The sequence below is a fragment of the Paracoccus mangrovi genome (assembly GCF_042648425.1).
GTDB lineage: Bacteria > Pseudomonadota > Alphaproteobacteria > Rhodobacterales > Rhodobacteraceae > Paracoccus > Paracoccus mangrovi.
On sequence record NZ_JBHRXJ010000004.1, the window covers coordinates 1 to 111216 of the forward strand.

Here is a 111216-nt window from a genome sequence, read left to right on the forward strand (position 1 = left end):
CGACGACAGACACCGCTCGGGGCGAAAAACGCTTGCCCAGCGAGCAAAATCAGGCGATCTTGAAGTCAAGCGGCAGGCCACTTGGAGAATGTCGGATTATAATTGTTGACTTTATGCTTTCTTCGTCGATGTAGCCTATTGCTGTCTCTCCGTTCACCATGTTGGACACGGATGCGGTTGCTTTTTTGCAGTTTACTAAAGGTTTGTGTGTATCAAAGGTATATATATCGCATACAACTGCATTAATATCTTGAGATCCGGTTTGCCCATGTGAACTGTTTGGCTTTAATGTAATGACTAAAAGCAGAAGGCAGCATGATAGAATTCGCATTTTCTATTCCGTGGAGTTAGTATTCTTGGATGATCAGACTTGAATTATGTGCATTTTGTCTGCATAGATGCCTAATGGGGTGAGGAGTTTCGCCTTAGGTCATATGGTGTGTATTTTTCATTGCAATGGGGGCGGCCTTTTCACTACCACTACCACTACCACTACCACTAACCACTAACCACTAACCACATGTTCGTAAATTGTTTTTTGAAATAGCCGCCGGATCGCTGCAGCAAAAGTTGGAGCTTGACTGGGCAGTCGAGCAACAGTGAAGCGACGATGTCGTGGAAATTGCATAGTGCCGTCCTTAGCCGGACTCGCAGGAGGTCTTCTGTAAACTCCAGGATCGATGTTTTGGTGGCGAGTTCATCATGATCAAGTTGCATTGGGCATTTTGCATGCGCCATTTGACTACTACCTTTTTTCTTGGGCATGTGATCTGCTTATCTGTTCGATAACCCTTCCCGAGGTCAACTCGGATGCATGCTTCGGTCCTTGGTCAGTGCGATAACCGCCATTATGATGCGGGTTCAATGCGACTTCGATATGTCTATTATCATTGGCGTGCTCGATGTGATCTGCACCTGTCCTAAATACGGTATCACCAGTACAGCGCCTCTCGAGCGCCTTGAACAAGCTTCGATAAGGTGGGCGGCAGTTCGAAAGCCGTGCCTTCGGTCGACATGAAGCGCCGGATTACCGAGGTGAAAGTCCGTGGCATCCATCCTGCGATACAGAATCATGCCAAACCGTGCGCCAGGCCGCTCACGGATCTCAATCAATGATGAAAATCATCCGAGCGATGATAGCGATCCTAAAGGGTTTACGAAGCGTGACCGCGACGACGATCATGCTTCCGCTGGCGCATGCCGTCGCGCTCGACACTACGTTTCGGTCTTCGATGATTTGATGATAGACATCGGCACGGTCTGTTTGGCCCCCGAGTTTGTGAAAGACGCATGCGCTAGACGGGTTGCAACAGACGGATTCGCCCGCAAGGTACGCGATGCACTCGGCGCTTTTCATTTTCTGACCAAGAGATTCAGCGATGCGACAATAGGGTGGGGGCGCACGGGACCGACCCGGTCAAATGGCGCTGGGCCGGTGGATCGCAAGCTGTCCGCGCGCCCGGAACTGGCAAGAAATCCGTGAACGGAAACCCGCGCCGCATGTCCGTCCGGTTCGGGATCTGCGCCCCGGCCCAGATGGCGATTGACAGTCGCGCCCCTATAATATATCATATATGATAAACGGAGGGGGTGCAGATGGACTATGTGATCGTGGGTGGTGGCTCTGCCGGCAGTGCGCTGGCTGGACGACTGGCGCAGGCGGGGGCAAAGGTGTTGATCCTGGAGGCCGGCCCGCAGGACCGTCATCCGTTGATCCATATCCCCGCGGGCTTTGTCAAACTGCTCGATAGCAAGCTGCTCTATCACTACCGGACCGAACCGCAGGAGGCACTGAACGGCCGCGCCCCGGTGATGCCCCAGGGCAATGTTCTGGGCGGCGGCAGCTCGGTCAACGCCGCGATCTATATCCGGGGTCAGCGCAGCGATTACGATGGCTGGGCGCAGGCGGGGGCCGAAGGCTGGGCTTACCGCGATGTGCTGCCCTATTTCCGCCGGGCCGAGGGCAATGACCGGCTGTCGGACGACTATCACGGGACCGATGGCCCGCTGAGCGTGTCGGACCTGCGCCAGATCACCGATCTGACCCGCGCCTTTGTGCGCAGCGCCCAACAGGCGGGCATCCCCTTCACCCCCGATTTCAACGGCGCGCGTCAGCGTGGCGTGGGCTTCAACCAGACCACCACGCGCGATGGCCGCCGTTGCAGCGCTGCCGTGGCCTATCTGCGCCCGGCGTTAAAGACCGGCAATCTTGAGATCCGCACCGGCTGTCTGGTGACCCGTCTTTTGTTCGAGGGGGATCGCGCGGTCGGCGTCGAATATTCGCGCAACGGCCGGCTGGAACAGGTGCGCGCCGCCGAGGAGGTGGTGCTGTCGGCGGGGGCGGTGCAGTCGCCCAAGCTGCTGATGCTGTCCGGGATCGGACCCGAGGCCGAGCTGCGCCGCCACAACATTGCCGTGAAACACCGGCTGGAAGGCGTCGGCCAGAACCTGCAAGACCATCTTGAATTTCCGGCAGTGCGCTTTTGCACCGGGCGCTATGGCTATTTCGGCGAAGACACCTTTTTCCGGTCGATCAAGAACGGGCTGCAATACATGCTGTTCAAATCCGGCCCGGTCATGTCGAACGTCACCGAGGCCTGCGCCTTTGTGAACGTCGATGACATCGAGGCCGAGCCGAACCTTCAGATGCATTTCGTGCCCATCGTGTTCATGGATGGCGACCGTGAGCCGGTCAAGCGCGCCGGCGCGACCGTCAACCCCTGCGTGCTGCGGCCCCAAAGCCGGGGCGAGATCCGCCTGCGGTCGACCGATCCGGCGGCGGATCCGATCGTCGATCCGCGCTATCTGTCGGCGCCCGAGGATTTGCGGATATCGGTCAAGGGGCTGAACATCGCGCGCGACATCCTCGCACAGTCGGCCTTTGCGCCATATCTCGAAAAGACCGAGGCTTTCCCGGGCGGCGACATGCAGGATGAGCAGGCCTTGCAGAACTATGTCCGCTCCATGGGCAAGACCGTCTATCACCCGGTCGGCACCTGCCGCATGGGGCGCGACGACATGGCCGTCGTCGATACCGAGCTTCGGGTGCATGGATTGCGCAATCTGCGTGTGGTCGACAATTCGATCATGCCCAGCCTGATATCCGGCAATACCAACGCCCCCGCCATCATGATCGGCGAAAAGGCGTCCGATATCATCCGTGGCCTGCAACCGCTGCCGCCCTCGAATGCATAAGGTTTCGGCCATCCGGGCGCTTGCCCCTGACGTGCGGGGATGCGAAACAGGAAGGGTCAGAACGCGGGTGAATTGACGATGCCGCTGCCGAAAATCGCCAAGGGCAACCTGTCCGAACAGGTGTATGAAACCATTCGCGCCTCGCTGATGGATGGGCGCTATGAGCCGGGCGAACGGCTGACCATCGCAAGCCTGGCCGAGCAGCTGGGCGTGTCAATCACCCCGGTGCGCGAGGCGATCTTTCGCCTTGTCACCGAACGCGCGCTGGAAATGCGGGCGGCGACCTCGATCCATGTGCGGCGGCTGACGGCGGACGAACTGCGCGAGATTCAGCTGATCCGGCATCTGCTTGAGGGCGAGGCCGCAGCACAGGCCGCGCGCAACATCACCCCCGACGCCCTGCGCGATCTTGAGCGTTTGCAGGTCGATTTCACCACCGCCGCCGCCAATAACCCGCTTCAGGCGTCGCAGATCAACCGCGAGTTTCATTTCCGTCTGGCCGAGGCGGCGGGTTTGCCGCTGCTTTGTGCGGCCGTCGAAACGATGTGGGCGCAGATGGGTCCGCTGATCCATCTTTACCACCTGAACACGCCCACCCGCGTTCTGGCGAGCGAGGATCACGGTCATTATCAGGTGCTGCGCGCGCTTGCGGCCCGCGACCCCGAGGCCGCGCGCAAGGCCATTCAGGACGATATCGGCGTCGGTTCCGTCATGGTCGAATGGCTTGAGGCAAAGGGGGCGGTCTGAGCCGCCCCCGCGTATCCTAAAGCTCGATCCAGGTGGTTTTCAGCTCGGTATATTTATCCAGCGCGTGCAAGGACTTGTCGCGCCCGTTGCCCGATTGCTTGAAGCCGCCAAAGGGCACCGTCACATCGCCGTGGTCATAGCAATTGACCCAGACCGTGCCCGCCCGCAGCTTGCGCGCCATCTTGTGCGCGCGTGACAGGTCGCGCGTCCAGACCGCCGCGGCAAGGCCATATGAGCTGTCATTGGCGATCCGCACCGCCTCGTCATCATTGGCGACGGTGATCGTGGACAGAACCGGGCCAAAGATTTCTTCCTGCGCGATGGCCATCGAGTTCTTCACATCGGCAAAGATGGTCGGGTTGACGTAATAGCCCGCCAGATCGGTCTCGGGCCGTTCGCCGCCCAGAACCAGCCGCGCGCCTTCGGCCTGACCCTTGGCGATATAGCCCTCGACCCGGTCGCGATGACCGGATTCGACCAGCGCGCCCAGTTTCGTTTCGGGGTCCAGCGGATCGCCGGGCCGGATGCCCTTGGCGGTTTCCACGACGATGTCGAGGAACTGATCCTGAATGCGTTCCGACAGGATCAGGCGCGACGGCGCCACGCAGACCTCGCCCTGATTGAAGCAGATCGCGGTTGCGGCGCGTTCGGCTGCGGCCCGCAATTCGGGCACGTCATCCAGAATGATGTTCGGGGATTTGCCGCCGCATTCCAGATAGACCCGCTTCATGTTCGACTGACCGGCATATTGCAGGAACAGCTTGCCGACCTCGCCCGAGCCGGTGAAGGCCAGGCAGTCGATATCCATATGCAGGCCCATTGCCTTGCCCGCCGTCGGCCCGAACCCCGGCAGCACGTTGAAGACCCCATCCGGGATGCCGGCCTCGGATGCCAGCTCCGCCAGCCGGATCGCGGTCAGCGGCGACTGTTCCGCCGGTTTCAGGATCACCGAATTGCCGGTGGCCAGCGCCGGCGCAAATTTCCACGCCGCCATCAGCATCGGGAAATTCCACGGCACCACCGCGCCGACGACGCCAATGGGTTCGCGGGTGATCATGCCCAACTGGCCGGGACCGGTGGGGGCGATCTCGTCATAAAGCTTGTCGGGGCATTCCGCATACCATTGCAGCGTGTCCAGCACGACATTCACGTCGATGGTCCGGCTTTCCAGAATGGGCTTGCCCATATCCAGCGTTTCCAGAACCGCCAGCTCGTCCATGTTCTTTTCGAAGAGATCGGCAAAGCGCTGAAGCACTTTCTTGCGCTCTTTCGGGCTGCGGTCGCGCCAGACGCCGGCATCAAAGGCGCGGCGCGCGGCGCGGACGGCGCGGTCGACATCCTCGGTATCGCAGGCCGCGACCTTGGCGATCACCGAGCCGTCGCGCGGGGAAATATTGTCGAATGTCTCGCCAGAGGCGGCATCGGTGAGGCGGCCGTCGATAAAGGCCTGTCCCTTCAGCACCATGCGCGCCCGGATGGCCGCAATGTCGGAACGTGTCAGTGAAAGTGTCATTTTCTCCTCCAGTTTGTCCGTGACATATATCATATATGATGTTACATCCCAATGAAGCAAGGATTCGTTGCCGCGGGTCGCGGTGGGAAATGGGGAGGACAGGTGTGACAGCACCGATGAGAAACGACTTTCGCCCGACGGATGCCGAAATCGCGCATCTGCGCGACCGGGCACAGTTCATCCGGCTGGAAACCATCCGCCTGATCGAGATCGCCAAGGTGGGGCATTACACCTCGGTCTTTTCGGCGGCCGAGATCTTTGCGGCGCTTTACTATGATGTGATGGCCCTGTCGGATGATCCGAAATGGGCTGACCGCGACCGTTTTTTGATGGGCAAGGGCCATGCGGCGGTCGGGCTTTTCCCGATCCTGGCCGAAAAGGGCTATATCCCCGTCGATGTGTTGAACGGCTATACCCGGCTGGGAAACCCGCTGGGCGATCACCCCGACATGCGCAAGGTTGCGGGCGTGGATTTTTCGTCCGGGTCCATCGGGCATGCGCTGTCGAATGGCCTCGGCATGGCGCTGGGCGGCCGGATGCAGGGGCGCGACTTCACCACCTTCGTCATGCTGGGCGACGGCGAGATGCAGGAAGGCCAGGTCTGGGAGGCCGCCATCGGTGCCGCCCATCACAAGCTGAACCGCCTTGTCGCCATCGTTGACCGCAACGGCTTCCAACTGGATGGCGCCGTCGATGACGTGATGGGGATCGAGCCCTTGGACGAGAAATGGCGCGCCTTCGGGTGGGAGGTTCACGTCGTCGATGGCCACAACATCGCCGAACTGACCGCCACGCTGCGTCGCGTCAAGGCCGACCAGGCGCGCACCAAACCCTGCTGCATCATCGCCCGCACACTGAAGGGCAAGGGCGTCGGATACATGGAAACCGAACCGGGCTGGCACCTGGGCTATCTCGATCCGTCGGACGCCGAGGCGGCCAAAGCCGAAATCCTGTCAAAGGTGATCTGACATGACCATTCACAGCCGTCCGCAATCGCCGAACTCGTGGCATTACCGCGAACTGAACATGAAAAACCCGGGCCTCGACCATCTGTCGAACGGGCTGATTACCCTGGTCGAGGCCGGCCATCCGGTCATGGCCGGATCGGCGGACCTGCAATATTCCAACGGGCTGAACCGCTTCGCCGAACGCTATCCCGACCGCTATGTCGGCTTTGGCATTTCCGAACAGAACATGGTGTCCGCCGCCGCCGGGATCGCGACCACGGGGATGATGCCCTATGTCGCCACCTTCGCCTCGTTCCTGGGTCTCTTGACCTGCGAACAGATCCGCATGGATGTCGCTTATTGCGCGCTGCCGGTGCGGCTGATCGGGCATCATACCGGCATCTCGATGGGTTTTTACGGCACCTCGCATCACGCGACCGAGGATATCGGCACCATGCGCTCGATCGCCGATCTGACGGTCGTCTCCACCGCCGACGGCCCCCAGCTTGAGGCTGCGATCCGCGCCAGCGCCGATTACGACCAGCCGATCTATTTCCGCACCGGACGCGGGCGCGAGCCTGATCTGTACGACCCGGCGCAGCCCTTTGTCTTTGGCAAGGCCATCGAACATGCGCGGGGCGAGGAAGTGACCATCATCGCCTGCGGCCTGCCGGTGCATCCGTCCGTGCAGGTGGCGAAGAAGCTCGCCGCCGAAGGCCGCAGCGTCGGCGTCATCGACATGGCGACCGTGAAGCCCATCGACCGCGACGCGATCCTTGAGGCGGCGGCGCGCTCGAAAATCATCCTGACCATCGAGGAGCACAACATCCTTGGCGGTCTGGGCTCTGCCGTGGCCGAGGTGCTGGCCGAGGCCGGAAGCCCGGCGCGGCTGGTGCGGCACGGCATCCGCGATGAATACGCGCTGATCGCCCCGCCGACCCATCTTTACGCGCATTACCGGCTGGACGAGGCCGGGATCGAGGCCGTGGTCCGCGAGACCATCGGCTGACACCAGAAACCCCGCACCGGGAGGGTGCGGGGAAAAACACGGGCCGGGGACTGGCCCCGGTTCTTCACAAAAGGGAGTGAGACATGTTCCACAGGAATGCTGCGTTCGCGCTGTTGTCCTCGGCCGCTATGCTGCTGGCGGTGCCTGCCTTTGCGCAGGACAAGGCGGAAATCTACAAGCTGATGCCGAATTCGGCGCTGTCGGGGGTGATCGACCCCGAGATGGCCGACCGTAGCGACATCGCCAAGGCGCTGCCGACCGAAAAGCGCAATCCCGACGACAAGCTGGTGATCGGCTGGACCGAAATCACTCTGGGCAATCCCTGGTTCGTCGCCGTGATCGACACCGCCAAGGCCAAGGCCGCCGAATACGGCTATGAGCTGGACGTGCAGGTTGCCGATGGCGATCCGGCCAAGACCAGCGCCCATATCGACGCCTTCATCGCCAAGGGCGTGGATGTGATCGTGCTGGATCCGACCGACCTGGCCGCCGCCGCCGCCGATGCGCAGCGCGCCGTCGATGCGGGCATCCCGGTCATCGCGCTGGGCACCGTGCCCGATGACAGCCCGCTGGTGACCACGGTCCTGGCCAACCCCTATGGCAACGGTTTCGAGGCCGGCCGCTATGTCGCGCAGACCATGGGCAAGGACGCGCAGATCACTGCCGCGGCCATTCTGGGCACCGTCGGCAACTCGACCTCGGAAAGCCGCGTGAACGGCATGATCACCGGCATCATCTATGAACGGTCCGAACAGCTGGGCCTTGGCATGTCCAAGGAAGACGCCATGCTGGCCGGTTTCAACAAGTTCCAGGAGCTGAAGACCGGCGGTTCCTTCACCTACCCCGAGGTGAAGTTCGATGTCCTGTCGATGGGCGTCGGTCTGTGGACCGAGGAAGGCGGGCTTGATGCGGCCGAGGATATTCTGACCGCCCATGGCTCGAAGATGAACCTGATCCTGGCAGAGAACGACTTCATGGGCATCGGCGCGTTGACGGCGCTGGAAAATGCCGGGTTGAAGGGCAAGATTCTGGTGGCCTGTGCCGCCGACGGCTTCCGTGTCGCGCTGGATCTGGTGAAATCGGGCGACATGCTGGTCACCGGCCTGAATGCCGGGTCGGAAACCGGCGAGGCCGCGGTCGAGCTGATCCATCAAATCTTTGATCAGGGGCTGGATGCCAACAACCTGCCGCTTGGATCCTATTTCCCCTCGGCCATCGTGACCAAGGACACGGTCGACAGCGTCTATGACCCCGACACCGCCAATCCGTTCTTCAAATACACCGTGCCGCCGTTCAAGTCGATCAGCGAGCTGAAAGGCTAAGACCGGATCCCGGGCCGGCGCGACCGGCCCGGGATCGCCTGACCTTGGGAGGGGATCATGGAACGCCTGCAGATGCACGGCATATCGAAGGAATTCGGCGGTGTTGCGGCCCTGCGCGGCGCCGCGTTCAGCGCCCGCGCGGGCGAGGTTCATGCCCTGATGGGCGAGAACGGCGCCGGCAAATCGACGCTGATGAAGATCCTCGCCGGGGCCTATGACCACGAGGGCGGCGAGATCCATATCGCCGGCGCGCGGGTTCATGTGAACAGCCCGCATGATGCGCTGAAACAGGGCGTATCGGTGATTTATCAGGAATTTTCGCTGGCCCGGCATCTGAGCGTGGCCGAGAATATCCTGATCGAACAGATCGGCCACCGCTTCTGGCTGGACCGCCGCGCGATGGAGACGCGGGCCGCCGAGCTGCTGGCCGATATGGGCTTTCCCGAAATCGACCCGCGCAGCCTAGCCGGCAATCTGCCGGTGGCGTTGCAGCAGGTCGTGGAGATCTGCAAGGCGCTGTCGCGCGACTGTTCGATCCTGGTGCTGGACGAACCGACCGCCGTTCTTACCGGGCACGAGACCGAAAAGCTGTTCGCGCTGGTCCGGCGCCTGCGCGACCGGGGCGTCTGCATCATCTATATCTCGCACCGACTGGACGAGGTTTTCGCGCTGTGCGACCGGGTGACGGTCTTGAAGGACGGCGCCACGGTCGGCACCTGGGACATTGCGACGCTGGACCATGACGGCCTGACCCGGCTGATGATCGGCCGTGAGCTGAGCGATTTCTTCCCGCCGCGCACAGCCGAAATCGGCCCGGTGATGCTGGAGGTGAAGGGCCTGACCTCGGCCATGCTGCGCGACGTGTCCTTTGCCGTCCGCAAGGGCGAGGTGCTGGGCATCGGCGGGCTGGTCGGTGCCGGCCGGACCGAGGTTCTGCGCGCGATCTTTGGCGCCGACCCGATCAGCGCGGGCACGGTCACGCTGAACGGCAAGGCGCTGTCGCTGCGCGGTCCGGGTGACGCGGTGCGCGCAGGCATCGGGCTGGTCCCCGAGGATCGCAAGCAGCAGGGCGTCCTGCTGGACATGCCGATCCTGACCAATGCGGTGATGACGCCGATCAATCCCTATCTGGGGCCGCTTGGCATCCTGCGCGACAAGGCCGAGCGCCGCGCAGTGCAGGATCTGCGCGAGGGGCTGCGGCTCAAGGCCGCCAGTCTGGACGCCGAGGCGGGGACCCTCTCGGGCGGCAACCAGCAAAAGGTCGCGTTGATGAAATGGCTGGTCTCGGGCTGCGAGGTGCTGCTGCTCGATGAACCCACGCGGGGCGTGGATGTCGGCGCGAAAGTCGAAATCTATCGCGTCATCAACGAACTGGCCGCGCGGGGCGCGGCCGTGGTGATGGTCTCGTCCGAGATGCTGGAACTGATCGGGATGTCCGACCGCGTGCTGGTCATGCGCGAAGGCGCCATCGCGGGCGAACTGTCGGGCGAGACGCTGACCGAGGAACATATCATCGAACTGGCAATGGGGCGCGAGAATGTCCACTGAAGCGCGTGGCAAGGGGCTGGTCGCCCTGCTTGTGAATTACAACATCTATATCATGCTGGCGGCGCTGATCGTGGCCTCGACGGTGCTGTCGGAACATTTCCTGACCGCGCAGAACATCTTCAACCTGCTGCGGCAACTGGCGCCGCTGGCGCTGGTGTCGATCGGGATGTTGCTGGTGATCCTGACCGGGGGGATCGACCTGTCGGTCGGTTCGGTCGCCGCCATCGGCGGGATGGTGGTTGCCATGACCATGCCGGTCCTGCCCTTCGACGGCGGTTTCGCGCTGATCCTCTGCGTGCTGGTCGGGGTGCTGTCGGGGGCGATCCTCGGGGCCATCAACGGCGTCTTGGTCGCGGGCTTCGGCATGGCGTCCTTTGTCGCCACGCTGGCCATGATGACCATGGCGCGCGGGCTGGCCTATATGCTGTCGAACGGCCAGCCGGTGCGCTTTCCGCGGGATCTGTCCACCGCCAAGATCCTGACCGCATTCGGTGCCAAGGGCGTGCCGGGGATCGGCCTGCCATGGCCGGTGGTGGCGGCGCTCTTGCTGATCGTCGGCTTCATCCTTTTGTTGCGCCGCACAAGCTGGGGCCGCCTGACCGTCGCCACGGGCAGCAATGAAACCGCCGTGCGTCTGGCCGGCCTGCCAGTCGCGCGCTACAAGTTCCTAGCTTATACGATCTGCGGCGGGCTTTCTGCGCTGGCGGGGATCATGGTCACGGCGCGGACCGCCGTCGGCACCCCCGTCACCGGCATCGGGCTGGAACTGGACGCCATCGCCGCCTGCGTCATCGGTGGCGCGCTCTTGTCGGGCGGCAAGGGCACGGTGATCCAGACCATGATCGGCGTGCTGATCCTTGGCCTGATCGGCAATATCATGAACCTGATGAGCGTTCCGGCCTATCCGCAACAGATCATCAAGGGCGTCATCATCATCCTTGCCGTGCTGCTGCAAGGTGTCGGCGCGCGCGCAACGCGCCGGGTGTAGGGGTGACGAGTTGGCCCGCGCCCAACCGGCGCGGGCCTGTTTGGGTCAGATCAGAAAATCGACCAGCAGACGCACCTGCTGTTCGATCATGTTGATGCCCTTGTGAATCCGGCAGCCCCGCGCCTCTGCGGCGGCCAGAAGCGGCGTCATATCGGGCTGCATCACCACCTCGGCGACCAGGGTTCCGGGGCCTAGCCGGTCTGGATCGACCGGCAGCGCATCGCCCGCATGCATCCCCAGCGAGGTTCCGTTGATAACCAGATCATATCCCGCCGGATCATCTGGCCCCGCGCCAAGGTCGGTGCCGGGAAACACCGCCTTCAACTGCCGCGCCAGCGTCTCGGCCTTCTCGGCCGAACGGTTGGCGATGGTCAGCCGCGCCACCCCGGCACCGGCCAGCGCATGGGCCAGCCCCGAGGCCGCGCCCCCCGCACCGATCAACAGCACGCGCCGCCCGGCGGGATCATGCCCCCGGTGGCGCAGACCGGCGACGAACCCCTCGCCGTCGAACATCGCGCCGGTCAGGCTGCCATCCGTTTCGCGCCGGATGATGTTGCACACGCCCAGCATCTCGGTCGCGCCGGTCAGGCGGTCGCAATACTGTGCCACCTCGGTCTTGTGCGGGATGGTGATGACCATGCCCGCCAGGTTGTCCATCGCCCGAAGCGCCGCGATGGTCTGCGCCAGCATGTCGGGGCGCACGTCCAGCGGCACCATCACCATGTCAAGCTCGCGCCCGGCGCATTCGGCATTGAACACGCCGGGCGTGCGCACATGGCGGCAGGGATGCGCCAATAGCGGCACGAAGCGGGTGGTTCCTGAAATCATCTGTTTCCTCCGATGCCCAGTAAGAACGGTATTGCGGGCTTCACAACAATATATATCATATATGATGTATGGAGTCAGAAAAATGACGAATCCGCTGGAAATCTTTGACGCGACCATGACCGTGTTCGGGGCGCCCGGCCGTTATGTCCAGGGTCCGGGGGTGCTGGACCGGATCGGCGGCTTTGCCCGGCAATTGGGCGATGACGCGGTTTTGGTCGGTGATGCGCTGATCCTGCCTTTGATCGGGTCGCGGGTCGCGGCCTCGTGTCAGGCGGCGGGGGTCGGGCTGACGGTGCTGCCTTTTGCGGGCAAGCTGGGGCCGGGAACGGCCGCCGCGCTGGATGCGGAACTGGGCGCCGCGCGTCCCCAGATCGTGATCGCCGCCGGCGGCGGGCGGGCCATCGATGCGGGCAAGGCGCTGGCCGATCTGCGCGGGCTGCGTTTGATCACCGTGCCGACGGTGGCGTCGAACGACGCGCCCACATCCAAGAACTATGTGCTGTACGACGATGCGGGGCATCTGGTCGATGTGCGCCACCTGCCGCGCAACCCCGATTTCGTCGTCGTCGATACCGTGCTGCTGGCCGGCGCCCCGCGCGCCATGTTCGCCGCCGGGCTGGGCGACGCGCTCTCCAAACGGGCCGAGGCCGCAGCCTGCGTGGCCGGGCAGGGGACGACGATGTTCCTGTCACGCCCGCCGCTTCTGGCGCTTGCCATCGCCAGCGAATGCGAGGCGGTGCTGCTGGCCAACGGCCAGGCGGCGCTTGAGGTGGCGGGCAGCGGCCAGCCGACCCCGGCCTTTGAGGCGGCGGTCGAGGCGATGATCCTGATGGCGGGCCTTGGCTTTGAAAGCGGCGGGCTGTCGGTGCCCCATGCGCTGACGCGGGGGATTTCGCTTTTGCCGGGCGGGGCCGCGTCGCCGCATGGGTTTCAGGTCGCCTATGGGCTGGTCGTCCATCACCAGCTTTTGGGCCAGCCGATGCCCGCCCGGATGCTGGATCTTTACGCGGCGGCGGGCCTGCCGCGCAACCTGCGCGACCTGACCGGATCCGTGGTCAGCGCCGATCAGATCGCGGCGGTGGCCCGCGCCAGCCTGCCGGTGCGCCATATGCTGAATTTTCCGCGCCCGCTCGATCTTGGGCAGGTGATCGCGGCGATGGGCGCCGTGGAAATGACCGCGACATCCTCTGTTGCATGAAAGGTGGTGAGGACATGACAAAGGACAATGATTTGCCGCTGGCCGTGGTGACGGGCGGCGGGACCGGGATCGGCCGCGCCGTGGGTGAATTGCTGGCGCAGTCGGGCTATCGCGTCTGTACCATCGGGCTGGACCGGGACGACGACCTGCCCGCCGCGATCCGCTTTGTGCGGGCCGATGTGACCGACACCGAAGCCGCCATCGCCGCGCTACCCGAAGGGCCGGTGGCCGCGCTGGTCAATTGCGCCGGCCTGTTGCGCCATCAGGCCGAATGGCAGGTCGAGGGGTTCGAACTGGTGATGAAGGTCAACCTGACCGCCGGTTTCACGCTGGCCAATGCGCTGCTGGACCGGCTCGAGGCGGCGCGGGGATCGGTGGTCAACGTGACCTCGATGTGGGCGATCTTCGGGTCGGCCGGGGCGCCGGCCTATACCGCGTCCAAGGGCGCGGTGGCGGCGGTCACGCGCTCGCAGGCGGTGGCCTGGGCGCCGCGCGGCGTGCGGGTGAACTCGATCGCGCCGGGCTGGGTCGAGACGCGGATTTCCGAAAAGGCCCGCACCGACCCCGAGCGCGTAGCCCGCATCAACCAGCGCATCCCGATGGGCCGTTGGGCGCAACCGCATGAGGTGGCGACGGTGGTGCGCTTTCTTCTGTCGGATGATGCGGCCTATGTGACCGGCGCGATGATCCCGGTCGATGGCGGCTATTCGGTATGCTGAACGGCCCGGTGATGCGGGCGTGGCGCCATGACGCGACCGGCGATCCCGCCACGCTGCGGCTGGAGGAATGCCCGAAACCGGCGCCCGGCCCCGGCGAGGTTCTGGTGCGCAACCGCGCCATCGGGTTGAACCCGGTGGACTGGAAATTCATCGAATGGGGCCATCCCGATTGGGCCTGGCCGCATATCCCCGGCGTCGATGGCGCGGGCGAGGTCGAGGCGATTGGACCCGGCGTTACCCACCTCGCTCCCGGCGCCCGCGTCGCCTATCACAATGACCTGCTGCATCCCGGTTCCTTCGCCGAATACACGGTGATCCCGGCGCGGGCGGCGATCCCGCTGCCCGAGGCGCTGCCCTATGCCGCCGCCGCGACCATTCCCTGTCCGGGGCTGACGGCGTGGCAGGCCATCGAAAAGCTGCCGCTGGCGCCGGGTTCGCAGGTGATGTTGACCGGTGCCTCGGGTGCGGTCGGGGGCGCGCTGTTGCAATTGGCGCGGTCGCGCGGCTGGGTGATCCATGCGATTGCCTCGGCGGCGCAGGCGGGCCGGGTGCTGCGTCTGGGCGCGGCCACCGTCACCGACTATCGGCAACCGGGCTGGCGCGAGGATTGGGCGGCGCGGGTCAAGGATCAGCCGCTGGATGCGGTGATCGACATGGTCAGCGGCACCCATGCCACCAGCCTTGCGCCCCTGATCGCCGCCAATGGCCATCTGGTCTGCATTCAGGACCGGCAAGAGGCCGCGCCGCTGCCTGCCTTCGCCACCACGATCTCGCTGCACGAGGTGGGGCTGAACGCCTTGCACCATTACGGCACGGACCGGCAATGGGGTGCGCTGGTCGCGGCAGGCGCGGCGATCGCGCGGGCCATCGCCGAGGGGCGTTTCGATCCGCAGATCATCGAGATCGCGGGTTTCGAGGATTTACCGGCCGCGCTTTTGCGGCTGAAGACCGGGCCAAACCCCGGCAATCGCGTGGTGACACTATGACCCTGAAACTGAACGACCCGACGCTTTTGTGCGACCGCGCTTATCTGGCCGGTGCGTGGGTGACGGCCGAGGATGGCGCGACCCTTGCCGTCACCAACCCCGCCACCGGCGCGGTCATCGGCCATGTGCCCGACCTTGGCCGCGCGGATGCCACCCGCGCCCTGGACGCCGCCGCCATCGCGCAAAAGGCCTGGGCCGCCTGCAGCGCCAAGGACCGCGCCCAGATCCTGCGCCGCTGGTTCGACCTGATGATGGCCGATCAGGCCGATCTGGCCGTCATCCTGACCGCCGAGATGGGCAAGCCGCTGGTCGAGGCGCAGGGCGAGATCGCCTATGGCGCCAGCTATGTCGAATGGTTCGCCGAAGAGGCCAAGCGCGTCTATGGCGAGACCATTCCCGGCCATCTGCCGGACAAGCGCATCACCGTCATCAAGCAGCCCATCGGCGTGGTTGCGGCCATCACGCCGTGGAATTTCCCCAATGCGATGATCACCCGCAAATGCGCCCCGGCGCTGGCGGCGGGCTGCGCCTTCGTGGTGCGCCCGGCGTCGGAAACGCCGCTGTCGGCGCTGGCGCTGGCGGTCTTGGCCGAACGCGCCGGGCTGCCGGCGGGGCTGTTTTCGGTCATCACCTCAAGCCGGTCCTCGGCCATCGGGCAGGAGTTTTGCAGCCATCCGGCGGTGCGCAAGCTCAGCTTTACCGGCTCGACCGAGGTGGGGCGGATCCTGTTGCGACAGGCGGCGGATCAGGTGCTGAAATGCAGCATGGAGTTGGGCGGCAACGCGCCCTTCATCGTCTTTGATGATGCCGATCTGGATGAGGCCGTCGCGGGCGCCATCGCCGCCAAGTTCCGCAACAATGGCCAGACCTGCGTCTGCGCCAATCGCATCTATGTGCAGGCCGGGGTCTATGACGCCTTTGCCGACAAGCTGGCCGCCGCGCTGGCGGATGCGCGGGTCGGCAATGGGTTGGAGGCGGGCGTGCAGTTTGGCCCGCTGGTCAATATGGACGCCGTGACCAAGGTCGAGGAACATATCGCCGACGCCACCGCCAAAGGGGCGCTGGTCGTGCTTGGCGGCGCGCGCCATGCGCTGGGCGGCAGCTTTTTCCAGCCCACCGTCCTGACCGGTGTGACCGATGCGATGGCAGTGGCCAGCGAGGAAACCTTCGGCCCCCTCGCGCCGCTGTTCCGTTTCGAGACTGAGGCCGAGGTGATCGAAAAGGCCAATGCCACCATCTTCGGTCTGGCCAGCTATTTCTACGCCCGCGACATCGGCCGCATCACCCGGGTGCAAGAGGCGCTGGAATACGGCATGGTCGGCGTCAATACCGGCCTGATCTCGACCGAGGTCGCGCCCTTTGGCGGGGTCAAACAATCCGGCCTTGGCCGCGAGGGCAGCCGCCACGGGATCGAGGATTATCTGGAGATGAAATACATCTGTCTGGATGTCTCGGCGCCCGATCGGGGCGATACCCGCCGGTCCTGAGCCGGTTTTCCGCACGGGCATCCGACGGGCGAGCGCCTGATCCGACAGACGCTCGCCCGTGGCGGCCTTGATCGCAATCGCGGTCGTGCTCACGCCTCGGGGATCGGCATGCCGTAATTCGCGAGCGTGATGTTTTCGGGTTCTGGCCCGCTGCGCCGGCCGGTGTCGAGGGCGCGGATGGCGGCCATCTGATCCGCCGAAAGCGAGAAGTCGAAGATGTCGAAATTCTCGGCGATCCGCGTCGGTTTCACCGATTTCGGGATGGCGGAACGACCCTCTTGCAGATGCCAGCGCAGCATCACCTGCGCGGCCGATTTGCCGTGTTCGCCGGCAATTTTCAGGATGACGGGATCCTCCAGCGTGCTGCGCGCATCGCCTTCACGATAAAAGGTGATCCCGCCAATCGGGGACCATGCCTGGGTCAGGATGCCGTGACGCCTGTTCAGCGCCTGAAGCGCGACCTGCTGGAAATAGGGATGGACCTCGATCTGGTTCACCGCGGGCACGATCCGGGCCGCGTCCAAAAGGCGTTCCAGATGCCCGGGCATGAAATTGCTGACCCCGATTGCCCGCACAAGGTCGCGATCCAAAAGCGTTTCCAGCGCGCGATAGGCCGCCAGCGTGCGGTCGAAATCCGTCGGCAGCGGCTGGTGCAGCAACAAAAGATCGAGCCGCTCGACCCCCAGCTTGGCCACCGCTTTTTCGAACCCGTGCAGGGTCTCGTCATAGCCGTAATCGCTGATCCAGATCTTGGTCTCGATAAAGATATCGTCGCGCGCGATCCCGGAACGGCGGATGCCCTCGCCGACATCCCTTTCATTGCCATAGGCGGCGGCGGTGTCGATATGGCGGTATCCGCTGCGAATGGCCGCCTCGACCGCCGCGCCGGTTTCCATGGGCGGGCTTTGGAAAACCCCAAGCCCGATTGCGGGCATCTCGACACCATTGTTCAGCGTGATCGTGTTTTTGGTCATGATCGCCTCTCTTGTGAGCATGCAGAAAAACTAGACCGGATGACCGCGCAGGATTAGCTGGTATAATCGGAATGAACCTATGCGTTTTGGGTATCAATCGATGCGCGAGAACATCAACGACCTGCTGGCCTTTATTGCCGTCGCCCAAGAGCAAAGCTTTACCCGGGCCGCCGCCCGGCTGGGCACATCGCAACCCGCGCTTAGCCGGACGATCCGCGATCTGGAGGCGCGGCTGGGCCTTCGGCTTTTGACCCGCACCACGCGCAGCGTATCCCCGACCGAGGCGGGCGAGCGTCTTTTGCAAAAGGTCGCGCCGCATTTCGACGAGATCGAGACCGAGCTTGGCGCGCTGAGCGCGTTGCGCGACACGCCCTCCGGGACGGTGCGGATCAATTGCAGCGAATATGCCGCCGAGGCCATCATCTGGCCAAAGCTCGCGAAAATCCTGCCCGATTATCCCGATATCAAGCTCGAAATCTTTATCGAACACAGCTTTACCGACATCGCGGCGGAGCGGTTCGATGCCGGGGTCAGACTGGGCGAGAGTCTGGAAAAGGACATGATCGCCGTCCGCATCGCCCCTGACGGGCGGCTGATTGCGGTCGCCGCGCCTGCGTATTTTCGGGATCACACCCCGCCCGTGACCCCGGCCGAGTTGACGGCGCATCGCTGCATCAACCTGCGCTTGGCGACGCGCGGCGATCTTTACGCCTGGGAGTTCGAAAAGGACGGCAAGCCGCTTCGGGTAAAGGTCGACGGGCAGGTCGTGTTCAACACCATACGCCCGATGATCGAGGCCGCGTTGCAGGGTTTTGGCATCGCCTTTGTCCCCGAGGGCGCTGTGCAGGATCATCTGAAAAGCGGCGCGCTGATTCAGGTTCTGGATGACTGGTGCCAGCCCTTTTCGGGGTTTCACCTCTATTATCCCAGCCGCCGCCAGCAATCCCCGGCATTCGAAATCGTCGTCAATGCGCTGCGTTATCGGGGGCCGGTCCGCGCATAAGGCTTTGGGCGCAACCGCATTGGCGATCCCGGTCTTTGGGTTTCGCGCGCGCTCAGCCCCGGGATCGTGTTCCGGGCGGCGGGCGGTCAACAAGCTGCGCCGTCAAAAGATCGACAATGCGGGCGGGGTCGGCCTCGATATCCGCGCGGATGGCGTTTTCATCCTCTGACGGCTCTTCGAGTGTGCCGAGCTGACTGGCAAGCAGCGCGGGCGGCATGAAATGCCCGTTGCGGCCGTTCATCCGGCTGGTCAGCGTATCCGCCGTTCCGCACAGATAGATGAAGGTGACGGGACCCCCGGCGCCCGCCCGGATCCGGTCGCGATAGGCGCGTTTCAGGGCCGAACAGGCGATGATCGTGCCGGGCGACAGACGTCCGGCCACCCGGTCAAGCCAGGGCGCGCGATCTGTGTCGTCAAGTGCCTGTTGCCGGGTCATTTTCTGGATGTTGGCCGCCGGATGCAGCATGTCCCCGTCGACGAAATCAAGGTCCAGCCGTCTGGCCAGGGCGGCGCCAATCGTGCTTTTGCCGCAGCCCGACACCCCCATGACTATATAGCGCCCGTCCCCACCCTTCACGTCAGCAGTTCCATCGGCCAAAGCACGATTTGCGGAAAGGCCGCGACAAGGATCAATACGACGATGTTGATCGCATAGAATGGCAGCGCCGCCTTGATCAGGGTCGGGATCGGCAGTTTCGAGACATAGGCGGTCGCAAAGAGGCATGTCCCGACCGGCGGCGTGGCCAGCCCGATCGCCAGCGAGGCGGACATGAAGATCAGGAAATGCATCGGATGGACGCCCGCCTGAACCGCCGAAGGCATCAGCACCGGGATCAGCATCAGCGCGGCGGCGACGATGTCCATCAGCATGCCGACGATCAGAAAGATCACCCCCATCAGGATCAGCACCATAAAGCCGGAACCGCCCAGCACCTCAAGCAGGCCCGAGGCCTTGCGCGGCAATTGGTCGACCGTGAAGATATAGGTCGCGGCGCTGGCCACCATCAGGATCAGCAGGACCGCGCCGGCCGTGCGCCCGGCCTGAATGGCCAGCTGGATCACATCGCACCACCCGATTTCGCGATGGACAAGGCCCGCGATCAACAGCGTGTAAAGCACGGCAAGACCCGCCGCCTCTGTTGGCGTCACGATCCCCGAGAACATGCCGGTCAGGATGATGATCGGCGCACCGATCGAGGGCAGCGCCCGCAGCAATGCCCGCACCGTGCGCGCGCGATCAAAGGCGACCTGCTTGCCGTAACCATAGCGCCGCGAGATCCAGTAGTTATAGACGGCAAGGCTCAGCGCCAACAGGATGCCCGGCCCCAGACCGCCGGCAAGTGCGCCCCCGACGGATTGACCCGAAGCCGCGGCCGCGATGATGATCAGGATCGAGGGCGGCACCAGCGTCGCCAGCGTCGCCGTGATCAGCGTCAGCGCCGCCGAATAAGGCAGCGGATAGCCCCGCGAGGTCATCGAGCGGATGGTGATCGGCCCGAGGCTGGCGATATCGGCGACCGAGGACCCCGAGATCCCGCCGAAGACAAAGGACGAGGCGATATTGACCTGTCCCAGCCCGCCGCGAAAGCGCCCGATCAGCGCCTCGGCCGCGTCAAAGATCCGTTCGGACAGCCCGCCCCGCTCCATGATCAGGCCGGACATGATAAAGAGCGGCACCGCGATCAGAAGGAAAGAGTTGATCGAGGTCGCCATGGTCTGGGTGATCATGCTGACCGGCAGGCCGAACCACCACAGGACCGAAAGCGTGCTCAGCCCCAGCGCGACAGCAAGCGGGACGCCCAGAACCGCAAGGATGAAGAACAGGACCAGAAGGGTGAGGCTCATTTTTCGTCTCCCTGATGTTCGGGGACGGCCTGGCGAAGCGTGACCGGATCGTCATGGCCCAGAATGGCATCCGTCAGAACCCCAAAGATCGACAAGGCCGAGCCAAGGACCAGAGGCAGCGTCGCCCAATACATGCCCACTTGCAGGATCGGGGATTGCTCGCCGAATGTGATCTGCTGGAGCAAAAGCCGGTAGCCGTAATAGGTGACGGCCAGAAACAGGATCGTTGTGGCCAGCGCCGGGATCAGGCCAAGCAGCCGCCGCAACCTGCCCGTCGTCATCGCCGGCAGCATGTCCAGCGCGGGGTGGGTCCCGGCCCGGAACGAGGCGGAAAGCCCCAGCCAGACCGTCCAGATGAACAGAAACCGCGACAGCTCTTCCGTCCAGGGGACGGATGCGCCGATCAGCCGCGAGCCGACCTGAAGCGCGATCAGGCAGACCATGCCCATCACCGCCATCAGGATTGCGCCATCCACAAGGCGCCATATCAACCGATCAAGCCTGTCCATGCTTTCCCCCGGGACACTGTCGTGAAGCCGGCCCCCTCGCCGGCGGTGGCCCTCCGCCCCGAAAGGCAGAAGGCTGCTTTGCTTATTTCTTTACGAAATCCAGGCTCTTCTGCATGAATTCGGCGCCGATCTGTGCCTCGAACTGGGGATAGATGCCACGGGCGATTTCCTGCACGCGCGCCAGCTCGCCATCGGCGAAATGGTTCACCTGCATCCCCTGTTCCTTCAGCTTGGCGATGATCTCCTGTTCGGCGGCGATTTCCTCGGCGTCGTGCTCGGCGATCATTTCGTCGGCGGCCTGTTGGACCGCGTCGCGATGTGCCTCGGGGATGCTCTGCCAGGCATTGTTCGACAGCGCGACAAGGAAGCTGTCGGCAAGGTGCTGGGTGATGTTCAGCTGTCCCTGAACCTCGGCGAACTTGTTGTTATAGGGCACTTCGACGGGGTTTTCCTGCCCCTCGATGGCACCCAGTTGCAGCGCCGTATAGACCTCGGAAAAGGCCATCGGCGTCGGGTTCGCGCCAAGCGCCTGGAACAGCGCCACGAAAAGCGGGTTGTTGGGCGTGCGCAGGGTCAGGCCCTTGAAATCCTCGGCCTTGGTGATCGCGCGGTCCTTGGTCGTCACGTCGCGGAAGGTGCGCAGGAAAAAGCCCAGCCCGTGGATCCCGAACCGGTCCAGCGAGGCCAGAAGTTCGTCGCCCGGCTCGCCGCCGAGATAGGCCTTGAGCTGGTCGTAATCCGAAAACAGATAGGGCAGCGAGATCGCGTTCATCTTTGGCTCGAACGAGGCATAGACCGAACTCGCAAGGATCAGCCCGTCCAGCGCGCCCGAGCCAAGCTGATTGACGGCCGCGTTCTGGTCGCCGCCAAACAGCACGCCGTCGGGAAAGACCTCGACGGTGACCTCGCCCCCGGTCTTTTCGGCGACCAGTTCGGCGAAACGCGTGGCGGCGCGGCCGACCGAGCTGCCGGCCGGATCGGGCACCGCCATGCGCAGCGAGGTCTCGGCAAGCGCCCCCTGGGCCAGTCCCGTCAGTGCCGTGGTCGCGATTGCCAGCGCGGCAAGACCGCGGGTCAGTGCCCGGCGCGTGATGTTGAATGTCATTGTTTCCTCCCTTTTTTGTCAAAGATTTGGCGTCTCGGGCGTCAGCCCGCGCGCCCGTTTCGCCGCCTGAGTTCCATCAACAGCGCGGCATGGTCCAGATCGCCGCCGCCATGGGCGACGAGATCCGCGAAAAGCCCGTCCACGAGATCGAGTACCGGCAGTTTCAGCCCAAGCGCCGCCGCGACGTCGCGCGCGGCACGGGTGTCCTTGAGCTGATAGCGCGCAGGCCCGCCGGGTGTGAAGTCGCCCGCGATCATGCGCTGTCCGTGCAGCTCCATGATGCGAGAGCTGGCAAAGCCACCCATCAGCGCCTCGCGCACCTTGGCCGGATCGGCGCCGCCGGCCTCGGCCAGCAGCATCGCCTCGGCGACGGTGGCGATGGTCGAGGCGACGGTGATCTGGTTGATCAGCTTGGTCAGCGCGCCGGTGCCGGCCGGGCCGATATGGGTGACGCGACCCATCGGCGAAAGCAGCGGCATCGCCGCAGCGATATCCGCGTCCGCGCCCCCGGCCATGATCGACAGCGTCCCGGCCTTTGCGGCGGGTGTGCCACCCGAAACCGGCGCGTCGATCCAGCGCAGGCCCATGGCGCGCACCCTTTCGGCCAGATCCAGCGCCTCTTGATGGCCGATCGAGGACATGACGATCACGATCGCCCCCGGCGCCAGCGCCGCCGCCGCGCCGTCATCGAACAGGACCTGCCGACAGGCCGGCCCGTCCGACACCATGACGATACAGGCCCGGGCATCCCTTGCGGCCTCGGCCGGGCTGGCGGCCACGGCGATGCCGTGGCCAAGCGCGCGGGCCTTGTCCGGGCTGCGGTTCCAGGCGCGAAGCCCGGCGCCCGCCGCCGCCAGATTGGCGCACATCGGTCCGCCCATCAGCCCGGTGCCCAGAAATGCCACCGGCCCGATCATGGCGCGACCCTGTCGAAAAACTGCACCGGGCCTTCGGCGCAAAGATGCAGGCTGTCGCGAAACGCCGCGAGATGCGGCGTTTCCAGATGTGCGTCAAAGGCGGCGCGGTCGGCATAGACCTCATAGAACATCACCCGTGTCGGGTGCGCCGCGCGGTCGACAAAGACGTCGAATTGCAGGCAGCCGGCTTCGTTGGCCAGCGACTGCGCGGCATCCGCCCGCGCCGCCGCCAGAAAGGCGTCGAGATTGGCCTCTTCGACCTCGAAACTCGGCAGGACGACAAAGCTCATGCGCGCGGCCCCATGAGCTGAACCTGCTCTTGCCGCAGCGCGACCACGTCCAGATCGTCGACCATTTCCACATCGTCGAAGGTGACGATCTGGTCGCGCGGCACGTCGCGGATCAGCTTGACCCGATGCGCAAGCCCGATGGGCAAGGCATTGATCCGCGTGGACAGCGTCGCCGGCACCGCCTTGGCCCAGGTCGCGAACCCGCCCTCGCCGTCCAGCCAGCTGCCGGCCTTGAGATCGCTTTTCGCCGTCGCGACCGCATCGCCCCGGAAATATTTCGAGCTTCCCGTCGGCTCGCCCCGCAGCACCGCAGAGAGGACCGAGACCGAAGTTTCCAGCCCGATCAGGTGGAAGGGCCGCCACATCGAACCATACCAGCCGCTATCGTCGGTCAGCAGGCCGTATTGTTCAAAACAGCCCCGGGTATATTCGTCCGGTGCGCGGAAGGTGACGAACATCCCGTATTGGATATTGTTCAGAACCATCCGGCCATCCGGTTCGCGGCTGGCGGCGATATCGGTCAGTCCGGCCTTGGGCAGGCGCCCGCCATCGGATTCCGGCTTGAAGACCTGTGCCAGATCCTGAAGCCCGGCCGGATAGAAGGCCAGCCCGTCATCGGGACAGTCAAGCCCGGTGCCGTTGGCCACCGCCGCCATCTCGATCGCGGCCTTGGTGCCATCGGTAAAGGAGTTGTACATTTTCGGGTTGAAATCGCCCTTGGCGACGAATTCGTCGGACCAGCCGAAAAAGCTCCAGACCGTGTCCGGGGTCGAATAGCGATAGGGCGGGCGAAAATTCATGCCCTTGCCCGCCGAAACAAGCTCGAACCCGCAGGAACGGACCCAATCGACCAGCTCGCAGCAAAAGGCCGGCTGGTCGCCATAGGCCATGGAATAGACGACGCCCTTTTCGCGCGCCTTGCGGGCGAGGATCGGGCCGCACATCACGTCGGCCTCGACATTGACCATGACGATATGCTTGCCGGCCTCGATGGCCATCAGCGCATGGCGCGTGCCGGCAAGGGGGTGGCCGGTGGCCTCGATGATGCATTCGATCCCGTCAAAGGCGCAAAGCGCGGCGGCATCGTCGGTCACGAAGGTCCGGCCGCTATCCATCGCGTCGCCAAAGGATGTGGCGGCATATTCGCCCTCTTCCCAGCCGGTCCGGGCCAGCGAGTTGCGCACCTTGCCGACATCCAGATCCGCGACCGCGACGATGTGATAGCCCTCGATCTTTCGCGCCTGCGCGAGCACCATCGAGCCAAACTTGCCTGCGCCGATCAATCCCACACGGATCGGCTTGCCGGCCGCATTTCGTTCGGCGAGCATAGATGACAGGCTCATGATTTCTTCCTTTCCAGAATGGGCGCGCCGCCGCGCAATGAACTGGCAAGAGGAACGGCCCGGCGCGGCCCTGCGGGCAACGCCTTGGAAGTGCGAAGCTGACGGCTTCCTCCTCCGACCGGGCCAATTCCTCCGCCCACGGTCAAAGCCAGATTGGCCCGGATCCGAAGAAAAGAAGAATTACCTTTTCTTTTTTTTAATTTAGAAAATCTATGGAATTTGCGGGGCTGTCCGCGCGCCATTGCGCCGCCTCTTCGCGCAGCCATTCGATCAGCCGCATCACCCGGTGCCGCCGCAGATTCGAGCGCGGGCAGACCAGCCATTGCGTCGCCAGTTCCAGCTTTGGCGTTCTGGCCACGGGCATGACCAACTGGCCCGAGCGCAGTTCCGCCTCCATCATCAGCTCGCTTTCCAGCGCGACACCCAGACCCAGCGTCGCCGCATCCACCGCCATATGTGAGCGGTCAAAGGACAGTGTGGAATTGCCGGGCGGGGGCGGCAGAGCCTGGGCCTCGGTCCAGGCGCTCCACTGGACCTGGGCCTTGACCGAACGGATCATCGGCAGGTTCAGCACCGCCGCCGGGTCCAGCAACCCGCCCCTGACCAGCTGTGGGGCACAGACGGGCAGAAAGCGTTCCTCGACAAGGGGTTCGGTGTAAAGCCCCGGCCAGCCGCCAAGACCGTGGCGGATTTCCAGATCGACATTGTCGCGGTTGAAATCGACCGGCTCGTTGCTGCCATCGATGCGGATATTCGTTTCGGGCATGGCTTGCAGGAATCGCCCCAGCCGGGGCAACAGCCATTTGGTCGAGATGGTCGGCGTGGTGCGGATCACCAGATTTGCCACCTGTCGCGTGCCGCGCATCAGCTCGGTCGCGCGCATGACGCCTTCGATCTTGTCCGAGATCAGTTCGAAATACCGTTCGCCCGCCTCGGTTAGCCGGATGTTGCGGCCATTGCGCGCAACAAGCGTCGTGCCGATCCGTTCCTCAAGCGCCTTGATCTGTTGGCTGACCGCCGAAGGGGTAACGCTGAGCTGTTCGGCGGCCTGCGCGATCGAGTTGAGGCGGGCGACCTGATAGAAAACGGCGATGGCGCGGAAGGGTGGCAAGGGAACGGATCCATGCTGGCTCGGGCCGGGGGCATTCCCGGGGATAAGCCCTCTTTGGCGCGATGTCGACCGTTCCGGCCGCCGCCCCGGTTGCCGCCGCCCCGGTTGCCGGGGCACCGGATGCGGATGGGCTCGCATCGCGGGTCGTGGGTCGGGCAGGCGGGGCCTTGTTTCGTGCGGGGCATATCCTTTGGGCGCTCGACCGCCGGTTCCCTTCGCATTCGGGGCCGGCCCTGCGGATGGCGACCATCGCCGCGCCCCGCATCCTCAGCCGGTCATCCCCGGGAATGTGACGACCGCCCTTAGCCCCGGCGCGTTGTCTTGCAGGCTCAGCGTGCCGCCATGCAGTTTGACGATCACATCGACAAGCGCGAGGCCCAGCCCGCTGCCGGGCGTGGATCGGCTGCTTTCCAGCCGGTAAAGGCGGCGCAAGACGGCCTGATGCTCGCTTGCCGGGATGCCGGGGCCGCGGTCGGCGACGGTGATCGTGGCGCCGTCGATGGTCAGGGCGACGGGGCCGGGCGGGCTGTGGCGCAGGGCGTTTTCGATCAGATTGGCGATGACCTGACCCAAAAGCGTCCGCTCGCCGTTGATCGTGGCGGGGTGGCGCAGGCTCAGGGTCAGGCTGTGGCCGGTCTCTGTCGCGGCGGGTTCATAAAGCTCGGTCATGGTCTGGGCGAGCGGGCCAAGATCCACCGGCATGAAACGCGCGCGGGGGCTGCCGCCTTCGATCTGGGCGATCTGCAAAAGCGCCTGAAAGGTGGCGACGATGCCATGCGCCTCGGCGGCGGCGCGGTCCAGCACCTCGACCTCGGGCGCCTGATCGCGGGCCTGATCCAACAGCACCATCAGCCGCTGGATCGGGGTTTTCAGGTCATGGGCAATATCGGCCGAGACCTGCCGCAGCGCGGAAACCGACGCCTCCTGAGCCGCCGCCAGCCGGTCGATGCCGGCGCCGACACGGGTCAGGTCGTCGGGCGTGCCGGGCAATTCGGGCAGGCGCGCGCTCAGCTCGCCGGCGGACAGGCGTTCCAGCGTGTCCTCGATGGCGGCGATGCGCCGGGCCGAGCGAAAGGCAAAGATAAGCCCGCCCCCCAGAACCAGCAGCGCGGTCGGCAACAGGGTAAGGGTCAGCACCTGCAAGAACACCTCGCCCAGATCGTCAAAGGCATCGGCGTCCTGACCGGCGGTCAGGGTGCCGCCGGCGACCTTTTCGCGCATGAGAAAATAGTCGCCCTTGATGTCGTGATCGTGGTCATGCAGGGAAACCTTGGCCAGATCCTCGGCCGGCAGCGGGCCGAGATAATTGCCCACCGCCCCCTGCGGGCCATCATAGCGCAGGATCAGATGTTCGGCATCGGCCTGTTTCGCCGCGTTTCTGACCGCCCGGGCGATCTCTTCGGGCCGGTCCGAGGCGGAAAGCGCGTCGATCTGTTGTTGCAGCGTCGTTTCGGTCGCGTCGATCAGCGCGTTATTGGCCAGCCACCATGTCGCCCCAAAGGCCACCAGGCTGATCGCCACGAACAGCACCACCAGCCGCAGCGTCAGCCGCATCGGCGTGGTGCAAAGAACCTCGCGCCAGCGGTTCATGCGTCGATCCGATAGCCGGCGCCGCGCACGGTCTTGATCAGTTCGGTCGGAAAGGGCTTGTCGACCTTGGCCCGCAGCCGCGAGATATGGCTTTCGACCACATTGGTCTGGGGATCGAAGTTCAGATCCCACACCGCCTCAAGCAGCATGGTCCGGGTCTGTACCCGGCCCTTGCGCCGCAACAGGCATTCCAGCAGCGCGAATTCGCGCGGCAAAAGATCGATATCCAGGTCATTGCGCGTGACGGTCCGGCGGATCAGATCCATCTGAAGGTCGCCCGCCGACAGCGTCGATTCCGTGTCGCGCATCTGTGGCCGCCGGGCCAGCGCGTTGATGCGGGCCGACAATTCGCCAAAGGCAAAGGGCTTGACCAGATAGTCGTCGCCGCCGGCATTCAATCCCTCGATCCGGTCATCGACACCGCCAAGTGCGGTCAGAAAGATCGCGGGCGTCAGGTTCTTGGCCGCGCGCAGCGTGCGCACCAGCGACAAACCGTCCAGATCGGGCAGCAAACGGTCGACCACCAGCACGTCGAAATCACTGGTCTGCGCGGTGATCAGCCCGTCGCGGCCGTTGCGGCACAGCTCGGCGACATGGCCCTCTTGCCGCAGGCCTTGCTGGATATAGTCGCCGGTGGTCCGGTCGTCCTCGATCACCAGAATGCGCATCACGCCCCTTTCGTCTGGCCGGCCCCGGGCGGGGCCGGCGCGGTATCCCGCAGGATCAGCCGTTGTTTTCACCCGTCATGTTCTGGTCGTCCCGACCCTCGACAGCCGGCGTCAGCTTGCCATCGGCGGCGCCGAGGATAAAGTCATGAACCGTGCCGTCGGCCTTGAGGATCTCGACCTCGATGCCGCGGAACTTGCCGTCGTCATGTTCGGCCTCGATGGACATGACCTTGCCCGCGCCGGTCGCTGCGGCCTTGCTGGCCAGATCGGCCAGCGGCGCGCCCAGCATCTGGGGGGTGACGGCATCGTCGCGGTCGGATTTGTCCTTGGTGGAAACCACGTTGCCGGTGGCGGCGTCGATCCTGACCTCGGCATATTTGGTGCCGTTCACGGTCTCGACCTCCCAAAGGCCGGCCCCGTTCTCGTGATCGAACTCGGCGCTGACGGCCTTGCCGCCCGATGCGGTTTCGGCGGCCTTGATCCCGGCGATGACGTCATGCTGTGCCTTCTGGAATGCGGCGATCTCTGCCGTGTCATTGCTGTCGGCGAATGCCGCCCCGGTCAGGGCGCCGGCGGAAAGCGTGGTGGCGGCCAGAATGGTGATGATGGATTTTTTCATGTTCGTAATCTCCGTTTGGATCGCGGCGGCGTCTTGCCTGCCGATATGGGAAAGATGGACAGCCGCCCTGACAGAAAGATCGCGACAGGATTATCTCTGGGTAATGTTCGGGCGGCGGTGGAAAGGCCCGGTTTCATGGGCCGGGATGCGCAAGTCAGGCGGCGGGGGCGGGGCTGCCCTCGACGACGACCGCGGAATGGGGGATGTCGGGGGCGTCCTGCGCCGGGCGGGCGCTCAGCCGGGCGGCCAGTGCGATCACCAGCCCGATCACCAAGGCCGCCGTCGCCACCATCGCGCCCAGCCCCAGCGTGGCAAGCGCCGCAACCGCGACCAGCCCGGATGCCAGCACAGATTTGATCCGTTTCATCATGGTCTCCTTTTTCTTTCGACTGATGAACAGGTGGGGCGGCGGGATGACCCCCGGCTTGTTGAAAGATTACAATTCAGTAACTTTTGCCATGCCGGCCCGATCGGGCATATTCTGCCCCTGCCCGCCACGGGCGACCACATCGCAAGGGGCCCCGCATGACCACCGATCCCGACCGCGCGATATGCAGCGTCTGCCGCCAGGCATTCCCCATCAACAGGCTGAACAGCTGGTACGAGATCCGGCCCTCGATCTCGCGTCTGATTGCGGTCGATGTGCCGGGCTGGGACGCGACCTGCCATATCTGTCGCGACGATCTGATGGTCTATCGCCAGCGGCTTTTGAACGGGCTTCTGGCCGACGAAGAGGGCGAGCTGGGCGAGATGGAGGCCCGCGTCGCCACCGCGCTTGCAAAGGGCGAGCTGTTGACGCCCGACACGCTTGAGGAACCCGAAGCGTCGCGATTTGGCGAACGCATGGCCGACCGGGTCGCGAAATGGGGCGGCTCATGGGGGTTCATCTTTGCCTTTCTCGGCGTCATCGTCTTGTGGATGATCGTGAATACGGCCGGGCTTTTGCATCAGCCCTTCGATCCCTATCCCTATATCCTGCTGAATCTGGTGCTGTCCTGTCTGGCCGCGTTTCAGGCCCCGGTCATCATGATGAGCCAGCGCCGGCAAGAGGCAAAGGACCGTCAGCGTTCGCAGAACGACTATGTCGTCAACCTCAAGGCCGAAATCGAACTGCGTCAGCTGCACGAGAAAATGGACCATCAGATGGCCCATCAATGGCAGCGCCTGCTTGAGGTGCAGCAGATTCAGATCGACCTGCTCAAGGATCTGCGCCGTCAGGTTACGGAAAAATAACATACCCGCCAGATGGCGACGAACTTGCCGGTCGAAGCTTGCGCCATCGCGGCCGCATGGGCGGCGACAAGAGCGAGTTGGACATATGAAAAATCTCGATATGCGTGGAAACATTCCCGACATCGCGACGGATTTCACCCTGCGAAGCGCCTTCAACAAGGTGCCCGAGGTGACCGCCATTTTCTGGGCCATCAAGATCATGGCGACGACGGTCGGGGAAACGGGGGCCGATTACCTGATCTTTCAATGGGGGCTGGGTTTGCCGATGACCTCGGCGCTGATGGCGGTGGTGCTGGCCGGGATCTTGTGGCTGCAATTCCGTCAGGACCGATACCGGCCGTGGATCTATTGGCTGGCGGTGACGATGGTTTCGGTCGTGGGCACACTGATCACCGACAGCCTCGTCGACACCTATGGCGTGCCGCTGCCGGTGACGACGGCCGTCTTTGCCGTCGCGCTGATCGCGACCTTCGCGATCTGGTATGCGCGCGAACGTACATTGTCGATCCATGCTATCGACACACCCTCGCGCGAGGGGTTCTATTGGCTGGCCATCCTGTTCACCTTTGCGCTGGGCACAGCGGCGGGCGATCTGATGGCCGAGCGGCTGGGCCTTGGCTATCTGTCCTCGTCGCTGCTTTTCGGCGCGGGGATCGCGGTGGTCGCGGCGCTGTGGCGGCTGGACATCATTGGCCCGGTCACCGGCTTCTGGCTTGCCTATGTCCTGACGCGCCCGCTTGGCGCGAGCTTTGGCGATCTTTTGTCGCAGCCGGTGACGCATGGCGGGCTGGGGCTGGGTACGGTGGTGACAAGCTGGTTCTTCCTGGCCGCGATCCTGGTGCTGGTGGCCTATCTGGCGGTCAGCAGGATCGACCTTGAAACGTCGCGGCGGATATAGGGATGTCCCGTGCCGGTGGCCCTTGCCGCCGGCGCGGGCGGGCGCCTTTGGTTGGGGCATGTTGCCCGCGCCCCGCGCGCGACGCGCCCCGTCCCGGTGGACGGGGCCGTTTTGTCAGGGCGCCTGGTCAGCGATCACGTCCTGACGCTGCGCGCCCAGCCCGTCGATGCCCAGTTCGACCACGTCGCCGGCCCTGAGGTAACGCGGCGGCTTCATGCCCAGCCCGACGCCCGGCGGCGTCCCGGTCGAGATGATGTCGCCCGGATGCAGGGTCATGAACTGGCTCAGATAGCTGACCAGATGGCGGACCCCGTAAACCATGGTCCGGGTCGAGCCGTTCTGCATGGTTTCCCCGTTCACCTTCAACCACATGCCAAGGTTCTGGGGATCGGCGATTTCGTCGCGGGTGACCAGCCACGGGCCGGTCTGGCCGAAATTGTCGCAGCTTTTGCCCTTGGTCCACTGGCCCGAACGCTCGGTCTGAAAGGCGCGCTCGCTGACATCATTGGTCACCGCATAGCCCGCGACATGATCCATCGCATCGGCCTCGGACACATATTTGGCCTTGGTGCCGATGATCACGGCCAGCTCGACCTCCCAATCGGTCTTTTCGGAACCGCGCGGGATCACGATCGGATCGGTGGGGCCGCAGATGGCGCTGTTGGCTTTCATGAAGATCACCGGCTCGGGCGGCACGCTCATGCCGCTTTCGGCGGCGTGATCGGCATAGTTCAGACCGATACAGATGAACTTGGTCGTGCCCGCCACACAGGCGCCAAGCCGCGTATCCGCCGGCACCACCGGCAGGGTCAGGGGGTCAAGGCCGCGCAGCCGGGCAAGGCCCGCATCGCCGAGCACATCGCCGGAAATATCGGCGACCACGCCGCTGAGGTCGCGGATCGTGCCGTCGCTGGCCAGCATCCCGGGCTTTTCCGCGCCCCGTGCCCCATGTCGCAACAATTTCATGTCGTTTCCTCTTTCTGCCGGGTTCAGGTGTTGGACCAGCCGCCGTCGATCACATGGGCGATGCCGGTCGTATAGGCGGATTCGTCGCTGGCCAGATAGACGACCAGCGCCGCGATTTCCTCGGGGCGGCCGATGCGGCCGATGGGCTGGCGGGCGATGAAAGCGGCTTTCGCGGCCTCGTAATCGCCGGTCGCGCGCAGCCGGTCATGCAGCGACGGGCTTTCGACCGTGCCCGGGCAGATCGCGTTGGCGCGCACGCCCTTGGTCACGAAATCGGCGGCGATGGATTTGGTCAGCCCGATCACCCCGGCCTTGGTCGCGCCATAGGCAAAGCGGTTCGGCGCCGCGATCACCGAGGACGCGACCGAGGCCACGTTGATGATCGAGCCGCCGCCATTCGCGATCATGCCGGGCAGAAAGGCGCGGCACATGTGAAACATCGCCGTCATGTTCAGGCTGACCGAGAAATCCCAATCCGTGTCGCTGCATTCCAGAATCGTGCCGTTCGCCACCACGCCGGCACAGTTGAACAGAATGTCGGGGCCGGGCAGGGCCGCGACCATTTCGGCGATGCCGGCGGGGTCGCGCACATCCAGAAAGCGGGTTTCGATGCCTTCGCCCGCAAGATCGGCCAGCGCGTCGCGGTTGACGTCGGTGGCGATGACGCGCGCGCCCTCGGCCGCCATGGCCAGCGCGCTGGCACGCCCGATGCCCTGTGCCGCCGCCGTCACCAATGCGGTCTTGCCGTTCAGTCGTCCCATGGTTTTCCCCTTTTCATGTTCCCGCGATCACACCGGCAGGCAGGCCGGGCCGATCGGCTCAAAGCTTTTATAGGTCAGGATGAATTCCTGATGCCCCAGATCTTCCGAGCGGCTTTTCGCGCCCGAGGCGATGGCCAGCACCTTTTGATAGATCTCGTCGCCGACCTCGGCCAGCGTTGCCTCGCCCTCAAGGATGCGGCCGGCATTCACGTCCATGTCGTCGGCGAGGCGGCGATACATATGCGGGTTGGCGGCGATCTTGATGACCGGCGAAATGGCCGATCCCACGACCGAGCCGCGCCCGGTCACAAACAGCGTGACATGCGCGCCCGAAGCCATCATCTCGACAATCTCGGCATTGTCCGAGATGTTGGGAAAGCCAAAGCGCACCTCGCCGTCGGGCACCACATCCATAAGATATAGCCCGCCACGGGGCGGAATGTCGCCGGGTTTGATCAGCCCCGAAATGACCGATTGCCCGGATTTCATATAGGCGCCCAGCGATTTTTCCTCGATGGTGGACAGCCCCCCATCGGCATTGCCGGGCGCAAAGGACCCGTATCCCAGCGTGGCGTAATAGCGCGCGGCCTTTTCGACGCTGGCGCGCAGCTCGGCGGCCAGTTCGGGGGTGGCGGCGCGGGCCTCCATGATCGCCTCGCAGCCGATCAGCTCGCCGGTTTCCTCAAAGATGCAGGTCGCGCCCCCGGCGACCAGCCGGTCAAAGGCCAGACCCGCCGCCGGGTTGCCGGTGATGCCGCTGGTCCCGTCCGAGCCGCCGCAGACCGTGCCCACGACCAGCTCGTCCACGCGCATCGGCACCGTCGGCTGGGCGGCAAGACCGGCGATCTGTTGGGCGACCCAGTCGCGGCCCGAGGCGATGCTGGCCCGCGTGCCGCCATCGCTTTGAATGGTCAGCACCTTGACCGGGCGGCCGGTGTCGTGCACGACCTGTTCCAGCTGATAGCGGTTAAAGCTTTCGCAGCCCAGACTGACCAGCAGCACCGCGCCGACATTCGGATGGGTGCAGAGCCGTTCCATCACCCGCTGGGCGTAATCGTTCGGAAAACAGCCGGGAAAGCCGATGACATGCGCGCCTTCGGGATCGGTGCTTGCGATCTGCCGGGCGACGTGATGGGCGCATTCGACCAGATAGGCCACCGCCACGACATTGCGGATGCCCTTGCGTCCGTCCGATCTTTGCCAGCCGCGCATCATGATTTTTCCCCCGCATTGGCCCGCGCCGCCTCAAGCGTATGGGTCGCGGTGTAATCGCTTTTCAGGTTATGGGTATGGACGTGATCGCCCGGCGCGATCGGCGCGGAGGCCGAACCGATGGGCGCGCCGTATTTCAGCACCTTGTCGCCGGGCCGCAGGGCCGCGCGGGCGATCTTGTGGCCAAGGCCAAGGGCGGCGCTGATCGCCACCTTGCGGCCTTGTACCAGAATGGTTTCGCCCGCCGCGATCTGGTCGCGCAGGACATAGACGCTGTCGCCGGGCGACAGCAGCATCAGCCGCGGATCGGTGTCAGAGCGTGGCAAGGGTCGTCTCCTCTATCAGGTTCCAGTCCAGATCGATGCCAAGGCCCGGCGCCTCGGGCAGCCGAGCCACGCCGCCGCTGACCGGCAGGGGCCGGGCAAGGCCAAAGGCAAAGCGCTCCGTGGGCCAAAGCAGTTCGAACATGCCGCTATTGGGGATGGCGGCGGCGCAATGCAGGTTCACCAGCTCAAGCGGGTGGAAGATGGTCGAATGCAATTCGCAATTCATGTGAAACGCGTCCGCAAGCGCGGCGGTCCGCATCACGCCGGTGACGCCGCCCGACCAGCTGACATCGGCGCGCACCGCGTCCACGACCCGCGTCGCCACGCATTCGGCGACCGAATGCGGATGCTTGGCCAACACCTCGCAGCCGATGACGGGGATCTCCAGCTGTCGCGTCAGCTCGCGCAGCGCGGCGAAATTCTCGTCGGGCAGCGGCTCTTCCAGCCAGGCATAGCCCAGCCGTTCCAGCACGCGCCCCAGCCGCAGCGCCTGATCGAAGCTATAGGGCTGAACCGGGTCCGACATCAGGGTGAAATCCGGGCCGGTGGCCGCGCGCGCGGCTTCGTGGATGGCGATATCCTCGTCCAGATCGCGGCCCGGCGGATGGATCTTGTAGCCGCGCATCCCGGCGTCCCGGACGGCGCGGGCCTCGGCGGCATAGGCGTCGGGGCCGTCCAGCACCAGCGACGAGGCATAGGTGTCGATCCGGTCGCGATACCCACCCAGATAGCGCCAAAGCGGCTGTTCTGCCGCCTCGGCGGCCAAAAGCCACAGGCAACAATCGATCGGGCCATAGCTATAGATCGGCAGATGGTGCCACCAGCGATCCGCCCGCCGCCAGTCGCGCCAGATGCCTTCGCGTTCGCGCGCGTCGCGCCCGACGAGGAACGGCCTGAGCGAGGCCGCCGCCAGATGCCCCGACCCCAATGCCGAGCGCCCGGCAAAGCCGAACATCGAGGCCGAGCGCCCGCATTCGGTGCGCAGGGTATGGACCAGAAACTCAAGCCCCTCGACCGGCCCCTCGACAAGGCCGAGCGCCCCGCCATCGACCCGGCAGGCCCGGATATCCAGCGCCGCGATCCGCATGGCTCAGAACTTTCCGTGGCGCAGATAGGCTTCCTGCGGATCGACGCCTTCCAGAATGGCGGTGCGCACCAGATTTTCCTTGGCCATCGCGTCGACCGAGGCGGCGATCACCTCGTCCAGGATCTCGTTGGGGATCACCACCATGCCGTCGCGGTCGCCATGCAGCCAGTCGCCGGGATGGATCAGGCATTCGCCGATGATGATCGGCTGATTGACGGCGGTGGGCCGCCACATGCCAACCACGTCGCGGGGCGTGTGAAAGCTGCGCCAGCTGCGGAAACCCAGCTTCAGGATGAAATCCGCGTCCCGCAGGCCGCCATCCAGCACACAGCCCAGCACCCCCTTGCGATGCAGGGTTTCGGCGGACAATTCGCCCATCTGCGCGACCGTCTGGTTATGCGGCTGGCTGATCCAGACGTGACCTGCCGGGGCCCGCGACAAAAGCCCGGTCCAGTCGAGCAGCGTCTGATGCGGATCGGCGGTCTCGTCGATGCGGCCTTCGATGGTAAAGGCCGGCCCGGTCAGCACCCTTTCGGGTTGCAGGGGGGTGATATGGCTGGGCAGGGTAAAGTTGCGCCGGCCCATGGCGCGCATCACGTCATGGATGACGCTTGTATAGATGCCTTCAAGCGTGGCGATGCGGGGATCGGTCATGTCGGAACCTTTCTTGTCGGCTATGCGATTGTGGCGTGGCTGCCCTCGACCACCCGTGCGGCGATCGCGTCCCAGTCCCAGTCGATGCCCAGGCCCGGCGTCATCGGCGCATGGCCGCGCCCGCTTCGCAGGTCGAGCCGCGAGCTGGTGATGTCGTCAAGCTGGGGGATGTATTCCAGCATCCAGCCATTGGGGACGGCGGTCACAAGGCTGATATGCAGTTCCATCAGGAAATGCGGACAGACGGCGACGTTATGCGCCTCGGCCAGATGCGCGACCTTGAGCCATGGGGTGATGCCGCCGATGCGGGCCACGTCGACCTGGATGATATGGGCCGCGTCGCGGGTCAGGTAATCCTTGAACTGGCTCAGCGAATACAGGCTTTCGCCCACCGCGATCGGCACGGGCGAGCGGCTGGCCAGTTGCGCATGCGCGCCGATATCGTCGGCGGGCATCGGTTCTTCGAACCAGCCGATGCCGTGATCGGCCAGCATCTCGGCGCGCATCAGCGCCTGATGCAGGGTAAATCCCTGATTGGCATCGGTGAAAATGTGGAAATCGTCGCCCACCGCCGCGCGCACGGCGGCCAGCCGCGCCGAATCCTCGGCCAGATGCGGGCGGCCGATCTTGATCTTGGAGCCCGCGAAGCCCGCCTCTTTCATGCGCAGCGCGTCCTCGACCAGCGCGGCGGTGTCGATATGCAGCCAGCCGCCTTCGGTCGAATAGACCGCGACGCTGTTCTTGGCGCCGCCGGCCATGCGCCACAGCGGCAGGTCCGCGCGGCGGCAGCGCAGATCCCATAGCGCCGTGTCGATGGCCGCCAGCGAAAGCGAGGTGATCGCGCCCACCGCCGTCGCATGGGTGGAAAACATCAGGTCGCGCCAGATCGCCTCGATCTCTTCGGCCTTGCGACCGATCAGCCGCGGCAAAAGCGTGTCGCGCAAGAGCGAGATCACCGCCGGCCCGCCGGTGCCGATGGTATAGCAATAGCCGGTGCCCACCGCCCCATCGGCATCGGTAAGCCGCAGGATCGGGGTTTCCTGGCTGACAAAGGACTGGATCGCATCGGTGCGCCGCACCTTGGGCGCAAGATCGACCATCATCAGTTCCGCCTTGGAAATCCTTGCCATCACATGCCTCCTGTTGTTGCGGCGCGCGCCTTGTGCGGGCCGAATTCCTCGACGATGCGCGAGCGATCGGCGCCCAGTGCGGGCGCGCCAGTTCCCACGGCCAGCGGTGCGCCATCCAGCCGCAGCGGGCCGCGTACGGTTTTCAGCCCGCCCATCGGCCGGATCATGTCCAGCTGTCGGAACGCGGCGCGCTGCATCAGGCCGGGCCAGTCCAGCACCTCGGCGCACCAGATATCGGCGGGTTGCAGCACCGAAAGCCATTCGGCGGTGCTGCGCGCGGGCGTCGCCTGCGCGATCAGCGCCTTGATCGCGTCGCGGTCGCGGCGGGCGGCCGAGGGGTCGGTGGCATAGGGCGCCAGCGCCGGGATATTCATCAGATCCCCCAGCCCGGCCAGCGACGGCACCATGGCCAGCGCAAGCCAGCCGTCGCGCGTCGGATAGACGCCGTAAGGCGCGCCGATATAGGCATGCGCCCCGTTCACCGCCGCGCGTTCGGGCGGCTTGCCGCCATCGTTCAGATGCGTGGTCAGCACCTCGAACTGAAACGAGATCAGCGCCTCGATCAGCGAGGTTTCGACATGCGCGCCGGGCAGGCCGCGCCCGACGCCGACCAGCGCGGCCAGAATGCCCTGGGCCAGCGCCTCGCCCGCCAGAATATCGGCGACGGCCAGCCCCATCGGCATCGGCGGGTCATCGCGGCTGCCGCTCAGCCACATCAGCCCGGATCGCGCCTGCGCCAGAAGGTCCTGACCCGGCAGGTTCGCCCAATCGGTCGGCCCGAAACCCGAGATCGAGCCATAGACCAGGTTCGGGTTGATCCCGCGCACCTCGTCATGGCCAAGGCCCTGTCGCTCGATCACGCCGGGGCGGAAATTCTGGATCAGCACATCGGCGTCGCGGATGATGTCCATCAACAGGGCGCGGTCGGCGGGGTCGCGCAGATCGGCGGTCAGGCTTTCCTTGCCGCGATTGATGGCGTGAAACAGCGTGTTTTCGCCCGCCACCGGATCAGAGATATAGAGGCCCCGACAGGGATCGCCCGTGCCGGGGCGCTCGACCTTGATCACCCGCGCGCCCAGATCGGCCAGTTTCAACCCGGCAAATGGACCCGAGAGATATTGCGCGATCTCAAGAACGGTGATGCCTTCCAGCGGGCGTGTCATGCGCGGCTGTCCCGATAGGCGGCGTCCAGCGCATCCAGCGTTGCCGGGATCGAGGCCGCCCCGCGCAGACAGGCATGGACGATGTCGCCGGCGCGGTCCTGCAAGCCCATATAGCCGTCATAGCGCGGCCGCACCCATGACGTTTCCAGCGTCTCGCGGGTGTTTTTCATGAAATCGCGGCAGGCGGCGTTGCAGGCGGCGTCCTCCCACGCTGCGGCATGGCCGGGCTGGCCGCCGCTTTCGAAGAACAGCCCCTTTTGGCAATCCGCCCCGGCGATCCAGAACGCGTAATCGACGGCCACGTCGCGCGCCTTGCAGGCGGCGGAAACGGCGATGCCGGTGCCGCCCAGAACCGTGCCGCGCGGGCCATTGCCGCCAAAGCCCGGCGCATCGGCAAAGTTCAGCGGATGCGGGCAATAGCCGTCGCGGGAATAGTTGGTATAGCCATAGCCAAAGGGCGAATAGGCGGGGGCGTCGGCGTTGCGGCCCATCCATTCATAGATGCCGATCGGGTCCAGCGTCAGGCAGCGCGGATCCATCAGCGCGGCGATCTCGCGCATGCGTTCCAGCACCTCGGTGCCGGCGTCGCGGGCGATCAGGTGGCCGGGATCCTCGGCAATGGGAACCAGATTGTTCCGCGCCATGCCGAAAAAGGTCATCAGCGCGTTGATCGGGATGAGCGCAAAACCGACGCGGCCCCGGCGGGCCAGCTCAAGCACCTGATCCCAGCGTTTCGGCGCCGCCTCAAGCAGGTCGGGACGATAACAGGCGACGGGGGTGGCCGCATCGATGGCCAGACCCCATTGCCCGCCCTCGAAGGCATAAGAGGGGTGCGAGGCCCCGACCGATCGTGCCGCCAGCGCCGCCAGTTCCGCGTCGCGCCCCTCGGCCGCGAAATCGACCAGATGGCCGGCACGCGCCACCTCGCCGACATGGGGATGGTCGATCACCATCAGGTCGTATTCGCCGGCCATGTCGCCGATGGGCCGGTCGGCGAATGCCTGTAACGAGCGTTTTTCCCAGGTGATGCGGATTCCGGGATGGGCGGCCATATAGGCGGCCGAGGTGGCGACCATCGGGTCATGGCCGCGCGCATGGTCCCAGGTCATGCCGCGCAGGACGATCTCAGTCATTCGCTTCCTCATGTGCGGGGGATGTCGCGGCCGCCTTTTGGGCCAGCCGGGTTTCGGCCTCGACGCGGAACCGGCCGGGGTCGCGGTAAAGCGCGGTCATCAGATGTTCGGCGTAAAGAACCAGCGTCCCCTCGTCCTTATAGACGGAATAGCTGACGCGGACCTTGCCCTGTTTCAGGTCGTGGATGTCCTTGGACAGGTTTTCGCGGATCGTATAGATCGTGTCGCCGATAAAGACCGGCGCGATAAAGCGCAGCCGGTCATAGCCATAGGAAAACGAATTCAGGCAATTCGTTGCCGCAAGGCCAAGCCCATAGGAAAACACCATCGCACCGGCGACCAGCCGGCGCCCGAAGGCGCCTTCGCGTTCGGCAAAGGGCTGGTCGCTGACATAGGGGTGGTGATCCATCACCAGCGAGTTGAACAGCATCGCCTCGCCCTCGGAGATGGTGCGGCGGATCGAGCGGATCCTGTCGCCGGGGGTGAAATCCTCGAAATACCAGTTCTCGGCGTTCCAGACCGGGATTTCGGCATGCGCCTGTGGCAATCCCGGCAATCCCCGCGCATGTTTTCCGATTTCGGCCATGGTCTTGGCTCTCCTCTGTGGCGGCGGGGCGTCAGGACCCGTAGACCAGATTGGGCAGGAACAGGGTGATGAAGGGAACAAAGGTCACCAGCGCCAGCGAGATCATCATCGCCACGAACAGCGAAAGGCTTTTGCGGGTGAAATCGCCGACACTGACCCCGGTGATCGAACAGGTCGTGTACATCAGCGTCCCCACCGGCGGCGTGACCCCGGCAATGGTCAGGTTCAGCACCATCACCACCCCGAAATGCACCGGATCGATGCCCAGCTTGGTGATGACCGGCACGAAAAGCGGCGTCAGGATGATCAGCGCCGCGCCCCCTTCAAGGATCATGCCGATGACCACCAAAAGCAGGTTGATCAGCAAAAGGATCACATAGGGATTCTGCGACAGGACCAGCATGGTGTCGGCCAGCTTGCCGGGCAGGCGTTCCCAGGACAGGAAAAACCCGAATGCCTGCGCCGCACAGATGATCAGCATGATCACGGCGGTGGCGATCGCCGCCTCGCGGAACATGGCGGGGATGCGCCGGACCGGCAGCGCGCGATAGACGACCAGCCCGATGAACAGCGCATAACAGACCGCGATGGCCCCGGCCTCGGTCGGTGTGTACCAGCCGAAGCGGATCCCGCCCAGAATGCCCACCGGGATCAACAGGCCCCAGCCCGCATCCAGCGCGGCCCGGCCCCGCTCGGCCCAGCTGGCGGGGGTATCGCGCGAGGGGGGATAGCCCTCGGCCCGGCTGATGCGGCCGACCGCGATCAGCAAAAGCCCACAGATCAGCGCGCCCGGAACCAGCCCCGCGATGAACAGCCGCCCGATCGAGACATCGGCCAGAAAGCCGTAAAGAATGAGCCCGATCGAGGGCGGAATGATCGCGGTGATGATGGCCGAAAAGGCGGTGACGGCGGCGGAAAACGCCTTGTCATAGCCGCGCGCGGTCATTTCGGGGACCAGCACCGTGCTTTGCATCGCGGCATCGGCATTGGCCGATCCCGACATGCCCCCCATCAGCGTGGAAAGCAGCACGTTGACCCGCGCCAGACCGCCGATCATGTGCCCGACCATGGTATCGGCAAGCTTCATGATGCGGCCGGTGATGCCGGCCTCGTTCATCACCACGCCGGCCAGAATGAAGAAGGGGATGGCCAGCAGCGGAAAGCTTTCCGTGGCGCTGACCAGACGCTGGACATAGGTCTGGACCGGCACGCCCGCGCTGCCCATGAAAAAGACCAGCGCGCCGATGGCCAGGCAATAGGCGACCGGCGCGTTCAGCACCATCAGGATCGCCAGCACCAGAAACGGCAGGATATCGGTCATGATTTCGCACCCCGGTACAGGGTGATGGCGTCGCGCAGCGCGCCGACCGCCATCGAGGAAAAGCCCACGAAAACCGCGGCATGGGTGATCGAGGATGGCAGGCGCAGGACCGGCGTCGGCCGGTTCAGGCTTTGGATGCCGATCTTGACCGCGAGCCAGGCGATATAGGCCAGCGCAAGGGCCAGAAACAGCGACACCGCGCATGCGATCCCGCGCTGGACCGCCCCCGGCAACCGCGCGGTCACCAGATCGACACCGATATGCAGGTGCTGACGCGCGCCGGCGGCCGCGCCGACAAAGACGATCCAGGCAAAGCCCAGCGACGCCACCTCGCCCGACCAGACGGCGGGGCGGGGGGCGACATAGCGCGCCAGCACCCCCCATGACACCGCAAGGAACACCACCGCCAGGGCCGCCGCCGCGACATTGTCTTCCCAGTTCCGAAACATCCGCATCGCGACGTCTCAGTTGTCGAGAAGGGCGCGGACGGTATCGTGCAACCCCGGCGTCCAGTCGGGGAACTTGGTATAGACGACCTCGGTCGCGGCGCGCATCGCGCCCATGTCGACATCGTCGACAAAGGTCACGCCCGCGCCTTCAAGATCGGCGCGCAGGGTCGCCTGCGACTGCGTCACCAGCTCGGCCATGTATTTGCCCGCATCCTCGGCCGAGGTGACCAGCACCTGTTGCAGCTCGGGGTCCAGCGACTGATAGACGCTTTCGTTGATGATCGGCCCGGAATAGGCGATGAAATGGTTGGTCATCGACACGGTCTTGGCGCTTTCGTAAAGCTTGGACCCCCAAAGCGATGACAAGGGCGCCTCGGCGGCATCGACCACGCCCGAGGCCAGACCGGAATAGACCTCGGGCCAGGCCAGCGTCTCGCCGCGCGCGCCAAGGGCGGCAAAGGTTTCGATCCACATCACGTTCGGCGGCACCCGGATCGACACGTTCTGAAGGTCGGCGGGGCTGCGCACCGGCTTGTTGGCGATGATCTGGCGCCCCCCGAACAGCCAGTTCAGCGTCAGCACGCGGATCTGGTGATCGGCGGCGATCTTGTCGGAAATGCCCTTGTACCAGTCGCTGTCCAGCAGCTTTTGGAAATCGCCCGCCTCGTCAAGCAGATAGGGGGCGTTCAGAATGCCGAAATCGGGCACATAATCCGACAGATAGCCCGGGTCCGAAATCTGGACGATGGGCGCGCCCATGCGCACCTGTTCGTACATGTCCAGGTTCGAGCCAAGCTGCCCGGCGGGGAAAACCTCGACCGCGATGCGCCCGTCCGAGCGTTCCTTGACCAGTTCGGCAAAGCGTTCCGATGCAAGATGCATGGGTTCGGTGGTCGACAGCACATGCGTCACGCGCAGGGTCAGATCCTGCGCCTGAAGGGTCATGGCGGACAGGCCGAGAAAGGTCGCGGCCAGCGGCAGCACAGCACTTTTCATAGATGTCTCCTCCCGGAAAGATGTCTGGACCCCTCCTCAGGGTGACACAGATTGCGCTGGGGGATAGCAGCCGATATTTTACTTGTCAAATTATTTTCTATATATGAAATGGTCCGGGACGCAGAGGAGGACCCATGGAACGCGTGCGCTACTTCGAGGATTATGAGGTGGGCGAAGCCCGCGAGACCCTTGGCCGGACCATCACCGAAACCGATATGGTCATCCATGCCGGCCATTCGGGGGATTTCTTTCCCCATCACATGGATGCGGAATTCTGCAAGACACAGCCATTCGGACAGCGCATCGCCCATGGCACGATGACCTTTGCCATCGGCATCGGGCTGACCGCGACGGAAATCAATCCGCGCGCCTTTACCTATGGCTATGAGCGGCTGCGCTTTCCCCGCCCAGTCTTTGCCGGCGATACGATCCGCTCGACCGTCACCATCGGGCGCAAGGCCGAGGACCCAAAGCGTCCCCGTCATGGCCAGGTGGTCGAGATCGTCGAAACCCGCAATCAGCGCGGCGAGACGGTGATGTATTGCGAACATATCCTGCTGGCCGAACGGCGCCAGCCCGCCGACCCGGCGTGAGCGGGGCCGCGATGGGGCCAGCGAACGGGCCAATGTGCGGGGCGCGGCCTGTGCCGGATGTCGGCGCGGGCCGTCCCCTAGCGCCGCCCGGCCAGCGCGCCGCCCAGACCGCGGCTGATGGTGGCGGCGGCCTCGATCACCGCCTTGCGGCAATCCTCAAAGCCGATCGGATCGTCATAGCGTTCCAGATAGGGCACCGTCAGCGCGGCGGCCGCATGGCCGGAATGGTCAAAGACCGGGACCGAGATATTGACGATACCGCGCACGACAAAACTGTCGCGAACCTCGTGGCCATCGGCGCGGATGCGGGCCAATTCGGTTTTCAGCCCGCTTTCGGTCATCGCCGCCGGCAAGGGCACCCGGTCCAGAAAGGCGCGCAGCACGTCCTCGGGCTGATGGGCAAGGATCACCCGCCCGGACGAGGCGCGCCACAGGTCGATCCGGGCGCCCAGCCGCACGGACATGTTGTTGTTGCCGGGATTGTTGATCTGGCTGATGACCAGAATGCTGTCATCCGACAGGATCGCCAGATGCGCGGACTGGTTCACCCGGCCGGTCAGCTTTTGCATCACCGGTTCGGCCAGCGTCGTCAGGCGGCGGATCGGGGGCGTGCGGTGGGCGACCTCGAACAGGCGCGTGGTCAGCACATAGCGTTCGGTCAGCGCGCTTTGCGCGACATAGCCCCGTTCCTGCAACACCACCAGCATGCGAAAGATCTCGCTGACCGAGCGGGCAAGCCTGCGCGCGATTTCGGCCTGGCTCAGCCCGGCCTCTTCGTTGGCCAGCAGCTCAAGAATATCCAGTCCCTTTTCCAGGGCTGGCGCGGAATATTTCCGGGTCGGTTCGGCGGTCGTCTCGTCGGATCGTGTCACCTTGCACCTGTTTCCATGCCCAAGCAGGTGCATTTATATGCGAAGTGCGCCCATGCCAATGTTTGATACCGATCCCGCGCCGCTGGCCGGGCTGCTTGTCGTCGATCTGAGCCAGTTTCTGGCCGGGCCCTATGCATCGCTGCGGCTGATGGATCTGGGCGCGCGGGTGATCAAGGTGGAACGCCCGGGCGCGGGCGACCTGACCCGCAGCCTGTATCTGACCGATACCGAGATCGGCGGCGATTCGACGCTGTTTCACGCCATCAATCGCGGCAAGGAAAGCCTTGCCCTCGACCTCAAGGATGCGGATGACCGCGATGCGCTGATCCGGCTGATCGCGCGGGCCGATGTGGTGATCCAGAATTTCCGCCCCGGCGTGATCGAGCGGCTGGGCCTTGACTGGGACCGGGTGCGGCGGATCAACCCGCGCATCGTCTATGGCAGCATCTCGGGCTATGGCGAGGACGGGCCATGGGCCGACCGGCCCGGACAGGACCTGCTGGCGCAGGCGCGTTCGGGGCTGATGTGGCTGTCGGGGGATGCGGGCGACGCGCCGGTGCCGATGGGTCTTGCCGTGGCCGACATGTTCGCGGGCGCGACATTGGTTCAGGGCATTTTGGCCGGGCTGGTCCGGCGCGGCGTGACCGGGCGCGGCGGTCTGATCCAGACCAGCTTGCTTGAGGCGCTGGTCGATCTGCAATTCGAGGTTCTGACCACGCATCTCAACGATGGCGGGCGCAGGCCGGCGCGCGCCGCCCATGGTTCGGCCCATGCCTATCTGTCGGCGCCCTATGGGGTGTATCGCGCGGCGGATGGCTGGTTGGCGCTGGCGATGATGCCGGTGCCGCGTCTGGCCGATCTGATGGGTCTGCCGGTTCAGGATCGCTGGCGCGAGGATCCCGGATCGTGGTTTGCCGACCGTGACCAGATCCGCGCGCTGATCGCGGACCGGATCGCAGAGCGCCCGGTCGCCGAATGGATGGCGCTGTTCGAGCCGGCGGATATCTGGACGGCGCCGGTGATGGGCTGGCCCGAGCTTTTGGCCCATCCCGGCTTTGCCCGGCTGGGCCTGTTGCAGGACCTGCACGGGGGCGCGCGCGATGTGACCACCACCGCCGCGCCGCTCAGGGTCGATGGCATCCGCCCGCGTTGCCGCACCGCATCGCCCCGCGTGGGCCAGCACAGCGCCGCCATCCGCGCCGAATTCGGTCTTTGACGGGTGATCTTTGACAGGCGGTGCCGGACAAAGCGGGGGGACAAAACGGGCGGGACCCGAGGCCCCGCCCCATCGCGGGATCAGGCGCTTTCGGCCCGCGTCTGGTCGTAATGGGCATGCAGCTCGGCGATCAGCTGCGGCCGTGTCATCGCGCCTTGCAGCCATTGGTGACAGAGCTTTCCCGCCTCTTCGAAAAAGATCAGAAAGCCGTTCCAGCGCGGCCGCATATAGGCCTTGTCCAGCGTTTCGAGCGTGTCGCGAAAGAAATCGCCGGACTGGTCGTTGACGCGGGCGTCGGTCCAGGCGCTGCGCAGGCCCGGCTGGCCGCCGGCCTCGAAATAGGCGCCGCTTTGAAAGCCGGGACGGTGCAGCCAGCGCCCATAGGCAAGCGCGGCGTCGATATCGCGACAGCTGTGGGTGATCCCATAGCCCGCGCCGCCCAACAGCGCGCCGGCGCGCGGATCGGGTCCCGGCCCGGCGATATTGGTGGACCGGATCGGCCGCGCGCGGCCCTTGCGGGCATAGTTGGAATAGCCGAAGGCAAAGCTGGAATAGACGATGTCATCGCCCGAGGACATGGCGTCATAGCCCTGAATCGGGTTCCAGCCCAGCGAGCGGGGATCCGAGGCCGCGACCAGTTCCCCCATGCGGGCCAGGATCTCGTCCAGCGCATGCGGGTCGATGAAATGCGCCGCATCCTGGGCCGGGGCGGCGCCCAGATTGGCGGCAAAGGTGAACAAAAGACAGCTTGCGTCAATCGGACAGGCGGGCGTGACGATGGTTTTTCCCTGTTGCCGGGCGGTTCTGGCAAGGTCGAGAACCTCGGCAAAGCTTTGCGGCACCCGGGCACCAAGCGCGGCCATCAGGTCGGGACGATAGGCGGCGACATGCGAGGCGGCATCGGTCGGCAGGCCGAATATCTGTCCGCCGAAATGATAGGATTGCGTGGACTGACCCACGCTGTCGGCGCGCATCGCCTGAATCTCGGCCTCGGTCAGATGCGGTTTCAGGTCGATCAGACAGCCGGTGGCCTGCGCCTTGCCGGAAAACGGATGGTCAAAGATGATCAGGTCATAGCGTTCGGCCAGAACGTCGATCGGGGCCTCGCCGAAATCAAGCAGGCTGCGCTTGTCCCAATGGATTTCGATATCGGGGTTCTCGGCCATGAACTGGCCGGCCGTGCGCGCCAGACAGGTGAAACCGCGATCGTGATCCCAGGCAATGCCGCGCAGCGTTCTTTTGGTCATTTGGTCCTTGTCCTTTTGGGTTTTTCCCCGTCGCCGGCATCCGCGCGGCCCCGGGCATCGGTGCCTGTTCCGGCATCGGTTGCGGCCGGCCTGATCCAGCCCAGCGTGTGGCTGAGTTCGTCGGCGGTCGCGATCACCATGGGCAGGGTGCCGTCGATATCGACCCGGGACCGCGTCTGTCCCAGATAGGGAACGGTGACCGCCGCATGGGGCACGCCGGCATGGTTAAAGACCGGGCGGCTGATATTGACGACGCCGGTGACCGCGCTGCTGTCGCGGCATTCATAGCCCAGCCGGCGGGCATCGGCGAAACGCTGGCGCATGGCGTCGCGTTCGTCCTTGGGCAGATGCGCAAGATAGTGGTCCTGAACGCGCTGTTCGCTATGGGCGATGATGACGATGCCGGAACTGGTCTCAAGCACCGGGAACGAGGCGCCGACGCGCACCGCGTAATGCATCGCGCGCGGGCTTTCGGCCTGTGCAAGGATCACCAGCATGTCGCCGGCCAAAGCGGCCAGATGCGCCGATTGCTCGCTTTGCCGGGCCAGCGCTTCCAGCACCGGCAGCGCCGATTGGACCAGCCGGGCGGTGGGCGGGTGGCGGTGCGACATCTCGAAGAGTTTCAGCGACAGCGAATAGCGTTCGTCGCGTTCGTCCCGCGACAACAGGCCCAGCCGCTGCATGGCGACGATCAGGCGGTAAAGCTCGCCCATCGAACGGTCGAGCCGCGCCGAAATATCCGTCGCCGTCAGGCCGACCGGCTCGTCGGCCAGCAGTTCCAGAACCTCGACCGCCTTGGTCAGCGCGGGCACCGCATAGGCCGCGCTTGTGCCCGCCCCGCGTTTCGCGCCGCCGCCCGAGATGTTCTTGTCGTCGCCCGTCATCGTTTACCCCTAAAGATGTGCCAGCCATGTGCTCAGGAACGGCAACATAATCAGCAATGCGGCGACGAACAGATAGCTCAGGACATATGGCCAGACGGCGCGGGCGAAATTCGGGATGCTGACGCGGGTGATGGTGCAGACGGTGAACATCACCGTCCCGACCGGCGGGGTGATCCCGCCCAGATGCGCCATCAGCACGAAGACAATGCCATATTGCACCGGGTCGATGCCCAGCCCGTTGGTCACGGGCAGGAACATCGGCCCCAGGATCAGGATCAGCGCGGTGCCCTCGATAAAGATCCCGGCGACAAAGATGATCGCCGAAATCAGCACCAGCATGATCCTTGGATCGTCCGAGGCGGCCAGCATCGCCTCGCCGATGGTCTGGGGCACCCGCTCGAATGTCAGCATCCAGCTAAAGGCGGCCGAGGCGGCCAGAACAAGGATGATGGCGCTGGTCGTGGTCAGCGTCGAGCGCAGGGCCGCGCCGATCTGGGGCAGGCTCGCCTCGCGATAGATCAGGATGAAGACCGCCGTGTAAAGCACCGCGACCGCCGCCGCCTCGGACGGGGTAAAGATGCCCATGCGGATGCCCACGATGATCAGGATCGGCAACAGGATCGCCGGCAGCGCGCCGATAAAGGCTGGGCCAAGCGGCTTTGCGGGCGGTTCGGTGACCGGCGGATCCCAATGGTGGCGGCGGGCGATGAAATGGGTCTGCACCATCATCACCGCCGCCAGCAAGAGGCCGGGCACGATCGCGCCGGCAAACAGCCGCCCGATCGAGGTGTCGGTGACAAAGCCGAACAGGATCAGCCCGATCCCCGGCGGGATCATCGGCGCGATCAGCGCCGAGGACGCGGTCAGCGCCGCCGAATAGCTGATCGGATAGCCGCGCCGGGTCATTTCCGGGACCAGGATCTTGGACTGCATGGCCGCGTCGCCATTCGCCGATCCCGACATCCCGGCCAAAAGTGTGCTGAGCAGGATATTGGCCTGTGCCAGCCCGCCCGACATCCGCCGCGTCACCAGCGCGGCGAAATCCATCACCCGGCGCGTGATCCCCGAGATGTTCATCAACTCTCCGGTCAGGATGAACAGCGGCACCGCCAGAAGCGGAAAGCTTTGGGTGCCGGTGATGACGCGCTGTGCAAAGGCAAGGTCCATGATCGCCGGCTCGAACAGGACATAAAGCACCGAGAGCGCCAAAAGGATCATGCCGATGGGCAGGCCAAGAATGAGCAGGGCGACAAAGGCGATGCCGATGAACAAAAGCATGGCTTACCTTTCCCGCCCGGCGACGATGCCCGGCAATCGCAGCAGATAGATCAGGGTCAGGCCCGCGAACCCCGCCGGCAACGAGGCGTAAAGCCACCTGACCGAAATGCGCATCGACGGGATCTGCATCCCGGTGCGCAGGATCAGCCGATAGCCGATCCAGGTCATGAAGGCCGCAAGCGCGATCAGGATCAGCTGTTTCAGCACCATCAGGGCGCGCCGGAAAATGCCGTCGGGAACATCGCCCAGCACATCAAGGCTGATATGGGCGCCATCGCGTTCGGCGCTGAACAGCCCCAGAAAGACCACCCAGGCGAAAAGCAGCGTCGACAGGTCATAGGAATAGACGAGCGGCGCCTGAAACACATAGCGGGCGGCCACGGCGGCGATGACCAGCGCGGTCATCACCACCAGAATGGCGATGGCCAGCCAGGACAGCACCCGGTCAAGGACGGTTTCGATGCGGTCAAGACGCGAAAGACCGCTCTGCGTGGTGGGCTGGGTCATGGCGTTCCCTTTTCCCCGACCCCCGAAAGGACGCGGCAAGGCGGCTTTCGGGGCGGACCCGGTTGCGGGCCGAACGGTTCAGTTGCCGGTGATGATGGCGCGGGCGCGGTCGTAAAGCCCGTCCGACCATTCCGGGAAGGCATCGGCGATGGCCCCGGCGCGGGCGGCGAATGCCTCGCGGTCGACATCGCTGATGATGGTCATGCCATGGCCGGCCAGTTCCGTGATCCCCGCCTCATAGCTGGCGAGCGACAGCTGGGACATGGTTTCGCAGGCGCGGTCGGCCTCTTCCTGAAGGATGGTCTGTTGTTCGGGGGTGAGGGATGCGAATTGCGACTGGCTCATCACCAGGGGCGAGATGTCCAGAATATGATTGGTCTGGGACAGGTATTTCGCATGTTCGTAATGTTTCTGATCAAGGATGGCGTTGGGCGGGGCCTCGGCCGCGTCGATCACGCCCTGGGCCAATGCGCTATAGGCCTCGGGCCAAGGCATCGGGGTCGGGGCGCCGCCAAAGACCTTTTCGACCATTTCGGTATACATGGTGACCGGCTGAACCCGGATGCTGAGGCCCTTTGAATCCTCGGGGCCGCGCACCTCTTTGTCGCGGGTGTAAAGGTCGCGCACCCCGAAATGCAGATAGCAAAGGACCCTGGCATTGGCCTTTTCGGCGGCCTGCTGTTCCAGATCCTTGATCAGGTCGCTTTTCAGGAAAGTCTTGGCGGCGTCGTAATCGGGATAGAGGAAAGGATAGATGATGATCGAAAAGTCGGGAACGTAATCGGCGATGGTTCCGACGCCGACCTGACCGATGATGTCGCCGCCAAGGCTGATCTGTTCGGTGACCTGTGAGTTCTCGCCAAGCTGACCGCTGGGATAAAGCTCGATCTTGATCTCGCCGCCGGTGCGTTCGGCGACGGCGGCGGCCATCTGTTTGCCCCCTTCGTTGACCGGGTGGCTGGGCGAATTCATGTGGGCGAAGCGGATGGTGGTTTCGGCCGCGGCCGCACCCGACCAGGCAGCAAGCATCATCGCCGCCAGTGGCAGCGCAACTTTCGTCTTCATGGTTCTCCTCCTCGGCATCACACCGATCAACGTGATGCAATTCACAGTTTTCAGACTGGACATTTTGCATATGAGAATGCATTTTCATATAAGACAACGCGAGGAGGCGTTGTCAACAGTGCTGTGACGGGGATCGCCGGCCGTGCCTAAAGCCACAGGCCGCACGAGGTGGGGAACAGATGGGCCAGGAACTGGTATTGCGCCAAGGGATCGAACCGGGGGTCGAGATGTTGACCCTGAACCGTCCCGACAAGCTGAATGCGCTGTCGACGCCGCTGGTGCGCGCGCTTGAGGCGCATCTTGATGCGATTGCCGCCGACCGTTCGGTGCGCGCGGTCATCATCACCGGCGCCGGCGAACGCGCCTTTGTCGCCGGGGCGGACATTGCCGAATATCGCGGCCGCCAATCGCGGGCCTTTATCGACTATCAACGCGAAAGCCGGCGGGTGTTCTGCAAGATCGAGAAACTGCCGCAGCCGGTGATCGCGGCGGTGCGCGGCTATGCCCTTGGCGGCGGATTCGAAATCGCGCTGTGCTGCGACATCATCATCTGCGCGGCAAGCGCCCGGCTTGGCCTGCCCGAGGGGCTTTTGGGTCTGTCACCGGGCGGGGGCGGCACCCAGCGCCTGACCCGCTGCGTGGGCAAGGTGGTGGCCAGCGATATCATGCTGGCCCATCGCCGCATCACCGGCGAACGCGCCCATGCGCTGGGCCTTGCGGCGGAATGCGTGCCCGATGACGCCTTGATGGAGACCGCGCTGGAACGGGCGCGGGCGGTGGTCGCGGTGGCGCCGCTGGCCGCCGAAGAGATGAAGGCCGCGATCCGCGCCGCCGCCGAGACGCCGCTGGAGGCCGGGCTGACGCTGGAACAGACGCTGCTTTACCGGCTCTACAACACCGACGACGCCGAGGAAGGCATCAACGCCTTTCTGGAAAAACGCCAACCCGTTTTCACCGGGCGCTGAGCGCCGATTGGGGACATGATGCAGACCAAAGCACTGGAAGATGTGACCGTTCTGGATTTCAGCCACCTGTTGCAGGGGCCTTTCGCGACCCAGCTTCTGGCGGATATGGGGGCGAATGTGCTCAAGGTCGAGCGGCCGGGCGCGGGCGATCTGTTCCGTTCGATCACGTTTCGCAACAAGTGGCTGGGCGAGACGCGCGAAAGCCCGAGCTTTCTGGCCTGGAACCGCAACAAGCGCTCGCTGGCGATCGACCTCAAGGCGCCCGAGGCGCGCGATATCCTCTACCGGATCGCGGCGGATGTGGATGTGGTGGTGCAGAATTTCCGCCCCGGCGTGATGGAGCGCATGGGCTTTGGCTATGAGGATTTTCGCAAGATCAATCCGCGCATCATCTATTGCAGCGGCTCGGGCTATGGGACCAGCGGGCCCTATCTGTCGCGTCCGGGTCAGGACATGCTGATCCAGGGGCTGACCGGGCTTGCCGCCGCGACCGGACGCGGCGACGGGCCGCCGGTGCCGGTCGGTTCCGGCTTTGCCGATCAGGTCGGTGCGATGAACATGGTTTACGGGATCCTGACCGCGCTTTACTGGCGCGAACGCTCGGGCAAGGGACAGAATGTCGAGGTCAACCTGATGAGCGGCCTTTTGGCCCATCAGGGCCAGGAAATGCTGATGGCGATGAATTTCAACGAGGATTTCCAGCGTCCGAATTCGGGCATTGGCCATCCCGGCATGGATGCGCCATTCGGCGTCTATCCGACGCGCGACGGCTATGTGACCGTGGCGATGAGCCCGTTTCGCACGCTGGTCGGGGTGCTGGGCGATGACAGCCTGTTGGAATATGACGACCCCGAGCGGCTTTTCACCGAACGTGACGCGATCTGGAACAGGATCGCGGCCCTCACCATGGAATGGAACCGGCAGGACCTGATCGAGGCGATGCTGGCCGTCGATATCTGGTGCGGCGAGGTCAAGACCCATCTCGAGGCCGCGGCGGATCCGCAGGTTCGCCATCTGGGCGCCATCACCCATTACGATCACCCGACGGCGGGCCGGGTCAAGGTCGTCGGCCCCGCCGTCAAGCTGAGCGAGACCCCCGCCGCCATCGACCGGCCCGCGCCGCTGGTCGGGGAACATACCGCCGAGATCCTTGCCGAATACGGGTTCGACGATGCGGCCATCGCCGATCTTCGCGCGCGCGGCGTCACCGGCTGATCCCGGCGCGCGGGGCCTATGACTTTCGCGCGCGGGCGCTATCATTCCAGCCAAGCTTGAAAGGGAGGCAGGAATGCTGAAAGGAATCGACCCGCTGATCAGTCCCGAGCTGTTGCTGGTGCTGGCGCGCATGGGGCATGGCGATTCGATCGCGGTGGTGGATGCGAACTTCCCCGCCACCTCGGTCGGCAGCTGCACGGTGCATGGCCAACCCCTGCGCATGGATTGCAGCGCGCCGCGCGCGGTGCGGGCGGTGCTGTCGCTGATCCCCGTCGACGGGTTCGACACCGATCCGGTGGTGACCATGCAGGTGGTGGGCGATGCGGCGCAGGTGCCCGAAACCGTGGCCGAGGCCGCGCCGCTTTTCGCCGCCGAGGGGCATGGCATGGCGGCGGTCGACAGGTTCGAATTCTATCGCCTGGCCGGGGCCGCCTATGCGGTCCTGCACACGACCGAGGCCCGGCTTTACGGCAATTTCATCATCCGCAAGGGGGTGATCGAAAGCGCCGCCGATCCGGCGGGCGCATAGGCCCGCGCCAGCCGCCCCGCCTTTCCGTTCCCCGCCTCCGTGTCGGCCCGCGCTTGCCATAAAGGTTGCGGGCGGCATGGATGAGCGGCTGTGCCGCAATGACGATCCCGGCCATTCCGGGGCCGGGATTGCGCATCCCTGATGGCGTTTGGCGGCGTGTCCGGCGCGCGCCGCGACACTCATCGCGCCTTTATGCCCCCCTTTGCGCCCCGCTGATTCGGCCCCCCGGATCGTGTGATACGGTGACGCGGCTGTTCCGACAACATGCCAAGCCCGGGTCGGCCACCGCCGAAATGCCCGGAATTTGTGCAGATTTGACCGCGATTTTTTCACGATCAGATAGGACGTGATTATTCCGTTGCTTTTGTCGACTTGTTGTGTCGTGATTAACGGCACAGGGGCGGCTTGCCCCGATCAGACAGGAGAATGTGATGAAAGATCATGGTCGGAAACTGTCCAAGGGTGCGCCGCAATGATGGCCTGGATCGCGTTTGTCTCTACCCGCGCCGCTGCGCCTGTCTTGTCGTTTTTCAAGGAAAAACAGATGATTGCTATTCCCGTTCCTGTCCGGGCGCCGCGCCCGCAGGTCGTTTCCGTGGCCCGCGCCGGCACCGCCCCCGCTGGTGGCGCCCCCGCTGGTGGCGAACGCGCCGGCCTTCGCGGTGCCGGTCGCCATCTCTTCGTGGCGGCGGCCGCCATCGGCCTGATCCTTGGCGTGGCCAGAGAGGCGTCGGCCGAAACCCTGCTGAATGTCAGCTATGACCCCACGCGCGAGCTTTATCGCGACCTCAACGAGGCGTTCATTGCCAAATGGACCGCCGACGGCAATGAGGCGCCGACCCTCGAACAGTCGCATGGCGGATCGGGCGCACAGGCCCGCGCCGTGATCGAGGGGCTGCCCGCACAGGTGGTCACGCTGGCTTTGGCCGCCGATATCGACAAGATCGCCCAGGCGGGCAAGCTGCCCGGCGACTGGCAGTCGAAGCTGCCGCATAATTCGTCGCCCTATACCTCGACCATCGTGTTTCTGGTGCGCGAGGGCAATCCCAAGGGGATCAAGGATTGGGGCGATCTGACCGCCGACGGGATCGAGGTGATCACCCCCAACCCCAAGACCTCGGGCGGGGCGCGCTGGAACTATCTGGCGGCCTGGGCATGGGCGCAAAAGAACGGTCAGGATCCGCAGGCCTTCGTCAAGGCGCTGTTCGAACATGTGCCGGTGCTGGACAAGGGCGCGCGCGACAGCACGACCACCTTCGCGCAGCGCGGCATCGGCGACGTGCTGCTGGCCTGGGAAAACGAGGCTTATCTGGCGCAAAAAGAGCTGGGCGAGGATCAGTTCGACATTGTCGTGCCCTCGGTCTCGGTGCTGGCCGAGCCGCCGGTCGCGCTGGTCGAGGGGGATATCGCCAATGACGAACAGCGCAAGCTGGCGCAGGCCTATCTGGAGTTTCTCTATACCCCCGCGGCGCAGGCCATCATCTTCAAGAACTTCTACCGGGGCTGGGACACGTCCAAGGCCGCGCCCGAGGATGTCGCCCGCCTGCCCAAGCTTGAGCTTCTGGACATCGCCAGCTTTGGCGGCTGGCAAGAGGTGCAGGCCAGGCATTTCGCCGATGGCGGCATCTTTGACCAGATCTATGTGGCGAAGTGAGGGCGCGATGACGGCCAGACCGCTGATCCACCGATCCCCGATCCCCGGCCTGGGGATCAGTGCGGGGATCACGATCACCCTGCTTTCGCTGGTGGTTTTGCTGCCCATCGGGGCCTTGCTGCTCAAGGGGGCGCTTGCCGGTCCCGAACGGCTGTGGACCGAGGTGAATACCCCCCGCATCTGGGCGGCGCTCTGGCTGTCGTTCCGGCTTTCGTTTCTGGCGGCGCTGTTCAACCTCATTTTCGGGGTGACGCTTGCATGGGTGCTGGTGCGCTATCGCTTTGCGGGGCGGCGGCTGATCGACGCGGCGGTGGACCTGCCTTTCGCGCTGCCGACTGCGGTGGCCGGGATCGCGCTGACCGCGCTTTATGCGCCGAACGGGGCGTTCGGGGTGATGGCCCGCGATCTGGGGATTAAGATCGCCTATACGCCGCTGGGCATCTTTATCGCGCTGGTTTTCGTGGGCCTGCCCTTTGTGGTGCGCACCGTCCAGCCCGTCATCGACGAGATCGAGCGCGAGGTCGAAGAGGCCTCGGCCACGCTGGGCGCATCGCGCGCCCATACCCTGCGCCATGTCATCCTGCCGATGCTGATGCCGGCGGCGCTGACCGGGTTCGCGCTGTCGCTGGCGCGCGCGGTCGGCGAATATGGCAGCGTCATCTTTATCGCCGGCAACCTGCCCCTCAAGACCGAGATCGCGCCCCTGCTGATCGTCATCAAGCTTGAGGAATTCAACTATGACGGCGCGACCGCCATCGGCATCGCCATGCTGATCATTTCATTCGCCATGCTCTTTGCCATCAACCTGATCCAGGTCTGGAGCCGCCGGAGAATCGGATATGTCTGATACCGCCCCCACCACATGGCGCCCCGCCACCCAGGAAACGCCGCTGGTGCGCCGGCTGCTGATCGGGGTCGTGCTGGCGGTGCTGGCGCTGCTGTTGTTCGCGCCGCTGGTCACCGTATTCCATGAGGCGCTGCGCAAGGGCTGGCTGGCCGCCGTCACCTCGCTTGCCGATCCCGAGGCGCTGTCGGCGATCCGCCTGACGCTGACCGTGGCGGCGATTGCGGTGCCGCTGAACGCGGTGTTTGGCATCGCGGCGGCGTGGTTCATCACCAAGTTCGACTTTTACGGCAAGGCGTTTCTGATCACGCTGATCGACCTGCCGTTTTCGGTCTCGCCGGTGGTGGCGGGGCTGTGCATCGTGTTGACCTTCGGGGCCAATACCTGGCTGGGCGGCATGCTGGTTCAGGCCGGCTATCCCATCGTCTTTGCCTTGCCCGGCATCATCCTGGCCTCGATGTTCGTGACCTTCCCCTTTGTCGCGCGCGAATTGATCCCGGTGATGATCGAACAGGGCCGCGCCGAGGAAGAGGCGGCGCTGACCTTGGGCGCGTCGGGGTGGCGGGTGTTTCTGACCGTGACGCTGCCCAATATCCGCTGGGCGCTGCTTTACGGGGTGTTGCTGGCCAATGCCCGGGCGATGGGGGAATTCGGCGCCGTGGCCGTCATCTCGGGCAAGATTCGGGGCCAGACGGCGACCATGCCGATCACCATCGAGATGCTTTACAACGAATATCTGTCCGTCGCGGCCTTCACGCTGGCCTCGGTCCTGGCGCTTCTGGCGCTGGTGACGCTGGGTCTGAAGACGCTTCTGGAAATCCGCCATGCCGACCAACTTGCCGCGACCCGTCGCCATTGAGAGCCATCATGCATATTCAGATCGACGAAATCTCCAAGGAATTCGGCACCACCGCCGCGCTGAGCCCGGTGTCGCTGTCCATCCCCTCGGGGGCGCTGGTGGCGCTTCTGGGACCATCGGGTTCGGGCAAGACCACGCTGTTGCGCATTCTGGGCGGGCTGGAATTTCCCAGCTCGGGCCGGGTGCTCTTTGACGGACAGGACGCGACGGGGCTCAGCGTGCAGGAGCGGCGCGCGGGCTTTGTCTTTCAAAGCTATGCGCTGTTTCGGCACATGACGGTGTTCGAGAATATCGCCTACGGCCTAAACGCCCGCCCGCGCGCCGCGCGCCCCAACAAGGCCGAGATCGCGCGCCGGGTGACCAAGCTTCTGGACCTGATCCAGTTGCCCCAGATCGGTACGCGCTATCCCAGTCAGCTGTCGGGTGGCCAGCGGCAGCGGGTGGCGCTGGCCCGCGCGCTGGCGATTGAGCCGCGCATGCTGCTGCTGGACGAACCCTTCGGCGCGCTGGACGCCAAGGTCCGGCGCGAATTGCGTCAGGGCCTGCGCGACATCCATGATGAAACCGGGCTGACCACGGTTTTCGTCACCCATGACCAGGAAGAGGCGATGGAACTGGCCGATCTGGTCGTGGTCATGTCCATGGGCCATATCGAACAGGTCGGCCGTCCCCAGGACATCCGCGCCCGCCCCGCCACCGCCTTTGTGCGCGAATTCATGACCGCCTGAACGGGGGGTGGCCCGCGGCGGCCCGGCGCATGCGCGGGCGGTTGCCGGGCCGCCCGCCGCGGCGCATCGCCGCAGCGCCGTCGGCCGTTAAGCAAGACTGTTGCTGAAATGCGACCATATGATGGCGAAAAGTACAATCCGGCTATACCAATCGGCAATTTACCGCCGATACTGATCCTTGCTAAGCTAGTGACATGAACCGGTCGCAAAGCACCTGAAACGCGCAAAGCGGCCGAAACATACCGGAAAAATGTGCCGTCAACGGCCCGCAGGCAATTGAGCGTTGCCCGTGGGGTGGCGCGGGCCTGCCACGGCGAAGATGAGGCAGTATCGGTGAACCGTCTGAGCGGCATATGCGGCCTGTTGTCGGCCTATTGGGTTTCTGCGCGGTGGCGCGAAGCCTGGCTGCTGACCGGGGCCGTGTTCGCGATCACCACCCTGCTTTCCATGTCCAGCGTCTGGGTCGCATTGGCCAGCGCCGATTTTCTGGCCGCGCTTGCCGGGATCCAGACCGGCGAGACCGGCCCCGATCCGGTGGGTGTCGTGCTTATGGCGGCCGGGGCCTATCTGGGGATCTTTCTGGCGCGCACCGGGGGTGTGGCGTTGCGCCATTTCATTGCCTCGACCCTGCATCGCCGGGCGCGGGGCTGGCTGGTCGGTCAATTCAACGACGCCATTCTGGCCGATGAACGTATCGCGCTTGACCTGATGAGCGACCGTTCCGAAACCGATGGCCGCCCGCGTATGCCCGATGCCATCGACCAGCGTGTCGATGAATGCTCGGCCGGGCTGTATGGCGGGCTGATCGGGCTGACCATGGGGCTGTGGGGGGCGGTGACCTCGATCTGGTTCGTGTCCTCGGCGCTGGTGGCGCGCAGCCAGCCGGTGCCGTTTCTCGACCGCTGGGGCGCGCAGGGCAACGCCATGCTGGCCGATTGGCTGGGCGCGGGTGCGGCGGCGCGGGTCGATCTGGTGCCGGGGGTCTATGGATCGGCGTTTCTGGCGCTGGCGCTGGTTGCGGTCTATGTGCCCTGTGTCACGCTGATCGCATGGCGGCTGGGGCGCGTCATCGAACGGCTGAGCATCCAGCGTCAGCGTCGTGACGGCGCATGGCGCGGCGAATGGGGTGCGATGCTGGGCCGAGTGAACCAGATGGCGACGGCGCGCGGCGAACGTGCGCAAAGCCGCGTCAATGATCAGCTTTATGGCGCGCTGGACCAGACATGGGGGCGGCAGAACTGGCTCACCGCCGGCATGATGATGTTCACCAGCATCTATCAATTCCTGTCGACGCGGCTTTTGGCCTATCTGCCGGCGCTGCCGGCCTATTTCGCGGGCGGACTGAGTTTTCGCGATTTCGCCGCCAGCGGCGAGCTGACGGCGGAACTGATCGGCGATGTGTCCTGGTTCATCAATGTCATGCCCGCCATCGCCACGCTGCGCGCCAATAGCGGGCGGCTGACCGAACTGGCGCAGGCGATCGAGCGGGTGCGCCAGCGCCGGGAATTCTATGCCGAAACCGGCGTCAGCGATTTCCACCGCGACCGCCGCGCCAGCGGCCCCCTGCTGGCGCTTGAGGGGATGGCGCTGCACCATCGCGGCCATGATGCACCCGCTTTCATGTCGGTGGCGCAGCTGCGGCTGTATCCCGGTGACCGGGTCTGTCTGCGCGGGCTGAACGGCTGTGGCAAAAGCAGTCTGTTGAAGGCGGTGGCGGGGCTCTGGCCCTATGGCCGGGGCCGCATCACCCTGCGCGAGGGGGCGCATATGTTCTTTGCCGGGCAGGACCCCGATCTGCCCGACCGGATGACGCTGAAGGCGCTGGTGACCTATCCCGACCATCCCGAACAGCATTCCGACATTGCCGCCGCCGCCGCGCTGTCGCGGGTGGGACTTGGCAATTTCATCGCCGGTCTGGGCGACGATCTGCATCAGGGGCGCAATTGGCGCAATGTGCTGTCGGGTGGCCAGAAACAGCGGCTGGTGCTGGCCCGGATCCTGATCGCGCGGCCCGATATCCTTTTGCTGGACGAGGCGACATCGGCCATGGATGTCGATGCCGTCGCCGATTTCCATCGCATCCTGTGCGAATGCCTGCCCGATACCGCCGTGCTGGCGGTGCTGCATGGCGAGCACCTGCCCCAGGATCCCGATGGCGGCTCCTTCTATGCCGCGGCCCTCGACATCCATGACGGCATCGGGCAGCTTTCCCCGATCCGCAAGGCCCCGCTTTATGCCGTCCAGCACGCGGCGGAATGACGGGCCGCGCAACAGCGGACAGGGGGGCATCGCGTGAACGGAATGGATGTGGTCGACGCGTTGATGGCGCAGATGACGCTGGCCGAAAAGATCGGCCAGCTGAACCTTCTGGCGGCCGGCGAAGGGCTGCTTACCGGCGCGAGCCAGCCAAGCGCGCTGTCGCACCGGCTGGATGCGGGGCAGGTGGGGGCGATTTTCGGCACCAAGTCGCTGGCCAGTGCCCGCGCCATGCAGGAACGCGCATTGGCCGGATCGCGGCTTAAGATCCCGCTGTTTTTCGCCGAGGATGTGATCCACGGCCATCGCACGGTATTTCCCCTGAATATCGCGATGGCATGCAGCTGGGATATGGGGCTGATCGCGGAAACCTCGGCCTTTGCCGCCGCCGAGGCCGCGGCCGAGGGCCTGCATCAGGTTTATGCCCCGATGATCGATATCAGCCGCGATCCGCGCTGGGGCCGCGTGGCCGAAGGTCCGGGCGAGGATCCGCTTTTGGCCGCGCGCATCGCCGAGGCGGCGGTTCGCGGCTTTCAGGGCGAGGATCCCGCCGGGCCGGGCCGCGTTGCCGCCTGTCTCAAGCATTTCGTGGCCTATGGCGCCCCCGACAGCGGCCGCGATTACGACAATGTCAGCATCGCGGCCGAGGATCTGTTATCGGTCTATCTGCCGCCCTTTGCCGCCGGTGTCCGGGCCGGCGCGGCCAGCGTGATGGCCGCCTTTAACGCGGTGAACAAGCTGCCGATGCATGCCAACGCCCCGCTGATCGAGGGGTGGCTGCGCGCCGAGACCGGTTTCGACGGGCTGATGGTGTCGGATTATACCGGCGTCGCCGAGCTGGTGGCGCATGGGCTGGGGCCGGCGTCGGTGGTGGTGGCGCGCGCGCTTCATGCCGGCATCGACATGGATATGGTGGGCGAGGATTACCTGCGCGAATTGCCGATCCTGGCCCGCGATGGCCTCGATGCGCGCGATGCCGGGCTGCGGCTTTCCCCGCAACAGGTTATCGCGCTGATCGAGCGCGCCTGCCACCGGGTGCTGAGCTTCAAGGCGCGGCTGGGGCTTTTGGACGATCCGTTCCGGGGCATGCAGGGCGCATCCGCGCCGTCGCGCCAAAAGGGGCGCGCGCTGGCCCGCCGCGCCGCCGCGCAATCGGCCGTGCTGTTGAAAAATGACGGCCTGTTGCCCCTGTCGCCGGATGTGGAGGTGGCGCTGATCGGGCCCTTTGCCGCCGACCGGGCGAATATGCTGGGGACATGGGCGGTATCGGGCAATGCCGCCGATGTGGTGCCGCTGTCGGATGCGGTGGCGGCGCTGACCGGTCGGGTCCCGGCCGTCGCATGGGGCGCGAGTATCGTCGATGAGGACTGGCTTGCCGCGCGGCTGAACGTCCATGGCGTGACCGTGACCCGCGATCCCCGTCCCGAGGCCGATCTGATCGCCGAGGCGGTCGCGGTGGCCCGCGCCGCCGATATCGCCATCGTCGCGGTGGGCGAGGCCAAGGAACATGCCGGCGAATCCTCGTCCCGGCTGTCGCCGGACCTGCCGGCCCCGCAGCGCCGGCTGATCGCCGCGCTGGCCGCGACGGGCCGGCCGCTGGTCGTGGTGGTCTTTGCCGGCCGGCCGCTGGCCCTGGGCGCGGTCGCCGAACAGGCGGATGCCCTGCTTTATGCATGGCATGGCGGTATCGCCGGCCCCGAGGGCGTGGCCGACCTGATCTTTGGGCGCGCCAGCCCGTCGGCGCGGCTGGCGGTCTCCTTGCCCGCCCATCCCGGTGAGGTGCCGCTGAGCTATGCGGCCGAGCCGACGGGCCGGCCCTTTCCGGGCCGTTTCGCCAAGTTCCGCACCGGCTGGCTGGATCTGGACGATGACGCGCCGCGCTTTCCCTTTGGTTTCGGGCTAGGCTATGGGCGGGTCGAATACGGGCCGCCCCGGCTGTCGGTGGCCAAAGCCCGCGCGGGCGAGCCGGTCGAACTTTGCGTGACCGTCACCAATGCCGGCCCGGCCGAAGCCGTTGAAACCGTGCAGCTTTATGCTAGCGATCCGGTGGCGCGCGTGACCCGGCCCGCGCGCTGGCTGATCGATTTCCGACAGGTCACGCTGGCCCCCGGCGCATCCTGCGAGGTGGTCTTTGCCATCACCGCCGATCAGTTCCGCTATCCCATCGCCCCCACGCTTGCGGCGGCGGAATGGGTCCGCGACCCCGGTGTGGTCGGGCTGCATGTCGGCCCCAACAGCCGCGACACCCAGATGCAGGAGCTGACATGGACGGATTGATCCGCGGCCTTGACGACGCCGCCCTGCGCGACCGCGTGGCCCAGGCGACCGCGCTTTATTTCCTGGATTGGAGCCATCCGGTCAGCGGCATGGCCCGCGAACGCAGCGGCGGCAGCTTTGGCTATGACACCGAAGAAACCGTGACCACAGGCGGCACCGGCTTTGGCCTTCTGGCGCAGATCGTCGCCGCCGAACGCGGTTGGCGCCCGGCGCGCGAAATTCTGGATCGGGTCGAACGGCTGGTGGGTTTTCTGGAACGGGCCGACCGTTTCGACGGCGTGTTCCCGCATTTCATGAATGGCACCACCGGCCGCGCGCAGCCCTTTTCCCCCGGTGACGATGGCGGCGATCTCGTCGAGACGGCGTTTCTGATGCTGGGGCTTCTGGGGGCGGCGGCCTATTTCGATCGCGAACCCGAATTGGGGGCGCGGATTCAGGCGCTGTTTGACGCGGTGAACTGGGCCGCGCATCTGCGCGAGGATGGCGCGGTCATGTGGCACCGCCATCCCGGCCAGCCCTGGCCCGCGAACGCCCTGCCGATCCGGGGCTGGAACGAGGCGATGCCGGTTTTCGTGCTGGGCGCCGGATCGCGCACCCATCCGATCCCGGCCAGTTCCTATCATCAAAGCTGGGCCATGGCGCCGGCCTTTCGCAATGGCCGCGATTATGGCGGCATCACGCTGCCGCTTGGGCCGGATTGGGGCGGGCCGCTGTTTCTGTCGCAATATCCGTTTCTGGGCATCGACCCGCGCGGCCTGTGCGATGCCTATGCCGATTACGGACGACAGGCGCGGGCGCATGCGCTGATCAACCGCCTGCATTGCCTGCGAAATCCGGGGGGCTGGGCGGGCTATGGTCCCGATTGCTGGGGCCTGACGGCCAGCGACGATCCCTCGGGCTATGTCGCGCATTCCCCCACCGACGACACCGGCACCATCACCCCCACGGCGGCGCTGGGATCCTTTCCCTTTGCTCCCGACGAGGCGATGCCGGTGCTGCGCCACCTGCATGACGGTCTTGGGCATCTGATCTGGGGCGAGGCGGGGTTCGTCGACGCCTTCAGCATCAGCCATGACTGGGTGGCGCAAAGCCGGCTCGCCATCGATCAGGCGCCGATCGTGATCGGGCTGGAAAACCACCGCTCGGGGCTGATCTGGCGGCTGGTCTCGGGGCGGGACGAGGTGCGGCGCGGGCTGCGGGCGTTGGGGTTCAACGCGCCGTGGCTGCCCCCCGCCATCACCTGAGGGGGGCTAGACCCCCAGCGCCGCCAGCGCGACGGACAGCATCTGTCCGCAGGCCGCCCCGGCCGGGCAGTGATGTTCATCGGGCAGCGCCCCGAAAAACCGCGCATTCGCTGCGGCGTTGAAATAGGCGCGCGCATCCGCCAGCGGCACCAGCCCGTCCGAGGCCCCGGTGACCACCGCCACCGGCGCCGCGACCCGCGCCAGCGCCGGCGCCGCATCCGCCACCGGCATTTCGGCCAGAAACAGCGGGGCTTCGCGGGCGACCGCCTCGATGGCGGCGGGACCCATGGCCTTGCGCGCGTTCAAAAGCACATTGCCCGACAGGGGCGGCGACACGGCCAGCAGGTGATGCGTGTCGGGCGCCGCCGCCGCCAGATGCGCGATGGCATAGGCGCCGATGCTGTGCCCGGCCAGCGCGCGCGGCGCATCCGGCCATCTTTGTGCCAGCCAGTCCCAGACCGCCATCGCCGCGCGGGTATGGCCGCTGAACGTCACCTGATCGGGCGGGCCGGAGTCCGGCAGGGCGATGGAATGCGGCAATTCGGGCGCAACGACGCGCCAGCCCCGGGCCAGATAGGCCATGGCGATTTCCGCGATCTGCGCCTGTTCCGGCGCGCCGTTGCGGCCATGAACCAAAAGCACGGTGCCCTTGGGGGCGTGGTCGGGGGATGCGCTTTCGGGTTCGGCCATGACGACCGGGATCGCATCGGGGCCGGTCCCGCCGGAAAGGCGGGTCGCGGTCCGGGTCCAAAGGGGGCTGGGCTGTGTCATGGCGCCGACGATATCGGCTTCGGCGTCCGGCGCAAGGGTCTGTTGCCGGGGGGATGACGCGCAGCGCGGGATAACGGGCCATTTGCGGGCGGCGGGCGGATTGCCCCATGGCGGCGCGGCCAACGGGATGGTTTACTGATCGCGATCAGCGATGATCCGATCCGCCGCCAAAGGTTGCGGTCACAAGGGAGAACCGCGCCATGGCCACGCCACCCGAAAACGCCGAAAGCGCCGCCCCCGGCATGGTCTGGGTGCCCGGCGGTTCCTTTGTCATGGGATCGAACGCCCATTACCCCGAGGAACGCCCGGCCCATCCGCGCCGTGTCGATGGTTTCTGGATGGATCGCACGGCGGTGACCAATGCCGAATTTGCCCGCTTTGTCGCCGAAACCGGATATGTCACCACCGCCGAGCTGCCGCCGGACGCGGCCGAGGCGGCGGCGCTTGCGCCCGCGCTGCGCCATGCGGGATCGCTGGTCTTTCACAAGACCGACGGGCCGGTGCCGCTGGACGATGTGGCGCAATGGTGGCGTTTCGTGCCGGGGGCCTCATGGCGTCATCCGCGGGGACCGGGCAGCGACATCGCCGGGGACGGGGCCTTGCCGGTGGTCCATGTCTCGGCCGGCGATGCGCTGGCCTATGCGCATTGGGCGGGCAAGGATCTGCCCGATGAGGCGGAATGGGAATATGCCGCGCGCGGCGGTTGTCCCGACGATCAGATCTGGTCCTGGGGGCATCACCTGACCGATGACGGGCGGCCCATGGCCAATACCTGGCAGGGGGAATTTCCGTGGCAGGATCTGGCGCTGGACGGATATGCCGGGATCGCCCCCGCCGACAGTTTCGCGCCGAACGGTTATGGGCTTTACAACATGATCGGCAATGTCTGGGAATGGACGACCGGGCGGTTCCGGTCCGATCACATGGCGCAGAAAAGCTGTTGTTCGGTCGGGCGGGATGGCACCGACGGCCCGGCGACCGAGCGGCTGGTGATCAAGGGCGGCAGCCATCTTTGCGCGCCGAATTACTGCCGCCGCTATCGCCCCGCCGCGCGCACCCCGCAACAGGCGACCGCGACCACCAACCATATCGGGTTCCGCTGTATCCGCCGCCCCGCCGGGTGATTGGCCACGCTTGACCGGCGGGCTCAGTCGCCCGGATTCATGCCCATTGAGGTATCGGCCTGATATTCGCGGCGCAGGTCGGAATAATGTGGCCGGTGCTGGCGCTGGAATGTCGGGGGGGCGTCGGTGATCTCGGGGGTTTCGCCCTCGATCCGGGCAATCCAGTCCAGAAGCCGCGCCTTCAGCATATCGGCGGTTTCGCGAAACGCCGCCATCCCGGCAAGGTTCACCATCTCATAGGGATCGGCGTCCAGATCATAGAGATACACCTCGCGATAGCTGGGGGCGCCGGGGCGGTCATGGTCGTAATCGGCGGTGACGCCGTATTTCCAGCGCTTGGTGCGGATGGCGCGGCCCGTTTCGCTTTCGCTGACCTGAAAGAAGCTGTCGTCGCGCCAGGGCGCGCGGGCATCGCGGATCACCGGCAGGATCGACGCGCCGGTCATCGATGCCGGCACCTGCAATCCGGCCGCCTCGATCAGCGTCGGCGCGATGTCGGGGGTGGAAAACATCGCCGTCACCTGTCCCCCGCCCATAAAGCCGGGGCCGGTGATCATGGTCGGCACCCGCACCGCGCTTTCGTGACAGGACCGTTTGTATTCGGCGTTGCGGGTCTTGAAGTGACAGGCATGGTCCGAGGTGAACATGACGATCGTGTTTTCGGTCAGATCAAGGCTGCGCAGCGCGTCCATCATCCGCCCGAACGCCTCGTCCAGACGTTTGACCATGCCGTAATACCCGGCAAGGTGCCATGGCGAGGTGCCGCCAAGCGCCACCAGATCGGGCGGCGTCCACAGGTTGGCGTCCATCGTCTGGCGATACCCCTCGGGCGGGGGATAGTCGTCGGTATGGTTCTGGTGATGGGGTTCCAGAAACGACATGAACAGCAAAAAGGGCGTGTCGCGATGGCGGTCGATATAGCGGATCGCGGCGTCCGTCTGGGCGTCGACGCGATAGCCGGGCAGCTTTTGTTCGTTGCCGTCGCCATCGAAAAGCCGCGCGTCATAGGCGTCCGAGACGAATTCCAGATGGTTCGCCGCCAGCCAGTAATCATAGCCCCCGCGCAGGTCCGGCGGCACCGGATCCTGCGCCGCCAGATGCCATTTGCCGATATAGCCGGTTGCATAGCCGCCGGCCTTGAACACCTGGGCCAGCGTCGGCTGATCGGGCGGCAGGGTGATTTCATTGCGAAATACCCCGGTCTGGGTGGCATAGCGCCCGGTTTGCAGCGCCGCCCGCGCCGGACCGCAAAGCGGCTGACAGGCAAAGGAATTGTAAAGATGCGTCCCCGCCCGGGCGAGGCGGTCGAAATTCGGTGTCAGCCCCATCGGATTGCCATGCGCGCCGGTGGTGTCGTGACGTTGCTGATCGGTAAAGAACACGATCACATTTGGCTTGCGCATGGATTTCCCCCTTTTGGTTCGGGGTCGAAATTATATGCGCCTGCATTCCGGTAAAAATGACTTCTGTGGCGGGTAAGATAACTTTCAGGAATGATCCGGCGGCAGGCCGCAGCTTTCGCGCAGGATCTGCAAGGCGCGGCGCAGGATCGGATATTCGCGGGTCGATCGCCGCATCCACGCCCCGGACGGGAAATGCCATAGCGGCACCTCAAGCGGCAGCACCACCAGACCGGCCTCTTCGGCCATCGGTTTCACGGTCGTGGGGGCGGCGATCAACAGATCGGTCCCCCGCGCCAGCACCATCCCCGAAGCCATGGCGTCGATTTCGACCACCACCTGCGGCGCCGCCAGCCGGTGTTGCAGGCAATAGGTCGCAAGACGTTGGTACATGAACGAATCGCGCTTGTAGATCAGCCATTTATGCCCATCCAGCGCCGACGGCGGCACGCGCTCCAGCCGGGTCAGCGGGTGGTCGCGGTCGCAGATGACGCCGGTCACCACCTCCATCAGGCGTTCGGTGACCAGCCCTTCGGGCGGCTGATGGATAAAGGCCCCCAGAAGCAGGTGCAATTCCCCATTCTGCAAAGGCGGCAACATGGCGCCCGCGACGTCGAACTCCAGACCGAAGCGGGTTTCGGGAAACTCGCTCGCCAGCTGCCGCACCAAAAGCGGGGCGATGCGCATGTGATAGGCGGCGCCGGCGGCGATGCGGAATTCGCGCAACCGGCCGCCGGCGCGGGCGTCGATTTCCTCGCGCGCCTGCGACCAGTGGGTTTCGATGGTCCGCGCGCGTTCCAGAAACATCCGGCCGGTTTCATTCAGGACCATGCCCTTGGTCGAGCGGTCAAAGAGCACGCCGCCGACGCTGTCCTCAAGCCGGCGGATCGACTTGGTCAGGGCGGGCTGCGTCAGACCGATGGCATCGGCCGCCGCCGTCAGGTTGCCATGGCGCACAACCGCCAGAAAGGCGCGCAGGTTTCGGTCCATGACATTCCTGAAAGTTATGCCTTTTGCCTTTATTATCATTATTCATGCAAAATGCGAATCCCTATGGTGAAAATGCGCCGGATCGAAAGGCCATGAGAACCGTGCACGGCGCAGCAAAGGGAGGAAGCAATGACCAATTCGCTGAGAACGCTTGCCGCGCTGGCCGGTGCCACCTGCCTGATCGCGGCCCCGGTCGCGGCCCAGAACAGCTTTCTGGATGTGGGCAAACAGGAACCGATCACTATCCTGATCAATTCGTCGCCGTGGTATGGCGGGTTCGAGGCGGTCGTCGATCTTTATGTCGATCAGACCGGCAATCAGGTCGATATCGACGCAACCCCCTATACCGGCGTTCTGGAAAAGGCCCGCAACGCGGTGCGCGCGGGCGAAAGCCCCTATGACATCCTGAATATCGATTCCGGCTGGACCATCGAATTCTATCGGTCCGACGTGCTGCGCCCGCTTGACGAGGTCGAGCCGGGCTATGCCATGCCGGCCGAGGTCTTTACCTGCGGCGACAGCTATTTCTGGAACGCGGATGCGGATTTCCGCACCGCGGATGGCGGCAAGCTGATGGCGATTCCGCCCAATTGCAACACGCATGTGCTGGTCTATCGCAGCGATCTGGTGGCCCAGCCACCCCAGACCTATGACGCGCTGCTGGAACAGTGCCAGGCGGTGCAGGACCGGCCCCGGCTTTACGGTTTCGCCACCCGGGGCGAGCGCGGCAACGGCATCCATTACGATTTCATGCCCTTTCTGCTGAGCTATGGCGGCGCCATCGTCCGCGATCCCAGGGCGGGCGATTATACCGTGACCATCAACAGCCCCGAGGCGCTGGCGGCGCTGGACCGCTTTATCGAGATCGAAAAGGCCTGCGCGCCGGACAATGTCGGCGCCATGGGACAGGGCGACGTGATCCAGCTGATGGCGGCAGGCAATGCCGCGATGGTCCAGACCGTGATCGCCGCATGGGGCAATTATACCGATCCGACGAAATCGGCGGTCGTCGATACCGTCGCCGCCGCCCCCCTGCCCGAAGGGCCGGCCGGTCGCGGCGTCGCCATCGGCAACTGGCATTTCGCCATTCCGCGCAATATCCCCGATGACCGCGCACAGGCGTCGATGGCCTTTTTCAAATGGTTCCTGACCAAAGAGGCCCAGACCGTCTATGCCGAGGCCGGCGGTATCCCGGTGCGTGCCGATGTGCTGGACGAACTGTCCGCACAGCCGCAATATGCGTGGATGGCCGCCTATAAGACCAATCTTGAGGCGGGGACCCATCCGCTGGGCTTTGCCGAGGGCGCGGCGGTCGAGGGGGTGATGGGGCTCAAGCTCAATCAGGCGCTGATCGGCGACCTGACCCCGGGACAGGCGCTCAATCAGGCCGCGCGCGAGATCGAAAAGATCTTTGCCGATGGCGGCCGCAAGACCGGCATGCTGGACCCGCTGCCGGAATAAGGGGGCAGGCATGCGTGCGACCACCAACCCGCCCGTGGACGCGACCGATGCGGCGGCGGCCGAAAGGCTGGCCGCCACCCGGATCCGGCGCCGCCACGACCGCTGGTTCCGTTATGGAACCCTGATGCCGGCGGTGATCATCCTTGTGGTGTTGACCGCGTTTCCGGTGGCGAACCTGCTCAGGATGGCGGTGTCGACCATCGACTTCACGGCGGCGGGCGCGGTCTATCGCTTTACCCCGGCCGAGAATTTCCGCCGCCTGACCGAAGACAGCCTGTTTTTCGTGAACATGCGCACCACGCTGATTTTCGTGGTGGTTTCGGTCGCGCTGGAAATGGTGCTGGGCTTTTTGCTGGCGATCATGGTGGCGGGCGTGCCACGCGGCAAGGGGCTGATCCGCACGGCGATGATCCTGCCCATTCTGGTGCCGCCGGTGGCCATCGGCGCGATGTGGAAGCTGGTCTATAACTATGATTTCGGCATTCTCAATCAGGCGCTTGGGCTGATCGGCATCGACCGCATCCAATGGCTGTCCAGCGCCGATCTGGCACTGTGGTCGGTGGTGCTGGTCGATGTCTGGCACTGGACGCCGCTGGTGTTCCTGATCCTGTTCGCGGGTGTCGAGGGCCTGCCCGGCGAGGTGATCGAGGCCGCCCGCGTCGATGGCGCCACCACCGCCCAGATCGTGCGGCGGATCATCCTGCCGCTGATGATGCCGGCGATCGCGGTGGCTTTCGTCTTTCGCTCGATCCTGGCGTTCAAGGTCTTTGACCAGATATTCCTTTTGACTTCGGGCGGGCCGGGCACCGCGACCGAGGTGGTCAGCCTGCGGCTTTACGATGTGTTCTTCAACCAGAACCAGCTGGGCTATGGCGCGCTTTTGTCGCTGGTCATCATCTTTGCCGTTCTGGCCTTTCTGGTCACTGCCGGCGGCCTGGCGCGGAGGGTTGGCAAATGATCCCCCTGAAGGGCCGGGAATTGTGGATCGGATACGCGTTTCTGACGGCGGGGGTGCTCTCCATCGTGGTGCCGTTCCTGTTCATCCTTGCGACCTCGTTCAAATATGAAATCGCGATTATGCAGGGCCGGTTCTGGTTCGATCCGACCTGGCACAATTATCTGGACGTGCTGTTCGGGCGGCGCTCGAATTTCATCGGCAATATCGTCAACAGCCTGATCGTGGCGGGGATCAGCACGCTGGTCGTGCTGGCGGTGGGCACGCTTGCGGCCTATTCGCTGTCGCGGCTGAAATGGGCGCGCTGGGTCTCGGGGTTGTTTCTGGGCTGGACGATGCTCTTCAACACCATCCCGGTGCTGACCGTGGTCGGGCCATGGTACCTGATGTTTCAGCAGATCGGGCTTTACGACACGCTTTTGGGGCTGATCCTGACCCATATCGCGATCAACCTGCCGATGACGGTCTGGTTGATGATGACGTTCTTCAACGACATCCCCCCCGATCTGGAAGAGGCCGCCCGCGTCGATGGCGCCACCCAGGCCCAGGCATTCCGGCGGGTCATCCTGCCGCTGGTGGTGCCGGGGCTGATCGCCGCAGGGGTGCTGGCCTTTGTCTTTTCGTGGAACGAGTTCAGCGTCGCCTTGAACCTGACCAGCCGGGGCACCGCCACCGTGCCGGTCGGCATCGCGAATTTCGCCGAACAATACGAGGTGCAGAACGGCAATATGGCGGCGGCGGCGGTGCTTTCGACCATCCCGGCGCTGATCCTGATGATGTTCGGACAGCGCTTTGTCGTCCAGGGCCTGACCATGGGCGCGGTGAAATAAGGGAAGTTACGCAATGGCAACGGTTCAGATCGACCGGATCGAGAAACATTATGGCGGCTATCACGCGCTGAAAACGGTGGATTTCACCGTCGAGGATGGCGAATTCGTCGTGCTTGTCGGGCCGTCGGGCTGTGGCAAATCCACGCTTTTGCGCTGTATCGCGGGGCTTGAGGACATATCGCGGGGTGCGATCCGCATCGGCGGGCGCGACGTCACCGGGCTTGAACCGCGCGACCGCGACATCGCCATGGTGTTCCAATCCTATGCGCTTTACCCGCATATGACGGTGCGCGACAACATGGCGTTTTCGCTGGACCTGAAGCGCACGCCCAAGGCCGAAATCGACGCCCGTGTGCAAGAGGCCGCCGATATTCTGGGCATCGGCGATTATCTGGACCGCAAGCCGCGTGCCCTGTCGGGCGGTCAGCGCCAGCGCGTCGCCATGGGCCGCGCCATCGTGCGCCATCCGCAGGTGTTCCTGTTTGACGAGCCGCTCTCCAATCTGGACGCCAAGCTGCGCGTCCAGATGCGGGCTGAAATCCGGGCGCTGCACGACCGCTTGGGCGCGACCTCGGTCTATGTCACCCATGACCAGGTCGAGGCGATGACCATGGCCGACCGTATCGTCGTGCTGGATGCCGGGCGCATCGCGCAGGCCGGAACGCCGCTGGAACTGTATGAAACCCCCGCCAACCTTTTCGTGGCGGAATTCATCGGCTCGCCCTCGATCAATATCTTTGACGCCCGGATCGGCGCCGATGGCCAGCTGTATCTGGCCGGTGATGACAATGCCGGTCTGGCGGTTCCTGCGGCCCCGGTGGGCGCGGTCAAGGCGGGCATCCGCCCCGAGGACATGGTGGCCAGTCCCGACGGCCCGATCCGCGCCAGGGTCCGGCAGGTCGAACATCTGGGCGCCGAAACCTATGTGCTGTTCGGCCGGCCCGGCCAACAGCTGTGCTGGCGGGTGCCGGGCACGCCGCCGATCGCGGCCGGCGACGATATCCGGCTGAGCGCCGATCCGGCCCGCATCCACCTGTTCGACCCTGAAACCGGCGCGCGTCTTTAGCCCGCCCCAAACACCGCAGGTCGCCTATGAAAGCCGTCTTTGTCCTGTTCGATTCGCTGAATCGTCACATGCTGTCGCCCTATGGCGGCACCCGCATTCCGACGCCGAATTTCGACCGGCTGGCGGCGCGGGCGCGGGTCTATGACCGGCATTATGTCGGCTCGATGCCCTGCATGCCGGCGCGGCGCGACATGCTGACCGGGCATCTGTCGTTTCTGCATCGCAGCTGGGGCCCGCTTGAGCCATTCGACAACGCATTTCCCGAAATCCTGAAATCCCGGGACGTGCATTCGCATCTGGTCACCGATCACTATCATTATTTCGAGGATGGCGGCGCCACCTATCACACCCGCTATTCGACGTTCGAATTCGTGCGCGGTCAGGAAAGCGATCCGTGGAAGGCCATGGTCCAGCCGCCATGGGACCGCCTGCGCGAGAAATATCACGCCCATCAGCTGCAATTCATGGACGATGCGCCCAAGCACCGTGCCTATATGATCAACCGCGAATTCATCCGTGAGGAAAAGGATTTCCCCTCGGTTCAGGTGTTTGCGCACGGGCTGGATTTTCTGGACCGCAACCGTGATGCCGACAATTGGCTGTTGCAGATCGAAACCTTTGATCCGCATGAGCCGTTTTATGCGCCCGAACGCTTCAAGACGCCGTTCGATACCGGCTGGACCGGCGGCATCCGCGACTGGCCGCGCTATGGACGGGTCGAGGAACTGCCCGAGGAATCGGCCGAACTGCGCGCCAATTATTATGCGGTCGTGTCCTTGTGCGACGATCTGCTGGGACGGCTTCTGGACGAATTCGACACGCATGACATGTGGCGCGACACGGCGCTGGTGGTCACCACCGATCACGGCTTTCTTTTGGGCGAACATGATTTCTGGGCCAAGAACCGCATGAACATGTATGAGGAAATCGTTCATATCCCGCTTTTCGTGCATGATCCGCGGGATCCCGGACCGGGCCGTGTGGACCGGCTGACGCAATCGACCGATATCGCGCCGACCATGCTGGATTTCTGGGACATCCCGCCCCCGCCCGAGGTCATGGGCCGTTCGGTCCTGCGCGACAATGATCGCGAGGCGATGATCTTTGGCTATTTCGGCGGCGCGGTGAATGTGACCGACGGGCGGACCAGCTATCACCGTTTCCCGGATTCGATCCCCGATCAGGAGATTTATCAATACACCCTGATGCCGACCCATATCACCGAACGCTTTACCCCCGATGAGCTGCGCGCCGCGACGCTGGCGCCGCCCTTTGACTGGATGAAGGATGTGCCGGTGCTGAAGGTGCCGGTGATCCACCGCTCGCCCATGTACAACAATTACGGGCCGGGCTGCCTGTTGGAAAGCGACACCCGGCTTTACGATCTGGCCCGCGATCCGGGGCAGGAAACCCCCCTGCACGACCCCATGCGTGAGGCCGCGATGATCGCCAAGATGATCCGTCAGATGCGGGCCAACGATGCCCCGCCCGAGGCCTATCGGCGGCTTGGTCTGGACTGAAAGGGCGCTTCTCTGCGGTGGGCGTGGCTGCTAGGCTGACCGGACAACCCCGGCCAAGGAGAACGCCGCGATGACCCAGACCTTTCGCGCCCTGATGATCGAGGACCGGGACGGCACCCCCGCAGCCGGGTTTCGCGATCTGACGCTGGACGCGCTGCCCGATCACGATGTGCTGGTCGAGATCGCCTATTCGACCGTCAACTACAAGGACGGGCTGGCGTTGACCGGGGCGATCCCTATTGCGCGGCGGCTGCCGATGGTGGCGGGGATCGACCTGGCGGGCACCGTGGTGGAAAGCCGCGATCCGCGCTGGCAGCCGGACGATAAGGTGTTGGTGAATGGCTGGGGCCTGTCGGAAACCGAATGGGGCGGCTACAGCCGCTATCAGCGGCTGAAACCGGAATGGCTGACCCGCCTGCCGGAAGGTTTTTCCCTGCAGGACGCGATGGCCGTGGGCACAGCCGGCTATACCGCCGGGCTTTGCGTCAACGTGCTTGAGGATTGGGGTATGATCCAGCCCGGCGGGCGCGAGGTGCTGGTGACCGGCGCAGCCGGAGGTGTCGGCTCGACCGCGATCAGCCTTTTGGCGGCGCGGGGCTATCGGGTGACCGCCGCGACCGGCCGGCCTGAAACCCACGACTATCTGTCTGAACTGGGCGCGACGGCGTTCGTCGACCGCGCCGAACTGGCCGGCAAGGGCGCGCCCCTGCAAAAGGAACGCTGGGCTGGCGCGGTGGATTCCGTCGGTTCGACCACGCTGGTCAATGTGCTGGCCCAGACCGATTACGGCGGTGCGGTGGCGGCCTGCGGGCTGGCGGGCGGGGCTGACCTGCCCGGCACGGTGATGCCCCATATCCTGCGCAGTGTCGCGCTTTTGGGGGTCGATAGCGTGATGGCGCCGCAGGCCCGGCGGGACCGTGCCTGGGCCACGCTGGCGGCGTCTCTGGACCGCGCGCATCTGGCCCGGATCGCGCGGGTCGAGCCGATGTCGAAACTGCCCGAACTGGCGGCCGAGATCGTCGCCGGCAAGATCCGGGGCCGGGTCGTCGTGGATGTGACCGCCTGACGGGGGCTAGCGCCCCATGGCATAGAATTCCGGGTTCGAGGGGATGCTGAACGCATTCGCGATCCGGTTCGACATGCCGAAAAACGCGGCGATGGCGGCGATGTCCCATGCGTCCTCGTCGCTCAGGCCGTGGCTGCGCAGGGTGTCGTAATCGGTCTCATCGACCTCATGCGCGCGGGCGGAAACCTTCATGGCGAAATCCAGCATCGCGCGCTGGCGCGGCGTGATCGGGGCCTTGCGATAATTCACCGCGACCTGATCGGCGATCAGCGGGTTCTTGGCGCGGATGCGCAGGATCGCGCCATGGGCGACGACGCAATATTGGCACTGGTTCGCGTTCGAGGTGGCGACGACGATCATCTCGCGCTCGGCCTTGGTCAGGTTGCCGGGCTTGTCCATCAGCGCGTCGTGATAGGCGAAAAAGGCACGGAATTCGTCCGGGCGATGCGCCAGCGCCAGAAAGACATTGGGGATGAAGCCGGATTTTTCCTGCACGGCAAGGATGCGGTCGCGGATATCCGTGGGCAGTTCGGCCAGATCGGGAACGGGAAAGCGGCTGATCGGGGTGTCGGTCATGGGGTTCTTGCTCCTTCCGGGAGGATTTCGGCCAGTTGCGATTGATAGGCGCGGATGGCGTCGCGATTGTCGCCGGCATGGGGCGCGACGCGGATCAGACAGGTATGGGCCGCGCAGCCCTGTCCAAAGGCGGAACTGCCGATATCCAGCGTCAGCACATTGGGATTGCCGGCGATGTCGGCGCCGTCCTGCCCCCTGGTCAGCCATGCGCCGGTGGGCAGGACCGCCACGCCCGGCGCGGTGTCCGGGCTGATCCGCGCGGTCGCCAGACAGGCGCCGCGCGCATTCCAAAGCCGCACCGTCTGGCCGTCCTGAATGCCGCGCGCCGCCGCATCCTCCGGGTTCAGCCGCAGCTGTTCGCGCCCGCCCCGCCGGTCGGCAAGGCTGGCCGCCCCGGTTTCAAGCTGGCTGTGCAGCCGGCCGCGCGGCTGATGCGAAATCAGGTGCAGCTCGTCGCCGTCGCCGCCGCCCAGCCATTCGGCCGGGTCCATCCATGCCGGATGGTCGGGACAATCCTCATAGCCCAGCCGCGCCAGCGTCCGGCTGCCCAGCACGATGCGGCCGCTTTCGGTGGGCAGCGGGTGATCCCCGGGCGCGGCGCGGAACGCGGCCAGATGGGTATGTTCGGCCCGCATCGGACAAGGGGCGTGCCCCCGATCCCAGAATTGATCAAAGCTGGGCATTTCAAAGCCATGCGTGCGGGCGGCGTAATCGCGGCTTTCGTCGTAAAGATGCCGGATCCACCCCATTTCGTCGCGCCCTTCGTTGAAGGCGGGACCATGGCCCAGCCGCGTGGCCAGCGCGTCAAAGATCGCGAAATCCGACCGCGACTGTCCCAGCGGCTCGATCGCCTTGGCCATGGCGACGATCACGTCGCTGCGCTTGCTGCCGGCAAGATCGTTGCGCTCGATCGAGGTCGAGGCCGGCAGCACGATATCCGCCCGCCGCGCGGTCGCCGTCCACATCGGGTCCTGCACGATGATGGTTTCGGGCCGCGCCCATGCCCGGGTCAGCCGGTTCAGGTCCTGATGGTGGTGGAACGGATTGCCCCCCGCCCAGTAAACCAGCCGGATATCGGGATAGCGATGTTCGCGCCCCTCATAGGTAAAGGGCGCCCCGGGATTCAACAACATATCGCTGATCCGGGCGACGGGGATGAAGCTGTTGCTGGCCCGCGTACCCTTGGGCATCATCGGCGACCGGCCCAGATTGATCGGCGACCCGACACCCCCGAGCGAGCCATAGCCAAAGCCCACGCCGCCCCCCGGCAGCCCGATCTGGCCGATGATGGCAGCAAGCCCCAGCGCCGCCCAGAACGGCTGTTCGCCGTGATGGGCGCGTTGCAGGGCCCAGCTGACGGTCAGCTGGCTGCGGGTCTGGACCAGCACCGGGGCCAAGGCCCGGATCGCCTGTGCCGGCAGGCCGGTAATGCGCGCGGCCCATTCGGCATCCTTGACCTGACCATCGGTGTCGCCGCGCAGATAGTCCAGAAACCGCTCGGCCCCGCTGGTGCAGCGGGACAGGAAATCGCGGTCATGGCGGCCGGCCGCGACGATCTCGCCGGCCAGCCCCAGCATCAGCGCGACATCGGTATTGGGCCGGATCGGCCACCATTCCGCGCCCAGCCAGTCCGGCAGATCGTCGCGCAGCGGCGAGACATGGATGACCCGCGTGCCGCGTTCGGCGATCCGGCGCAGATAGGTTTCCAGATGATGCGCGCCGATGCCGCCGGCCTCGGATTGCGCGGTGCGCGGCGAGATGGCGCCAAACACCACCAGCGTGTCGGTATGGTCCGCGACGGTGTCCAGCGTGTTCGACATGCCGTTGCAGGCCTCGTCGCTGCCCAGAACATGGCGCAGGATGACCGGGCCGGCGGCGGTCGAATAGGTATCGGCATGGCCGGTGAACCCGCCCGCCAGATTCAGCATCCGTTTCAATAGCGTGGGCGCATGATGCACCCGCCCCGCCGAGGTCCAGCCATAGCTGCCCGCAAAGATCGCCGCATTGCCGTGGTCGCGCGCCACGCGGGCGATTTCGGCCGCGGTCAGATCCAGCGCCTCGTCCCAGGGGATGGCGGCAAAGCCGTCCTGACCGTCGCGCGCCCCCCGGTCGGCCGCCCCGGTTTCGCGCGCCGCCAGCCAGCCCCTGCGCACCATCGGGCGCAGCACGCGGCGATCCGGCTTGGCCCATTCCGCGACCGAATGGATGACAGGCGAGGGGGCGGGATCACCGGCAAAGGGTTCGACGCCCAGAATCCGCCCGTCCTCGACCAGAATCGTATAGGCGCCCCAATGGCTGCAATGCGGAATGCGGCGGATCATCCTTGCCCCTGTCGATGTGGTCAGGGGCAAATCCTCGCATGTGCGGGCGCGTCGCGACAGGGCGAAAACGCCAAGGGCGCCGCGTCCCTAGTCTTTGGCGGCCTCGCCCAGTGTCCAGTAATTCGACAGATCGGTCAGGTCGCGCGGGTGATCCAGCGCCGTCAGATGCGCGCGCAGCGCCGTGATCGCGCCGCGTTCGCCCGCCGCCCAGACAAAGCTGTCGCGCCCGGGCGTGCCGGCTAGCCGCACCAGCGCCTCTGTGTCCTGCGGATCATGGGTGTGCCACGCGATCCGGGCCGCGCGCGGCGCCCGCAGCGCGATCCGCGCTGCCGGTTCGGCGCTCAGGATATGGGCGTCGACGCGGGCCTCGGCGGGCAGCATTTCCAGCCAGTTGGCAATGGCGGGAATGGCGGTTTCGTCGCCCAGCAACAGGTAATGCCTCGCATCCGGCAACAGCATCGAGGCCTTGGGCCCGCCGATATGGATCACGTCGCCCAGCCGTGCCTGCGCCGCCCAGCTGCCGGCGACGCCATGGCCATGCAGCACGAAATCCAGCACCAGCCGCCCCGAATCCGGGTCAAAGCCGCGCGGCGTATATTCGCGCGAGATCGCCGGCGGATCCTCGGGCCAGTGCAGGCGGCCGTCCCCCTGTCGGGGCAGGCTGAGCAATCCGGTTTCGGGATCGGCAAAGAACAGCTTTACATGATCGTCCGGGCCAAGGCTTTGCAGAGCCGGCTGCGCCACGCCCCCGGCGTCAAAGGCGCCGATCTGTGCGCCGCCCAGCGTGATCCGCCGCATCCGGGGGTTGAGATCCTCGATCGCGGTCACGGTCAGGGCACGCAGGGTGATCGGGAAACGGCGGGTGTCGGGGGCGGTCATCTTGCGGTCTCCTGCCATGTGATCGGTTCGGGGGAACGGGTCCCGGCAGTTAATTGACAAAATCAATCGGATTTGTCCAGATGGCCCTGTTCGGTGGTCGTGGTTCAGCGGCCCTAATTCAGCGGTCGTAATACAGACGCACGCTATGTTCGGCCTCGGCGAAAAAGAGCCAGCGCGCGGTGAACATGCCCAGCATATGCAGCCCAAAGGCCAAAAGGGTCACCAGCGGCGCGGCCGGCAGGAATGCCAGCGCCAGCGCCGGCAGGACGCTCATCGTGGCCAGCGCGATCAGCCGCAGCTTGGCCGCCTGCCGGCGCCCGACCTGATGGACGAACTCGTTCAACAGATAGTTGCTGCCGGTATGCGGCCCCTCGAACAGGCGCAGCCTGCCCAGATGGCCCAGCCCGGTGGCGCTGGCCAGCGTATGGCCACGCTGGGCCAGACCGCCATCGCCCATCCGCCATGCCAGCCACTGGATCACCCCCAGCCCCGCCAGCAAAAGCGCCGCCAGATGCGGCTGCGCGCCAAGGATCGCGCCCGCCGACAGCGCCGCCGTCAGAAACAGCACCGGCGTCAGCGGGCTGTTCCAGCGCGGCACGGTGCGCAGCTGTGCATAGATCATCGCCGTGGCCAGCACCGTGGCCAGTGCCAGCGCGGCCCCGATGGCCCCCAGCCATCGCGGCGCGGCACCCAGAAAGATCGCCCCCGCCGCATAAAGCCCAAGCGTCAGCAGGGCGGCGACCGACAGCCATGCCTCGCGGCTAAGCCAGCTGCTGCGCCATTGCGTGAACGCCAAAAGCGCGCGCTGCGGATTGCCCAAGTGAAAGCTCGATGCAAGCAGCCCCGCCACCGCCAGCCCGAATCCCGGCACGAATTGCCAGAACGCCGCCCAGCCCGTCGCGGCGCCGCCAAGACCCAAAAAGGCCAGATATCCCAGCCCCGCGCCCGACAGCACGGTGAACAGGATGACCGAAGGCGCGGCATGCATCAGAGTTTCTCCAGCATCTTGTCGAGCCAGCCGAAAAAGCCGCCCGCATCGGATGCGACCGGCGACAGCGTGGGTGCGGCGTCGGGGGCCGAAAGCCGGTCCTTGCGGCGCGGCGGCAGGTATTTGTTGACCGGCCGCGTGCCCATTTCCGGCATCAGGTCATAGCCGCCGCGTTCCGCGACCAGCCGGCTGACGGCGCTGTCCGGGTCGCCCAGATCGCCGAAATGGCGCGCCCCCGCCGGACAGGTGCGCACACAGGCGGGGACGCGGTCGGGTTCGGGCAGGTTGTCGTTATAGATGCGGTCGATGCACAGCGTGCATTTCTTCATCACCCCCGCCGCCGGGTCCAGTTCCCGCGCCCCGTAAGGACAGGCCCAGGCGCAAAGCCCGCAGCCGATGCAGGCATCCTCGTTGACCAGCACGATGCCGTCCTCGGCCCGCTTGTAGCTGGCGCCGGTGGGACAGACGGTGACGCAAGGCGCGCTTTCGCAATGCAGGCAGGATTTCGGCATATGCACGGTCTGGCAGGCGCCGCCATCCGTGGGCGTGGCCTCATAGGTATGGATGCGGTTCAGAAACGTGCCCATCGGGTTTTCGCCGTAGGCATCCATATCGGCCAGCGGCGCGCCCTGATTTTGCGTGTTCCAGCCCTTGCAGGCGATCACGCAGGCATGACAGCCGACGCAGGTGTCAAGGTCGATCACCAGCCCCAGCTTGCGTTCGCTGCGTTCGGGCAATGCGGTCATTTTCCGACCCTCCAGCGCAGGTATGCGGGCCCGCGCCCGACGGGCGAGGTGACGGGCGGAAAGGCCGGATCGGCCTCGTCCCGGGGGGCGGCCTTTTCGATCCTGACCCGCAGGTCGAACCACGCCGCCTGTCCGGTGATCGGGTCCGAATTCGACCAGCGCAGGCCATCGCCCTTGGGGGGCAGCAATTCGTGGATCAGGTGGTTCAGCAAAAAGCCCTTGGTCGCCTCGGGCGCGCGTTCGTCCAGCGCCCATGTGCCCTTGCGCTTGCCGATGGCGTTCCATGTCCAGACGGTGTTGGGGTTCAGCCCGCCATGCAGCGCCACCGGCACGGTGATGGTGCCGTGGGGCGATATCAGATGCGCCCAGTCGCCATCCCGAAACCCGTGCCGCGCCCAGATTTCGGGCGGCACATAGAGCGGGTTCCTGCCATGGATCTGGCGCAGCCAGGCATTCTGGCTGCCCCAGCTGTGATACATGGCCATCGGGCGCTGGGTCAGGGCGTGCAGGGGATAGGCATCCGTGTCGACATCCGTATCCCCGAAAGGCGGATACCAGACCGGCAGCGGGTCCATGGTCCGGCGGATGCGGTCGCGCAGGTGATCGGGCGGCTGGCGGTCGCCATGGCCTTCGGCGGCGCGCTGAAACCTGCGCAGGGGTTCGAGATAAAGCTGGAACAGATAGGGCTGGGGCTTGTCGAACAGCCCCATGCCCACGGCCCAGTCCTGATAGGCCATGTTCCACGGCTTATAGTAATCCGCACCCGCCGGGATATGGGTGCTGAAAAAGCCGCCATTGGCGATATAGCGGTTCAGCTGGTCCGGGTTGGCCGGCCCGCGCCCGGTCAGATCGCCATCGCCACGAAACCCGGCGAGCGGGCCGATACCGGGCTTGCGTTCATGGTTGACGATGTAATCGGCATAATCGCGATAGCGCGGCGTGCCGTCATCGGCCGTGAAACCCGGCAGTTTCAGCCGGTTGGCCAGCTGGATCAGCACAGTCTGAAAGCCGCGCACATCGCGGTCGGGTTCGACCACCGGCCAGCGGATGGCATCGGCGGCGGCATCCGCCTCGCAGATCGGGCGGTCCAGCAGGCTGATGCAGTCGTGGCGTTCCAGATAGGTGGTGTCGGGCAGGACCAGATCGGCATAGGCCACCATTTCGGAGGAATAGGCATCCGAATAGATGATGCGCGGGATGACATATTCGCCGTTCTCATCGGTATCGGTCAGCATTTTCATGGTGCCGGCCGTGTTCATGGACGAATTCCACGCCATGTTCGCCATATACAGAAACAGCGTGTCGATCGGGTAGGGGTCGCCCGCATGGGCATTGGCGATGACCATATGCATCAGCCCATGCGCCGACATCGGGTTTTCCCAGCTAAAGGCCTTGTCGATGCGGGCGGGGCGACCATCCGGGTCCAGTGCCAGATCCTCGGGGCCATGAACAAAGCCCAGATGCGGGCCATCCAGTGGCCGGTCGGGATGGGCATGGCAATGGGGTCGCGGATGCGCCTCGGAGGGTTTGGGATAGGGCGGCTTGAAGCGAAAGCCGCCCGGCACCTCGACCGTGCCCAGAATGATTTGCAGGACATGCAGCGCGCGACAGGTCTGAAAGCCGTTGGAATGGGCCGAGATGCCGCGCATCGCATGCATGCTGACCGGGCGGCCGGTCATGGTGGCGTGGCGTTCGCCCCGGAAATCGGTCCAGGGCTGGTCCAGTTCAAAGGCCTGATCAAAGGCGGCATGGGCCAGTTCGGCGGCCAGCGCGCGGATGCGCGCGGCCGGGATGCCACAGCGCTCGGCCACCGCCTCGGGGGCATGGGCGGGATCCAGATAGCGTTCCGCCATCCATTGGAACACCGTCCGGTCGGCGCCGTCGCGCGCGGCCAGATCGGGCAGGATGCCGGGGCTGTCGAACGCGCTGAGCGCGCCGCTGCGGCGGTCTCGGACCAGCATCTTGCCGGCACCGTCGCGCCGCAAAAGCCCGGTTTCCGCATCGACCAGCACCGGCGCGTTGGTATAGCGCGCCAGATAATCCAGATCGATCCGCCCGGCCTGAAACAGGCAATGGATCAGCGCAAGGATCAGCAACCCGTCGGTGCCCGGCGTGATCCCCAGCCAGTCATCGGCCACCGCGTTATAGCCGGTGCGGATCGGGTTCACGCCGATCAGCCGGCCGCCCCGCGCCTTCATCCGGCCGATGCCCATCTTGATCGGGTTGCTGTCGTGATCCTCGGCCACGCCAAAAAGCAGCATCAGCCGCGTTCGGTCCCAGTCGGGCTGGCCGAATTCCCAGAAAGCGCCGCCCATCGTATAGATGCCCGCCGCCGCCATATTGACCGAACAAAAGCCGCCATGCGCGGCGTAATTGGGCGTGCCGAAATTCTGCGCCCAGAAGCTGGTGAAGGATTGCGACTGATCGCGGCCGGTGAAAAAGGCCAGTTTCGCGGGATCGTCATGCCGGATCCGGCCCAGCCATCCCGCGGCGATATCCAGCGCCTCGTCCCAGGTGATTTCCTGAAATCGGCCCGATCCGCGCGGTCCGACCCGGCGCAGGGGCGCGCGCAGCCGCGAGGGGGCATTGACCTGCATGATCCCGGCCGAGCCCTTGGCGCAAAGCACGCCCTTGTTGACGGGGTGGTCGCGATTGCCCTCGATATAGGCGACGCGGCCGGATTTCATGTGGACGTTGATGCCGCAGCGACAGGCGCACATGTAACAGGTGGTCTGGCGCACCTCATCCGAAACCGGGGGCGAGGTGTCGATCACGGGCTGGGTCATGGCATCGGTTCCTTGCTGGGGCGGGATCGGCCGGCCTGGCGCAGTCATGGGCATGTGCTGGCACGATAGCGGCCAGGTCTTTGCGCGACAATTGCTTTGGGCGCGGGTCAGCCGGGCTGGACAGGCGCGCCGGGCCGCTTCATCATCCGGCCCGCCGTGATCCCATTCCCCGACCCATCATAGGAAAGCCGGTTTTGTCCCCTGATCAACATATCCCGCTGTCGCAGCTAGATCTGTTCTGTCGCCATGCCTTTGCCGCCGTTGGCGCCGACGGGGCCACCGGGGATGCGGCGACCCGCGCCATGCTGCACGGCACCCGCTTTGGTGTCGACAGCCATGGCGTGCGGCTGTTGCCGCATTACCTGACCGCGTTGCAGGGCGGGCGGCTGAACCGCAATCCGGTGCTGCGCCGGGTCGGCGGCTTTGGCGCCGTCGAGGTGCTGGATGCCGACAATGCCCAGGGCGCGCTGGGCGCCTATCGCGGCATGGCGCGGGCGATCGAATTGGCGGGCGGATTCGGGCTGGGCGCGGTCGCCATTCGCAACAATTCGCATTTCGGCCCGGCCGGGGCCTATGCGCTGGCGGCGGCCGAGGCGGGGTTCATCGGCATCGCCTTTTGCAATTCCGACAGTTTCGTGCGCCTGCATGACGGTGCGATGCGGTTTCACGGCACCAATCCGATTTCGATGGCGGTGCCCGTGGCCGGGGACAATCCGTGGTTTCTGGATATGGCGACCAGCGCCATCCCCTATAACCGGGTGCAGCTTTATCGCAGCCTTGGGGTCGAGCTGCCGCAGGGCACGGCCTCGGACAGCGCGGGCGTGGATACGCGCGACGCCGAACGGGTCGACATGCTGGCCCCGCTTGGCGGCGAATTCGGCTTCAAGGGCGCCGCGCTGGCCGGCGTGGCCGAGATTTTCAGCGCCGTTCTGACCGGGATGCGGCTCAGCTTTGACATCCTGCCCATGGGTGGGCCGGACATGTCGACGCCGCGCGGCATGGGCGCTTTCGTGCTGGCGCTGAACCCCGAGGCGTTTCTGGACCGGGACGGCTTTGACGCCGGGATGCGCCGCTATGTCGAGACGCTGCGCGCATCGCCCGCGCGGGCCGATTGCCGGGTGATGGCGCCCGGCGACCGGGAATGGGATGTCGCGCGCGCGCGGGACCGGACCGGCGTGATTCTGGATCCGGTGACGGCGGCCGCCTTTGAGGACTGGGCCCAAAAGCTGGGCATTCCGTCTGTGACCCGGTTGGGGGTCGAATAAAAATACCGAATTATCAAATCATAACAGAACAACGTATGCATTGTTTCGCCTGAATCGCAGAATTTTCTTGACGGATTTTGCGAACGCTCACTAACCTGAAATTGGTCAAACCAGTTTGACCGCGCCGCGGGGAGGCGGCGCATTTCACGGAGGAAAGCGTGCTCAACGATCCGAGGTCCCGCCGGCAATACCGGCAGGTGGCCGATCAGATCATGTTGCTTGTCGCCGGACAGGGGCTTGGTCCCGGCCAACGCCTGCCGTCCGAACGCGATCTGGCCGAGCGGCTGGGCGTGTCGCGCCCGTCGCTGCGCGAGGCGCTTATCGCGCTTGAGGTCGAGGGGCAGGTGGAAATCCGCATGGGTTCGGGCATCTATCTGCTGCGTCCGGGGCATGAGGGGGCGGCGGGCGTGCTGCATGCCGATGCCGAAAGCCCGATGGAGCTGCTTGAGGCGCGCTGCATCATCGAAAGCACCATCGCCGAACAGGTGGCGGTGCTGGTCACGCCGGATCTGATCGCGGCGCTCGATGACAATCTGCAACAGATGGCGGCGGCGATGGACCGCACGCCGCTGGCCATCCGCATCGATGCCGGGTTTCACGATCTGATCGCATCGGGGCTGGGCAATTCGTTGTTGTCCGGGCTGGTGGCGCAGATCTTTCAAAAGCGGCTGACGCCTATCTTTGCGCGCTATTCGGCGCATTTCGAGGGGCCGCGCACCTGGCGCGAGGCCCTGGCGGAACATCGTCTGATCCGCGACGCGCTGGCCGCGCGCGATCCCGCCGCCGCCGGCGCCGCGATGCGCCACCACCTGACCCAATCGCAGCGCCGTTTCAACGAAAATGTGCTGGGCGAACAGGCCGAGCACGCGATCCTGCAAGACGACTGAACGAAAAGCAAAGGGAGGAACAAGCATGAAGTTCAGATTGACCCGCCTGACCCTGGCCGCCGCAATGGTGATGGCCGGCAGCATTGCCGCACAGGCGCAGACCGTACTGAAATGGGCCCATGTCTATGAGACGTCCGAACCGTTCCACACAGAATCGGTCTGGGCCGCCGAGGAAATCGCCAAGCGCACCGATGGCCGCTATAAGATCGACGTCTTTCCCGCCTCGCAGCTGGGTAAGGAATCCGACATCAATCAGGGCCTGAAGCTGGGCACGGTCGATATCATCATCTCGGGTTCCAGCTTTGCCGCGCGCGATTACAAGCCGATCGGCGTGACCTATTACCCCTATATCTTCCGCGATTCCGCGCATCTTCTGGCCTATGCCAAAAGCGATGTCTTCAAGCGGCTGGCGCAGGGCTATGAGGATGCGACCGGCAACCATATCGCCGCCGTGACCTATTACGGCACCCGTCACACCACCTCGAACAAGGAAATCAAGACCTGCGCCGATATGCAGGGGCTTAAGATCCGCGTGCCGGACGTGCCCGCCTATCTGGCCATGCCGCGCGCCTGCGGGGCCAACACCACGCCCATCGCCTTTGCCGAGGTTTATCTTGCGCTGCAAAACGGCACCGTCGAGGCACAGGAAAACCCGCTGACCACCATCGAGGCGAAAAAGTTCTACGAGGTCCAGAAGAACATCGCCCTGACTGGCCATATCGTCGACCATCTGAACACGCTGATCTCGAAACAGCTGTGGACGAGCCTTTCGGACGAGGACAAGCAGATCTTTTCCGAGGTGATGCTTGAGGCCGCCGCCCGCGCCACCGCGATCGTCACCGAACGCGAGGCGGCGCTGGTCGAGAAGTTCCGCGCCGATGGCATCGGCGTCAACGAGGTGGACAAGGCCGATTTCGAAAAGACCGTGAACGAAAAGGTCGCCCCCGAGGACTTTGGCTATGTCAAGGCCGACCTCGAGGCCATTCGCGCCCTGCAATAAGGCCATGACCCCGATGCGCGGCCCATATCCGCGCATCGGACCCCACATGCCGACCCCCTGACATCCGATCCAACCCCGAGGTGCAAATGACCCAGCAGAACCATCCTCAGGTCAGCATCGACGAGATGGCCCATGCCTTCGAGGACGAAAGCGGGCCCGTCGATCTGTCGCATTACGCCATCGAGGACTGGCTGACGCTGGCCGTGTTCTGGGGCATGGCGATCTGTGTCTTTCTGCAATTCTTTACGCGCTATGCGCTGAACAACAGCCTGGCTTGGACCGAAGAGATCGCCGCGAACTGTCTGGTGATCGTGGTGTTCATGGGGGCGGCCATGTGCGTGCGCATGGGGCGGCATATCGCGGTGGACCTGATCTATAATTTCCTGCCGCGCCGGCTGGGACGCGGGCTCGAGGTGGTGGTCGATCTCATCTCGATCGGCTTTTACGCCTATATGGGCTGGCTGATGTGGCGCTATATCGACATCGTGGGCAGCGAGCGCATGGTCACCGTCGATCTGCCGCGCGGCTTTGTCTTTTACACCGTGTTCGTGGCCTTCGTGCTGATGCTGCTGCGGGCGGTGCAGAATTTCGTCAAGGATCTGACCGGTCGCAAGACCGTGCGCGAAGAGGCCGCGGAAACCGGCCCGACGGGGGTATGACGCCATGCTGCTTTTGATCGGAGCGTTTCTTTTCCTGATGATCATCGGGGTGCCGGTGGCGGTCGCCATGGCGGTGGCCTCGCTGGCCTATATCGGGATCTACAATGTCGCCCCCGACATCATTGCCGCGCAGCGCATGATCGCCGGGGTGGAAAGCTTTCCGCTGATCGCGGTGCCGTTCTTTATCCTTGCCGGGAACCTGATGAACATCGCCGGCGTGACCGGGCGCATCTATCATTTCGCGCTGTCGCTGGTCGGCTGGATGAAGGGCGGGCTGGCACAGGTCAATATCGTCGGCTCGGTGGTGTTTTCGGGCATGTCGGGCACCGCGCTTGCCGACGCCGCCGGCATCGGCACCATCGAGATCAAGGCGATGAAGGATCACGGCTATCCGGTCGAGGCCGCCGTGGGCGTCACCGCCGCATCCGCGACGCTGGGGCCGATCTTTCCGCCCTCGCTGCCTTTTGTCATCTACGGGATGATGGCCAATGCCTCGATCGGGGCGCTGTTCATGGCCGGCATCCTGCCGGGGATCGTGATGGCGGGACTGATGATGCTGACCGTCTATGTCTTTGCCCGCCGCTATGGTTGGGGATCGGACACGCCCTTTGACCTGCGCCAGCTGGCCGGGGCCGGGCTTGAGGTCGCGGTTGTCATGTGCTTTCCGCTGGCCGTCTGGGTGCTGGTCATGGCCGGGCTGTCGGTCAATCTGGCGGTGCTGATCGCGCTGGTCGCGCTGGTCGCGGCGGACTGGTATTTCGACTGGCATGCGGTGATGGCGCTGATGGCGCCGGTGCTGTTGATCGGCGGCATGACCATGGGCTGGTTCACGCCCACCGAGGCCGCCGTCGCCGCCGTCATCTGGACGCTGTTTCTGGGTCTTGTGCGCTATCGCACCATGACCTGGCGGACGCTGGCCAAGGCGTCGTTCGACACCATCGAGACGACCGCCTCGGTCCTGTTCATCGTCACCGCCGCCTCGATCTTTGCCTGGCTTCTGACGGTCAGTCAGGCGGCCCAGCTTTTCGCGGATGCGATGTTCGCGCTGACCGACAACTGGTGGACGTTTCTGATCATCGTGAACATTATCCTTTTGATCGTGGGGGCGTTTCTGGACACCATCGCGGCGATCTCGATCCTGGTGCCGATCCTGATGCCGGTGGCGGCGCGTTATGGCATCGACCCGGTGCATCTGGGGGTGATCCTGACGCTGAATCTGATGATCGGGCTTTTGACGCCGCCGGTGGGGATGGTGCTGTTCGTGCTGTCGCGGATTTCAAAGCTGTCGGTGGAACGCACGGCGCTGGCGATCCTGCCATGGATGACGCCGCTGGTGATCGCGCTGATCCTGATCACGTTCATTCCCGCGCTCACGCTGTGGCTGCCGACGCAGCTTGGCCTGATCCGCTAACCCAAGGATTGCCCCATGCGCACCCGCGTCGCCCGCCTTTACGCCGCCCATGACCTGAGGGTCGAGGAACAGGATCTTGCGCCCCCCGGACCGGGCGAGGTGTTGTTGCGCATGGCGGCGGGGGGGATCTGCGGATCGGACCTGCATTACTATCAGGATGGCGGTTTCGGCCCCGTCCGCGTGCGCGAACCGATCATCTGCGGGCATGAGGCGGCCGGGCGAGTGGTCGAGACCGGCGCCGGGGTCGATCTTGCGCCCGGCACGCTGGTCGCGGTCAATCCGTCCCAGCCCTGCGGCGTCTGCGAATATTGCCGGCGCGACATGCCGATCCATTGTCTGGACATGCATTTCATGGGCTCGGCCATGCGGCTGCCGCATGAACAGGGGATGTTTCGCGATCTGTTCGTGGTGCCCGCCCGGCAGGTCCATCCCCTGCCCGAAGGCGTGACCGAGGCCGAGGCCGCCTGTGCCGAACCGCTGGCCGTCTGTCTGCATGCGGTGGCGCGGGCGCGCGATCTTCTGGGCGATCTGGCCGGGCTGCGGGTGCTGATCAGCGGCGCGGGCCCGATCGGTCTTTTGGTGCTGGCGGCGGCGCGGCATGCGGGGGTGAGCGACATCACCGTCACCGATCTGACCGATGCGGCGCTGGAGCGCGCCCGCGCCATGGGGGCGGCGGTCACCATCAATGTCGCGACCGATCCCGATGCCCTGACCCCCCTGCAAAAGGACAAGGGACAGGTCGATCTGATCTTTGACTGTTCCGCCGCCGGCCCCGCCCTGCGCGCCGCATTCGCCTGTATCCGCCCGCGCGGCACCATCCTTCAGGTCGGCGTGACCGGCGACATGACCTTTCCGCTGAATGCGCTGGTGGGCAAGGAAATCACCTGGCGCGGCAGCCAGCGTTTCCATGCCGAATTCGCCGAGGCCGTCGATCTGATCGGGGACCGCCGGATCGACCTGCGCCCGATCATCACCCACAGCCTGCCGCTGGCCCGCGCGCGCGAGGCCTTTGAGCTGGCCGGCGACCGCAGCCTTGCCTGCAAGGTACAGCTGACATTCGGCACGGAGGACACGCCATGAAGGCCCTGATCTGCGAGGAACCGGGCCGGCTTGCGCTGATCTCGCGCCCCGAACCCGAACGCGGCGCGGGTGAGGTGCTGGTCCGCATCCGCCATGTCGGCATTTGCGGCACCGATTTCCACATCTTTGGCGGCAAGCATCCGTTTCTGGAATATCCCCGCGTCATGGGCCACGAGCTGTCCGGCACCGTCGAGGCCGCGCCCGAAGACAGCGGCCTGAACCCCGGCGATCCGGTCTATATCGTGCCCTATCTGGCCTGCGGCGACTGTCAGGCCTGTCGGATCGGGTTAAGCAATGCTTGCGTCAATATCCGGGTGCTGGGCGTGCATACCGATGGCGGCATGGCCGAGATGATTTCGGTCCCGGTGCAGAACGTCGTGCCGACCGGCAATATCGCGCTGCGCGATGCGGCGATGATCGAGTTTCTGGCCATCGGCGCGCATGGCGTCAAACGCGGCGCGGTTTCGGATCGGGATCGCGTGCTGGTTACCGGCACCGGCCCCATCGGCATGTCGGCGGTGATATTCGCCAAGGCGCGGGGCGCGCATGTCACCGTCATGGACATGCGTCAGGACCGGCTGGCATTCGCGCGGGACCGGCTGGGGGCGGATGCCGTGCTGATCGCCGATGCCGGGGCCGAGGCCAATGCCCGCCGCCTGACCGGCGGCGACTGGTTCGATGTGGTGATCGACGCGACCGGGGCCGCCGCGCCCATCGAACGCGGTTTCGGCTTTCTGGCTCATGGTGCGCGCTATGTGCTGTTGTCGGTCGTGCGCCAGAACATCGCCTTTTCGGACCCAGAGTTCCATAAGCGCGAGGCCACCCTGATCGCCAGCCGCAACGCCCAGCCCGACGATTTCGCCGAGGTGGTGGCCCAGATGCGCGCCGGCCGGGTGCCGGCCGATGCGCTCAATACCCATCGTGGCGCGCTGGCCGATGGGGTGGCGCTGTTTCAGGATTGGGCGCGCCCCGAGGCCGGCGTCATCAAGGCGATTCTTGATCTGTGACCGGCCCCATCGCGGGATGGGGGCAATGCGCCATCGCCGCCGCCATCGGGTCGGGCGTGCCGGGATTGCGCCCCGACCGGCGGATCAGCCAGGCCGCACCCATCAGATCGGGGATTCCGACCAGCCCGCGTTTCAGGTTCGAATATTTCGACCGGCCGCCATTGCGCGGGCGGTGGGTGACGTCGACCGTGGCGATGTCCCATCCCTCGCGCAGCATCATCGCCGGCATGAAGCGGTGGATATGGTCGAAAAAGGGCAGCTCAAGATAGGCGCTGCGGCGGAACGCCTTAAGCCCGCATCCCGAATCGCGCACCCCGTCGCGCAGCAATGACCCGCGCAGCCAGTTGGCAAAGCGCGATGCCAGCCGCTTGCCCAGATTGTCCTGACGTGCCGCGCGCTGCCCCTGCACCAGCCCCAGCCGTGGCCCGCCCGCCCGCAGCCGCGCCAGAAGGCGGGGGATCTGGTCGGGCGGGTTCTGTCCGTCCCCGTCAAGCGTCACGATCACCGGCGCGCGCGCCAGCCGCACCCCGCTGCGGATGGCGGTGGATTGGCCGCGCGCCTGCGGATGCCGGTGCCAGCGCAGCCGCGGGTGACGCCCGGCCAGATCGCGCAGGATATTCGTCGTCTCGTCGGTCGAGCCGTCGTCGATGACGACGATCTCGTAATCCTGACCCGTCAGGGCCTGATCGATTTCGGCGATCAGGGGGGCAATCGCGGTCGCCTCGTCATGGGCGGGGATCACGACCGAGACCGCCTTGCAGGAAATATCCGTCATCTTTCAGGGCTCCTTTTGATCGGCGGCCGACCACAGGCCCCATTCGCGATTGCGAAAGGTGACCAGTTCACGGGGCGGCCAGGGCAGAGGGGATTGGTCCATACGGCCGATCAAAAGGCCGTTCGGATGCTGTTTCAGCCAGCCGGCGATCGCCGGCGCGTCGGCAAGCTGGGCCACCGGCGCGGTCAGCCGGGCGGCAAAGTTGAATTCGGCGTGATAGCGCGAGCCCAGAAAGGCCAGCCCCTCTGCCTGTTGCGGTGCGATGCGCGCGGCGATGGGGTGGGTGCTGAAGATGCGGGCGGTCTGGGTGGTGCCGATCAGCAGGTTGCCCGCCAGAAGCAAGCCAAGCGAAATCAGCATCACCCCCTCGAACCCGCGGATGCGGCCCGCCAACAGACAGATCCCGCCGATCAGCGCCGCCCAAAGGATCAGCATATAGCCCGGCTGCAACAGCGCCTGCATCCGGTGCAGCGGCAACAGGCCCAGACCCGCCGCCAGCCCCGCCAGCGCCAGCAGCCCCAGCAAAAGCTGCACCGGCACCAGCCGAAAGCGTCCCGCATCCCGGCCCAACCGCGCCGCGATCAACGCCAGCGCCGGCAATTCGGGAACGAGGTAATGGATCTGTTTGCCGCTGGTCAGGCTGAACAGGATCGCCGCCGTCCCGGCCCAGATCAGGCAAAGCCGCAGCCCGCGATCCGCGCGCCAGCCAAAGGTAAAGCCCGCGCGCAGCAGGGCCGGGCTCCAGAACAGCGGAAATCCCAGCGCCGGCACCAGTGCCAGATAGAACCACCACGGCCGGGCATGGGCAAAGGATTCGGTCAGCCGCCCGGCGCTTTGATGCCACAGGATGGCCGCGCGATATTCCGGCCCGCCCAGAATCGCCGCCGGCACCAGCCAAAGCGCGATCAGTCCCAGCCCGCTCAGCAGCCCGAAACCCAGCCCCCGCGCCAGCCGGCGCCAGCCCATGGGATCCGCACCCCAGACCGGCAGCAGGATGGCGGCGGGCAAAAGGTGGAACAGGATCACCGGCCCCTTGGTCAGCACGCCAAGCGCAATGGCCGCGCCAAAGCCCAGCCATGGCCGCAGCCCGGAATCGGCATGTCCCGCCCGTTCCAGCGCGATCAGACCCAAAAGCGTGGCCACGGAAAGCGGCACATCGAACATCGTCAGGCTTGAGGACAGCGCAAAGACCATCAGCCCGGCCAGCGCCATCGCCGCCCGACCGCCGATCCCGGCATCCTCGGGCCACAGCCTGCGCCCCAGCACCGCGGTCAGCCACAGCCCCGCCAGACCAAAGATCGGCCCGACCAGCCGCGCCGCGAATTCGCCGACGCCGGTCACCAGCCAGACCAGGTTGATCGCCCAGAACAGCAAGGGCGGCTTGTCGCTGTAAAGCGCGAAATTCTTGGTTGGCACCCACCAGTTGCCCGATTGGTGCATTTCCCAGGCCACGGCCAGATAGCGGGTTTCGTCGATCGCGGTCAGCGGCCGCAGCCACAGACCGACGATGGCAGTGGCCAGCAGGCACAGCATGGCCAGCGGCAATGGGCGCAGCAGACGGGTCATTGCGGGCAGGTATCCCGGCGGTGACGCCCGATCAGCATCAGGTTGCGGGCATAGATCACCAGACCGGATGCCTGCCCGACGGCAAAGACCGGATCGCGCCGCCACAGCGCATAGGCCAGCAGCGTCGCGCCCCCGGCGATGCTGAACCACCAGAAGGCCAGCGGCACCACGCTGCGATGGGCGCGTTCACTGGCGATCCATTGCACCAGAAATCGCGAGGTGAACAGAAGCTGGCCGATGAACCCCACCGCCAGCCAGATCGTATGTTCCTGCGTCATGTCCTGTCCCGTGCCGACCGGCGAGACAGGTTGCCAGCGGCTTCGGGGCCTTGTCGGTCCCGAAGCTTGCGCCTGGCTTACAAAATGCGGCGCGTTGCCGCGCCGGCTAGATCCAGCCGCCCAGATTTTCCGCGACGATGGCCGTCAGCGTATCGATATGGTCAGGATCGGCGTTCAGGCAGGGGATATAGGTGAATTCGCGCCCGCCGGCATGAACGAAAGCCTCGCGGATCTCGCCCTGAATTTCCTCAAGCGTTTCGATGCAATCGGCCGAAAAGGCGGGCGAGATCACGGCGATTTCGGTGATTCCCTGTTTCGCCAGCTCGGCCACATGCTCGACCGTATAGGGGCGCAGCCATTCCTCGGGGCCAAAGACCGACTGGAAGGTGGTGTCGATCACGCCCGCGTCCCAGCCAAGCGCCTCGCGCAGCAGGCGCGAGGTTTTCTGGCACTGGCAATGATAGGGGTCGCCTTCGGTCAGATAGCGCTTGGGCATGCCGTGATAGCTGGCGACCAGCTTGCGTGGCGTGCGGTCGCCAAGCGCGCGGCGCACCGATGCGGCCAGCGCCGCGATATAGTCGGGGCGGTCGAAATAGGCCGGCACCGTGCGCGCGGCGGGCTGGCGCTTTTGCGTCATCAGCGCGCGAAAGAACTGGTCATTCGCGGTCGCCGTCGTCGCGCCCGCATATTGCGGATAAAGCGGAAAGAACAGGATCCGGTCACAGCCCGCGCGGACCATGCGGTCCACCACGTCCGGGGTCGAGGGATTGCCATAGCGCATGCAGAAATCGACCATCACCCGGTCGCCCCACAGGGTTTGCGCGCGGTCGCGCAGCGCCGCCACCTGTTCCTTGGTGATCGTCATCAGCGGCGATTCGTCGGCGTCATTGTTCCAGATGGTCTTGTAATTCGCGCCGGAACTGAACGGCCGCTTGGTCAGGATCACGGTCTGCAACAGCGGCTGCCATTTCCATGACGGATAGTCGATCACCCGCTTGTCCGACAGAAATTCATTGAGATAGCGCCGCATCGACCAGTAATCGGTCCCGTCTGGCGTGCCCAGATTGGCGATCAGCACGCCGATCTTGCGCGCGGGCAGTTGCGGATGGTCGGCGGGGGCGTGCTCGGGTCGGTTCATTGCGGCTTTCTCATGCTGGCAAGGGCCTCGGCCAGCGGCATCTTGGCCGAGCCGGGACGAAGCGGTTGCTGCTGGCTGGCATCCGGGGCCCAGCCGGTCAGAAAGACCAGCTCGAAGGTGGCCTTTATCCGGTCGCCATTCTGCGGATCGGGGTGGTTTTCGGCGTAAAGCTGTGCCGCGCGCAACAGGACATCTCGCCGCGTCGGATGACGCAGGCGGCCTTCGAGCGCATTGCCCTCGCCCATGGCGCGCAGGTCATGGGCCAGATGGAACATGTCGCGATAGCTGACGGCTTGCGTCAGCTGGTCGGCGACCGGAAGCGCGAGCCCGGCGCGACCCAGAAGCCCGCCCAGATCGCGGATCTCGGCCATGGGCAGCACGCGGGGCGACAGGCCGCCGGTCACCTCGACCTCGGCGCGGGTCAGGCTGTCGCGCAATTCGTGAAGGGTGCGGCCGCCGGGGCTGGCGGCGATGAACAAGCCGTCGGGACGCAGGGCGCGCGCGGCCTGCACGATCTGGCCGACCGGATCCTCGGCCCAGTGCAGCGCCATGGCGTGGATCACAAGATCGTGCGCGCCGGGTTCCAGCGCCAGTTCGGGCGTGTCGGAAACGATGCGGGCGCCCGGCATCGCCTGCGCCCAGAAATCGGGCGCGCCGGTGATCACGACGGGGTCGGTAAACCCTCTGTTAACCTCTGCCAGCCTATCCTGAACCTCATCGGCGACGAGTCGATGCAGAAAATCGGCAAAGCCCGGATGCGCGGACCGGATGCGATTGCGCAACAAGGCCGGGCGGTCGGTCAGATGTGGGACAGGGTTGGGGTGATCGGCCATCATGGGAGCAGAACATAGGGGGCTTCGCGGCCTGATGAAAGGTGCGTTGCGGTTGATCTATCCGCCGCAATGCCTGTGCTGCGGCAATCCCGTCGCCGAAGAGGGGGGGCTGTGCCCCGACTGCTGGCGCGAGGCGGATTTCATTCAGGGCAGCTGCTGTTCGCGCTGCGGCACGCCCCTGCCCGGGGACGGCATCGACGACGATCAGGATCAGGCGGCGGGGCTGCTGGTCTGTGACGATTGCCTGACGGTTCAGCGGCCCTGGCTGCGCGGGCGCGCGGCGCTGGTCTATCGCGGCACCGGGCGCAAGCTGGCCTTGATGCTGAAACATGGCGACCGGCCGGATCTGGCGCCCCGGCTGGGCGATTGGGTGGCGCGGGCGGCGACGCCGCTGGTGCGGCAGGGCATGATCGTGGCGCCGGTTCCGGTGCATCTGCGCCGGCGCATGTCGCGCAAATACAATCAGGCCGAACTGCTGGCGCAGCGCGTCGCGCGGGTCCACGATCTGGCCTATATGCCGGCGCTGTTGCAGCGTCTGCGGCACACACCGATGCAGGATCACGGCAGCGTCGCCGACCGGTTCGAAAATGTCATGGACGCGATCAAGGTCCCCGAACGCATGGCGCCGCGGGTGCAGGGGCGTCCGGTGCTGCTGGTCGATGATGTCATGACCTCGGGGGCCACGCTGACCGCGGCGGCGCAGGCGCTGCGCGCGGCGGGTGCGGGACCAATTTCGATCGTGGTTCTGGCACGAACGGCAAGGGATACCTAGATATGGGGCGAATTCCGCAACTTAGGACGTGATCATGGCAACCGTTGAAATCTATACCATCCCGACCTGTCCCTATTGCCACGCCGCAAAGGCGCTCTTGAAGCGCAAGGGCGTCGCCTATCAGGAAACCGATGTCAGCCGCGATCCGCAGCTGCGCGCGGCGATGACCAAACGCGCCGCCGGTCGCCGCACCGTGCCGCAGATCTTTATCAACGGCCAGGGCGTCGGCGGCAGCGACGACCTGCATGCGCTGGATCATCAGGGCAAGCTTGACGCGTTGCTTTCCGCCGCGCCGGCATGAACGGACGGCTTCGCGCGGGGCTGGTACAGCTTTGCGTCTCGGACGATCCGGGGCGCAATCTGCCGGTCACGCGCGATCTGGTCCGGCAGGCGGCGCTGGGTGGTGCCGGTTGGGTGCTGACGCCCGAGGTGACGAACCTTCTGGGGGTCAGCCGCGAATTGCAGCAGCATCTGTTGCGGACCGAGGATGAGGATCCGACCCTTGCCGCGCTGCGCGCCGATGCGCGCGATCTGGGCATCTGGCTTTTGATCGGCTCGCTGGCGTTAAAGCGGGGCGGGACGGCGGATGGCGACGACCGTTTCGTCAATCGCAGCTTTCTGATCGCCCCCGATGGCGGCATCCGGGCGCGCTATGACAAGCTGCATATGTTCGATGTCACCGTCTCGGACAGCGAATCCTATCGGGAATCGGCGTCATTCCGTCCCGGGGACCGGGCGGTGCTGGCCCGGGGGCCGGACCAGGCGCCAATGCATGTCGGCATGACCATCTGTTACGATCTCCGCTTTCCACAGCTTTACCGGGCCTTGGCCCAGGCGGGGGCACAGGTGCTGACCGTGCCCGCGGCCTTTAACGACACGACCGGGGCCGCGCATTGGCAGGTGCTGTTGCAGGCGCGGGCGATCGAGACCGGCTGTTATGTGCTTGCGCCGGCGCAATGCGGGCTGCATGCCACGCATGCCGATCCCGACCGCCGGCCACGCCGCAGCTATGGGCATTCGCTGGCGGTGGATCCCTGGGGTCAGGTCCTGGCCGATGGCGGCACCGAGCCCGGAGTAACTTTTGTCGAACTTGACCCGGATGCCATTGTCAGGGCACGGTCTCGCATCCCATCTCTGACCCATGACCGGAAATTCGCGGGCCCATGAAACACAAGCCGCAGGATACGTTGCAAATTTCGGCCGAGGCATCGCCCGATGCCCTGGCGGCAAGCCTGTTTTCCGAGGTGTTCATCTCGGACCAGCTGGCGCGTGACCTGATTGGCAAGGCGCTGCCCAAGGGCATGCAGATTTCGCATTTTTCGGTGCTGAACCTGCTCGCGCATCTGAATGTCGAACGCAGCCCGGCCGAGCTTGCCGAGGCATTCCACGTCACCCGTGGTGCGATGACCAACACGCTGTCGCGTCTGGAATGGGCCGGGCATATCCATATCCGGCCCGATTGGGACGATGCGCGCCGCAAGTTCATCGCGATCAGCCCGGCCGGCCGGGCGGCACGGGACGCGGCGCTGGCGGCTTTCATGCCGCGCATCACCGATGTGGTGCGCGATATCGGCGCCGATCGCGTCCGCGCCGCGCTGCCGGTGCTGCGGCTGCTTCGCAAGCAATTGGAAGAGGCGCTGCGCCAGCCGGGCTAAAGGCGGCGCCCGGGCCGGCGTGATCTGCGCGCCCCGCCATGAAAAAAGGCCCCTTGCGGGGCCTTTCACTAGATCAACAGCACCTGGGTGCCGACCTTGGTCAGGTCATAGAGCTGTTGGATATGTTCGTTATAGAGCCCGATGCACCCGTTCGAGGATTTGCGCCCGATCTTGCGGGTGTCATGCGTGCCGTGGATGCGATAATACTGCCAGCTCAGCCACAGCGCATGCGTGCCCAGCGGGTTGTCGGGACCCGGCGGCACGAAATCGGGCCATTCGGGGTTGCGCTTTTTCATCTCGGGGGTCGGGGCCCAGCTGGGGCCTTTCACCTTTTTGATGATCTCGGTCCGGCCGGTGCGGGTCAGGTCGGCGCTGACCGGAACCGAGGTCGGGAACAGCTTGTAGACCGACTGATCCTCGGACCAGTAATGCAGCGCGCGCGAGGTGATATCGACCAGAATGGCGCCATTCGTCAGGTTGCTGAAATAGGGCTGCCAGTCCTGCATGCGGAAGCTGGAAATATTGCGCCGCGAATCCTGCGCCTGATCGTATTGCACGACACCCTGATCCGGGGTCGCGCCACCGCCGGTGCCCTGCAACGGCTGGCCGGTATAGGGGTCGATGCCCTGGGCGATGGCCGGGGCCGCCAGTCCCGCCGCGCCAAGCGCCGCCGAGCTGGCCAGAAATGTCCGACGCGTGACCGGAGATTTCGGAGTGTTCATTGCTTGCTCCTGATATGTGGCGAACCGCTTGCCACGGTCTTCTCTGCCCGATTTTGCGATAATGCCGTCAACTGTGGCGGATTTACGCCGAGATAAGATGCCGCGCAATTCAAACAAGCGTCATTGTCGCAACAGAGCCGCAGCCTGTTGCCTTCACGCAATCTTGGGTTTGAAGGGGGGCGCGGGCTTTTGTATGGCTGGCTTAAAATATCCCGTGGGACAGCAAATCATGCAAAAGTTTTCGATTCTGGCGCTTGTTTCGGTGCTTGCGCTGGCCGCCTGCCAGTCGCCCGGCGGCCAACAGCTTGGCCCCGACGGCCAGCCCCTGCCCGTCGCCTACAAGATCACCGGCCGCGAAGAGGCCCAGATTCCCGGCCGCGTTCTGGGACAGGTGAACGCGTTGCGTGCCAATGTCGGTGCGCCGGCCATGGTCCAGAACCCGATGCTGGACGCCGCCGCCAAGGCCCATGCCCGTGACATGTCGGCGCAGAACCGGGCCTGGCATTTCGGCTCGGACGGGTCCTCGCCGCTGGAACGGGTGCGCCGCCAAGGGTATTCGGGTCACCTGATCGGTGAGAATATCTCGGAAACCTATGAAAACGAGATCACCACGCTGAACGCCTGGATGCAGAACCGCGACACCCGCGACATCATCATGGATCCGCGCGCGACCGAACTCGGCATGGGGTGGTATCAGGAACCTTCGGGCAAGATCTGGTGGGTGATGGTCACCGGCGGCGCGGCCACCATGCCGCTGAACCCGGCGGGCGGCTATGGCATGGCTTTCGCCGCCAACTGATCGGGGCGTTTCCCGGCCTTTGCGGGGTGTTGACCCTCGCTGAGGTCGGGATCCGAACCGCGACGCCATCCCAGCAGGATATGCGAAAGCCCCGGGTTTCCGGGGCTTTTTGCATTTTGGGCTATGGTCTGCGGCACCCCGGCCGAAGTTCCGGGTCGGGATTTCCGGTCAGATCGCCGGTCCCGGTCTTGGGCCCGACTGCGGGGTCCGGCCGTAGGAGTGCCGAAACGCATGATGGTCGGGCCTGATGATCCGGCCTGACTGGCGGGCCGGATTCTGGGGCCGGATTGCGGGACAGAACCGCGATGCGGGATTGCCGGGCATGATCGCGGTGCTTGGCCGGCGCGCGACGAAATCACTTGGCGGGGCGGGGCAAAGGCCCCGCGCGCCCGTTCCGATGCGTGCCGCCAAGGCCGTCCGTCAGGGATAGATAAAGATCGGCACGCCCGGGCGCAGCATGGCAAAGATTTCCTCGATCTCTTCGTCCTTGACCGCGATGCAGCCTGCCGTCCAGTCGGGCCGGTTCAACGCCCGCCCTTCGGGGCCAAGGCCGTGGATAAAGATGTCGCCACCCGGGCGCAGGCCCATGCTCGCCGCCTCGGCCACGTCGCGGGCCGAGGGGTATGAGATCCCGACCGACAGGTGATAGCGGCTGTTGGGGTTGAAGCGGTCGATGAAATACACCCCCTCGGGGGTCTTGCCATCGCCTTCATACTGCTTGTCGCCGATGGGCTGCTTGCCCAGGTTGATGTCGTATTTCTTGAGCAGGGACTTGCCGCTGATCAGATAGAGCTTGCGCTCACCCTTTTTGACCACGATCTGGGTCACGGGCGGGCCGCTATAAGCTTTCATCTTGTTGGGTGTACTGCTGTCGCCGCTGCCACAGCTTGCCACCACGGCAATCGCCAAAATCGCGATCAATGCGCGTGCTGCCCGAATCATCACTGCCCTCTATGTGTGCTATGCACCTTGTTTTCCTAGGAAATACCACAGAGGTTAAATCTTCGCTAGCGTCGGCGAATTTCCGCCACGGTTTCGACATGCGGCGACCAGCGGAACTGATCGACGACAAAAAGGCGCACAATATCTAGGCCGCCTTCGGCAAGAATTCGCGCATCTCGTGCAAAAGTGACGGGATCGCAGCTGACCCATGCCAGGCGCGCCACCTGTGCGCGGGCGATTTCGCGGGCCTGGGCTTCGGCCCCGGCGCGGGGCGGGTCGATCACGATTGCGTCATGGCGCAGCTCGTCGGGCAGCAGCGGGCGGCGCGCAAGGTCGCGCGTCTCGGTCGTGATTCGGCGCAGGCCGGCGGTCTGTCGGGCGGCGGCGTCCAGCGCGGCCAGTGGTGCGGCCAACCCCTCGACGGCATGGATTTCGGCCTGTTCGGCCAGCGGCAGGGTGAATGTGCCGCAGCCCGCGAAAAGGTCCAGCACCCGCCCGGCGCCTCGCGTGATGTCACGCACGGCGGCGATCAGCGCCGCCTCGCCCTCGGGCGTGGCTTGCAGAAAGGCGCCCGGCGGGGGCACCACCCACGCGCGCCCCATGACCAGCGCCGGCGGACGGCGGGTGATGGTCCGGTCGCCCCAGCTGAGCCGGGCCAGATCGCCCTCGTCGGCCAGCGCGGCAAGACTTTGAAAAAGCTGGGAATCCATGGGCTTGCCGCCGGTCACCGCCACGTCCAGCCCGGCGGGGGTTTCGGTCACGGCAAGCGACATCTCACCCATGCGCGAGCCGCCGGCGACGACCAGACGCCGCAGAAACGGCAGCGCATCCTGAATCGCGGGGCGCAGCACCTGGCAATCGGCGATATCGGTGATCACCTCGGACGCGCGGGCGTGAAAGCCCAGCAGCGCGCCCTTTTTTGTCCGCCGTCCCGACAGGACCGCGCGTCTGCGCGAGCGCGGCGGCGAGACATGGATCCCGGCGATCGGCGCGGCCAGACCCTGTGCCTGCAAGGCCTGTTCGACCACGCCCACCTTCCAGCGGCGCAGGAATTCGTCCGAGCCGTGCATCAGCGAACAGCCCCCGCAGGCGCGGTAATGCGGACAGGCGGGGCGCACCCGGTCGGGCGACGGGCTCAGGATGCGCGGCGCGGCGATGCGGCCATCGGCGGCCTCGCCCTCGATCACCTCGCCGGGCAGGGTCAGGGCGGCCAGCGCGCGGGCATCCGCGGCCAAGGCCACGCCGTCGCCTTTCCGGCCCAGCCGTTCGACGGTCCATTGCGTCACTGGGCGGCCTCGGTGCTGTCGTCGGGGGTGCTGTCTTCGTCCTCGGTGCCCAGAAAGCCGCCCGATTGCCGGTTCCAATAGCGCGCATAGGTGCCGCCAAGGGCCAGCAATTCGGCATGGCTGCCCTGTTCGACGATGCGGCCATCCTGCATCACCACGATGCGGTCCAGCTCGGCGATGGTCGACAGGCGATGCGCGATGGCCAGCACGGTCTTGCCCCGCATGGCGCGGTGCAAGGCGTCCTGAACCTGGGCCTCGACCTCGCTGTCCAGGGCGCTTGTCGCCTCGTCCAGCACCAGGATCGGCGCATCCTTGAGCAGCGCGCGGGCCAAAGCGATGCGCTGACGTTGGCCGCCCGAAAGCTTGACCCCGCGTTCGCCCAGATGCGCGTCATAGCCGGTGCGCCCGGCATGATCGCGCAGGTTCAGGATGAAGTCATGCGCCTCGGCGGCGCGGGCGGCGGCGATGATCTCGTCCTCGGTCGCGTCGGGGCGGCCATAAAGGATATTGTCGCGGGCCGAGCGGTTGAACATCGCGGTTTCCTGGGTGACCATGGCGATATTGCGGCGCAGGCTTTCCTGGGTCACCGCGCGCAGGTCGTGGCCGTCGATGCTGAGCGCGCCGCGTTCCACGTCATAAAGCCGCAAAAGCAGCGACACCATGGTCGACTTTCCCGCGCCCGAGGCACCGACGATGCCCAGCTTTTCGCCCGGCGCGATATGCAGGTCCAGATCGCGGACGCCGCCCCCTTCGGTGCCATAGGCAAAGCTGACGCGGTCATAGTCGATGCGCCCCGCGACCCGGCCCAAGGCGATGGCGTCGGGCGCATCGGTCAGGGCGTGCGGCGGGGTCAGCGTTTTCATCCCGTCCTCGACCTCGCCGATCGAACCCCAGACGCTCATCAAGGCCATGCTGACAAAGCCGGTCATCTGCGCCAGCCGCATGGCGATGGCGCCGGTCGCGGCGATGTCGCCCGGCGTGGCCAGCCCCTGTCGCCACAAAAGGATCGCGCCGCCGACAAGGATCACCGGCAAGGCGCCGGCGACGATCATCAGCGACAGCCGGAACCAGGTGCTGACGCGGCCGAAATCCAGCGCGCGTTCGCGGAACCCGGCCATGGCGCCAAGGGCGGCGCGGTCCTCGTATTCGGCATGGGCGAAAAGCTTGACGGTCTTGATATTGGTGATGGTGTCGACGACCTGTCCGGTGATCAGCGCCCGCGCCGAGGCCCGGCTGGCCGAGCGGGTGCGGATGCGCGGCATGAAAAACCGGATCAGCAGGATATAGGCCACCAGCCAGACGATCAGCGCCACCGCGCCCCAGCCATCGACCGAAACCAGGAACGCCGCCGAACCGATCACCGAGGCCAGCGCAAAGGCCACCACATTCACGAATTCCGAGGCCACATCGGTGACCGCGCGGGCGGTCTGCATCTGTTTTTGGGCGATGCGGCCGGCAAAGTCGTTGTCAAAGAATGTGACCGCGTGCCCCATGGTCCAGCGATGCAGCCGCGACAGCACCAGAGGCAGGATATTGGGGCCGATGATGACGCTGGAACTGGCGGTGGAAAGGCCCACGATCGCCGGGCGGATCACCAGAAAGAACAGCACGAATCCCAGGATCAGCAGGCCCTGACGCGCCCAGATCTGATCGGGGGGCGTCGAGACGGCGGCATCGACCACCGCACCCAGAAGCACGGCCGAGGCCACATCCGCCACCCCCGCCAGCGCCGAGGTGAAGCTGGCAAATCCCAGGCCCCGCCACGCGCCCGACAGGCACCACAGGAAAAACGCCATGAGCTGCCGCGGCGGTGGCCCCTCGGCGGGGCGAAAGGCATCGATCATCCGGGCGAAATATTTATGCATCGGCCGGCCCCTTTTGGGTCCGTCCGGTGTCGTCCGGTCCCGCATCGGCCGCACCCGCGCCATCGCCAAGCGCGATGGCGCGCAACTGCGTTGTGGACAGGGTAAAGTCGCTGGCGATCCATGCCCGTTCGGCGCGGCGCAGCCCGGCCCCCAATGCCGGCCCATCCAGCATGGGCAGCAGATCGGCGGCGCTCAGCGGGAATTTCGCCGCCGCGCCGCGCGCAATCGCATGGCACCAGCCAAAGGCGGGGGATGTGCCCTGCGCGGTGCCGATCAGCACCGCCTGCGCGGCCACCGCGCGGCCAAAGCGATAGGCGGCCTCGGCCGGGCTCAGGCCCCGCGCCTGTGCGATCTGGCTCTGCATCCGCGCCTCTTCGCGCGACAGGCGCAGGGCGGTGGCGGCGTCATTCGCGCCCAGCAGCGCCAGCCGGCGCGGCCATTTGGGCAGGGCGCCGCTGCCGAAATCCTGTTCGGCCGCGATCAGCTCGGGCAGGTCCGAGGCATCGGCGCCCGGCAGCACCATGGGCAGAACGCCCGCCTCGGCCATCAGCGCCAGCGCATGGGACGGGTCGGGCGCGGCCAGAAGCTTGCGCATTTCATGGCCGATGCGTTCTTTCGAAATGCCGCTCAGGCCGCCGCGCAGTTCATGACAGGCGGCCAGCGCCTGCAATTCCGCCTCGCGGCCATACCATGCCAGAAAGCGGAAAAACCGCAGGATGCGCAGATAATCCTCGCGGATGCGGTCATGGGCATCGCCGACGAAACGCAGCTTGCGCGCCGCAAGATCGGGCAGCCCGCCGACCGGGTCCAGCACCGTGCCGTCGGCGGTGGCGTAAAGCGCGTTCATGGTGAAATCGCGGCGCCGGGCGTCCTCGGCCAGGTTGTCGGAATAGGCGACGACGGCGTGGCGGCCATCGGTTTCCACATCGCGGCGAAAGCTCGTGACCTCATAGCCCCGGCCATCGGCGATGACGGTGACGGTGCCATGGTCGATGCCGGTCGGCACCGTGCGCAGGCCCGCCGCCCCGGCAAGGCGGATGGTGTCGTCGGGCCGGGCCGAGGTGGCGATGTCGATATCGCTGACCGCTTCGCCCAACAGCAGGTTGCGCACCGCCCCGCCGACGATCAGCGCCTGCGCGCCCTCGGCCGAAAGCGCCGCCAGCACCCGCGCCAGCGCGGGATCGGGGGGCAGCGCGACCCGCGCGGGCGCGGGTGCCGGATGGGCGGGCGCGGGGGTCATGCCGAAAGCCTTGTCGCCAGCGAATGCAGGACGCGCGCGGTCGCACCCCAGATATAATAGGGACCATAGGGGGCGACGTAATAGTCGCGCCGCACGCCGCGCCAGAGCCGCCCCTCGATCCGATAGTTCCGGGGATCGGCGATGTGGGCATAGGGGACGGTAAAGACCTCTTCGACCTCGCCGGTCTCGGGGATGGGGGTAAAGGGGCCGTGGATCAGGGCCAGCACCGGGGTCATGGCAAAACCCGTGACGGTGCGATGGGGCGGCATGGTGCCCAGCACTTCGACCTGGGCGGGGTTCAGGCCGACCTCTTCGCGCGCCTCGCGCAGGGCGGCGGCGGCCTCATTGGCATCACCGGGATCGACCTTGCCGCCGGGCAGCGAGATCTGGCCCGGATGGTGGCGCAGGCTGCTTGCGCGTTTGGTCAGGATAAGCCGCCCGTCCCGGGCGTCGAATGCCGCCAGAACGCCCGCCGGGCGCAGGGTGGCCGGGGCCGGGGCCGGGGGATCGGGCTGAAAGTCGAAATCCGACGAAGGCCCCGGCGCGGTCGCCAGGGCCTCGATCAGGTTTTCGCGCAGGCCCCGCATCAGAGCGAGGCCCGGCTTTCGCCGGCCCCGCCCTTGGCCCCCTTGGCCGGCCCGGGAGGCAGCGGATTGCCATCGGCATCCACCGTCGCCTCATAGCCAAGGCTGTTCGGGTCGAATTCGTAATGCGCGCCGCAGAATTGGCAATCGGCGGTGACGATGCCGGCATCGGTGGTCATATGGGCGATGTCCTTGGCCGAATAGATGGCCAAGGTGCCGCGCACCCGGTCGGCATTGCACGAACAGCCGAATTCGACCGCCTGCCGCGCAAAGGAAACCGGCTCTTCCTCGTGGAAGAGACGAAAGACCAGATTGGGCAGCGGCAGCGCCGGATCGACCAGCTCCATCGCCTCGACCGTGGCCATCAGCGTGGTGGCGCGGGTCCAGTCCTCGGACTGGGCGCCTTGCAGGATGTCGGCGCTTTGCAGCGCGTCATCGCCGTCCTCGGCCGGGACCGGAAGGCTGGCGGCAGGCAGGGTTTGCAGCATGACGCCGCCGGCGCGCCATTGTTCCTGTGTCTGGCCCGGCGCGCGGGCACGCCCCACCGTCAGCTGGAACTGGGTCGGCAGCTGTTCGGACTGTTCGAAATAGGTCTGCGCGCAATCCGCCAGCGACCCGCCGGCCAGCGGCGTCATCCCCTGATAGGGGGTCGTGCCCTCGCCCTGATCGATCAGCACCGCAAAATAGCCCTGACCGAGCTGGTCAAAGGCCGGCACGTCCTCGGCCAGGCGCTCGGCGTCAAAGCTGGCCCAGGCGCGCAGGCGGGCGGGCGCGCCCTCGGCCTCCGGGGCATAGTAATCGGCGGCGATCGTGCGAATGGCGCCGTTGCCGCGCACCTGAAGCGACAGCTTCCAGCGCAGCTTGACGGTCTGGCCGATCAGCGCGGTCAGGGTCGAAAGCTCGGCCACCAGCGCGCTGACCGCGACGGGATAGTCGTGGCGCGACAGGATATGTTCAAGCGTCTGGCCCAGCCGCGCAATGCGGCCGCGCATGTCGGGGCCTTCGAGATGGAAGGGCAGCACGCTGTCGTCCCAGGAAATTTCCTTCGTATCGGTCATCATCGGTCCTTCGGAATGCGGATGCGCGGGCCGTGGCTGGCCGGGCGCCTTGGCATCAATATAGTTGTCACGCCGAAAACCCCAAGGGGGCAAAGCCGGGGGCGCTGTGGCCGCCTGTCCATTCGCCGTCGGAGCGATTGGACCGTCGCGATGGATATTTGGACATGAAAGACGCGACAGGTTTCCTTTGTTGACGGCCAAGGGTTCGGGGCGGTAACCGGGGCCAGCCCTTACCGCCCGATGATCGCTGGAGACCCCGCCATGAGCTTTGACCGTCGCATCAAGATCGCGCCCTCGATCCTGTCCGCGGATTTCGCCAATTTCGGGCAGGAATGCCGCGCCATCGAGGATCAGGGCGCGGATTGGGTACATGTCGATGTCATGGACGGGCATTTCGTCCCCAACATCACCTTTGGCCCCGCCATGTGCAAGGCCATCCGCCCGCATATCCGCGGGGTCATGGATGTGCATCTTATGATCGCGCCGGTCGATCCCTATATCCAGGCCTTTGCCGATGCCGGATCCGATGTGATCACCGCCCATGTCGAGGCCGGGCCGCATATCCACCGCACGCTTCAGGCCATTCGCGGGGCGGGGACCAAGGCCGGGCTGGCGCTGAACCCGGGCACGCCCGCCGAGGCCGCGCGGCCGCTTCTGGATGATGTCGATCTGATTTGTGTGATGACGGTCAATCCCGGTTTCGGCGGACAGAAATTCATCATGAGCCAGATCGAAAAGGTGCGCGAATTGCGCGCCATGATCGGCGACCGTCCCATCCATATCGAGATCGACGGCGGCGTCGATCCGGTGACCGCGCCGCTGGTCGCGGCGGCGGGGGCGGATGTGCTGGTCGCGGGATCGGCGGTGTTCCGGGGCGGATCGGCGTCCAACAGCGCCCCTTACGGCGCGAATATCCGCGCCATCCGCGAGGCCGCCGAGGCCGCGCTGCGGTGATCTGGCGCGGCGCCTCGGCGCTTGTGGGGGGGGTGGCGCGGCTGGCCGCGCCGCTTGCCGGGCCGGACTGGCGCGAGCGGCTTGCGCTGAGCGGGCCAGAGGTCGCGCCCGGCGGGATCTGGTTGCATGCGGCCAGCGTGGGCGAGCTGAATTCCGTGCGCGTGCTGGCCGAGGATCTGGCCCGGGATTTCCCGCTATGCGTGACCACCAACAGCCTGACCGGGCGCGACCTGGCGCGGCGCATCGGCTGGCCTTGCGCGCTTGCGCCGCTGGACGTGCCGCAGGCGGTGGCGCGGTTTCTGGACCGGGTGCGGCCCGCCGTCATGGTCACCGTTGAAAACGAGCTTTGGCCCAACCGTTCGCGCATGACCCATGCGCGCGGCGTCGCGCAGGTGGTGCTGGGCGCGCGGATGTCGGCGCGTTCGGCCGCCCGCTGGGCGCGGATGCCGGGCCTGATCGGGCCGATGCTAGGGCGGATCGCGGCGCTTTCGGCACAGGATCCCCTGAGCGAGGCGCGGCTTTTGGCGCTGGGTCTGCCGCAAACGGCGCTGACGCCGCCATTGAACCTGAAGCTTCTGGCCCCGGCGCGGGTCCGGCCCGGTGAGGACGGTCCCGGGCGCGCCCTGACCGTGCTGGCGGCATCCACCCATGAGGGCGAGGATGCGGTGATGCTGGACGCCTGGCTGGCGGCGCGCGCGGTCGCGCCGGGGCTGCGGCTGATCCTTGCGCCGCGCCATCCCGAACGCGGCGATGCGGTGGCCGGGCTGATCGCGGCGCGCGGGCTGGATTTCGCGCGGCGCAGCCGGGGCGGCGGGCCAGATGCGCCGATCCTCCTAGCCGATACGCTGGGCGAAATGGCGCAGTGGTATGCCGCCGCCGGGATCTGTGTCACCGGCGGTTCATTCGCCGATCATGGCGGCCATACCCCGTGGGAGCCGGCGGCATGGCGCTGTGCCATCCTGCATGGACCGCATGTCGCCAATCAGGCCGGCGATTACGCCGATCTGGACGCGGCCGGCGCGGCGCTGGCCTGTGACGCGGCCGATCTGCCGCAGGTTCTGGGCGCGCTGGTCGGGGATCCGGCGCGGGCGCGCGAGATGGGCTTTGCGGCGCGCAAGCTTTTGCTGGCACGGGCCGGCGATCCCGCCCCCCTGATCGCGCGCATTCGGGCGCTGGCCGGGGCCGGGCTTGCGCAATCCGCCGCGCACCCCGATATCTAAGAGGAAAGGGGCCGTTATGATCCGCTATTCTCTGCGCTGCGAGCAAGGCCATGAATTCGATGGCTGGTTCCGGTCCTCGGACGGGTTCGAGACGATGCGTGCGGCGGGTCAGGTCGGCTGCACCATCTGCGGTTCGGTCCGGGTCGAAAAGGCGCTGATGGCGCCGCGTGTCGCCCATGGCGACGGCGACAGCCCGGCGGATCTGCACAGCCCCCGCGACCCGCGCGAGGCGGCCTTGGACCAGCTGCGCCAGCATGTCGAGGCGAATTCGGATTATGTCGGCATGTCCTTTGCCGCCGAGGCCCGCGCCATGCATGAAGGCGACACGCCCGAGCGCGCGATCCATGGCGAGGCCCGGCTTGAGGATGCCAAGAAGCTGATCGAGGACGGGATCCCGGTCGCGCCCCTGCCGTTCCGGTCGCGGCGTCGGGCGAACTAGCCCGGCGGCCTGTCGGGCCGTCAGGCGAGCGCCGCGTCAGGCGGGCGCGTGTTCGCCGTCGATCAGGATCATGATACGCCCCTGTGAACAGCGCTCGACCCGGGCGGTGACGCCGTAAACCTGGGCCAGAAGGGCGGGGGTCAGCACCTCGTCAGGGCGGCCGCTGGCATGGGTGTGCCCGCCATGCATCAATACGATGCGGTCGGCCCATTGCGCCGCCAGCCCCAGATCGTGCAGCACGGCGACGACGATGCGCCCTTCGCCCGCCAGACGGCGCAATTCGGACAAAAGCCGCACCTGCCGCGCCATGTCCAGCGCGCTGGTCGGCTCGTCCAACAGCAAAAGGCGGGGATCGCGGACGATGGCCTGCGCCAGGCTGACCATCTGGCGCTGTCCGCCCGAAAGCGCGCTCAGCGGTTCCAGCGCCAGCGCCGCGATGCCCAGCTTTTCCATGACCGCCATGGCTGTCGCATCGGCCTGACGGGCCGGGATGGTGCCTCCCGCCCGCAGCGCCGCGACGACGCTTTCCAGCGCCACCAGCGATGAGCCGGCCGGCAGCGTCTGGGGCATGAAGCCCACCGCGTGGGCGCGCGTCTGTGCCGGCATCCGCGCCAGATCGGCGCCGTCCAGCAGCACCTGCCCGCGATAGGGTTGCAGCTGGGCGATGGCGCGCAAAAGCGTCGATTTCCCGGCCGCGTTGGGGCCGGCCAGCACCGTCACCTCGCCCGGGCGCAATGGCGGCAGGTCCAGCCCGTCCAGCACGCCGCGCCGGCCGTAACGGACGGTGATGCCCTTTGCCTCAAGGCCCCGGACCTTGGGATCCTGCGCGCCCGCCCCCCGCATCAGCGCCGCCTGCCGCGCAGGATCAGCGCGAAAAAAATCGGCAACCCGATCAGCGAGGTCACCAGCCCCACCGGCAAAAGCACCCCCGGCACCAGCGTTTTCGACAGCGTCGAGGCAAGCGACATCACCAGCGCCCCCGTGAGCAGGCTGGCGGGCAGAAAGACGCGGTGATTTTCGCCCACCAGCATACGCGCGATATGTGGCCCCGCCAGCCCGACAAAGCCGATCACCCCCACCATCGACACGGCGGCGGCGGCCAACAGGCTGACCCTGAGCAGCGTCCAGCGCCGCAGTGCCGTCACATCGACGCCAAAGCTGCGGGCCTGATCCTCGCCCAGCCGCAGCGCGGTCAGCCGCCAGGCGGCGCGGAACGAAAACGGCACCGTCAGCACCAGCACCGCCGCGATCATCGCCACGCCCGGCCATTGCACCGAAGCCAGGCTGCCCATGGTCCAGAACACCAGCTGTTGCAGCGCATCGGCCGAGGCCACGAATTGCACCAGCGACAGCAAGGCGGCGGCGGTGAAATTCAGCGCGACACCGAACAGGATCAGCACTTCGGGGCCGCCGCCGCGGATGCGGCCCAAAACTTGCAGCAGCCCCAGCGCGCCAAGCGCGAACAGGAATGCATTGGCCGACACGCTCCAGACCGGCGGCAGGCCGGGCAGCGTCAGGCCCAGCACGATCGCCACCGCCGCCCCCAGCGCCGCCGATGACGACACGCCCAGCGTGAAGGGCTCGGCCAGCGGGTTTTCCAGCACGGTCTGCATTTCCGCCCCCGCCAGCGCCAGCGCCGCCCCGACCAGAAGCGCCATCACCGCCACCGGCAGACGCACCTGCCAGACGATCACACTGGTGCCCAGATCGACCGGCCCGCCGGTCAGCGCAGCCAGCGTCCGCGCCAGCGGCAGGCCGGCGGGACCCGTCACCAGATCCAGCACCAGCGCCGCCAGCGCCCCCAGTCCCAACACCCCGACAAGCAGGGCGTTGCGCCGGTTCTGGCGGTGATAGGTGGCAAGAATCGGCGCGGTCATCTTGCGGGCGTCACCCACCAGATGCCCGGCACCGTCACCGGCGAGAAGCGGGCATTGATCTGGGCCATGGTGGCATCGGGATCGACATCGGCAAACAGGTCCGGGTGAAAGCTCTTGGCCAGATATTCGATCAGCGCGATATGGGCGGGGGAATCGTTGAACATGTGCCAGATGCCGGCGGCGCGCCCCTCGCGCACGGCGCGCAGCGCGGAAAAGCCGGGGGCGGCGATCATCGTCTGAAAGCTTGCCTGCGCGGTTTCGGCATCGACGCCCGACCCAAGCACCAGCCCGCCGCGCTGTGCCATATGCGTGCCGCCGGTCGCGACATAGAAATCGGGATCGGCGCCGATCAGATATTCAAGGCTGACATTGCCCTGCATGGTGCCGACGGTCTCGGCGCCGATATTCTGTCCGCCGGCCGTAGTGATAAAGTCGTGAAAGACGCCGTTGCCGACCGTCGCGCAACAGCCCGTGGGCGCGGCATGGACGTGAAAAAACACCCTTGGCCGGGCAATGCCCGGATCGGCCAGCCGGCTGCGGATGCGGTTCAGGCGGGTTTCATAGAATTGGGCGAATTCCTCGGCCCGGGTCTCGGCGCCGGTCAGCTTGCCCAGAATGCGCAGGCTGGGGATCGAATTTTCCTGTGGATGCGAAAAGAAATCGACATAGGCAATGGGGATGCCGGCGGCCTCGATCTGGCGGGCGGCGATCTGGGTGGCGCCGTCGTTCTGATCGATCAGCGTCAGCACCACCAGATCGGGATGCAGCGCGATGATCGCCTCGGCCGAGATGCCGCGATTTCCCGCGCCCACCGGCACGATCTGGTCGATGGCCGGGAATTTCCGGCGATAGGCCGCAAGCGTCGGCGCGTCCAGCGCGCGCGCCTGCCGCCAGCCCGAAACCAGCGCCACCGGATCGTCATGGATCAGGCCCAGCACCGTCAGATGCCGCGCCTCGCCCAGAACGATATGCCGGGCCGGTGCGGGCAGGGTGACCTCGCGGCCCAGAATATCGGTCACGGTGACATCGGCCCGCGCGGCACCAAGGCCTGCGATCAGAACCAGCGCGGTCAGCAGCGCTTGCAGGATACGGGGCAAGGGGATGGGCATCGGCAACTCCTTGAAGCCGGGCGCGGGGGCGGCTTCGATCCGGCGCAACCTATATTCCTGACACGGCTTGTCAACTAATCACGGCGCGGGCAAGAAGGGGGAACACGGCATTGGGGTGGGACAGGATGACGCGTCAGGGCAAGGTCGGGCCGGATCACGCCGCCGAAGAGGCGGCGCTGCGTCTGTTTCAGACGGGGGCCGTCACGCATGAGCTGTCCCAGAAGGTGGTGGCCGAGGGGCCGGGGCACCGGCTTTTTGTCGCGACGCCCAAGGGGCCGGCGCCGGCGCGGGGCTGGCCGGTTCTTTACATGCTGGACGGCAATGCCGCCTTTGATTTCCTGACGCCCGGCGATCTGGCCATGGCGCCGGGACTGGCCATTGTCGGCATCGGCTATGACACCGACCGACAGTTCGCGCGGGAACGGCGGACCCTGGATTTCACTGCACCGGATGGGCTGGGTGACGGGCTGCGGCCCGATCATGTGCATCCCGGCCGCATGGCGGGCGGGGCCGCGATCTTTCACGACCGCCTTGTCGGCCCGCTGCGCGCGGCGGCCGAGGCTGGGCTGTCTGTCGATCCCGCCCGTCGCACGCTTTGGGGGCACAGTTTCGGTGGGCTTTTCACGCTATATGCATTGCTGGCGCGGCCCGGTGGATTTGCGCGCTATGCCGCGATCAGCCCCTCGATCTGGTGGGACGAGGCGCTG

At 65.6% G+C, this 111216-nt stretch carries 109 protein-coding genes (1 of these 109 only partly in view); 50 read left to right on the forward strand and 59 right to left on the reverse strand.

Annotation, left to right across the window (positions count from 1 at the left end):
• Positions 1-498 precede the first annotated feature (498 nt).
• Positions 499-765: a hypothetical protein gene (locus tag ACFOMH_RS06750; protein ID WP_377743449.1), complete on the reverse strand. Its 267-nt coding sequence runs from the start codon at positions 763-765 to the stop codon at positions 499-501.
• Between the two features lie 280 nt (positions 766-1045).
• Here ACFOMH_RS06750 and ACFOMH_RS06755 point away from each other — a divergent pair, with 280 nt between their 5' ends.
• The 3 genes from ACFOMH_RS06755 to ACFOMH_RS06765 all read left to right on the forward strand — a co-directional run bounded on the left by ACFOMH_RS06755 (position 1046) and on the right by ACFOMH_RS06765 (position 3942).
• Positions 1046-1483 (forward strand): hypothetical protein, encoded by a 438-nt coding sequence (locus ACFOMH_RS06755; protein WP_377743450.1) that lies wholly within the window; start codon positions 1046-1048, stop codon positions 1481-1483.
• A 113-nt stretch (positions 1484-1596) separates the two neighbouring features.
• Complete coding sequence (locus tag ACFOMH_RS06760; RefSeq protein ID WP_377743452.1) at positions 1597-3195, forward strand: GMC family oxidoreductase; 1599 nt, start codon at positions 1597-1599, stop codon at positions 3193-3195.
• A gap of 78 nt (positions 3196-3273) precedes the next feature.
• Positions 3274-3942, forward strand: a complete 669-nt coding sequence (locus ACFOMH_RS06765; protein ID WP_374426304.1) for a GntR family transcriptional regulator — start codon at positions 3274-3276, stop codon at positions 3940-3942.
• A 16-nt stretch (positions 3943-3958) separates the two neighbouring features.
• Here the strand turns inward: ACFOMH_RS06765 and ACFOMH_RS06770 are convergent, their stop codons facing one another.
• A complete protein-coding gene (locus ACFOMH_RS06770) occupies positions 3959-5455 on the reverse strand; it encodes an aldehyde dehydrogenase (protein ID WP_377743455.1) in 1497 nt (498 codons plus the stop codon).
• Between the two features lie 116 nt (positions 5456-5571).
• Between ACFOMH_RS06770 and ACFOMH_RS06775 the strand changes: the two genes are divergently transcribed.
• The 5 genes from ACFOMH_RS06775 (at position 5572) to ACFOMH_RS06795 (ending at position 11269) form a co-directional block, all read left to right on the forward strand.
• Entirely contained in the window at positions 5572-6423 is an 852-nt protein-coding gene (locus tag ACFOMH_RS06775; RefSeq protein ID WP_374426298.1) for a transketolase, read from the forward strand.
• 1 nt (position 6424) lies between these two features.
• On the forward strand, positions 6425-7411 hold the full coding sequence (locus ACFOMH_RS06780; RefSeq protein WP_377743457.1) for a transketolase family protein: 987 nt from the start codon (positions 6425-6427) through the stop codon (positions 7409-7411).
• A gap of 83 nt (positions 7412-7494) precedes the next feature.
• Positions 7495-8733 carry a sugar ABC transporter substrate-binding protein gene (locus ACFOMH_RS06785; protein WP_377743458.1) on the forward strand — a complete coding sequence of 413 codons (1239 nt, stop codon included), beginning with the start codon at positions 7495-7497 and terminating at the stop codon, positions 8731-8733.
• 57 nt (positions 8734-8790) lie between these two features.
• Positions 8791-10281: a sugar ABC transporter ATP-binding protein gene (locus tag ACFOMH_RS06790; RefSeq protein WP_377743459.1), complete on the forward strand. Its 1491-nt coding sequence runs from the start codon at positions 8791-8793 to the stop codon at positions 10279-10281.
• On the forward strand, positions 10271-11269 hold the full coding sequence (locus ACFOMH_RS06795; protein WP_377743461.1) for an ABC transporter permease: 999 nt from the start codon (positions 10271-10273) through the stop codon (positions 11267-11269). Before ACFOMH_RS06790 ends, ACFOMH_RS06795 begins: the two co-directional genes overlap by 11 nt.
• 45 nt (positions 11270-11314) lie before the next feature.
• Here ACFOMH_RS06795 and ACFOMH_RS06800 read toward each other — a convergent pair whose 3' ends face one another.
• The gene (locus tag ACFOMH_RS06800) at positions 11315-12097 is read right to left on the reverse strand and encodes a shikimate dehydrogenase family protein (protein ID WP_377743463.1); all 783 of its coding nucleotides are present in this window, start codon (positions 12095-12097) and stop codon (positions 11315-11317) included.
• Between the two features lie 82 nt (positions 12098-12179).
• Here ACFOMH_RS06800 and ACFOMH_RS06805 point away from each other — a divergent pair, with 82 nt between their 5' ends.
• From ACFOMH_RS06805 to ACFOMH_RS06820, 4 genes are read left to right on the forward strand one after another with little or no spacing between them, the layout of a single operon-like run.
• Entirely contained in the window at positions 12180-13295 is a 1116-nt protein-coding gene (locus ACFOMH_RS06805; RefSeq protein ID WP_377743465.1) for a glycerol dehydrogenase, read from the forward strand.
• Between the two features lie 14 nt (positions 13296-13309).
• The gene (locus tag ACFOMH_RS06810; RefSeq protein ID WP_377743467.1) at positions 13310-14014 is read left to right on the forward strand and encodes an SDR family NAD(P)-dependent oxidoreductase; all 705 of its coding nucleotides are present in this window, start codon (positions 13310-13312) and stop codon (positions 14012-14014) included.
• A complete protein-coding gene (locus ACFOMH_RS06815; RefSeq protein WP_377743468.1) occupies positions 14008-15000 on the forward strand; it encodes a zinc-binding dehydrogenase in 993 nt (330 codons plus the stop codon). The genes ACFOMH_RS06810 and ACFOMH_RS06815 overlap by 7 nt, the downstream gene beginning before the upstream one ends.
• On the forward strand, positions 14997-16487 hold the full coding sequence (locus tag ACFOMH_RS06820; RefSeq protein ID WP_377743470.1) for an NAD-dependent succinate-semialdehyde dehydrogenase: 1491 nt from the start codon (positions 14997-14999) through the stop codon (positions 16485-16487). Before ACFOMH_RS06815 ends, ACFOMH_RS06820 begins: the two co-directional genes overlap by 4 nt.
• An 89-nt stretch (positions 16488-16576) precedes the next feature.
• Here ACFOMH_RS06820 and ACFOMH_RS06825 read toward each other — a convergent pair whose 3' ends face one another.
• Entirely contained in the window at positions 16577-17461 is an 885-nt protein-coding gene (locus ACFOMH_RS06825) for an aldo/keto reductase (protein ID WP_377743472.1), read from the reverse strand.
• A gap of 100 nt (positions 17462-17561) precedes the next feature.
• Here ACFOMH_RS06825 and ACFOMH_RS06830 point away from each other — a divergent pair, with 100 nt between their 5' ends.
• Entirely contained in the window at positions 17562-18464 is a 903-nt protein-coding gene (locus ACFOMH_RS06830; RefSeq protein ID WP_374426267.1) for a LysR family transcriptional regulator, read from the forward strand.
• Positions 18465-18516: 52 nt separating this feature from the next.
• Here ACFOMH_RS06830 and ACFOMH_RS06835 read toward each other — a convergent pair whose 3' ends face one another.
• From ACFOMH_RS06835 to ACFOMH_RS06890, 12 genes are all read right to left on the reverse strand, one after another.
• Entirely contained in the window at positions 18517-19041 is a 525-nt protein-coding gene (locus tag ACFOMH_RS06835; protein ID WP_374426264.1) for a gluconokinase, read from the reverse strand.
• Positions 19038-20309 carry a TRAP transporter large permease gene (locus ACFOMH_RS06840; RefSeq protein WP_377743473.1) on the reverse strand — a complete coding sequence of 424 codons (1272 nt, stop codon included), beginning with the start codon at positions 20307-20309 and terminating at the stop codon, positions 19038-19040. Before ACFOMH_RS06840 ends, ACFOMH_RS06835 begins: the two co-directional genes overlap by 4 nt.
• The gene (locus tag ACFOMH_RS06845; protein ID WP_377743474.1) at positions 20306-20818 is read right to left on the reverse strand and encodes a TRAP transporter small permease; all 513 of its coding nucleotides are present in this window, start codon (positions 20816-20818) and stop codon (positions 20306-20308) included. The genes ACFOMH_RS06840 and ACFOMH_RS06845 overlap by 4 nt, the downstream gene beginning before the upstream one ends.
• Positions 20819-20900: 82 nt before the next feature.
• Positions 20901-21923, reverse strand: coding sequence for a DctP family TRAP transporter solute-binding subunit (locus ACFOMH_RS06850; RefSeq protein ID WP_374426255.1), 1023 nt, complete (start codon positions 21921-21923; stop codon positions 20901-20903).
• 41 nt (positions 21924-21964) lie between these two features.
• Complete coding sequence (locus ACFOMH_RS06855) at positions 21965-22840, reverse strand: NAD(P)-dependent oxidoreductase (RefSeq protein ID WP_377743476.1); 876 nt, start codon at positions 22838-22840, stop codon at positions 21965-21967.
• The gene (locus ACFOMH_RS06860; protein ID WP_374426249.1) at positions 22837-23130 is read right to left on the reverse strand and encodes a putative quinol monooxygenase; all 294 of its coding nucleotides are present in this window, start codon (positions 23128-23130) and stop codon (positions 22837-22839) included. Before ACFOMH_RS06860 ends, ACFOMH_RS06855 begins: the two co-directional genes overlap by 4 nt.
• On the reverse strand, positions 23127-24473 hold the full coding sequence (locus ACFOMH_RS06865) for an NAD(P)H-dependent oxidoreductase (protein ID WP_374426247.1): 1347 nt from the start codon (positions 24471-24473) through the stop codon (positions 23127-23129). The genes ACFOMH_RS06860 and ACFOMH_RS06865 overlap by 4 nt, the downstream gene beginning before the upstream one ends.
• A 196-nt stretch (positions 24474-24669) precedes the next feature.
• Positions 24670-25584: a LysR substrate-binding domain-containing protein gene (locus ACFOMH_RS06870; protein WP_374426245.1), complete on the reverse strand. Its 915-nt coding sequence runs from the start codon at positions 25582-25584 to the stop codon at positions 24670-24672.
• Positions 25585-25851: 267 nt separating this feature from the next.
• Complete coding sequence (locus ACFOMH_RS06875) at positions 25852-27174, reverse strand: sensor histidine kinase (RefSeq protein WP_374426242.1); 1323 nt, start codon at positions 27172-27174, stop codon at positions 25852-25854.
• Positions 27171-27842, reverse strand: coding sequence for a winged helix-turn-helix domain-containing protein (locus ACFOMH_RS06880; RefSeq protein ID WP_374426239.1), 672 nt, complete (start codon positions 27840-27842; stop codon positions 27171-27173). Before ACFOMH_RS06880 ends, ACFOMH_RS06875 begins: the two co-directional genes overlap by 4 nt.
• A gap of 55 nt (positions 27843-27897) precedes the next feature.
• The gene (locus ACFOMH_RS06885; RefSeq protein WP_377743478.1) at positions 27898-28461 is read right to left on the reverse strand and encodes a PepSY domain-containing protein; all 564 of its coding nucleotides are present in this window, start codon (positions 28459-28461) and stop codon (positions 27898-27900) included.
• A 154-nt stretch (positions 28462-28615) separates the two neighbouring features.
• The gene (locus ACFOMH_RS06890) at positions 28616-28831 is read right to left on the reverse strand and encodes a hypothetical protein (protein WP_377743480.1); all 216 of its coding nucleotides are present in this window, start codon (positions 28829-28831) and stop codon (positions 28616-28618) included.
• 155 nt (positions 28832-28986) lie between these two features.
• On the opposite strand from ACFOMH_RS06890, the gene ACFOMH_RS06895 reads away from it, so the two are divergent.
• On the forward strand, positions 28987-29694 hold the full coding sequence (locus ACFOMH_RS06895) for a DUF1003 domain-containing protein (protein WP_377743482.1): 708 nt from the start codon (positions 28987-28989) through the stop codon (positions 29692-29694).
• Positions 29695-29779: 85 nt separating this feature from the next.
• Entirely contained in the window at positions 29780-30592 is an 813-nt protein-coding gene (locus tag ACFOMH_RS06900) for a COG4705 family protein (protein ID WP_377743484.1), read from the forward strand.
• A gap of 114 nt (positions 30593-30706) precedes the next feature.
• Here ACFOMH_RS06900 and ACFOMH_RS06905 read toward each other — a convergent pair whose 3' ends face one another.
• The 13 genes from ACFOMH_RS06905 to ACFOMH_RS06965 are packed head-to-tail and all read right to left on the reverse strand — an operon-like array spanning position 30707 to position 42376.
• Positions 30707-31558, reverse strand: a complete 852-nt coding sequence (locus tag ACFOMH_RS06905) for a fumarylacetoacetate hydrolase family protein (protein ID WP_374426230.1) — start codon at positions 31556-31558, stop codon at positions 30707-30709.
• Positions 31559-31581: 23 nt separating this feature from the next.
• Positions 31582-32319, reverse strand: a complete 738-nt coding sequence (locus ACFOMH_RS06910) for an SDR family oxidoreductase (RefSeq protein ID WP_377743486.1) — start codon at positions 32317-32319, stop codon at positions 31582-31584.
• A 27-nt stretch (positions 32320-32346) separates the two neighbouring features.
• Positions 32347-33534, reverse strand: a complete 1188-nt coding sequence (locus tag ACFOMH_RS06915; protein WP_374426226.1) for a UxaA family hydrolase — start codon at positions 33532-33534, stop codon at positions 32347-32349.
• Positions 33531-33857: a UxaA family hydrolase gene (locus ACFOMH_RS06920; protein ID WP_374426224.1), complete on the reverse strand. Its 327-nt coding sequence runs from the start codon at positions 33855-33857 to the stop codon at positions 33531-33533. The genes ACFOMH_RS06915 and ACFOMH_RS06920 overlap by 4 nt, the downstream gene beginning before the upstream one ends.
• On the reverse strand, positions 33844-34944 hold the full coding sequence (locus ACFOMH_RS06925; RefSeq protein ID WP_377743488.1) for an enolase C-terminal domain-like protein: 1101 nt from the start codon (positions 34942-34944) through the stop codon (positions 33844-33846). The genes ACFOMH_RS06920 and ACFOMH_RS06925 overlap by 14 nt, the downstream gene beginning before the upstream one ends.
• 3 nt (positions 34945-34947) lie before the next feature.
• Positions 34948-35598 carry an RraA family protein gene (locus ACFOMH_RS06930; protein WP_377743489.1) on the reverse strand — a complete coding sequence of 217 codons (651 nt, stop codon included), beginning with the start codon at positions 35596-35598 and terminating at the stop codon, positions 34948-34950.
• Between the two features lie 20 nt (positions 35599-35618).
• Positions 35619-36728 carry a mandelate racemase/muconate lactonizing enzyme family protein gene (locus tag ACFOMH_RS06935; protein ID WP_377743490.1) on the reverse strand — a complete coding sequence of 370 codons (1110 nt, stop codon included), beginning with the start codon at positions 36726-36728 and terminating at the stop codon, positions 35619-35621.
• A complete protein-coding gene (locus ACFOMH_RS06940) occupies positions 36728-37891 on the reverse strand; it encodes a CaiB/BaiF CoA transferase family protein (protein ID WP_377743492.1) in 1164 nt (387 codons plus the stop codon). The genes ACFOMH_RS06935 and ACFOMH_RS06940 overlap by 1 nt, the downstream gene beginning before the upstream one ends.
• Complete coding sequence (locus tag ACFOMH_RS06945) at positions 37888-39024, reverse strand: ABC transporter substrate-binding protein (RefSeq protein ID WP_377743494.1); 1137 nt, start codon at positions 39022-39024, stop codon at positions 37888-37890. The genes ACFOMH_RS06940 and ACFOMH_RS06945 overlap by 4 nt, the downstream gene beginning before the upstream one ends.
• Positions 39017-39610, reverse strand: a complete 594-nt coding sequence (locus ACFOMH_RS06950; RefSeq protein ID WP_374426212.1) for a MaoC family dehydratase — start codon at positions 39608-39610, stop codon at positions 39017-39019. The genes ACFOMH_RS06945 and ACFOMH_RS06950 overlap by 8 nt, the downstream gene beginning before the upstream one ends.
• Positions 39611-39641: 31 nt before the next feature.
• Entirely contained in the window at positions 39642-40931 is a 1290-nt protein-coding gene (locus ACFOMH_RS06955; protein WP_377743495.1) for a TRAP transporter large permease, read from the reverse strand.
• Positions 40928-41386 carry a TRAP transporter small permease gene (locus tag ACFOMH_RS06960; protein WP_377743496.1) on the reverse strand — a complete coding sequence of 153 codons (459 nt, stop codon included), beginning with the start codon at positions 41384-41386 and terminating at the stop codon, positions 40928-40930. The genes ACFOMH_RS06955 and ACFOMH_RS06960 overlap by 4 nt, the downstream gene beginning before the upstream one ends.
• Positions 41387-41395: 9 nt before the next feature.
• A complete protein-coding gene (locus tag ACFOMH_RS06965) occupies positions 41396-42376 on the reverse strand; it encodes a C4-dicarboxylate TRAP transporter substrate-binding protein (protein ID WP_377743497.1) in 981 nt (326 codons plus the stop codon).
• 134 nt (positions 42377-42510) lie between these two features.
• Between ACFOMH_RS06965 and ACFOMH_RS06970 the strand changes: the two genes are divergently transcribed.
• On the forward strand, positions 42511-42969 hold the full coding sequence (locus tag ACFOMH_RS06970) for a MaoC family dehydratase (RefSeq protein ID WP_374426205.1): 459 nt from the start codon (positions 42511-42513) through the stop codon (positions 42967-42969).
• Positions 42970-43046: 77 nt separating this feature from the next.
• On the opposite strand, the gene ACFOMH_RS06975 is transcribed toward ACFOMH_RS06970, so the two are convergent.
• Positions 43047-43841 (reverse strand): IclR family transcriptional regulator, encoded by a 795-nt coding sequence (locus ACFOMH_RS06975; RefSeq protein ID WP_374426203.1) that lies wholly within the window; start codon positions 43839-43841, stop codon positions 43047-43049.
• 52 nt (positions 43842-43893) lie between these two features.
• Between ACFOMH_RS06975 and ACFOMH_RS06980 the strand changes: the two genes are divergently transcribed.
• Positions 43894-45057 carry a CaiB/BaiF CoA transferase family protein gene (locus ACFOMH_RS06980; protein WP_377743500.1) on the forward strand — a complete coding sequence of 388 codons (1164 nt, stop codon included), beginning with the start codon at positions 43894-43896 and terminating at the stop codon, positions 45055-45057.
• 80 nt (positions 45058-45137) lie between these two features.
• On the opposite strand, the gene ACFOMH_RS06985 is transcribed toward ACFOMH_RS06980, so the two are convergent.
• The 5 genes from ACFOMH_RS06985 to dctP form a co-directional block, all read right to left on the reverse strand.
• On the reverse strand, positions 45138-46304 hold the full coding sequence (locus ACFOMH_RS06985) for an extracellular solute-binding protein (RefSeq protein ID WP_377743501.1): 1167 nt from the start codon (positions 46302-46304) through the stop codon (positions 45138-45140).
• Positions 46301-47188, reverse strand: a complete 888-nt coding sequence (locus ACFOMH_RS06990) for an IclR family transcriptional regulator (RefSeq protein ID WP_377743503.1) — start codon at positions 47186-47188, stop codon at positions 46301-46303. Before ACFOMH_RS06990 ends, ACFOMH_RS06985 begins: the two co-directional genes overlap by 4 nt.
• Positions 47189-47197: 9 nt before the next feature.
• Complete coding sequence (locus tag ACFOMH_RS06995) at positions 47198-48466, reverse strand: TRAP transporter large permease (protein ID WP_374426195.1); 1269 nt, start codon at positions 48464-48466, stop codon at positions 47198-47200.
• Between the two features lie 3 nt (positions 48467-48469).
• Entirely contained in the window at positions 48470-48973 is a 504-nt protein-coding gene (locus ACFOMH_RS07000; RefSeq protein WP_377743505.1) for a TRAP transporter small permease, read from the reverse strand.
• Between the two features lie 78 nt (positions 48974-49051).
• Positions 49052-50038: a TRAP transporter substrate-binding protein DctP gene (dctP, locus tag ACFOMH_RS07005; protein WP_377743507.1), complete on the reverse strand. Its 987-nt coding sequence runs from the start codon at positions 50036-50038 to the stop codon at positions 49052-49054.
• 179 nt (positions 50039-50217) lie between these two features.
• On the opposite strand from dctP, the gene ACFOMH_RS07010 reads away from it, so the two are divergent.
• The 10 genes from ACFOMH_RS07010 to ACFOMH_RS07055 all read left to right on the forward strand — a co-directional run bounded on the left by ACFOMH_RS07010 (position 50218) and on the right by ACFOMH_RS07055 (position 62609).
• Entirely contained in the window at positions 50218-51003 is a 786-nt protein-coding gene (locus ACFOMH_RS07010) for an enoyl-CoA hydratase/isomerase family protein (protein WP_377743509.1), read from the forward strand.
• Between the two features lie 15 nt (positions 51004-51018).
• Positions 51019-52218, forward strand: coding sequence for a CaiB/BaiF CoA transferase family protein (locus tag ACFOMH_RS07015; protein WP_377743511.1), 1200 nt, complete (start codon positions 51019-51021; stop codon positions 52216-52218).
• A 73-nt stretch (positions 52219-52291) separates the two neighbouring features.
• Positions 52292-52747 carry an RbsD/FucU family protein gene (locus ACFOMH_RS07020; RefSeq protein WP_377743512.1) on the forward strand — a complete coding sequence of 152 codons (456 nt, stop codon included), beginning with the start codon at positions 52292-52294 and terminating at the stop codon, positions 52745-52747.
• A gap of 544 nt (positions 52748-53291) precedes the next feature.
• Complete coding sequence (locus tag ACFOMH_RS07025) at positions 53292-54401, forward strand: sulfate ABC transporter substrate-binding protein (protein ID WP_377743514.1); 1110 nt, start codon at positions 53292-53294, stop codon at positions 54399-54401.
• 7 nt (positions 54402-54408) lie between these two features.
• A complete protein-coding gene (gene cysT, locus ACFOMH_RS07030) occupies positions 54409-55248 on the forward strand; it encodes a sulfate ABC transporter permease subunit CysT (RefSeq protein ID WP_377743516.1) in 840 nt (279 codons plus the stop codon).
• Complete coding sequence (gene cysW / locus ACFOMH_RS07035) at positions 55241-56104, forward strand: sulfate ABC transporter permease subunit CysW (RefSeq protein ID WP_377743518.1); 864 nt, start codon at positions 55241-55243, stop codon at positions 56102-56104. The genes cysT and cysW overlap by 8 nt, the downstream gene beginning before the upstream one ends.
• A gap of 8 nt (positions 56105-56112) precedes the next feature.
• Positions 56113-56832: a sulfate/molybdate ABC transporter ATP-binding protein gene (locus ACFOMH_RS07040; protein WP_377743519.1), complete on the forward strand. Its 720-nt coding sequence runs from the start codon at positions 56113-56115 to the stop codon at positions 56830-56832.
• A 276-nt stretch (positions 56833-57108) separates the two neighbouring features.
• Positions 57109-59091, forward strand: coding sequence for an ATP-binding cassette domain-containing protein (locus ACFOMH_RS07045; protein WP_377743521.1), 1983 nt, complete (start codon positions 57109-57111; stop codon positions 59089-59091).
• Positions 59092-59133: 42 nt separating this feature from the next.
• Positions 59134-61365 (forward strand): glycoside hydrolase family 3 N-terminal domain-containing protein, encoded by a 2232-nt coding sequence (locus ACFOMH_RS07050; protein ID WP_377743907.1) that lies wholly within the window; start codon positions 59134-59136, stop codon positions 61363-61365.
• Entirely contained in the window at positions 61353-62609 is a 1257-nt protein-coding gene (locus ACFOMH_RS07055) for a glucoamylase family protein (protein WP_377743523.1), read from the forward strand. Before ACFOMH_RS07050 ends, ACFOMH_RS07055 begins: the two co-directional genes overlap by 13 nt.
• A gap of 6 nt (positions 62610-62615) precedes the next feature.
• On the opposite strand, the gene ACFOMH_RS07060 is transcribed toward ACFOMH_RS07055, so the two are convergent.
• On the reverse strand, positions 62616-63380 hold the full coding sequence (locus ACFOMH_RS07060; RefSeq protein WP_377743524.1) for a hypothetical protein: 765 nt from the start codon (positions 63378-63380) through the stop codon (positions 62616-62618).
• A gap of 200 nt (positions 63381-63580) precedes the next feature.
• Here ACFOMH_RS07060 and ACFOMH_RS07065 point away from each other — a divergent pair, with 200 nt between their 5' ends.
• On the forward strand, positions 63581-64504 hold the full coding sequence (locus ACFOMH_RS07065; RefSeq protein WP_377743526.1) for a formylglycine-generating enzyme family protein: 924 nt from the start codon (positions 63581-63583) through the stop codon (positions 64502-64504).
• Positions 64505-64527: 23 nt separating this feature from the next.
• Here ACFOMH_RS07065 and ACFOMH_RS07070 read toward each other — a convergent pair whose 3' ends face one another.
• Both ACFOMH_RS07070 and ACFOMH_RS07075 read right to left on the reverse strand, forming a co-directional pair.
• On the reverse strand, positions 64528-65907 hold the full coding sequence (locus ACFOMH_RS07070) for a sulfatase-like hydrolase/transferase (protein ID WP_374426172.1): 1380 nt from the start codon (positions 65905-65907) through the stop codon (positions 64528-64530).
• A gap of 84 nt (positions 65908-65991) precedes the next feature.
• Positions 65992-66894, reverse strand: a complete 903-nt coding sequence (locus ACFOMH_RS07075; protein WP_377743528.1) for a LysR family transcriptional regulator — start codon at positions 66892-66894, stop codon at positions 65992-65994.
• Positions 66895-67023: 129 nt separating this feature from the next.
• Here ACFOMH_RS07075 and ACFOMH_RS07080 point away from each other — a divergent pair, with 129 nt between their 5' ends.
• The 6 genes from ACFOMH_RS07080 to ACFOMH_RS07105 all read left to right on the forward strand — a co-directional run bounded on the left by ACFOMH_RS07080 (position 67024) and on the right by ACFOMH_RS07105 (position 73792).
• Positions 67024-68355 (forward strand): extracellular solute-binding protein, encoded by a 1332-nt coding sequence (locus ACFOMH_RS07080; RefSeq protein WP_377743530.1) that lies wholly within the window; start codon positions 67024-67026, stop codon positions 68353-68355.
• A 10-nt stretch (positions 68356-68365) separates the two neighbouring features.
• A complete protein-coding gene (locus tag ACFOMH_RS07085) occupies positions 68366-69313 on the forward strand; it encodes a carbohydrate ABC transporter permease (protein ID WP_377743531.1) in 948 nt (315 codons plus the stop codon).
• Positions 69310-70140, forward strand: coding sequence for a carbohydrate ABC transporter permease (locus ACFOMH_RS07090; RefSeq protein ID WP_377743533.1), 831 nt, complete (start codon positions 69310-69312; stop codon positions 70138-70140). Before ACFOMH_RS07085 ends, ACFOMH_RS07090 begins: the two co-directional genes overlap by 4 nt.
• A 13-nt stretch (positions 70141-70153) precedes the next feature.
• Positions 70154-71206, forward strand: a complete 1053-nt coding sequence (locus ACFOMH_RS07095; protein WP_377743535.1) for an ABC transporter ATP-binding protein — start codon at positions 70154-70156, stop codon at positions 71204-71206.
• A 26-nt stretch (positions 71207-71232) separates the two neighbouring features.
• Positions 71233-72726, forward strand: a complete 1494-nt coding sequence (locus tag ACFOMH_RS07100; RefSeq protein WP_377743536.1) for a sulfatase — start codon at positions 71233-71235, stop codon at positions 72724-72726.
• A 70-nt stretch (positions 72727-72796) separates the two neighbouring features.
• Positions 72797-73792 (forward strand): MDR family oxidoreductase, encoded by a 996-nt coding sequence (locus ACFOMH_RS07105; RefSeq protein ID WP_377743537.1) that lies wholly within the window; start codon positions 72797-72799, stop codon positions 73790-73792.
• 6 nt (positions 73793-73798) lie between these two features.
• Here the strand turns inward: ACFOMH_RS07105 and ACFOMH_RS07110 are convergent, their stop codons facing one another.
• From ACFOMH_RS07110 to ACFOMH_RS07135, 6 genes are all read right to left on the reverse strand, one after another.
• Positions 73799-74368 carry a peroxidase-related enzyme gene (locus ACFOMH_RS07110; RefSeq protein ID WP_374426156.1) on the reverse strand — a complete coding sequence of 190 codons (570 nt, stop codon included), beginning with the start codon at positions 74366-74368 and terminating at the stop codon, positions 73799-73801.
• Complete coding sequence (locus ACFOMH_RS07115) at positions 74365-76689, reverse strand: molybdopterin-dependent oxidoreductase (RefSeq protein WP_377743539.1); 2325 nt, start codon at positions 76687-76689, stop codon at positions 74365-74367. The genes ACFOMH_RS07110 and ACFOMH_RS07115 overlap by 4 nt, the downstream gene beginning before the upstream one ends.
• An 87-nt stretch (positions 76690-76776) precedes the next feature.
• A complete protein-coding gene (locus tag ACFOMH_RS07120; RefSeq protein ID WP_377743541.1) occupies positions 76777-77568 on the reverse strand; it encodes a siderophore-interacting protein in 792 nt (263 codons plus the stop codon).
• Between the two features lie 118 nt (positions 77569-77686).
• A complete protein-coding gene (locus ACFOMH_RS07125; protein WP_377743542.1) occupies positions 77687-78556 on the reverse strand; it encodes a dimethyl sulfoxide reductase anchor subunit family protein in 870 nt (289 codons plus the stop codon).
• Entirely contained in the window at positions 78556-79302 is a 747-nt protein-coding gene (locus ACFOMH_RS07130; protein ID WP_377743543.1) for a 4Fe-4S dicluster domain-containing protein, read from the reverse strand. Before ACFOMH_RS07130 ends, ACFOMH_RS07125 begins: the two co-directional genes overlap by 1 nt.
• Positions 79299-82088, reverse strand: a complete 2790-nt coding sequence (locus tag ACFOMH_RS07135) for a molybdopterin oxidoreductase family protein (protein ID WP_377743545.1) — start codon at positions 82086-82088, stop codon at positions 79299-79301. The genes ACFOMH_RS07130 and ACFOMH_RS07135 overlap by 4 nt, the downstream gene beginning before the upstream one ends.
• A gap of 194 nt (positions 82089-82282) precedes the next feature.
• On the opposite strand from ACFOMH_RS07135, the gene ACFOMH_RS07140 reads away from it, so the two are divergent.
• The 7 genes from ACFOMH_RS07140 (at position 82283) to ACFOMH_RS07170 (ending at position 89397) form a co-directional block, all read left to right on the forward strand.
• Complete coding sequence (locus ACFOMH_RS07140) at positions 82283-83353, forward strand: Ldh family oxidoreductase (RefSeq protein ID WP_377743547.1); 1071 nt, start codon at positions 82283-82285, stop codon at positions 83351-83353.
• A gap of 158 nt (positions 83354-83511) precedes the next feature.
• Positions 83512-84240: a FadR/GntR family transcriptional regulator gene (locus ACFOMH_RS07145; protein ID WP_374426144.1), complete on the forward strand. Its 729-nt coding sequence runs from the start codon at positions 83512-83514 to the stop codon at positions 84238-84240.
• A gap of 25 nt (positions 84241-84265) precedes the next feature.
• Positions 84266-85240: a sialic acid TRAP transporter substrate-binding protein SiaP gene (locus ACFOMH_RS07150; RefSeq protein WP_377743550.1), complete on the forward strand. Its 975-nt coding sequence runs from the start codon at positions 84266-84268 to the stop codon at positions 85238-85240.
• A gap of 86 nt (positions 85241-85326) precedes the next feature.
• Complete coding sequence (locus ACFOMH_RS07155) at positions 85327-85899, forward strand: TRAP transporter small permease (RefSeq protein ID WP_377743552.1); 573 nt, start codon at positions 85327-85329, stop codon at positions 85897-85899.
• 4 nt (positions 85900-85903) lie between these two features.
• Positions 85904-87310, forward strand: a complete 1407-nt coding sequence (locus ACFOMH_RS07160; RefSeq protein ID WP_374426138.1) for a TRAP transporter large permease — start codon at positions 85904-85906, stop codon at positions 87308-87310.
• Positions 87311-87325: 15 nt separating this feature from the next.
• Positions 87326-88390 (forward strand): L-idonate 5-dehydrogenase, encoded by a 1065-nt coding sequence (locus tag ACFOMH_RS07165; protein ID WP_377743554.1) that lies wholly within the window; start codon positions 87326-87328, stop codon positions 88388-88390.
• On the forward strand, positions 88387-89397 hold the full coding sequence (locus ACFOMH_RS07170; protein ID WP_374426134.1) for a zinc-binding alcohol dehydrogenase family protein: 1011 nt from the start codon (positions 88387-88389) through the stop codon (positions 89395-89397). Before ACFOMH_RS07165 ends, ACFOMH_RS07170 begins: the two co-directional genes overlap by 4 nt.
• Here ACFOMH_RS07170 and ACFOMH_RS07175 read toward each other — a convergent pair.
• The 5 genes from ACFOMH_RS07175 to ACFOMH_RS07195 form a co-directional block, all read right to left on the reverse strand.
• Positions 89375-90172: a glycosyltransferase family 2 protein gene (locus tag ACFOMH_RS07175; protein WP_374426132.1), complete on the reverse strand. Its 798-nt coding sequence runs from the start codon at positions 90170-90172 to the stop codon at positions 89375-89377. The two genes, ACFOMH_RS07170 and ACFOMH_RS07175, sit on opposite strands and share 23 nt — an antisense overlap.
• Before the next feature lie 3 nt (positions 90173-90175).
• Complete coding sequence (locus ACFOMH_RS07180) at positions 90176-91738, reverse strand: ArnT family glycosyltransferase (protein WP_377743557.1); 1563 nt, start codon at positions 91736-91738, stop codon at positions 90176-90178.
• Positions 91735-92016: a lipid-A-disaccharide synthase N-terminal domain-containing protein gene (locus ACFOMH_RS07185; protein WP_374427817.1), complete on the reverse strand. Its 282-nt coding sequence runs from the start codon at positions 92014-92016 to the stop codon at positions 91735-91737. Before ACFOMH_RS07185 ends, ACFOMH_RS07180 begins: the two co-directional genes overlap by 4 nt.
• 106 nt (positions 92017-92122) lie before the next feature.
• Positions 92123-93154, reverse strand: a complete 1032-nt coding sequence (gene hemH / locus ACFOMH_RS07190) for a ferrochelatase (RefSeq protein WP_374427814.1) — start codon at positions 93152-93154, stop codon at positions 92123-92125.
• Positions 93151-93990 (reverse strand): methyltransferase domain-containing protein, encoded by an 840-nt coding sequence (locus ACFOMH_RS07195; protein ID WP_377743559.1) that lies wholly within the window; start codon positions 93988-93990, stop codon positions 93151-93153. Before ACFOMH_RS07195 ends, hemH begins: the two co-directional genes overlap by 4 nt.
• 31 nt (positions 93991-94021) lie before the next feature.
• Here ACFOMH_RS07195 and ACFOMH_RS07200 point away from each other — a divergent pair, with 31 nt between their 5' ends.
• From ACFOMH_RS07200 to ACFOMH_RS07215, 4 genes are read left to right on the forward strand one after another with little or no spacing between them, the layout of a single operon-like run.
• Positions 94022-94759: a double zinc ribbon domain-containing protein gene (locus ACFOMH_RS07200; RefSeq protein ID WP_377743561.1), complete on the forward strand. Its 738-nt coding sequence runs from the start codon at positions 94022-94024 to the stop codon at positions 94757-94759.
• Positions 94760-94793: 34 nt separating this feature from the next.
• Positions 94794-95060: a glutaredoxin 3 gene (gene grxC, locus ACFOMH_RS07205; RefSeq protein ID WP_374427807.1), complete on the forward strand. Its 267-nt coding sequence runs from the start codon at positions 94794-94796 to the stop codon at positions 95058-95060.
• Positions 95057-95926 carry a carbon-nitrogen hydrolase family protein gene (locus tag ACFOMH_RS07210; protein ID WP_377743563.1) on the forward strand — a complete coding sequence of 290 codons (870 nt, stop codon included), beginning with the start codon at positions 95057-95059 and terminating at the stop codon, positions 95924-95926. The genes grxC and ACFOMH_RS07210 overlap by 4 nt, the downstream gene beginning before the upstream one ends.
• A complete protein-coding gene (locus ACFOMH_RS07215) occupies positions 95923-96414 on the forward strand; it encodes a MarR family winged helix-turn-helix transcriptional regulator (protein ID WP_374427801.1) in 492 nt (163 codons plus the stop codon). Before ACFOMH_RS07210 ends, ACFOMH_RS07215 begins: the two co-directional genes overlap by 4 nt.
• Before the next feature lie 68 nt (positions 96415-96482).
• On the opposite strand, the gene ACFOMH_RS07220 is transcribed toward ACFOMH_RS07215, so the two are convergent.
• Complete coding sequence (locus tag ACFOMH_RS07220) at positions 96483-97136, reverse strand: L,D-transpeptidase (RefSeq protein WP_374427798.1); 654 nt, start codon at positions 97134-97136, stop codon at positions 96483-96485.
• Between the two features lie 229 nt (positions 97137-97365).
• Here ACFOMH_RS07220 and ACFOMH_RS07225 point away from each other — a divergent pair, with 229 nt between their 5' ends.
• Complete coding sequence (locus tag ACFOMH_RS07225; RefSeq protein WP_374427797.1) at positions 97366-97935, forward strand: CAP domain-containing protein; 570 nt, start codon at positions 97366-97368, stop codon at positions 97933-97935.
• A gap of 420 nt (positions 97936-98355) precedes the next feature.
• On the opposite strand, the gene ACFOMH_RS07230 is transcribed toward ACFOMH_RS07225, so the two are convergent.
• The 6 genes from ACFOMH_RS07230 to hslO all read right to left on the reverse strand — a co-directional run bounded on the left by ACFOMH_RS07230 (position 98356) and on the right by hslO (position 104910).
• Positions 98356-98877 carry a L,D-transpeptidase family protein gene (locus tag ACFOMH_RS07230; protein WP_374427795.1) on the reverse strand — a complete coding sequence of 174 codons (522 nt, stop codon included), beginning with the start codon at positions 98875-98877 and terminating at the stop codon, positions 98356-98358.
• 65 nt (positions 98878-98942) lie between these two features.
• Positions 98943-100163: a class I SAM-dependent RNA methyltransferase gene (locus tag ACFOMH_RS07235; RefSeq protein ID WP_377743567.1), complete on the reverse strand. Its 1221-nt coding sequence runs from the start codon at positions 100161-100163 to the stop codon at positions 98943-98945.
• The gene (locus tag ACFOMH_RS07240; RefSeq protein ID WP_377743569.1) at positions 100160-102028 is read right to left on the reverse strand and encodes an ABC transporter ATP-binding protein; all 1869 of its coding nucleotides are present in this window, start codon (positions 102026-102028) and stop codon (positions 100160-100162) included. Before ACFOMH_RS07240 ends, ACFOMH_RS07235 begins: the two co-directional genes overlap by 4 nt.
• The gene (locus ACFOMH_RS07245; protein WP_377743572.1) at positions 102021-103268 is read right to left on the reverse strand and encodes a CCA tRNA nucleotidyltransferase; all 1248 of its coding nucleotides are present in this window, start codon (positions 103266-103268) and stop codon (positions 102021-102023) included. The genes ACFOMH_RS07240 and ACFOMH_RS07245 overlap by 8 nt, the downstream gene beginning before the upstream one ends.
• Complete coding sequence (locus ACFOMH_RS07250) at positions 103265-103855, reverse strand: NUDIX hydrolase (protein WP_377743574.1); 591 nt, start codon at positions 103853-103855, stop codon at positions 103265-103267. The genes ACFOMH_RS07245 and ACFOMH_RS07250 overlap by 4 nt, the downstream gene beginning before the upstream one ends.
• A complete protein-coding gene (gene hslO / locus ACFOMH_RS07255; RefSeq protein WP_374427783.1) occupies positions 103855-104910 on the reverse strand; it encodes an Hsp33 family molecular chaperone HslO in 1056 nt (351 codons plus the stop codon). Before hslO ends, ACFOMH_RS07250 begins: the two co-directional genes overlap by 1 nt.
• 261 nt (positions 104911-105171) lie before the next feature.
• Between hslO and rpe the strand changes: the two genes are divergently transcribed.
• From rpe to ACFOMH_RS07270, 3 genes are read left to right on the forward strand one after another with little or no spacing between them, the layout of a single operon-like run.
• A complete protein-coding gene (rpe, locus tag ACFOMH_RS07260) occupies positions 105172-105864 on the forward strand; it encodes a ribulose-phosphate 3-epimerase (protein ID WP_377743576.1) in 693 nt (230 codons plus the stop codon).
• Positions 105861-107084, forward strand: a complete 1224-nt coding sequence (locus ACFOMH_RS07265) for a 3-deoxy-D-manno-octulosonic acid transferase (RefSeq protein WP_377743578.1) — start codon at positions 105861-105863, stop codon at positions 107082-107084. The genes rpe and ACFOMH_RS07265 overlap by 4 nt, the downstream gene beginning before the upstream one ends.
• A 16-nt stretch (positions 107085-107100) precedes the next feature.
• Positions 107101-107523 (forward strand): DUF1178 family protein, encoded by a 423-nt coding sequence (locus ACFOMH_RS07270; RefSeq protein WP_377743579.1) that lies wholly within the window; start codon positions 107101-107103, stop codon positions 107521-107523.
• A gap of 36 nt (positions 107524-107559) precedes the next feature.
• Here ACFOMH_RS07270 and ACFOMH_RS07275 read toward each other — a convergent pair whose 3' ends face one another.
• From ACFOMH_RS07275 to ACFOMH_RS07285, 3 genes are read right to left on the reverse strand one after another with little or no spacing between them, the layout of a single operon-like run.
• The gene (locus ACFOMH_RS07275; RefSeq protein ID WP_377743581.1) at positions 107560-108366 is read right to left on the reverse strand and encodes an ABC transporter ATP-binding protein; all 807 of its coding nucleotides are present in this window, start codon (positions 108364-108366) and stop codon (positions 107560-107562) included.
• Positions 108366-109418, reverse strand: coding sequence for a FecCD family ABC transporter permease (locus ACFOMH_RS07280; RefSeq protein ID WP_377743583.1), 1053 nt, complete (start codon positions 109416-109418; stop codon positions 108366-108368). Before ACFOMH_RS07280 ends, ACFOMH_RS07275 begins: the two co-directional genes overlap by 1 nt.
• Positions 109397-110509, reverse strand: a complete 1113-nt coding sequence (locus ACFOMH_RS07285) for an ABC transporter substrate-binding protein (RefSeq protein ID WP_377743585.1) — start codon at positions 110507-110509, stop codon at positions 109397-109399. The genes ACFOMH_RS07280 and ACFOMH_RS07285 overlap by 22 nt, the downstream gene beginning before the upstream one ends.
• Positions 110510-110634: 125 nt before the next feature.
• Here ACFOMH_RS07285 and ACFOMH_RS07290 point away from each other — a divergent pair, with 125 nt between their 5' ends.
• Positions 110635-111216: the 5' portion of an alpha/beta hydrolase gene (locus tag ACFOMH_RS07290; protein ID WP_377743586.1), read on the forward strand. It continues 249 nt past the right edge of the window; only the first 582 of its 831 coding nucleotides appear in the window; it begins with the start codon at positions 110635-110637; its stop codon lies off the right edge, out of view.

Coding starts and splice junctions, on each gene's coding strand:
- ACFOMH_RS06750 (WP_377743449.1), bottom strand. CDS start 765: ATGCCCAAGAAAAAAGGTAGTAGTCAAATGGCGCATGCAAAATGCCCA.
- ACFOMH_RS06760 (WP_377743452.1), top strand. CDS start 1,597: ATGGACTATGTGATCGTGGGTGGTGGCTCTGCCGGCAGTGCGCTGGCT.
- ACFOMH_RS06765 (WP_374426304.1), top strand. CDS start 3,274: ATGCCGCTGCCGAAAATCGCCAAGGGCAACCTGTCCGAACAGGTGTAT.
- ACFOMH_RS06770 (WP_377743455.1), bottom strand. CDS start 5,455: ATGACACTTTCACTGACACGTTCCGACATTGCGGCCATCCGGGCGCGC.
- ACFOMH_RS06775 (WP_374426298.1), top strand. CDS start 5,572: ATGAGAAACGACTTTCGCCCGACGGATGCCGAAATCGCGCATCTGCGC.
- ACFOMH_RS06780 (WP_377743457.1), top strand. CDS start 6,425: ATGACCATTCACAGCCGTCCGCAATCGCCGAACTCGTGGCATTACCGC.
- ACFOMH_RS06785 (WP_377743458.1), top strand. CDS start 7,495: ATGTTCCACAGGAATGCTGCGTTCGCGCTGTTGTCCTCGGCCGCTATG.
- ACFOMH_RS06790 (WP_377743459.1), top strand. CDS start 8,791: ATGGAACGCCTGCAGATGCACGGCATATCGAAGGAATTCGGCGGTGTT.
- ACFOMH_RS06795 (WP_377743461.1), top strand. CDS start 10,271: ATGTCCACTGAAGCGCGTGGCAAGGGGCTGGTCGCCCTGCTTGTGAAT.
- ACFOMH_RS06800 (WP_377743463.1), bottom strand. CDS start 12,097: ATGATTTCAGGAACCACCCGCTTCGTGCCGCTATTGGCGCATCCCTGC.
- ACFOMH_RS06805 (WP_377743465.1), top strand. CDS start 12,180: ATGACGAATCCGCTGGAAATCTTTGACGCGACCATGACCGTGTTCGGG.
- ACFOMH_RS06810 (WP_377743467.1), top strand. CDS start 13,310: ATGACAAAGGACAATGATTTGCCGCTGGCCGTGGTGACGGGCGGCGGG.
- ACFOMH_RS06815 (WP_377743468.1), top strand. CDS start 14,008: ATGCTGAACGGCCCGGTGATGCGGGCGTGGCGCCATGACGCGACCGGC.
- ACFOMH_RS06820 (WP_377743470.1), top strand. CDS start 14,997: ATGACCCTGAAACTGAACGACCCGACGCTTTTGTGCGACCGCGCTTAT.
- ACFOMH_RS06825 (WP_377743472.1), bottom strand. CDS start 17,461: ATGACCAAAAACACGATCACGCTGAACAATGGTGTCGAGATGCCCGCA.
- ACFOMH_RS06830 (WP_374426267.1), top strand. CDS start 17,562: ATGCGCGAGAACATCAACGACCTGCTGGCCTTTATTGCCGTCGCCCAA.
- ACFOMH_RS06840 (WP_377743473.1), bottom strand. CDS start 20,309: ATGAGCCTCACCCTTCTGGTCCTGTTCTTCATCCTTGCGGTTCTGGGC.
- ACFOMH_RS06845 (WP_377743474.1), bottom strand. CDS start 20,818: ATGGACAGGCTTGATCGGTTGATATGGCGCCTTGTGGATGGCGCAATC.
- ACFOMH_RS06850 (WP_374426255.1), bottom strand. CDS start 21,923: ATGACATTCAACATCACGCGCCGGGCACTGACCCGCGGTCTTGCCGCG.
- ACFOMH_RS06855 (WP_377743476.1), bottom strand. CDS start 22,840: ATGATCGGGCCGGTGGCATTTCTGGGCACCGGGCTGATGGGCGGACCG.
- ACFOMH_RS06860 (WP_374426249.1), bottom strand. CDS start 23,130: ATGAGCTTTGTCGTCCTGCCGAGTTTCGAGGTCGAAGAGGCCAATCTC.
- ACFOMH_RS06865 (WP_374426247.1), bottom strand. CDS start 24,473: ATGAGCCTGTCATCTATGCTCGCCGAACGAAATGCGGCCGGCAAGCCG.
- ACFOMH_RS06875 (WP_374426242.1), bottom strand. CDS start 27,174: ATGAACCGCTGGCGCGAGGTTCTTTGCACCACGCCGATGCGGCTGACG.
- ACFOMH_RS06880 (WP_374426239.1), bottom strand. CDS start 27,842: ATGCGCATTCTGGTGATCGAGGACGACCGGACCACCGGCGACTATATC.
- ACFOMH_RS06885 (WP_377743478.1), bottom strand. CDS start 28,461: ATGAAAAAATCCATCATCACCATTCTGGCCGCCACCACGCTTTCCGCC.
- ACFOMH_RS06890 (WP_377743480.1), bottom strand. CDS start 28,831: ATGATGAAACGGATCAAATCTGTGCTGGCATCCGGGCTGGTCGCGGTT.
- ACFOMH_RS06895 (WP_377743482.1), top strand. CDS start 28,987: ATGACCACCGATCCCGACCGCGCGATATGCAGCGTCTGCCGCCAGGCA.
- ACFOMH_RS06900 (WP_377743484.1), top strand. CDS start 29,780: ATGAAAAATCTCGATATGCGTGGAAACATTCCCGACATCGCGACGGAT.
- ACFOMH_RS06905 (WP_374426230.1), bottom strand. CDS start 31,558: ATGAAATTGTTGCGACATGGGGCACGGGGCGCGGAAAAGCCCGGGATG.
- ACFOMH_RS06910 (WP_377743486.1), bottom strand. CDS start 32,319: ATGGGACGACTGAACGGCAAGACCGCATTGGTGACGGCGGCGGCACAG.
- ACFOMH_RS06915 (WP_374426226.1), bottom strand. CDS start 33,534: ATGATGCGCGGCTGGCAAAGATCGGACGGACGCAAGGGCATCCGCAAT.
- ACFOMH_RS06925 (WP_377743488.1), bottom strand. CDS start 34,944: ATGCGGATCGCGGCGCTGGATATCCGGGCCTGCCGGGTCGATGGCGGG.
- ACFOMH_RS06930 (WP_377743489.1), bottom strand. CDS start 35,598: ATGACCGATCCCCGCATCGCCACGCTTGAAGGCATCTATACAAGCGTC.
- ACFOMH_RS06935 (WP_377743490.1), bottom strand. CDS start 36,728: ATGGCAAGGATTTCCAAGGCGGAACTGATGATGGTCGATCTTGCGCCC.
- ACFOMH_RS06940 (WP_377743492.1), bottom strand. CDS start 37,891: ATGACACGCCCGCTGGAAGGCATCACCGTTCTTGAGATCGCGCAATAT.
- ACFOMH_RS06945 (WP_377743494.1), bottom strand. CDS start 39,024: ATGACTGAGATCGTCCTGCGCGGCATGACCTGGGACCATGCGCGCGGC.
- ACFOMH_RS06950 (WP_374426212.1), bottom strand. CDS start 39,610: ATGGCCGAAATCGGAAAACATGCGCGGGGATTGCCGGGATTGCCACAG.
- ACFOMH_RS06955 (WP_377743495.1), bottom strand. CDS start 40,931: ATGACCGATATCCTGCCGTTTCTGGTGCTGGCGATCCTGATGGTGCTG.
- ACFOMH_RS06960 (WP_377743496.1), bottom strand. CDS start 41,386: ATGCGGATGTTTCGGAACTGGGAAGACAATGTCGCGGCGGCGGCCCTG.
- ACFOMH_RS06965 (WP_377743497.1), bottom strand. CDS start 42,376: ATGAAAAGTGCTGTGCTGCCGCTGGCCGCGACCTTTCTCGGCCTGTCC.
- ACFOMH_RS06970 (WP_374426205.1), top strand. CDS start 42,511: ATGGAACGCGTGCGCTACTTCGAGGATTATGAGGTGGGCGAAGCCCGC.
- ACFOMH_RS06980 (WP_377743500.1), top strand. CDS start 43,894: ATGCCAATGTTTGATACCGATCCCGCGCCGCTGGCCGGGCTGCTTGTC.
- ACFOMH_RS06985 (WP_377743501.1), bottom strand. CDS start 46,304: ATGACCAAAAGAACGCTGCGCGGCATTGCCTGGGATCACGATCGCGGT.
- ACFOMH_RS06990 (WP_377743503.1), bottom strand. CDS start 47,188: ATGACGGGCGACGACAAGAACATCTCGGGCGGCGGCGCGAAACGCGGG.
- ACFOMH_RS06995 (WP_374426195.1), bottom strand. CDS start 48,466: ATGCTTTTGTTCATCGGCATCGCCTTTGTCGCCCTGCTCATTCTTGGC.
- ACFOMH_RS07000 (WP_377743505.1), bottom strand. CDS start 48,973: ATGACCCAGCCCACCACGCAGAGCGGTCTTTCGCGTCTTGACCGCATC.
- dctP (WP_377743507.1), bottom strand. CDS start 50,038: ATGAAGACGAAAGTTGCGCTGCCACTGGCGGCGATGATGCTTGCTGCC.
- ACFOMH_RS07010 (WP_377743509.1), top strand. CDS start 50,218: ATGGGCCAGGAACTGGTATTGCGCCAAGGGATCGAACCGGGGGTCGAG.
- ACFOMH_RS07015 (WP_377743511.1), top strand. CDS start 51,019: ATGATGCAGACCAAAGCACTGGAAGATGTGACCGTTCTGGATTTCAGC.
- ACFOMH_RS07020 (WP_377743512.1), top strand. CDS start 52,292: ATGCTGAAAGGAATCGACCCGCTGATCAGTCCCGAGCTGTTGCTGGTG.
- ACFOMH_RS07025 (WP_377743514.1), top strand. CDS start 53,292: ATGATTGCTATTCCCGTTCCTGTCCGGGCGCCGCGCCCGCAGGTCGTT.
- cysT (WP_377743516.1), top strand. CDS start 54,409: ATGACGGCCAGACCGCTGATCCACCGATCCCCGATCCCCGGCCTGGGG.
- cysW (WP_377743518.1), top strand. CDS start 55,241: ATGTCTGATACCGCCCCCACCACATGGCGCCCCGCCACCCAGGAAACG.
- ACFOMH_RS07040 (WP_377743519.1), top strand. CDS start 56,113: ATGCATATTCAGATCGACGAAATCTCCAAGGAATTCGGCACCACCGCC.
- ACFOMH_RS07050 (WP_377743907.1), top strand. CDS start 59,134: ATGGATGTGGTCGACGCGTTGATGGCGCAGATGACGCTGGCCGAAAAG.
- ACFOMH_RS07055 (WP_377743523.1), top strand. CDS start 61,353: ATGGACGGATTGATCCGCGGCCTTGACGACGCCGCCCTGCGCGACCGC.
- ACFOMH_RS07060 (WP_377743524.1), bottom strand. CDS start 63,380: ATGACACAGCCCAGCCCCCTTTGGACCCGGACCGCGACCCGCCTTTCC.
- ACFOMH_RS07065 (WP_377743526.1), top strand. CDS start 63,581: ATGGCCACGCCACCCGAAAACGCCGAAAGCGCCGCCCCCGGCATGGTC.
- ACFOMH_RS07070 (WP_374426172.1), bottom strand. CDS start 65,907: ATGCGCAAGCCAAATGTGATCGTGTTCTTTACCGATCAGCAACGTCAC.
- ACFOMH_RS07075 (WP_377743528.1), bottom strand. CDS start 66,894: ATGGACCGAAACCTGCGCGCCTTTCTGGCGGTTGTGCGCCATGGCAAC.
- ACFOMH_RS07080 (WP_377743530.1), top strand. CDS start 67,024: ATGACCAATTCGCTGAGAACGCTTGCCGCGCTGGCCGGTGCCACCTGC.
- ACFOMH_RS07085 (WP_377743531.1), top strand. CDS start 68,366: ATGCGTGCGACCACCAACCCGCCCGTGGACGCGACCGATGCGGCGGCG.
- ACFOMH_RS07090 (WP_377743533.1), top strand. CDS start 69,310: ATGATCCCCCTGAAGGGCCGGGAATTGTGGATCGGATACGCGTTTCTG.
- ACFOMH_RS07095 (WP_377743535.1), top strand. CDS start 70,154: ATGGCAACGGTTCAGATCGACCGGATCGAGAAACATTATGGCGGCTAT.
- ACFOMH_RS07100 (WP_377743536.1), top strand. CDS start 71,233: ATGAAAGCCGTCTTTGTCCTGTTCGATTCGCTGAATCGTCACATGCTG.
- ACFOMH_RS07105 (WP_377743537.1), top strand. CDS start 72,797: ATGACCCAGACCTTTCGCGCCCTGATGATCGAGGACCGGGACGGCACC.
- ACFOMH_RS07110 (WP_374426156.1), bottom strand. CDS start 74,368: ATGACCGACACCCCGATCAGCCGCTTTCCCGTTCCCGATCTGGCCGAA.
- ACFOMH_RS07115 (WP_377743539.1), bottom strand. CDS start 76,689: ATGATCCGCCGCATTCCGCATTGCAGCCATTGGGGCGCCTATACGATT.
- ACFOMH_RS07120 (WP_377743541.1), bottom strand. CDS start 77,568: ATGACCGCCCCCGACACCCGCCGTTTCCCGATCACCCTGCGTGCCCTG.
- ACFOMH_RS07125 (WP_377743542.1), bottom strand. CDS start 78,556: ATGCATGCCGCGCCTTCGGTCATCCTGTTCACCGTGCTGTCGGGCGCG.
- ACFOMH_RS07130 (WP_377743543.1), bottom strand. CDS start 79,302: ATGACCGCATTGCCCGAACGCAGCGAACGCAAGCTGGGGCTGGTGATC.
- ACFOMH_RS07135 (WP_377743545.1), bottom strand. CDS start 82,088: ATGACCCAGCCCGTGATCGACACCTCGCCCCCGGTTTCGGATGAGGTG.
- ACFOMH_RS07150 (WP_377743550.1), top strand. CDS start 84,266: ATGAAGTTCAGATTGACCCGCCTGACCCTGGCCGCCGCAATGGTGATG.
- ACFOMH_RS07155 (WP_377743552.1), top strand. CDS start 85,327: ATGACCCAGCAGAACCATCCTCAGGTCAGCATCGACGAGATGGCCCAT.
- ACFOMH_RS07160 (WP_374426138.1), top strand. CDS start 85,904: ATGCTGCTTTTGATCGGAGCGTTTCTTTTCCTGATGATCATCGGGGTG.
- ACFOMH_RS07165 (WP_377743554.1), top strand. CDS start 87,326: ATGCGCACCCGCGTCGCCCGCCTTTACGCCGCCCATGACCTGAGGGTC.
- ACFOMH_RS07170 (WP_374426134.1), top strand. CDS start 88,387: ATGAAGGCCCTGATCTGCGAGGAACCGGGCCGGCTTGCGCTGATCTCG.
- ACFOMH_RS07175 (WP_374426132.1), bottom strand. CDS start 90,172: ATGACGGATATTTCCTGCAAGGCGGTCTCGGTCGTGATCCCCGCCCAT.
- ACFOMH_RS07180 (WP_377743557.1), bottom strand. CDS start 91,738: ATGACCCGTCTGCTGCGCCCATTGCCGCTGGCCATGCTGTGCCTGCTG.
- ACFOMH_RS07185 (WP_374427817.1), bottom strand. CDS start 92,016: ATGACGCAGGAACATACGATCTGGCTGGCGGTGGGGTTCATCGGCCAG.
- hemH (WP_374427814.1), bottom strand. CDS start 93,154: ATGAACCGACCCGAGCACGCCCCCGCCGACCATCCGCAACTGCCCGCG.
- ACFOMH_RS07195 (WP_377743559.1), bottom strand. CDS start 93,990: ATGATGGCCGATCACCCCAACCCTGTCCCACATCTGACCGACCGCCCG.
- ACFOMH_RS07200 (WP_377743561.1), top strand. CDS start 94,022: ATGAAAGGTGCGTTGCGGTTGATCTATCCGCCGCAATGCCTGTGCTGC.
- grxC (WP_374427807.1), top strand. CDS start 94,794: ATGGCAACCGTTGAAATCTATACCATCCCGACCTGTCCCTATTGCCAC.
- ACFOMH_RS07210 (WP_377743563.1), top strand. CDS start 95,057: ATGAACGGACGGCTTCGCGCGGGGCTGGTACAGCTTTGCGTCTCGGAC.
- ACFOMH_RS07215 (WP_374427801.1), top strand. CDS start 95,923: ATGAAACACAAGCCGCAGGATACGTTGCAAATTTCGGCCGAGGCATCG.
- ACFOMH_RS07220 (WP_374427798.1), bottom strand. CDS start 97,136: ATGAACACTCCGAAATCTCCGGTCACGCGTCGGACATTTCTGGCCAGC.
- ACFOMH_RS07225 (WP_374427797.1), top strand. CDS start 97,366: ATGCAAAAGTTTTCGATTCTGGCGCTTGTTTCGGTGCTTGCGCTGGCC.
- ACFOMH_RS07230 (WP_374427795.1), bottom strand. CDS start 98,877: ATGATTCGGGCAGCACGCGCATTGATCGCGATTTTGGCGATTGCCGTG.
- ACFOMH_RS07240 (WP_377743569.1), bottom strand. CDS start 102,028: ATGCATAAATATTTCGCCCGGATGATCGATGCCTTTCGCCCCGCCGAG.
- ACFOMH_RS07245 (WP_377743572.1), bottom strand. CDS start 103,268: ATGACCCCCGCGCCCGCCCATCCGGCACCCGCGCCCGCGCGGGTCGCG.
- ACFOMH_RS07250 (WP_377743574.1), bottom strand. CDS start 103,855: ATGCGGGGCCTGCGCGAAAACCTGATCGAGGCCCTGGCGACCGCGCCG.
- hslO (WP_374427783.1), bottom strand. CDS start 104,910: ATGACCGATACGAAGGAAATTTCCTGGGACGACAGCGTGCTGCCCTTC.
- rpe (WP_377743576.1), top strand. CDS start 105,172: ATGAGCTTTGACCGTCGCATCAAGATCGCGCCCTCGATCCTGTCCGCG.
- ACFOMH_RS07270 (WP_377743579.1), top strand. CDS start 107,101: ATGATCCGCTATTCTCTGCGCTGCGAGCAAGGCCATGAATTCGATGGC.
- ACFOMH_RS07275 (WP_377743581.1), bottom strand. CDS start 108,366: ATGCGGGGGGCGGGCGCGCAGGATCCCAAGGTCCGGGGCCTTGAGGCA.
- ACFOMH_RS07285 (WP_377743585.1), bottom strand. CDS start 110,509: ATGCCCATCCCCTTGCCCCGTATCCTGCAAGCGCTGCTGACCGCGCTG.